The sequence below is a fragment of the Prauserella flavalba genome (genome assembly GCF_003202235.1).
Lineage (GTDB): Bacteria > Actinomycetota > Actinomycetes > Mycobacteriales > Pseudonocardiaceae > Prauserella_A > Prauserella_A flavalba.
In genome coordinates this window covers 220853-332395 of sequence record NZ_MASU01000001.1, presented here as the reverse complement: position 1 = coordinate 332395, position 111543 = coordinate 220853, and the positions used below count along the sequence as shown (strand labels likewise).

The 111543-nt window shown below is 70.1% G+C and carries 115 protein-coding genes and 1 tRNA gene (2 of these 116 only partly in view); 58 read left to right on the top strand and 58 right to left on the bottom strand.

Translation table 11 applies throughout. From position 1 onward, the window contains the following. Nucleotides 1-590: the 3' portion of an SDR family oxidoreductase gene (locus BA062_RS01725; RefSeq protein ID WP_110334218.1), read on the top strand. The gene continues 94 nt to the left of window position 1, outside the view; the window shows 590 of its 684 coding nt (coding positions 95-684); its start codon lies off the left edge, out of view; the stop codon is at nucleotides 588-590. A gap of 142 nt (nucleotides 591-732) precedes the next feature. Further along, nucleotides 733-1467: a D-Ala-D-Ala carboxypeptidase family metallohydrolase gene (locus BA062_RS01720; RefSeq protein WP_110334217.1), complete on the top strand. Its 735-nt coding sequence runs from the start codon at nucleotides 733-735 to the stop codon at nucleotides 1465-1467. Between the two features lie 71 nt (nucleotides 1468-1538). Here the strand turns inward: BA062_RS01720 and BA062_RS01715 are convergent, their stop codons facing one another. Next, entirely contained in the window at nucleotides 1539-2852 is a 1314-nt protein-coding gene (locus BA062_RS01715; RefSeq protein ID WP_110334216.1) for an amidohydrolase family protein, read from the bottom strand. Between the two features lie 32 nt (nucleotides 2853-2884). Between BA062_RS01715 and BA062_RS01710 the strand changes: the two genes are divergently transcribed. Further along, nucleotides 2885-3316 (top strand): SRPBCC family protein, encoded by a 432-nt coding sequence (locus BA062_RS01710; protein WP_110334215.1) that lies wholly within the window; start codon nucleotides 2885-2887, stop codon nucleotides 3314-3316. 7 nt (nucleotides 3317-3323) lie between these two features. Here BA062_RS01710 and BA062_RS01705 read toward each other — a convergent pair whose 3' ends face one another. Both BA062_RS01705 and BA062_RS01700 read right to left on the bottom strand, forming a co-directional pair. Further along, on the bottom strand, nucleotides 3324-3983 hold the full coding sequence (locus tag BA062_RS01705; protein ID WP_110334214.1) for a response regulator: 660 nt from the start codon (nucleotides 3981-3983) through the stop codon (nucleotides 3324-3326). Beyond that, the gene (locus tag BA062_RS01700) at nucleotides 3980-5701 is read right to left on the bottom strand and encodes a sensor histidine kinase (protein ID WP_245959629.1); all 1722 of its coding nucleotides are present in this window, start codon (nucleotides 5699-5701) and stop codon (nucleotides 3980-3982) included. Before BA062_RS01700 ends, BA062_RS01705 begins: the two co-directional genes overlap by 4 nt. A gap of 143 nt (nucleotides 5702-5844) precedes the next feature. On the opposite strand from BA062_RS01700, the gene BA062_RS01695 reads away from it, so the two are divergent. After that, nucleotides 5845-6567, top strand: a complete 723-nt coding sequence (locus BA062_RS01695) for an ABC transporter ATP-binding protein (protein WP_110334213.1) — start codon at nucleotides 5845-5847, stop codon at nucleotides 6565-6567. After that, on the top strand, nucleotides 6564-8798 hold the full coding sequence (locus BA062_RS01690) for an FtsX-like permease family protein (RefSeq protein WP_110334212.1): 2235 nt from the start codon (nucleotides 6564-6566) through the stop codon (nucleotides 8796-8798). Before BA062_RS01695 ends, BA062_RS01690 begins: the two co-directional genes overlap by 4 nt. Before the next feature lie 67 nt (nucleotides 8799-8865). Here BA062_RS01690 and BA062_RS01685 read toward each other — a convergent pair whose 3' ends face one another. The 5 genes from BA062_RS01685 to BA062_RS01665 all read right to left on the bottom strand — a co-directional run bounded on the left by BA062_RS01685 (nucleotide 8866) and on the right by BA062_RS01665 (nucleotide 12531). After that, the gene (locus BA062_RS01685; RefSeq protein ID WP_110334211.1) at nucleotides 8866-9303 is read right to left on the bottom strand and encodes a MarR family winged helix-turn-helix transcriptional regulator; all 438 of its coding nucleotides are present in this window, start codon (nucleotides 9301-9303) and stop codon (nucleotides 8866-8868) included. Beyond that, on the bottom strand, nucleotides 9300-9998 hold the full coding sequence (trmB, locus tag BA062_RS01680) for a tRNA (guanosine(46)-N7)-methyltransferase TrmB (RefSeq protein ID WP_110334210.1): 699 nt from the start codon (nucleotides 9996-9998) through the stop codon (nucleotides 9300-9302). The genes BA062_RS01685 and trmB overlap by 4 nt, the downstream gene beginning before the upstream one ends. A gap of 22 nt (nucleotides 9999-10020) precedes the next feature. After that, a complete protein-coding gene (locus BA062_RS01675) occupies nucleotides 10021-10515 on the bottom strand; it encodes a hypothetical protein (RefSeq protein WP_245959640.1) in 495 nt (164 codons plus the stop codon). 275 nt (nucleotides 10516-10790) lie between these two features. After that, the gene (locus tag BA062_RS01670) at nucleotides 10791-11558 is read right to left on the bottom strand and encodes an ABC transporter permease (RefSeq protein WP_110334208.1); all 768 of its coding nucleotides are present in this window, start codon (nucleotides 11556-11558) and stop codon (nucleotides 10791-10793) included. Between the two features lie 31 nt (nucleotides 11559-11589). Further along, the gene (locus BA062_RS01665) at nucleotides 11590-12531 is read right to left on the bottom strand and encodes an ABC transporter ATP-binding protein (protein WP_110334349.1); all 942 of its coding nucleotides are present in this window, start codon (nucleotides 12529-12531) and stop codon (nucleotides 11590-11592) included. 265 nt (nucleotides 12532-12796) lie between these two features. On the opposite strand from BA062_RS01665, the gene BA062_RS01660 reads away from it, so the two are divergent. After that, a complete protein-coding gene (locus BA062_RS01660) occupies nucleotides 12797-13372 on the top strand; it encodes a TetR family transcriptional regulator (protein WP_110334207.1) in 576 nt (191 codons plus the stop codon). An 8-nt stretch (nucleotides 13373-13380) separates the two neighbouring features. Then, nucleotides 13381-14286 (top strand): SDR family oxidoreductase, encoded by a 906-nt coding sequence (locus tag BA062_RS01655; RefSeq protein ID WP_425452842.1) that lies wholly within the window; start codon nucleotides 13381-13383, stop codon nucleotides 14284-14286. On the opposite strand, the gene BA062_RS01650 is transcribed toward BA062_RS01655, so the two are convergent. Together BA062_RS01650 and BA062_RS01645 are read right to left on the bottom strand one after the other, a co-directional pair. After that, nucleotides 14283-14939, bottom strand: a complete 657-nt coding sequence (locus BA062_RS01650) for a response regulator (RefSeq protein WP_110334205.1) — start codon at nucleotides 14937-14939, stop codon at nucleotides 14283-14285. The genes BA062_RS01655 and BA062_RS01650 overlap by 4 nt on opposite strands. Next, a complete protein-coding gene (locus tag BA062_RS01645; protein ID WP_425452840.1) occupies nucleotides 14936-16102 on the bottom strand; it encodes a sensor histidine kinase in 1167 nt (388 codons plus the stop codon). The genes BA062_RS01650 and BA062_RS01645 overlap by 4 nt, the downstream gene beginning before the upstream one ends. Nucleotides 16103-16233: 131 nt before the next feature. On the opposite strand from BA062_RS01645, the gene BA062_RS01640 reads away from it, so the two are divergent. The 8 genes from BA062_RS01640 (at nucleotide 16234) to BA062_RS01605 (ending at nucleotide 25855) form a co-directional block, all read left to right on the top strand. Next, on the top strand, nucleotides 16234-17814 hold the full coding sequence (locus tag BA062_RS01640) for a dynamin family protein (RefSeq protein ID WP_110334203.1): 1581 nt from the start codon (nucleotides 16234-16236) through the stop codon (nucleotides 17812-17814). Continuing rightward, nucleotides 17811-18254: a nucleotide exchange factor GrpE gene (grpE, locus tag BA062_RS01635; protein WP_110334202.1), complete on the top strand. Its 444-nt coding sequence runs from the start codon at nucleotides 17811-17813 to the stop codon at nucleotides 18252-18254. Before BA062_RS01640 ends, grpE begins: the two co-directional genes overlap by 4 nt. 54 nt (nucleotides 18255-18308) lie before the next feature. Continuing rightward, nucleotides 18309-20159, top strand: coding sequence for a dynamin family protein (locus tag BA062_RS01630; RefSeq protein ID WP_110334201.1), 1851 nt, complete (start codon nucleotides 18309-18311; stop codon nucleotides 20157-20159). A gap of 86 nt (nucleotides 20160-20245) precedes the next feature. Further along, a complete protein-coding gene (locus BA062_RS01625; protein WP_110334200.1) occupies nucleotides 20246-20932 on the top strand; it encodes a DUF6802 family protein in 687 nt (228 codons plus the stop codon). Between the two features lie 332 nt (nucleotides 20933-21264). Continuing rightward, nucleotides 21265-23091: a phosphoenolpyruvate carboxykinase (GTP) gene (locus tag BA062_RS01620; protein WP_110334199.1), complete on the top strand. Its 1827-nt coding sequence runs from the start codon at nucleotides 21265-21267 to the stop codon at nucleotides 23089-23091. Nucleotides 23092-23175: 84 nt separating this feature from the next. Further along, nucleotides 23176-24060 carry an LLM class F420-dependent oxidoreductase gene (locus tag BA062_RS01615; RefSeq protein ID WP_110334198.1) on the top strand — a complete coding sequence of 295 codons (885 nt, stop codon included), beginning with the start codon at nucleotides 23176-23178 and terminating at the stop codon, nucleotides 24058-24060. Next, nucleotides 24057-24659 carry an ABC transporter ATP-binding protein gene (locus BA062_RS01610; protein WP_110334197.1) on the top strand — a complete coding sequence of 201 codons (603 nt, stop codon included), beginning with the start codon at nucleotides 24057-24059 and terminating at the stop codon, nucleotides 24657-24659. The genes BA062_RS01615 and BA062_RS01610 overlap by 4 nt, the downstream gene beginning before the upstream one ends. After that, nucleotides 24656-25855, top strand: a complete 1200-nt coding sequence (locus BA062_RS01605) for a DUF6297 family protein (protein ID WP_210406728.1) — start codon at nucleotides 24656-24658, stop codon at nucleotides 25853-25855. The genes BA062_RS01610 and BA062_RS01605 overlap by 4 nt, the downstream gene beginning before the upstream one ends. Before the next feature lies 1 nt (nucleotide 25856). Here BA062_RS01605 and BA062_RS01600 read toward each other — a convergent pair whose 3' ends face one another. From BA062_RS01600 to BA062_RS01585, 4 genes are all read right to left on the bottom strand, one after another. Further along, a complete protein-coding gene (locus BA062_RS01600) occupies nucleotides 25857-27149 on the bottom strand; it encodes an Nramp family divalent metal transporter (RefSeq protein ID WP_110334196.1) in 1293 nt (430 codons plus the stop codon). A 77-nt stretch (nucleotides 27150-27226) separates the two neighbouring features. Continuing rightward, on the bottom strand, nucleotides 27227-27499 hold the full coding sequence (locus BA062_RS01595; protein ID WP_110334195.1) for a helix-turn-helix domain-containing protein: 273 nt from the start codon (nucleotides 27497-27499) through the stop codon (nucleotides 27227-27229). A 295-nt stretch (nucleotides 27500-27794) separates the two neighbouring features. Then, a complete protein-coding gene (locus tag BA062_RS01590) occupies nucleotides 27795-29387 on the bottom strand; it encodes an alpha/beta hydrolase (protein WP_110334194.1) in 1593 nt (530 codons plus the stop codon). A 90-nt stretch (nucleotides 29388-29477) separates the two neighbouring features. After that, a complete protein-coding gene (locus BA062_RS01585) occupies nucleotides 29478-30353 on the bottom strand; it encodes a septum formation family protein (RefSeq protein ID WP_110334193.1) in 876 nt (291 codons plus the stop codon). A 99-nt stretch (nucleotides 30354-30452) separates the two neighbouring features. Between BA062_RS01585 and BA062_RS01580 the strand changes: the two genes are divergently transcribed. Together BA062_RS01580 and mctP are read left to right on the top strand one after the other, a co-directional pair. Beyond that, nucleotides 30453-30731 (top strand): DUF3311 domain-containing protein, encoded by a 279-nt coding sequence (locus tag BA062_RS01580; RefSeq protein ID WP_110334192.1) that lies wholly within the window; start codon nucleotides 30453-30455, stop codon nucleotides 30729-30731. Next, nucleotides 30728-32374 (top strand): monocarboxylate uptake permease MctP, encoded by a 1647-nt coding sequence (gene mctP / locus BA062_RS01575; RefSeq protein ID WP_110334191.1) that lies wholly within the window; start codon nucleotides 30728-30730, stop codon nucleotides 32372-32374. The genes BA062_RS01580 and mctP overlap by 4 nt, the downstream gene beginning before the upstream one ends. On the opposite strand, the gene BA062_RS01570 is transcribed toward mctP, so the two are convergent. Next, nucleotides 32368-33585: an RNA polymerase sigma factor gene (locus tag BA062_RS01570; protein WP_110334190.1), complete on the bottom strand. Its 1218-nt coding sequence runs from the start codon at nucleotides 33583-33585 to the stop codon at nucleotides 32368-32370. The genes mctP and BA062_RS01570 overlap by 7 nt on opposite strands. 2 nt (nucleotides 33586-33587) lie before the next feature. Next, entirely contained in the window at nucleotides 33588-33947 is a 360-nt protein-coding gene (locus BA062_RS01565) for a YciI family protein (protein ID WP_110334189.1), read from the bottom strand. Between the two features lie 86 nt (nucleotides 33948-34033). On the opposite strand from BA062_RS01565, the gene BA062_RS01560 reads away from it, so the two are divergent. Beyond that, nucleotides 34034-34600: a peroxidase-related enzyme gene (locus BA062_RS01560; RefSeq protein ID WP_110334188.1), complete on the top strand. Its 567-nt coding sequence runs from the start codon at nucleotides 34034-34036 to the stop codon at nucleotides 34598-34600. 97 nt (nucleotides 34601-34697) lie between these two features. Here BA062_RS01560 and BA062_RS01555 read toward each other — a convergent pair whose 3' ends face one another. From BA062_RS01555 to BA062_RS01550, 3 genes are all read right to left on the bottom strand, one after another. Next, nucleotides 34698-35621: a bifunctional helix-turn-helix transcriptional regulator/GNAT family N-acetyltransferase gene (locus BA062_RS01555; protein WP_110334187.1), complete on the bottom strand. Its 924-nt coding sequence runs from the start codon at nucleotides 35619-35621 to the stop codon at nucleotides 34698-34700. Between the two features lie 172 nt (nucleotides 35622-35793). Beyond that, the gene (locus BA062_RS39695) at nucleotides 35794-35955 is read right to left on the bottom strand and encodes a hypothetical protein (protein ID WP_168213852.1); all 162 of its coding nucleotides are present in this window, start codon (nucleotides 35953-35955) and stop codon (nucleotides 35794-35796) included. Nucleotides 35956-36162: 207 nt separating this feature from the next. Beyond that, entirely contained in the window at nucleotides 36163-37359 is a 1197-nt protein-coding gene (locus BA062_RS01550) for an ATP-binding protein (protein ID WP_110334186.1), read from the bottom strand. Between the two features lie 129 nt (nucleotides 37360-37488). Here BA062_RS01550 and BA062_RS01545 point away from each other — a divergent pair, with 129 nt between their 5' ends. Together BA062_RS01545 and BA062_RS01540 are read left to right on the top strand one after the other, a co-directional pair. Further along, nucleotides 37489-38532: a glycerophosphodiester phosphodiesterase gene (locus BA062_RS01545; protein WP_110334185.1), complete on the top strand. Its 1044-nt coding sequence runs from the start codon at nucleotides 37489-37491 to the stop codon at nucleotides 38530-38532. A gap of 100 nt (nucleotides 38533-38632) precedes the next feature. After that, entirely contained in the window at nucleotides 38633-39217 is a 585-nt protein-coding gene (locus BA062_RS01540; protein WP_110334184.1) for a DoxX family protein, read from the top strand. Between the two features lie 6 nt (nucleotides 39218-39223). Here BA062_RS01540 and BA062_RS01535 read toward each other — a convergent pair whose 3' ends face one another. The 3 genes from BA062_RS01535 to BA062_RS01525 are packed head-to-tail and all read right to left on the bottom strand — an operon-like array spanning nucleotide 39224 to nucleotide 42391. Beyond that, nucleotides 39224-40039, bottom strand: a complete 816-nt coding sequence (locus BA062_RS01535; RefSeq protein ID WP_110334183.1) for an ABC transporter permease — start codon at nucleotides 40037-40039, stop codon at nucleotides 39224-39226. Then, on the bottom strand, nucleotides 40036-41007 hold the full coding sequence (locus tag BA062_RS01530; RefSeq protein ID WP_110334182.1) for an ATP-binding cassette domain-containing protein: 972 nt from the start codon (nucleotides 41005-41007) through the stop codon (nucleotides 40036-40038). Before BA062_RS01530 ends, BA062_RS01535 begins: the two co-directional genes overlap by 4 nt. 55 nt (nucleotides 41008-41062) lie before the next feature. After that, complete coding sequence (locus tag BA062_RS01525; protein ID WP_110334181.1) at nucleotides 41063-42391, bottom strand: acetyl-CoA C-acetyltransferase; 1329 nt, start codon at nucleotides 42389-42391, stop codon at nucleotides 41063-41065. A 98-nt stretch (nucleotides 42392-42489) separates the two neighbouring features. Here BA062_RS01525 and BA062_RS01520 point away from each other — a divergent pair, with 98 nt between their 5' ends. Next, nucleotides 42490-43833, top strand: a complete 1344-nt coding sequence (locus tag BA062_RS01520) for a 3-oxoacyl-ACP reductase (RefSeq protein ID WP_110334180.1) — start codon at nucleotides 42490-42492, stop codon at nucleotides 43831-43833. A 1-nt stretch (nucleotide 43834) separates the two neighbouring features. Further along, nucleotides 43835-44680 (top strand): MaoC/PaaZ C-terminal domain-containing protein, encoded by an 846-nt coding sequence (locus tag BA062_RS01515; protein ID WP_110334179.1) that lies wholly within the window; start codon nucleotides 43835-43837, stop codon nucleotides 44678-44680. Here BA062_RS01515 and BA062_RS01510 read toward each other — a convergent pair. After that, on the bottom strand, nucleotides 44667-45326 hold the full coding sequence (locus tag BA062_RS01510; RefSeq protein WP_110334178.1) for a TetR/AcrR family transcriptional regulator: 660 nt from the start codon (nucleotides 45324-45326) through the stop codon (nucleotides 44667-44669). The two genes, BA062_RS01515 and BA062_RS01510, sit on opposite strands and share 14 nt — an antisense overlap. 88 nt (nucleotides 45327-45414) lie before the next feature. Here BA062_RS01510 and BA062_RS01505 point away from each other — a divergent pair, with 88 nt between their 5' ends. Continuing rightward, nucleotides 45415-45972, top strand: coding sequence for an SCP2 sterol-binding domain-containing protein (locus BA062_RS01505; RefSeq protein ID WP_245959628.1), 558 nt, complete (start codon nucleotides 45415-45417; stop codon nucleotides 45970-45972). A 9-nt stretch (nucleotides 45973-45981) separates the two neighbouring features. On the opposite strand, the gene BA062_RS01500 is transcribed toward BA062_RS01505, so the two are convergent. After that, nucleotides 45982-46440: an FxsA family protein gene (locus BA062_RS01500; protein ID WP_110334177.1), complete on the bottom strand. Its 459-nt coding sequence runs from the start codon at nucleotides 46438-46440 to the stop codon at nucleotides 45982-45984. A gap of 68 nt (nucleotides 46441-46508) precedes the next feature. Here BA062_RS01500 and BA062_RS01495 point away from each other — a divergent pair, with 68 nt between their 5' ends. Further along, nucleotides 46509-47909, top strand: a complete 1401-nt coding sequence (locus BA062_RS01495) for a pentapeptide repeat-containing protein (RefSeq protein ID WP_110334176.1) — start codon at nucleotides 46509-46511, stop codon at nucleotides 47907-47909. A 21-nt stretch (nucleotides 47910-47930) separates the two neighbouring features. Here BA062_RS01495 and BA062_RS01490 read toward each other — a convergent pair whose 3' ends face one another. The 3 genes from BA062_RS01490 to pdhA are packed head-to-tail and all read right to left on the bottom strand — an operon-like array spanning nucleotide 47931 to nucleotide 51524. Further along, a complete protein-coding gene (locus BA062_RS01490; RefSeq protein ID WP_110334175.1) occupies nucleotides 47931-49268 on the bottom strand; it encodes a dihydrolipoamide acetyltransferase family protein in 1338 nt (445 codons plus the stop codon). A 10-nt stretch (nucleotides 49269-49278) separates the two neighbouring features. Continuing rightward, on the bottom strand, nucleotides 49279-50307 hold the full coding sequence (locus BA062_RS01485) for an alpha-ketoacid dehydrogenase subunit beta (RefSeq protein ID WP_110334174.1): 1029 nt from the start codon (nucleotides 50305-50307) through the stop codon (nucleotides 49279-49281). Further along, complete coding sequence (gene pdhA / locus BA062_RS01480; protein ID WP_110334173.1) at nucleotides 50307-51524, bottom strand: pyruvate dehydrogenase (acetyl-transferring) E1 component subunit alpha; 1218 nt, start codon at nucleotides 51522-51524, stop codon at nucleotides 50307-50309. The genes BA062_RS01485 and pdhA overlap by 1 nt, the downstream gene beginning before the upstream one ends. 367 nt (nucleotides 51525-51891) lie before the next feature. On the opposite strand from pdhA, the gene BA062_RS01475 reads away from it, so the two are divergent. Both BA062_RS01475 and BA062_RS01470 read left to right on the top strand, forming a co-directional pair. Further along, nucleotides 51892-53301 (top strand): M20/M25/M40 family metallo-hydrolase, encoded by a 1410-nt coding sequence (locus BA062_RS01475; protein ID WP_110334172.1) that lies wholly within the window; start codon nucleotides 51892-51894, stop codon nucleotides 53299-53301. 14 nt (nucleotides 53302-53315) lie between these two features. Next, nucleotides 53316-54587, top strand: coding sequence for an aminotransferase family protein (locus tag BA062_RS01470; RefSeq protein WP_245959627.1), 1272 nt, complete (start codon nucleotides 53316-53318; stop codon nucleotides 54585-54587). A 68-nt stretch (nucleotides 54588-54655) separates the two neighbouring features. Here the strand turns inward: BA062_RS01470 and BA062_RS01465 are convergent, their stop codons facing one another. Genes BA062_RS01465 through BA062_RS01440 form a run of 6 tightly spaced genes read right to left on the bottom strand, consistent with a single transcriptional unit; the run spans nucleotide 54656 to nucleotide 61348 of the window. Beyond that, nucleotides 54656-55945, bottom strand: coding sequence for an ABC transporter substrate-binding protein (locus BA062_RS01465; protein ID WP_110334171.1), 1290 nt, complete (start codon nucleotides 55943-55945; stop codon nucleotides 54656-54658). Between the two features lie 16 nt (nucleotides 55946-55961). Beyond that, nucleotides 55962-57056, bottom strand: coding sequence for a branched-chain amino acid ABC transporter permease (locus BA062_RS01460; protein WP_245959626.1), 1095 nt, complete (start codon nucleotides 57054-57056; stop codon nucleotides 55962-55964). Next, entirely contained in the window at nucleotides 57056-57952 is an 897-nt protein-coding gene (locus BA062_RS01455) for a branched-chain amino acid ABC transporter permease (protein ID WP_110334170.1), read from the bottom strand. The genes BA062_RS01460 and BA062_RS01455 overlap by 1 nt, the downstream gene beginning before the upstream one ends. Beyond that, nucleotides 57949-59796 carry an AMP-dependent synthetase/ligase gene (locus BA062_RS01450; RefSeq protein ID WP_110334169.1) on the bottom strand — a complete coding sequence of 616 codons (1848 nt, stop codon included), beginning with the start codon at nucleotides 59794-59796 and terminating at the stop codon, nucleotides 57949-57951. The genes BA062_RS01455 and BA062_RS01450 overlap by 4 nt, the downstream gene beginning before the upstream one ends. Continuing rightward, complete coding sequence (locus tag BA062_RS01445) at nucleotides 59793-60572, bottom strand: ABC transporter ATP-binding protein (RefSeq protein ID WP_110334168.1); 780 nt, start codon at nucleotides 60570-60572, stop codon at nucleotides 59793-59795. Before BA062_RS01445 ends, BA062_RS01450 begins: the two co-directional genes overlap by 4 nt. Next, complete coding sequence (locus BA062_RS01440; protein ID WP_110334167.1) at nucleotides 60560-61348, bottom strand: ABC transporter ATP-binding protein; 789 nt, start codon at nucleotides 61346-61348, stop codon at nucleotides 60560-60562. The genes BA062_RS01445 and BA062_RS01440 overlap by 13 nt, the downstream gene beginning before the upstream one ends. Before the next feature lie 139 nt (nucleotides 61349-61487). Here BA062_RS01440 and BA062_RS01435 point away from each other — a divergent pair, with 139 nt between their 5' ends. Next, the gene (locus BA062_RS01435; RefSeq protein WP_110334166.1) at nucleotides 61488-62906 is read left to right on the top strand and encodes a M20/M25/M40 family metallo-hydrolase; all 1419 of its coding nucleotides are present in this window, start codon (nucleotides 61488-61490) and stop codon (nucleotides 62904-62906) included. Nucleotides 62907-62920: 14 nt separating this feature from the next. Here BA062_RS01435 and BA062_RS01430 read toward each other — a convergent pair whose 3' ends face one another. The 6 genes from BA062_RS01430 to BA062_RS39475 are packed head-to-tail and all read right to left on the bottom strand — an operon-like array spanning nucleotide 62921 to nucleotide 67513. Beyond that, nucleotides 62921-63520: an energy-coupling factor transporter transmembrane component T family protein gene (locus BA062_RS01430; protein ID WP_110334165.1), complete on the bottom strand. Its 600-nt coding sequence runs from the start codon at nucleotides 63518-63520 to the stop codon at nucleotides 62921-62923. Beyond that, nucleotides 63517-64191 carry an energy-coupling factor ABC transporter ATP-binding protein gene (locus tag BA062_RS01425; RefSeq protein ID WP_110334344.1) on the bottom strand — a complete coding sequence of 225 codons (675 nt, stop codon included), beginning with the start codon at nucleotides 64189-64191 and terminating at the stop codon, nucleotides 63517-63519. Before BA062_RS01425 ends, BA062_RS01430 begins: the two co-directional genes overlap by 4 nt. Next, on the bottom strand, nucleotides 64188-65294 hold the full coding sequence (locus BA062_RS01420) for a thiolase family protein (RefSeq protein WP_110334164.1): 1107 nt from the start codon (nucleotides 65292-65294) through the stop codon (nucleotides 64188-64190). The genes BA062_RS01425 and BA062_RS01420 overlap by 4 nt, the downstream gene beginning before the upstream one ends. Further along, nucleotides 65291-66547 carry an AMP-binding protein gene (locus tag BA062_RS01415; protein WP_245959624.1) on the bottom strand — a complete coding sequence of 419 codons (1257 nt, stop codon included), beginning with the start codon at nucleotides 66545-66547 and terminating at the stop codon, nucleotides 65291-65293. Before BA062_RS01415 ends, BA062_RS01420 begins: the two co-directional genes overlap by 4 nt. Further along, on the bottom strand, nucleotides 66544-67119 hold the full coding sequence (locus tag BA062_RS01410) for a biotin transporter BioY (protein ID WP_110334163.1): 576 nt from the start codon (nucleotides 67117-67119) through the stop codon (nucleotides 66544-66546). The genes BA062_RS01415 and BA062_RS01410 overlap by 4 nt, the downstream gene beginning before the upstream one ends. A gap of 46 nt (nucleotides 67120-67165) precedes the next feature. Beyond that, nucleotides 67166-67513: a hypothetical protein gene (locus tag BA062_RS39475; RefSeq protein WP_146239987.1), complete on the bottom strand. Its 348-nt coding sequence runs from the start codon at nucleotides 67511-67513 to the stop codon at nucleotides 67166-67168. Nucleotides 67514-67728: 215 nt separating this feature from the next. On the opposite strand from BA062_RS39475, the gene BA062_RS01405 reads away from it, so the two are divergent. The 8 genes from BA062_RS01405 (at nucleotide 67729) to BA062_RS01370 (ending at nucleotide 77202) form a co-directional block, all read left to right on the top strand. Continuing rightward, nucleotides 67729-68550, top strand: coding sequence for an ABC transporter substrate-binding protein (locus tag BA062_RS01405; RefSeq protein WP_110334343.1), 822 nt, complete (start codon nucleotides 67729-67731; stop codon nucleotides 68548-68550). 66 nt (nucleotides 68551-68616) lie between these two features. Beyond that, entirely contained in the window at nucleotides 68617-69426 is an 810-nt protein-coding gene (locus BA062_RS01400; RefSeq protein WP_110334162.1) for an amino acid ABC transporter permease, read from the top strand. Beyond that, nucleotides 69423-70178 (top strand): amino acid ABC transporter ATP-binding protein, encoded by a 756-nt coding sequence (locus BA062_RS01395; RefSeq protein WP_110334161.1) that lies wholly within the window; start codon nucleotides 69423-69425, stop codon nucleotides 70176-70178. The genes BA062_RS01400 and BA062_RS01395 overlap by 4 nt, the downstream gene beginning before the upstream one ends. Nucleotides 70179-70259: 81 nt before the next feature. Next, the gene (locus tag BA062_RS01390) at nucleotides 70260-72626 is read left to right on the top strand and encodes a translocation/assembly module TamB domain-containing protein (RefSeq protein ID WP_110334160.1); all 2367 of its coding nucleotides are present in this window, start codon (nucleotides 70260-70262) and stop codon (nucleotides 72624-72626) included. 170 nt (nucleotides 72627-72796) lie between these two features. Beyond that, nucleotides 72797-72979, top strand: a complete 183-nt coding sequence (locus tag BA062_RS01385; RefSeq protein ID WP_110334159.1) for a hypothetical protein — start codon at nucleotides 72797-72799, stop codon at nucleotides 72977-72979. A 133-nt stretch (nucleotides 72980-73112) separates the two neighbouring features. Continuing rightward, the gene (locus BA062_RS01380) at nucleotides 73113-74924 is read left to right on the top strand and encodes an NHL domain-containing thioredoxin family protein (RefSeq protein ID WP_110334342.1); all 1812 of its coding nucleotides are present in this window, start codon (nucleotides 73113-73115) and stop codon (nucleotides 74922-74924) included. 70 nt (nucleotides 74925-74994) lie between these two features. Then, a complete protein-coding gene (locus BA062_RS01375) occupies nucleotides 74995-75288 on the top strand; it encodes a GroES family chaperonin (protein ID WP_210406738.1) in 294 nt (97 codons plus the stop codon). Between the two features lie 24 nt (nucleotides 75289-75312). Beyond that, entirely contained in the window at nucleotides 75313-77202 is a 1890-nt protein-coding gene (locus BA062_RS01370) for a VanW family protein (RefSeq protein ID WP_245959623.1), read from the top strand. Here the strand turns inward: BA062_RS01370 and BA062_RS01365 are convergent. From BA062_RS01365 to mug, 5 genes are all read right to left on the bottom strand, one after another. After that, nucleotides 77199-77921 (bottom strand): leucine-rich repeat domain-containing protein, encoded by a 723-nt coding sequence (locus BA062_RS01365; protein ID WP_245959622.1) that lies wholly within the window; start codon nucleotides 77919-77921, stop codon nucleotides 77199-77201. The two genes, BA062_RS01370 and BA062_RS01365, sit on opposite strands and share 4 nt — an antisense overlap. 15 nt (nucleotides 77922-77936) lie before the next feature. Beyond that, entirely contained in the window at nucleotides 77937-78218 is a 282-nt protein-coding gene (locus BA062_RS01360; RefSeq protein WP_110334339.1) for a GlsB/YeaQ/YmgE family stress response membrane protein, read from the bottom strand. 166 nt (nucleotides 78219-78384) lie between these two features. Further along, entirely contained in the window at nucleotides 78385-80238 is a 1854-nt protein-coding gene (locus BA062_RS01355) for an acyl-CoA dehydrogenase (RefSeq protein WP_110334157.1), read from the bottom strand. Nucleotides 80239-80383: 145 nt separating this feature from the next. Beyond that, the gene (locus BA062_RS01350) at nucleotides 80384-81172 is read right to left on the bottom strand and encodes a LuxR C-terminal-related transcriptional regulator (protein WP_110334156.1); all 789 of its coding nucleotides are present in this window, start codon (nucleotides 81170-81172) and stop codon (nucleotides 80384-80386) included. Between the two features lie 228 nt (nucleotides 81173-81400). Continuing rightward, entirely contained in the window at nucleotides 81401-81946 is a 546-nt protein-coding gene (gene mug, locus BA062_RS01345) for a G/U mismatch-specific DNA glycosylase (protein WP_110334155.1), read from the bottom strand. 43 nt (nucleotides 81947-81989) lie between these two features. On the opposite strand from mug, the gene BA062_RS01340 reads away from it, so the two are divergent. After that, nucleotides 81990-82343 carry a VOC family protein gene (locus BA062_RS01340; RefSeq protein ID WP_110334338.1) on the top strand — a complete coding sequence of 118 codons (354 nt, stop codon included), beginning with the start codon at nucleotides 81990-81992 and terminating at the stop codon, nucleotides 82341-82343. A gap of 133 nt (nucleotides 82344-82476) precedes the next feature. Here BA062_RS01340 and BA062_RS01335 read toward each other — a convergent pair whose 3' ends face one another. After that, nucleotides 82477-83205, bottom strand: coding sequence for a VanZ family protein (locus tag BA062_RS01335; RefSeq protein ID WP_110334154.1), 729 nt, complete (start codon nucleotides 83203-83205; stop codon nucleotides 82477-82479). Nucleotides 83206-83326: 121 nt separating this feature from the next. On the opposite strand from BA062_RS01335, the gene BA062_RS01330 reads away from it, so the two are divergent. Further along, nucleotides 83327-83665, top strand: coding sequence for an MmcQ/YjbR family DNA-binding protein (locus BA062_RS01330; protein WP_110334153.1), 339 nt, complete (start codon nucleotides 83327-83329; stop codon nucleotides 83663-83665). Here the strand turns inward: BA062_RS01330 and BA062_RS01325 are convergent. Continuing rightward, the gene (locus tag BA062_RS01325) at nucleotides 83625-84113 is read right to left on the bottom strand and encodes a protein-tyrosine phosphatase family protein (RefSeq protein ID WP_110334152.1); all 489 of its coding nucleotides are present in this window, start codon (nucleotides 84111-84113) and stop codon (nucleotides 83625-83627) included. The two genes, BA062_RS01330 and BA062_RS01325, sit on opposite strands and share 41 nt — an antisense overlap. An 83-nt stretch (nucleotides 84114-84196) precedes the next feature. Here BA062_RS01325 and BA062_RS01320 point away from each other — a divergent pair, with 83 nt between their 5' ends. Both BA062_RS01320 and BA062_RS01315 read left to right on the top strand, forming a co-directional pair. Next, nucleotides 84197-84601 carry a RidA family protein gene (locus BA062_RS01320; RefSeq protein WP_110334151.1) on the top strand — a complete coding sequence of 135 codons (405 nt, stop codon included), beginning with the start codon at nucleotides 84197-84199 and terminating at the stop codon, nucleotides 84599-84601. A gap of 14 nt (nucleotides 84602-84615) precedes the next feature. Further along, nucleotides 84616-85176, top strand: a complete 561-nt coding sequence (locus BA062_RS01315) for a GrpB family protein (RefSeq protein ID WP_110334150.1) — start codon at nucleotides 84616-84618, stop codon at nucleotides 85174-85176. Here the strand turns inward: BA062_RS01315 and BA062_RS39470 are convergent. Further along, entirely contained in the window at nucleotides 85103-85825 is a 723-nt protein-coding gene (locus BA062_RS39470) for a hypothetical protein (protein WP_146239986.1), read from the bottom strand. The genes BA062_RS01315 and BA062_RS39470 overlap by 74 nt on opposite strands. A gap of 48 nt (nucleotides 85826-85873) precedes the next feature. On the opposite strand from BA062_RS39470, the gene BA062_RS01310 reads away from it, so the two are divergent. The 8 genes from BA062_RS01310 to BA062_RS01275 all read left to right on the top strand — a co-directional run bounded on the left by BA062_RS01310 (nucleotide 85874) and on the right by BA062_RS01275 (nucleotide 91446). Next, complete coding sequence (locus tag BA062_RS01310; protein ID WP_110334337.1) at nucleotides 85874-86698, top strand: SDR family oxidoreductase; 825 nt, start codon at nucleotides 85874-85876, stop codon at nucleotides 86696-86698. Next, nucleotides 86695-87423, top strand: a complete 729-nt coding sequence (locus tag BA062_RS01305) for a class I SAM-dependent DNA methyltransferase (RefSeq protein WP_110334149.1) — start codon at nucleotides 86695-86697, stop codon at nucleotides 87421-87423. The genes BA062_RS01310 and BA062_RS01305 overlap by 4 nt, the downstream gene beginning before the upstream one ends. 135 nt (nucleotides 87424-87558) lie before the next feature. Then, nucleotides 87559-87912, top strand: a complete 354-nt coding sequence (locus tag BA062_RS01300; RefSeq protein WP_146239985.1) for an SAV_915 family protein — start codon at nucleotides 87559-87561, stop codon at nucleotides 87910-87912. Then, complete coding sequence (locus BA062_RS01295) at nucleotides 87909-88193, top strand: hypothetical protein (RefSeq protein ID WP_110334147.1); 285 nt, start codon at nucleotides 87909-87911, stop codon at nucleotides 88191-88193. The genes BA062_RS01300 and BA062_RS01295 overlap by 4 nt, the downstream gene beginning before the upstream one ends. A gap of 18 nt (nucleotides 88194-88211) precedes the next feature. After that, nucleotides 88212-89471, top strand: a complete 1260-nt coding sequence (locus tag BA062_RS01290; RefSeq protein WP_110334146.1) for a WXG100 family type VII secretion target — start codon at nucleotides 88212-88214, stop codon at nucleotides 89469-89471. A 9-nt stretch (nucleotides 89472-89480) separates the two neighbouring features. Further along, nucleotides 89481-90104: a hypothetical protein gene (locus tag BA062_RS01285; protein ID WP_245959621.1), complete on the top strand. Its 624-nt coding sequence runs from the start codon at nucleotides 89481-89483 to the stop codon at nucleotides 90102-90104. Nucleotides 90105-90324: 220 nt separating this feature from the next. Next, nucleotides 90325-90792 (top strand): hypothetical protein, encoded by a 468-nt coding sequence (locus tag BA062_RS01280; protein ID WP_110334145.1) that lies wholly within the window; start codon nucleotides 90325-90327, stop codon nucleotides 90790-90792. Between the two features lie 183 nt (nucleotides 90793-90975). Next, on the top strand, nucleotides 90976-91446 hold the full coding sequence (locus BA062_RS01275) for a hypothetical protein (RefSeq protein WP_168213851.1): 471 nt from the start codon (nucleotides 90976-90978) through the stop codon (nucleotides 91444-91446). Nucleotides 91447-91514: 68 nt separating this feature from the next. Here the strand turns inward: BA062_RS01275 and BA062_RS01270 are convergent, their stop codons facing one another. From BA062_RS01270 to BA062_RS01260, 3 genes are all read right to left on the bottom strand, one after another. Next, a complete protein-coding gene (locus tag BA062_RS01270) occupies nucleotides 91515-92720 on the bottom strand; it encodes a cytochrome P450 (protein ID WP_110334144.1) in 1206 nt (401 codons plus the stop codon). 64 nt (nucleotides 92721-92784) lie between these two features. Continuing rightward, a complete protein-coding gene (locus BA062_RS01265; protein ID WP_110334143.1) occupies nucleotides 92785-93036 on the bottom strand; it encodes a hypothetical protein in 252 nt (83 codons plus the stop codon). A gap of 433 nt (nucleotides 93037-93469) precedes the next feature. Further along, the gene (locus BA062_RS01260; protein WP_146239984.1) at nucleotides 93470-94357 is read right to left on the bottom strand and encodes a hypothetical protein; all 888 of its coding nucleotides are present in this window, start codon (nucleotides 94355-94357) and stop codon (nucleotides 93470-93472) included. 226 nt (nucleotides 94358-94583) lie between these two features. On the opposite strand from BA062_RS01260, the gene BA062_RS01255 reads away from it, so the two are divergent. The 3 genes from BA062_RS01255 to BA062_RS01245 are packed head-to-tail and all read left to right on the top strand — an operon-like array spanning nucleotide 94584 to nucleotide 96742. Further along, on the top strand, nucleotides 94584-95309 hold the full coding sequence (locus tag BA062_RS01255) for a replication initiator (RefSeq protein ID WP_342768875.1): 726 nt from the start codon (nucleotides 94584-94586) through the stop codon (nucleotides 95307-95309). Nucleotides 95310-95324: 15 nt separating this feature from the next. Beyond that, nucleotides 95325-95543 carry a helix-turn-helix domain-containing protein gene (locus BA062_RS01250; protein ID WP_110334140.1) on the top strand — a complete coding sequence of 73 codons (219 nt, stop codon included), beginning with the start codon at nucleotides 95325-95327 and terminating at the stop codon, nucleotides 95541-95543. Further along, the gene (locus tag BA062_RS01245; RefSeq protein ID WP_110334139.1) at nucleotides 95543-96742 is read left to right on the top strand and encodes a tyrosine-type recombinase/integrase; all 1200 of its coding nucleotides are present in this window, start codon (nucleotides 95543-95545) and stop codon (nucleotides 96740-96742) included. Before BA062_RS01250 ends, BA062_RS01245 begins: the two co-directional genes overlap by 1 nt. Nucleotides 96743-96836: 94 nt before the next feature. Here BA062_RS01245 and BA062_RS01240 read toward each other — a convergent pair. Continuing rightward, nucleotides 96837-96907, bottom strand: a tRNA-Gly gene (locus BA062_RS01240). Between the two features lie 120 nt (nucleotides 96908-97027). Between BA062_RS01240 and BA062_RS01235 the strand changes: the two genes are divergently transcribed. The 3 genes from BA062_RS01235 (at nucleotide 97028) to BA062_RS41270 (ending at nucleotide 99746) form a co-directional block, all read left to right on the top strand. Beyond that, nucleotides 97028-98263, top strand: coding sequence for an oxygenase MpaB family protein (locus BA062_RS01235; protein WP_110334138.1), 1236 nt, complete (start codon nucleotides 97028-97030; stop codon nucleotides 98261-98263). A gap of 19 nt (nucleotides 98264-98282) precedes the next feature. Then, nucleotides 98283-98864, top strand: a complete 582-nt coding sequence (gene dcd / locus BA062_RS01230; RefSeq protein WP_110334137.1) for a dCTP deaminase — start codon at nucleotides 98283-98285, stop codon at nucleotides 98862-98864. Between the two features lie 120 nt (nucleotides 98865-98984). After that, nucleotides 98985-99746, top strand: a complete 762-nt coding sequence (locus BA062_RS41270; protein ID WP_110334136.1) for a CAP domain-containing protein — start codon at nucleotides 98985-98987, stop codon at nucleotides 99744-99746. On the opposite strand, the gene BA062_RS01220 is transcribed toward BA062_RS41270, so the two are convergent. From BA062_RS01220 to BA062_RS01200, 5 genes are all read right to left on the bottom strand, one after another. Next, the gene (locus BA062_RS01220; RefSeq protein WP_210406727.1) at nucleotides 99743-100507 is read right to left on the bottom strand and encodes a crotonase/enoyl-CoA hydratase family protein; all 765 of its coding nucleotides are present in this window, start codon (nucleotides 100505-100507) and stop codon (nucleotides 99743-99745) included. The two genes, BA062_RS41270 and BA062_RS01220, sit on opposite strands and share 4 nt — an antisense overlap. Then, a complete protein-coding gene (locus BA062_RS01215; protein WP_110334135.1) occupies nucleotides 100498-102123 on the bottom strand; it encodes an acyl-CoA dehydrogenase family protein in 1626 nt (541 codons plus the stop codon). The genes BA062_RS01220 and BA062_RS01215 overlap by 10 nt, the downstream gene beginning before the upstream one ends. Beyond that, entirely contained in the window at nucleotides 102107-102712 is a 606-nt protein-coding gene (locus tag BA062_RS01210) for a TetR/AcrR family transcriptional regulator (RefSeq protein ID WP_110334134.1), read from the bottom strand. Before BA062_RS01210 ends, BA062_RS01215 begins: the two co-directional genes overlap by 17 nt. A gap of 50 nt (nucleotides 102713-102762) precedes the next feature. Continuing rightward, on the bottom strand, nucleotides 102763-103509 hold the full coding sequence (locus BA062_RS40430) for a DUF742 domain-containing protein (protein WP_245959620.1): 747 nt from the start codon (nucleotides 103507-103509) through the stop codon (nucleotides 102763-102765). A 144-nt stretch (nucleotides 103510-103653) separates the two neighbouring features. Continuing rightward, the gene (locus tag BA062_RS01200; RefSeq protein WP_110334133.1) at nucleotides 103654-105942 is read right to left on the bottom strand and encodes a (Fe-S)-binding protein; all 2289 of its coding nucleotides are present in this window, start codon (nucleotides 105940-105942) and stop codon (nucleotides 103654-103656) included. Nucleotides 105943-106090: 148 nt separating this feature from the next. Here BA062_RS01200 and BA062_RS01195 point away from each other — a divergent pair, with 148 nt between their 5' ends. Beyond that, nucleotides 106091-106420, top strand: coding sequence for a DMT family transporter (locus BA062_RS01195; protein WP_110334132.1), 330 nt, complete (start codon nucleotides 106091-106093; stop codon nucleotides 106418-106420). After that, entirely contained in the window at nucleotides 106417-106977 is a 561-nt protein-coding gene (locus tag BA062_RS01190; protein ID WP_110334131.1) for a TetR/AcrR family transcriptional regulator, read from the top strand. The genes BA062_RS01195 and BA062_RS01190 overlap by 4 nt, the downstream gene beginning before the upstream one ends. A gap of 1 nt (nucleotide 106978) precedes the next feature. On the opposite strand, the gene BA062_RS01185 is transcribed toward BA062_RS01190, so the two are convergent. Next, entirely contained in the window at nucleotides 106979-107551 is a 573-nt protein-coding gene (locus tag BA062_RS01185) for a TetR/AcrR family transcriptional regulator (RefSeq protein ID WP_110334130.1), read from the bottom strand. A gap of 88 nt (nucleotides 107552-107639) precedes the next feature. Here BA062_RS01185 and BA062_RS01180 point away from each other — a divergent pair, with 88 nt between their 5' ends. Further along, nucleotides 107640-108827, top strand: coding sequence for an MFS transporter (locus BA062_RS01180; protein WP_110334129.1), 1188 nt, complete (start codon nucleotides 107640-107642; stop codon nucleotides 108825-108827). Here BA062_RS01180 and BA062_RS01175 read toward each other — a convergent pair. After that, complete coding sequence (locus BA062_RS01175) at nucleotides 108799-109338, bottom strand: YbhB/YbcL family Raf kinase inhibitor-like protein (RefSeq protein WP_110334128.1); 540 nt, start codon at nucleotides 109336-109338, stop codon at nucleotides 108799-108801. The genes BA062_RS01180 and BA062_RS01175 overlap by 29 nt on opposite strands. Before the next feature lie 182 nt (nucleotides 109339-109520). On the opposite strand from BA062_RS01175, the gene BA062_RS01170 reads away from it, so the two are divergent. Together BA062_RS01170 and dnaK are read left to right on the top strand one after the other, a co-directional pair. Continuing rightward, nucleotides 109521-110186: a DUF4097 family beta strand repeat-containing protein gene (locus BA062_RS01170; protein ID WP_110334127.1), complete on the top strand. Its 666-nt coding sequence runs from the start codon at nucleotides 109521-109523 to the stop codon at nucleotides 110184-110186. A gap of 187 nt (nucleotides 110187-110373) precedes the next feature. Beyond that, nucleotides 110374-111543, top strand: the 5' portion of a protein-coding gene (gene dnaK, locus BA062_RS01165) for a molecular chaperone DnaK (protein ID WP_110334126.1). It continues 699 nt past the right edge of the window; 1170 of the gene's 1869 nt are visible here — the first part of the coding sequence; it begins with the start codon at nucleotides 110374-110376; its stop codon lies beyond the right edge, outside the window.

The following is a 111543-nucleotide window of genomic DNA, read 5'->3' as shown; positions in this document are numbered from 1 at the left end:
TCGGTGGGCGCGACGAACTCGCGCTCGCCGAGCTGGCCGGTGAGCTGCCGGAGACGAGCCCGTGGCCGGTGGACCTCACCGACGCGTCCGCTGTCGCGGCGGCAGCGGCCGAGATCGACTCGCTCGACGTGCTCGTGCACTCGGCCGGGGTCGCGAAGCTCGGCACGGTCGAGGACTCGCCCGCGGAGGTGTGGCGGCACAACTTCGAGGTGAACGTGGTGGCCGTGGCCGAGCTGACCCGGCTCCTGCTGCCCGCGCTGCGCGCCGCACGCGGGCACGTCGTGCTGATCAACTCCGGCCAGGGGCTCGCCGCGCGCGAGGGCTGGGGTGCCTACGCGGCGAGCAAGTTCGGCCTGCGCGCGTTCGCCGACGTGCTGCGGGCCGAGGAGACCGCGCTGCGCGTGACGTCGGTCTTCCCCGGGCGGACGGACACCCAGATGCAGCAGGCCGTGGTCGCGGGCGAGGGCGGCGACTACACGCCGGAGAAGTACCTGCGGCCGGAGTCCGTCGCCGCCGCGGTGTGCTCGGCCGTGCTCGCGAGTCCCGACGCGCACCTCACCGAGATCACGGTGCGCCCGCGCCCCCGGTGAGGCGTCAAGGTTCGTTTGGTGTAGTCCGTCCGGCCGGTTGGCATCCACCGAATCATGCCTTTGTCCGGTGATCCGTTGACGGTCCGAAAGCGACGTTGCCACGCTGTCGGGCGTCCGGTGATCCCCGGAGGAGGCCCCCATCATGAAATCCCGTTTGGTCGCGGTGTTGCTGGCCCTGCTGGCCGGTGCCGCGTTGTCGTTCACCGCACCGGCCTCGGCGGACGTCGTCGCCGCCGACGGCTGCTACACGTGGAACCGCACGCTCGGCGAGGGTGCGTCCGGCGAGGACGTGCGGCAGTTGCAGATCCGCGTGGCCGGCTACCCCGGCGAGGGCGGCGTGCTCGCTCTCGACGGCCAGTTCGGCCCCGGCACCAAGGCAGCCGTGACCCGGTTCCAGCAGGCGTACGGTCTCGGCGCGGACGGAGTGGCGGGAGCGCAGACGTTCGCCAAGCTCTACGAGCTGCAGGACGACGACTGCACCCCCGTCAACTTCTCCTACGGCGAGCTGAACAACTGCAACTCCGACTGGTCGGGCGGCAACGTCTCGGCCGCGCAGGCCAAGGCCAACGCGCTCGTGTCGATGTGGAAGCTGCAGGCCATGCGACACGCGATGGGCGACCGGCCGATCGTCGTCAACGGCGGCTTCCGCAGCGTCGCCTGCAACAACGCGGTCGGCGGAGCCCCGGCGAGCCGTCATCTCTACGGCGACGCCGTGGACCTCGGCGCCGGTTCGCAGGGCTTCTGCGCGCTCGCGCGGCAGGCCCGCCACCACGGGTTCGCCGAGATCCTCGGGCCGGGCTACGAGGGCCACGACGACCACGTCCACGTCGCCCACCGCTCGGGTCAGTTCTGGTCGGCCCCCAGCTGCGGCATCTAACCCGTACTTTCGTAGCCCCCCAAGGCCACCTTTGTTGCGTTGAGCGCAACAAAGGTGGCCTTGGGGAACGTTCAGGAGCGTAGGTGGGCGGCGGCTTTCGCCACGTTCGCCTGCGCTTCGGCGCGGTCGGCGCGCAGCGCCTCGCCCTCGGCGACCACCCGCTCGCCCGCGACCCACACGTCCCGGACACGGCGGGAGCCCGCCGCCCACACGAGGTTCGCCAGCAGCTGGTCGTCCGGCACGTCGAGGCCGGCCGCGAACGCGGGATCGTCGAGGTCGACGTGCACGACGTCGGCCCACCGCCCCGGCTCCAGCGCGCCGATGTCGTCGCGGCCGAGCGCGTCCGCCCCGCCGCGCGTGGCCAGCAGCAGCGCGTCCGCCGCGGTCACCACGGTCGAGTCCCGGGTGGACAGTCGCGCGAGCATCGCCGAGAGCTGGACCTCCTCCCAGAGGTCGAGGTCGTCGTTGCTGGCGGGGCCGTCGGTGCCGAGCCCGACCCGCACCGACGCCGCCCGCAGGTCGGCCAGCCGGGCGATGCCCGACGCGAGCTTCGCGTTCGACCCGGGGCAGTGCGCCACCCCTGCCCCGCGCGCGGCGAGTAGCGCGATGTCCTCATCGGACAGATGCACCGCGTGTGCGGCGATGAGCCTTCCGTCGAGCAGGCCCACCTGGTCGAGCAGGCGCGGCACCGAGCCGAACTCCGCGCGCTGCCGCTCGTCCTCGTCCGCCGCCTCGGCCACGTGGATCTGCACGAGAGCGCCGCGCGCCGCGGCCGACTTGGCCACCTCCCGCAGCGCCTCCGGCGGCAGCATGTACGCCGAGTGCGCCGCGTAGGACAGCTCGACGCGTTCACCCGGTCCGAAGCGGAGCCCGTCGGCGTCGATCCAGCGTTCCGTCGCCGTGATCATCGAGCGCCAGTCGAGCCCGGGCAGGTCGATGATCGGCCCGCCGAGCACCACCCGCGCACCGGTGGTGAGCACCGCGTCGGCGAGCTGCTCCGCGTGGAAGTACATCTCGGCGCTGGTGGTCACGCCCCTGCGCAGCATCTCCACCGAGCCGAGCACCATCCCGGCGTGGACGTCGGAGGGTCGGAGCCTGGCCTCGGCAGGCCAGATCACCTCGCGCAGCCACCGCAGCAGCGGCAGGTCGCCGCCCATGCCGCGCAGGAGCACCATGGGACTGTGCGCGTGGGTGTTCACGAGGCCGGGCAGCAGGATGCCGGGCAGGTCGGTCGCCTCGGCCGCGTCGGTCCGGCCCGGTGCCGAGGCCGCCGGGCCGCAGTAGGCGACCCGCCCCGCGTCGTCGATGTCCACAACGCCGTCGCGGATGACGGAACAGGTCGGATCGGCGGGCAGGACCACGGGTGCACGCAGGCGGCGGGACATGGCGCGATTCTAGTGTCGTGGAGGAGGCACACATGGACGTCGAGGCCCACCGGGTGATCGAACTGCCGCGCGAGCGCGTGGCCACCTACGCGATGGACTGGCGCAACGACGCGCAGTGGACGCAGGGCATCACCAGAGCGGAGCTGACCGAGCAGGCGCCCGGCGGCGGCTTCGGCGTCGGCGCGGAGGTCCGCCGTACCGCGCACTTCCTCGGCAGGCGCATCGACTACGTGCTCAGGGTGCTCGCGCACGCGCCGCCGGAGCTGCTCGACATGTCGTCGGTGGCTGGGCCGTTCCCCATGCGCGTGACCTACCGCTTCGAGGAGCACCCGAGCGGCACGCTCGCGAGCATCAGGGTGCGTGGCGACGCGAGCGGGTTCTACGGTCTGGCCGGGTGGCTGATGGCTCCGCTCGTGCGCCGCAACCTGCGCAAGGACCTGCGCGACCTCGCCGCGAAAGCCTGAGGCCTGCCTAGGCGTCGTCCACGACACCGTTGCGCCACGCCCACGCCGCGATCTCCACGCGGTTGCGGGCGCCGATCTTGCCCTGCACCGACGCCAGGTGGGTCTTCACGGTCGACAGCGACAGGTACAGCTCGGTGCCGATCTCGGTGTTGGTGAGTCCACGGGCCGTAGCCTTGACGACGTCCAGCTCGCGGGCCGTCAGCGGTTCCGACGGCTGCTCGGCCGGGCGCCTCGCCGGCTGCTGGTCGCCGAAGTGCTTGAGCAGGCGCACCGTGATCTGCGGTGACACCAGCGCGTCGCCCCTCGCCGCCGCGCGGATCGCCTCGATCAGCAGAGCGGGCCCCGCGTCCTTGAGCAGGAAACCTGACGCGCCGCCCTGCAACGCCGTGTGCACGTACTCGTCCAGGTCGAACGTGGTCACCACAACGACCTTGAGCGGGTCGGCGACGTCGGGGCCCGCGAGCTGCTTGGTGACCTGCAGGCCGTCCATGCCGGGCATGCGGATGTCCAGCAGGCACACGTCGGGCCGCAGCTCCCTCGCGTTGCGCACCGCCTCGATGCCGTCGGCGACGTCGGCCACCACCTCGATGTCGTCCTGCGCGTCGAGGATCATGCGGAAGCCGATCCGCACCATGTCCTGGTCGTCGGCGATCAGAACCCGGATCACTGCGTCTCGTCTCCGTCCAGTGGCAACCACACCTCGACCAACCAGCCACCATCGGGGCCGGGCCCCGCGGAGAGCCGCCCGTGCAACAGGTCGACCCGCTCGCGCATGCCGATCAAACCGTATCCGCCTCCGGGCACGGCCGCCCCGGCCGTCCCGTTGTCGCTCACCCGCACGTGCAGCTCCTCCCCGACCGCCCGCACCGCGACGGTCGCGAGCGTGGCGTCGGCGGCGTGCTTGCCGACGTTGGTCAGCGACTCCTGCACGATCCGCAGCGCCGAGCGGGCGACCTCCTGCGGCAGGTCGGCGGGCAGGTCCAGCTCGGTCTCCGTCGGCACGCCGTGGTTGCCCGCCTCGACGAGCTTCCGCAGGTCGGCGCCGAGGTCGGTGGTGGCCTGCTCGCTGAACTCGCTGCTGCCCGCCGGTGCGTCACCACGCATGCTGCGCACGAGCCTGCGCATCGCCACCAGCGCCTCGGTGCCCGCGTGCTCGATCTGCCCGAGCGCGTCCACCACCACGCGGGGGTCCTTCTCGCCGAGCAGCTTCGCCGCCTGCGCCTGCACGACGATGCCCGTGACGTGGTGGGCGACCACGTCGTGCAGCTCGCGCGCCAGCGCCATCCGCTCGGCGGTCTGCGCCTCGTTGACGGCGGTCTCCACCGCCTGCGTGCGCTCGGAGTCGCGGGCCCGGAAGTAGAGGCCGGTCGCCACGGAGATGCCGAGCAGCAGCAGCGCGGAGACGAAGAGGGCTCGCAGGGAATCCTGGTCGCGGATGGTGTTGGCGACGGTGCCGCAGGCCACCACCAGCGAGAGCAGGCCGATCGACCACGTCGCCGGCCTCGGAGCGGCGGTGCGCACCAGGAAGACCACCACGATCATCCCGGCGAGCACCTGTGTGAGCGGGAAGCCGCCGAGGCTCTCGTAGGCGATGCGCTCCCCCGACGCGGCCAGGCCCAGCGCACACATGAACATCACGCCCGACAGCCACAGCGCCGAGCGCACGGGCTGCTTGATGGCCAGCACGGTCGCCACGACGGCGACCGCGTTCGTCGCCAGCACCACCAGCGCGAACACGCCGGTGGACGCCGAGATGAAGATGTCCATGAACACGGCGGCCGCCAGCACCCCGACCAGCGGCCACTGCCTGCGCAACAGAACCATCAGCTCGCTGCGGACCCGCTGCGCGGCCGGTTTGCGCAGCTGCACAGCCACCACCACCGTGGCTGTGAGCAGCACGAACCCGCTCACCAGCGCCTGCACGAGCTCGGAGCGCGAGCTGATCGAGTCGCGGCCCGCCGTCGCCAGCAGGCAGGCCACCACCATCGCCGACGTCGTGGCGAACGCGACGCCCGCCTTCGCGGCGCGGACGCAGAAGAACACCAGCTCCAGCCCCGCGACGGTCTCGGCGAAGGAGATGTTGGGCAGCAGCGCGGTGTAGGGCAGGGTGTCGGTCAGCCGGATGAGCACCGTGCTCCCGACGAGGGCGCCCGCGCCGACCCACGCCGCGACCACCGGTTGGGTCCGGCCCCACAGCGCGCACGCCGACAGACTCAGGATGCCGGGCAGGAGCAGCAGGTCGACGCCGCGGGGACCGAAGCCGTCGAGGCTCGCGTCCGCGACGATCACCAGGTCGCAGAGGAGCGCGGCGAGGAGCACCACCCCCGGCAGGCCCAGCCACTGCAGCAGATCGGCGACCTTACGCCGGAAAGGTGGTACGGACACGATGCGAAGGTAATTGATCCACGCGGGCTCGCACCTTGGCCGTCAGGCCGGTGTCCCCTCGGCCGATCGGCCGATGCCGGTTCGCCCGGTCCTGGCCGTCTGTCCGAAGTGGTGAGTGCGCGGTTCGCGCGACGCTGCTGTGCATGCCAACACAGACGACACACTCGCCGGGTCCACTCGCGACCTCCACCTGCCCCGCGCTCTCCGGCCGCGGGCTCGTGAAGCGCTACGGTGCGCAGTACGCGCTGGCGGGGGTGGACATCGACATCCAGCCGGGTGAGGCCGTCGCGATCGTCGGCCCCTCGGGTTCCGGCAAGACGTCGCTGCTGCACGTGCTCGCGGGCATCCTGCCCGCCGACTCCGGCGAGGTGCTGCTCGGCGGTACGCGCATCGACCACCTCGGCGAGGCGAAGCGCAGCGAGCTGCGGCGCACCGAGTTCGGGTTCGTCTTCCAGTCCGGGATGCTCGTCGCCGAGCTCTCCGCCGAGGAGAACGCCGCGCTGCCGCTCCTGCTCGCCGGGGTGAGCCGGGGAAAGGCCCTCGCCGACGCCCGGCAGTGGCTGGAGCGGCTCGGCCTCGCGGGCAAGGGCGCGCGCAGGCCGGGTGAGCTGTCCGGTGGCGAGGCGCAGCGCGTGGCGATCGCACGGGCGCTGGCACACCAGCCGAGCGTGATCTTCGCCGACGAGCCGACCGGCGCGCTCGACACGCGCACGGGCCGCGACACCATGAACGCCCTGCTCGGCGCGGCCGCCGAGAACGGGGCCGCCGTGGTGATCGTGACCCACGACCGCGACCTCGCCGAGTCGGTGCCGCGCATGGTGACCATTCGCGACGGCCGCATCGCCAGCGGGGTGACGGCGTCATGAACAGTTTCCGGCTCGCGCTGCGGGTTCTGCGCGTCGACCGGCGCACGCGGACCTCGGCGATCCTCACCGGCCTCGGCGTCGCCGTGGCGACCGGGCTGGTGCTGTTGCTCGTGAGTCTCCCGTTCGCCACCGAGGCACGCGGCGAGCGGTCCACGTGGCAGGAGCCGTCCTACGGTTCGGGGGAGGGCGGCCGTGCCACGCTCTCGCTTGCCTCCAGCGAGGACTACGCGAACGGCCAGAAGATCACGCGGGTCGACGTCGCGCCGCTGACCGACCCGGGTTCGATCTCACTGCCGCCCGGCGTCGAGAAGCTGCCCGGTCCGGGTGAGGTGCTGCTCTCGCCGGAGCTGGCGAGGCTCGCCGACGGACTTCCGGGCTCCCAGCTGGGCGAACGGTTCGGCGGTGACGTCGTGGGCACGCTCGGCGAGGACGCGCTGAAGTTCCCCGGCCAGCTGGTGGCGCTCGTCGGGCACGACGCGAACGACATGCCCGTGACGGCGTTCGAGCAGAACGGGTTCCTGCTGGGCGGCGCGGAGCAGGATCCGCTGCTGCAGCTGCTCGCCGGTGTCGGTGTGGTGGTGCTGATCGTGCCGAGCCTGGTGCTGGTGGCGTCGTCGGCGCGGCTCATCGCGGCCCGCAGGGAACGCAGGCTCGCCGCGCTGCGGCTGGCCGGTGCCACCCCGCAGCAGGTGATCTCGATGGTCGCCGCGGAGACGGCGATCGCGGCCGTCGGCGGTGCGCTCCTCGGTGCCGCGGCCAGCCCGCTGCTGCACATGCTCGCGACGTTCGTGCCGTGGGACGGCGGCACGTGGCAGGCGTCGGACTTCCAGCTGCCGCTGGGCGTCGCCATCCCGATCGTGCTGCTGATGCCGGCCCTCGTGCTGCTCGCCGCGGTGCTGGGCCTGCGCAGGGTGATGTGGACGCCGCTGGGCGCCACCGGCTCGCACCAGCGGAAGCCGCTGCACTGGTGGCGGCTGCTGTCGCTGCCGCTCGCGGGACTGTTCTTCGCCGTCGTCGTCTCGACCGCGGAGGATCAGCTTGGCATGCTGCTCGTGCTCCTCGGCCTGGCACTCATCATCGCCTCGGCCGCGCTCGTCGGCCCGTGGGTGACGTCGGCGATCGGCGGCATCTTCGGGCGAATCTGGCGCAGGCCGTCGGTGCTGCTGGCCGGGCGGCGGCTGCGGGACGACCCGAAGGGCGCCTACCGCGCGTCGGCCGGGGTCGTGCTCGCGGTGTTCACGGGCTCGATGGCGCTGACGCTCATGCCGTCCTTCGAGTCGATGGCCGGGTCGAGCTCCCCGTTCCAGGACTCCGTGCTGTACGTGCCGACCGACGCCGCTCGCGCCGAGCGGATCGTGGCGGAGACCAACGCGACGCTGGAGCGCTACGGCCAACGGGAGCGGGCCATCGGCATTGGCGAGGTGGTGCTGGCCAAGGGCGAGAACTCGGGACAGCAGGCGCTGGTGCTCGACTGCGAGCGCGCGGAGGGGCTGCTGCGGCTCGACCTGCGAGGCGCGTGCGCGGGCACGCCGGGGATCTACAGCGAGTACCCGATGGAGCTGAACGGTGTCACGGTGAGCGCTGAGTGGGGCACGCAGGGGGCGCCCCTCCCGGCGAACACGCCCGTGCGCCCGTTCGAGGTGACCGGCGAGGACATGTACAGCACGGCGATCATCGACCCGGCCGTGGTGCCCGAGGGGGTCTCGGTGTCCGAGGTGACGGTGGCTGTGCCGACGACGCCGGCGAACCGCGAGGTTGTGCGCACGGCGCTGGCCGCCGCGGCGGGCGGAGCGCAGATCGAAAGCCGGGAGATGCGCATCGGGGACCAGCAGACGCAGCTCTCCGACCTGCGCAGGGTCACCGTCATCGGGCTCGTGGCGGCCGCCGTGCTGAGCGGTTGCAGCGCGGCGATCGCGACGGCGGGCTCGGTGATGGACCGGCGCCGCACGTTCGGGGCGCTCATCGCGGCGGGCACGCCGGTGCGGGTGCTGGCGAGGGCGTTGCGCACGGAGGCCGCGATGCCCGCGTTGGTCGCCACGATCGGAGCCGGTGTCGTCGGGGTCCTGGTGGCGATCGGGCTCTACAGCCTCGTCGAGGAGGACGCCTCGGTGGTGCTGACCCCGTGGATCGCGGCGCCGGTGGTGCTCGGAGCCGGGGTGGCGGTGCTCGCCGCGTCGGTCTGCCGCCCCGCCCTCAACCGGGTCCGCGCGGAACCCCTCGCCGACGAATGAGGTGACCAATCGGCCCCCAAGGCCACCTTTGTTGCGCTCAACGCAACAAAGGTGGCCTTGGGGGCCGTCAGCATGCTTGCGAATGGGTGAGGCGGCGGGAGCAGGCGCGGAGGGCGGCGCGGAAGGCGGCGGTCTGCTGGGCGTCGAGGTCGGCGAGCATCTCGCGTTCGAGGGCGTCCACCTCGTCGTCCAGCTCGCGCAGCGCCGCCTCACCCTGGTCGGTCAGGCTGATGTGCAGGACCCGCCGGTTGCGGGGCGCGGGCGCCTTCTCGACCAGCCCCCGCCGTTGCAGGCTCGTCACCAGCTCCTGCATGGTCTGCGCGCTGACGAACGAGTGCCGCGCCAGCTGCGCGGACGACTGACCCGGCTGCGTCCGCAGCGTGGTGAGCGCCGTGTACTGGGCGGTGGTGAGGCCGTGCGGCCGCAGCACCGCCTCCAGGTGCCCGCGCACGGCCTGCTCCAGCCGTTTGACCAGGTACGCCGTGCGCACCGAATCGTCGGTCACGGCAGCTTCTCGAAGATGAGGTCCCTGCTCACGCGCCCCTCCTCCTCGGCGCGCTGCTCGAACTTCGTCACCGGCCGCCACTCCGGCCTCGGCGCCCAGCCGTCGAACCGGTTGCGCAGCGTCGGCTCGCCGCCACACACCTCCAGCATCTGCTCGGCGTAGTTCTCCCAGTCTGTGGCCAGGTGCAGCGTGCCGCCCGACGCCAGCCGCGACGCCACCAGCGCCACGAAGTCCGGCTGCACCAGCCGCCGCTTGTGGTGCCGCTTCTTCGGCCACGGGTCCGGAAAGAAGATGCGCACGCCCGCCAGGGACTCCTTCGCGACGTGCTCGGTCAGCAGCGGCACCGCGTCGCCGTGCAGCAGCCGCAGGTTCACCACCCCGAGTCGCTCGGCGCGCAGCATGAGCTGCCCGAGACCGGCCTCGTAGACCTCCACGGCGACGTAGTTCACCTCGGGCGAGGCCGCGGCGAGCTGGGAGGTGGTCTCCCCCATGCCGGAACCGATCTCGAGGATCACGGGAGCGGGCCTGCCGAACCACGCGGCGAAGTCGATCGGGCCCGGCGGCAGCTCGGACACCGTGCGGCCCAGCTCGGGCCACCTGGTGTCCCACGCGCGCTGCTGCCCGACCGTCATCCGCCCGCCGCGCTTGACGTAGCTGACGACGCTACGCATCCTCGGCTCCTGCTCGCTCTCCACGAGCAGGCACGATAGCCGCGGCTCAGCGCACCGCTTCGAACTCCCCCAGCCGTGCGCGCAGCCCGGCGAGACCCGCGACCGCGATCGGCTCGGGCGTGGTGAGGCTGTGGGCGGGCAGCACGTCGATCCAGCCGGGGTGACGTTCGGTGGGCAGGATCGTGGTGGGGATGCGGTGACCCGCGCGCCCGCCCTCCGACGGCATGAACTCCCAGTAGCCGGACTCGCCGTCGGCGGCCCACGGCACGTACTCCCAGCCGGGACGCCTGCTGAGCAGCTTGTCGATGCGGTCCTCGATGCGGAAGCCGTCCTCCCGGTGGCCGAGGGTCCCCGCCGCGACGGCACGCAGCCACCACGGCGACGGAACCGGCTCCCCGGGGGCGCAGGCGGCGCGGAACAGCGCGAGCACCTGGTCCTCGGGGGCGCGATGTATCCAGGCTGTGCGCAGTTCGGCCGGGGTCGTCGCGGACGCGGCGTCGCGGGGCAGTTCGATGGCGCGAGCCCATTCCAGCTCGGGCATCGGCTCCAGGCGGGGAATCTCTGTCACCGTCAAGGGTCACCTCCGTGGAAGTCCTGACGGGTGATACCCAATATCCCCTGCGCCGACGCGTTTTTGCGCGGCCAGTGGGCGTCCTCACAGAGAGTTAACCGGCTCTTAATCAGGCGCACACGAGAAAGAGGCTCGGACCGCCCCCGAATTCGCGGTCCGAGCCTCTTCTTTTCTCCCCGTATCCGATCCCGCCGCCCCCGAATCGCGGCCGAGTCCGGATGTTCCCCTGTGGTGGTCCTTGCCGCTCAGGCGTCCCGCTTCTTCGCGGTGGTGATCGCGATGGCCAGCAGTACCGCCGCGAAGGCTGCGAAGTAGGCCAGCGCCCAGCCGGGGCTGAGCGGGCTCGTCGAGAGCGGCATGCCCGCGTCGGCGGCCCTGCCCGAGTTGGAGCCGCCGTCGCCCATGAGGAACTTGTTGGCGACGTTGAACGGCAGCCATTCGTAGATGTCGTCACCGATGCTCGGAATGAGCTGGATGAGGCTCTCCACGGCGAGGCTGTAGATCATCAGCAGCGAGATGGCGCCCGCGCTGTGCCGCACCAGGATGCCGACGGCCACGGCGATCACGGCGGCGACCGCGTAGACCACGCCGACGCCCGCGACGTTGATCCAGTCGGCGGTGCTGTTGAGGGCAAGGTCGGCGTTGGGCTGGAGCAGCGTCGAGAGGCCCCAGCACACGAACGCGGTGACCTCGCCGATCACGAGCGACAGCGCGGCGATGACCGTGGTCTTGGCGAGCAGCGCCGAGCCGCGGTTCGGGATGGCCTGGAACGTGGTGCGGATGGTGCCGAAGCGGTACTCGGTGGTGACGGCGAGCGCGGCCAGCACCATGATCACGGCGAGTCCGAAGCTGTACCCGAACTGGGTGGTGGCGACGGTGGCCGGGAACTGCTCGTCGGCGTTGCCGACGACGAGTGCGGTGAACCCGGCGGTCACCACGAGCGCGACGAGCGCGCACCACCACGGCGACCGCGTGGACAGCAGCTTGATGCGTTCGACTGCGAGCAGAGTCATCGTAGGTTTCCTCGGTTTCGGTGGTGGCTCGTCAGTTGGCGGTGGGGGCCAGCGCCCGCTGCGCTTCGGCCTCGAGGTCGGCGTGGTACTCGACGGCGTCGCCGGTGATCTGCATGAACGCCTGCTCGAGCGAGCCGCGCTGAGGGCTCAGCTCGTGGAGCACGACGCCGTTCTCCATCGCGATCTCACCGATCTTGGCGATGTCCAAACCGGACACCACGACGCCGTCGTCGGCGGGCGCGACCGTGGCGCTCGCGCGGGTGAGCGCGTCGCGCAGCACGTCGAGCTGCGGGCTGCGCACCTTCACGCTGTTCTCGCTGGCGCGGGCGACGAAGTCGTCGGTGCTGCTCTGCGAGATCAGCTTGCCCTTGCCGATCACCACCAGCTCACTCGCGGTGAGCGCCATCTCGGAGAGCAGGTGGCTCGACACGAAGACCGTGCGGCCCTCCTCGGCGAGCCGGTGCATGAACTTGCGGATCCAGAGGATGCCCTCGGGGTCGAGGCCGTTCACCGGTTCGTCGAAGAGCAGCACCTCGGGGTCGCCCAGCAGCGCGGCGGCGATGCCGAGGCGCTGCGACATGCCGAGCGAGAAGCCGCCCGCGCGCTTGTTCGCGACGGCGCTCAGGCCAACGGTCTCCAGTACCTCGTCAACGCGACGCGGCGAGATCTTGTTGGACTTCGCCATCCACGCGAGGTGTGCCCTCGCCGAGCGGTTGGGGTGCACCCACTTCGCGTCGAGGAGTGCGCCGACGGTCCGGAGTGGATGGTGCAGTTCGTGGTAGCGCTTGCCGCCGATGCGCACCTGGCCCTCGGTCGGGTTGTCCAGACCGAGGATCATGCGCATCGTCGTCGACTTGCCCGCGCCGTTGGGGCCGAGGAAGCCGGTGACCTTGCCGGGCGTGACGCTGAACGACAGGTCGTCGACCGCGAGCGTCTTGCCGTACCGCTTGGTGAGGCCCTGTGCCTCGATCATCATGTCCTCCTGGTGCGGCCGATGCGCCGCAATGACGCTTGCTTGGTGTTCGTGGCGTGCGTGGCGTTTCCCCGTTGCCGGTCTGCCGACGTTGACACCATCGTTTCCGATGGCGACCCCTTCGCGCGTCATCCTCGAGACCGAACTGCGGTTCGCCTGTGGTCGTAGCTTGGCGGACCGCGGTACCCCTTGCCGATCCGTGATGACCCTGACTTGTCCCTGATCTACCTGGCGAGGGTTAATGAACTGTGGTTCAATAACTGGCGTGGCGCGACCGAGGAGCATCAGCGACGAACGGCTGCTTTCGGCGACCGGTGCGGTGATCAGCAAGGTCGGGCCCGGATTCACCCTGGCCCAGGTGGCCAAGGAGGCCGGGGTCGCCGTCGGCAGCGTGGCGCAGCGCTTCGGCTCCAAGAAGGGCCTGCTCAAGGCGCTGAGCACGGTGGGAAGGGCCGAGGCCGTCACCCGAATCCGGGACGTCGCGGCGGCCGCGCCGGAGCCGAGGGAGGCGCTGCTCGACGCGCTCGTGACCGTCTACGCGGGACTCGGGGACGCCACCGCGGCGGCCAACAGCCTCGGCCAGCTCGCAGCCGACCTCGCCGACGAGGAACTGCGCGCGCTGCTGGGTGAGCACTACGCGGCGATGGAGGTCGAACTGCGCGCCCTCGTCATCCGTGCGATGGACACCGGCTGGCGCGGGCCAGGACCGGACGTCGCCGCGCGCACGTTGCTGGCCACGGTCAACGGGGCGGCGATCGACTGGTCGATCCGCCCTCGCGGGGAGCTGACCGAACGGCTGGCCGCCGATCTCGAATCCATAGTGGGGAGCTGGTACGCATGAACACACCGCTGCACGGCAAGGTCGCGGTGGTCACGGGCGCCACGCGCGGATGCGGGCGGGCGATCGCGGTGGAGCTCGGTCGCGCGGGCGCCACGGTGTTCGTCACCGGGCGCACGACGCGGAACCAGAAGTCGGCGATGGGCCGGACCGAGACCATTGAGGAGACGGCCGAGCTGGTCGACGCCGCAGGCGGCCGGGGCGTCCCGGTGCGTTGCGACTTCGGCGTCGTGACCGAGGTCGACGAGCTCGTCGAGCGTATCCACTCCGAAGTGGACGGAAGGCTCGATGTGCTGGTGGACGACGTCTGGGGCGGCGACCCCTACGCCGAGTTCGGCACGGCGTACTGGGAGTCCGATCTGGACAAGGCGCTCACGATGGTGCGCAACGGACTGGAGACCCACCTGATCGCCCTGCACCGGCTGTTGCCGCTGCTGGTGCGGACCGGAGGCGGCCTCGCGATCGAGGTCACCGACGGCGACACCGACGAGTACGTGGGCGCGGGCGTTCCGTACTACCTGGTGAAGTCGGGCGTGCGCGCGATCGGCAGGGCGCTCGGCGCCGAGCTGGCCGGACACGGCTGCACGGGCCTCACCGTGACGCCGGGGTTCCTGCGCTCGGAGGCGATGCTCGACCACTTCGGCGTCACCGAGGAGACCTGGCGGGACGCGGTGGCGAGCGATCCGCACTTCGCCGTGTCGGAGACGCCGGCCTACCTCGCGCGCGGGGTGGTGGCGCTGGCGACGGACCCGAAGGTCGAGCGCTTCGCGGGACGGACGCTCGCCTCGTGGACCCTCATGCGCACCTACGGCGTCACCGACGTCGACGGCAGCAGGCCCGACTTCGGCCGCTGGATGGCAGACGTGGTGAAGCCGGGTCTGGACCCGAGTCAGGCCGATCCGGCGGAGTACCGCTAGCCCGCACCGGGTCTGGCGAGGCCGGTCTCGTAGGCGAGCACCACCGCCTGCACGCGGTCGCGCAGGTCGAGCTTGGCGAGGATCCGCCCGACGTGGGTCTTCACCGTCGCTTCGGAGAGGAAGAGCGTCGCGGCGATCTCGGTGTTCGACAGTCCCTTCGCGATCAGCGTGAGCACCTCGCGCTCGCGTTCGGTCAGCACGTCGAGCACCGAGGCGTCGCGCGGCGGCACCCGGCCAGAGCCGAGGAAGCGGTCGAGCAGCCGCCTGGTGACCGCGGGCGAGACCACCGCGTCGCCCACCGCGACCGAGCGCAGCGCGGACACCAGATGGTCCGGCGGGGTGTCCTTGAGCAGGAACCCGCTCGCCCCGCTCTGCAGCGCCGAGTACACGTACTCGTCGAGGTCGAACGTGGTCATCACCAGGACCTTGGACGTGCCCTCGGTGACGATCCGGCGCGTCGCCTCGACGCCGTCGAGTACCGGCATCCGCACGTCCATCAGCACGACGTCGGGGCGCAGCTCACCGGCGAGCCGCACCGCCTCGGCCCCGTTCCCGGCCTCCCCGGCCACTTCGATGTCGTCCTGCGCGCCGAGCACCATGCGGAAGCCGACGCGCATGAGCTCCTGGTCGTCCACCACCAGTACCCGGATCACGCGTCCAACCTAACGGGCAGCCGGGCGCTGACGTGCCACCCGCCGCCGGGGCTCGGGCCCGCGTGCAGCGTGCCGCCGTACACGTGTGCGCGCTCGCGCATGCCGATCAGCCCGTTGCCGCCGGTGAGCGGCGTCGCCTGCCCGTCAGGCACCAGCTGCCTCGCCTTCCCCGCGCCGTCGTCGGTCACGTCCACGGTCACCACGTCGGGGTTGCGGCGCACCCGCACCGTCGCCTTGGCGCCCTGGCCCGCGTGCTTGAGCGCGTTGGTGAGCGACTCCTGCACGATGCGGTACACCCCGAGCGACACGCCGGCGGGCAACTCGCCCAGCTCGTCGAGCTCCAGCCCCACGGCGAGGCCCGCCGTGCGCATCCGGTCGGCGAGGTCGGCGAGGTCGGCCGTGGTGGGCTGGGGCACCCTCGGCTCGTCGTCGTGCTCACCGCGCAGCACGTCGAGCAGCCGCCGCAGCTCCGTCAGCGCGCCCCTGCCGGTGTCGGAGATCGTGCGGATCGCACGCTCGGCCAGGTCGGGGTCGGCGCGCAGCGCGTACGAGGCGCCGTCGGCGTGCACCACGATCACGCTCACGGCGTGGGCCACCACGTCGTGCAGCTCCCGCGCGATGCGCCCGCGCTCCTCGGCGACCGCGATCCGCGCGGCCTGGCCACGCTCGGTCTCTAGCAGGTGCAGCCGCGCCTCCACCTCGGCCTGGTAGGCGCGGCGGGCGCCGACGAACTCGCCGAGCATCCAGCACAGTGCCAGCACCAGTACGGCCACGATGATGTTGACCAGCCAGTCGTCGTAGCGCTGGACGTACAGCTGGGCCACGGTGACCGCGAGCATGAGCGCGAGGTACAGCGCACCCTGACGGCGGCCCGCGTAGACCACGACGCTGTAGACCGCGACGCCGCTCGCGAGCCCGCTGGACAGGCCCAGCTCCAGCGCGCTGTGCAGGGAACCGAGCAGCAGGACCGCGTAGGCCGTCGCGAGCGGGTACCGCCTGCGCAGCACGAGCGGGGCCACCATCGCGATGTCGATCGGGATGGTGATGTACCAGGGCTGCGAAGCGCCGCCCGGCTCTAACTGCGTGACGACGAAGACCGAGATGTCGATGAGGAGCAGGTGCACCGCGATGAGGCTGTCGCCGACCATCGGGTGTGCCCGCATCCAGAGACTCAGCCGCCGCACGGATCCACAGTATGGTGCTGGCAGCCCCGCCCGCGTCCTCCTGCGGTAGCACCTTGACTGCGAGCGGGGGATGAGGCGATGGAAGGATCTGACCGACGAGAGGGGGCGCCGTGACGGCACCGGCGGAGCAGGGCGGGCGGCTCGCGGGCCCGCTCTCGACCTCGGTGGCCAACCTGTGCCGCAGGCTTCAGCCACAGGTCTCGCCCCGTACCGCGGCCGGTTTCGCCGAGGTGCTGCGCAGACTCGGTGCCCCGCTGCAGGTCGCGGTGGCCGGCCGCATCAAGTCCGGCAAGTCGACGCTGGTCAACGCCCTCATCGGGCGCCGGGTCGCGCCCACCGACGTCGGTGAGTGCACGCGCCTGGTGACCCGCTTCCAGTACGGCACGGTCGACCGCATCGAGGTGGTCTTCACCGACGGCCGCAAGCAGGTGCTGCCGTTCGCACCGGACGGGATGATCCCGGCCGAGCTGGGCGTGGACATCGACGACGTCTCCCACATCGAGGCGTACCTGACCAACGCGGTGCTCCAGGGCATGACCGTGATCGACACCCCCGGCCTCGGCTCGCTCGACGCGGCGTCGGTGTCGCGCACCGAGCAGCTGCTGGGTGCGGCCAGGGCGAACGAGGACGACGAGGAGTCCGGTTCGGACGAGCTGGACGAGACCTCCCGCAACGCGGTGGCCGGGGCCGAGGCCGTGCTCTACGTCGTCACGCAGGGCATCAGGGCCGACGACCAGCAGGCGCTCGCGGCGTTCACCGCGGCCACCGCGAGCCGCGAGGCGGGGCCGGTCAACGCGATCGCGGTGCTGAACAAGGCCGACACCATCACGCCCGAGTCGGTCGACGGCTCCGGCGGCGACGTGTGGAAGGCCGCCTCGCTGCTGGCCGAGAAGCAAGCGGCGACGCTCAAGCCGAGGGTGGCCGACGTGCTGCCGGTGATCGGGCTGATCGCGGAGTCGGCCGAGTCGGGGCAGTTCACCTCGGCCGATGCCGACGCGCTGCGCAAGCTCGCCGCGCTCGACGACGACGTCCTCGAGATGATGCTGATCTCGGCCGACATGTTCACGAGCTGGGAGTGCGACGTGCCCGCGGGCGTGCGGGTGCGGCTGCTGGAGAAGCTGGACCTGTTCGGCATCCGGCACGGGATCGACGCCGTGCGGGCCGAGCCGGAGATCACGGCGGGTGCGCTGCGGCGGACGTTGCTCGACGCGTCGGGGCTGGCCGCCGTGCGCGCGAGGCTGGGTACGGTGTTCGCGGCGCGGGCCGACGGCATCAAGGCCGCCGCCGCGCTGGCCTCGGTGACCGCGCTGGCCCACGCCTCCGGCGACCCGGCCGAACGGCAGCGGGTGCACGACGCCATCGAGGTGCTGCTCGCCAAGCCGGAGGCACACCAGCTGCGGCTGCTGGAGGCGCTCACGCTCGTCGCGTCCGGCGCGGTGGACATGCCGGAGGACCTCAGCGAGGAGGTGCTGCGGGTCGGCAGCAACGCCGAGCTGCCCGCGCAGCTCGGCAAACCCGCGGACACCCCGCGTGTCGACTTGGCGACCTACGCGCTCGAGCGTGCGGGCTGGTGGCGCTCGTTCGCCTCGTTCGGTGCCACCCCCGCGCAGAGCCGCGTCGCCCACGTGGTGCATCGGGCGTACTTCCTCATCTGGCAGCAGCTGCGGGAGCCTTCTGGAGGGACGCGATGAACGCGTGGTTCCGCAAGGACAAGGCGGGCACCGAAGAGTCCACCGGGCAGCTTCCGGCGGCGAACTCCGAGGGAACCGTACCGGCGGGTAGTGCGTCGAAGCCGGGCGTGGAACCCGTAGGAGTAGCCGTCTCCCCGATCGACCACGAGCAGGCTCTCGCCGATCGCCAGGCACTGATCCAGCTGTGCCTCTACGCGATGGACCGGGCCCGCAGCGGCGGTGTCGTGGAGCGCATCGAGCAGGGGCTCGCCGGGATCGGCGTGCACGCACTCCGCCCCGACGGACAGCGGTTCGACCCGACGTTGCACGAGGCGGGCGGCGCGGTGCCGACCGAGGACGCCGGCCTCGAGGGCACCGTCGCCGAGACCGAGGTCGTCGGCTTTCTCGACCATGACCGCCTGCTGCGTGCGCCGATCGTCACGGTCTACACCAGACGATAAGCCCGACCACCGCCCCCCGACATGGCACTTCGCGCCGCTGGTTGAATCAACCCCGTGACTGCCCGTTCCCTCGGCAAGCCGACCCTGCCCGCCCAAGTCAAGCAGGCCCGCGAGCAACTGCTGACTCTCCTGCGCGACGCGGACCCGCAGGCCGCGAAGTGGGTCGAGGAGCAGCGCAAGGCGCGGTCGAAGAAGCCGTCCGTGGTGGTGGTCGGCGAGACCAACCGGGGCAAGAGCTCGCTGGTCAACGCCCTGCTCGCCACGCCGGGCCTCTCCCCGGTCGACGCCGACGTCGCCACGTCCACGTACCTCGCGTTCGAGTACGCCGACGAGTGGCTGGCGCAGGCGTGTTACCCGGGGCAGCTCGCGCCCGTTGGCTTCCCGCTGGAGGAGCTGCCGCGCTGGGTGTCGGTGGCGCACGAGCTGCCGGAGGGCCAGCTGCCGCCCCGCTACGTCGAGGTGTCCGGTCCGGTCCCCCTGCTCGAACGGGTCTCGGTGGTCGACACCCCCGGTGTCGGCGGGCTCGACGCGATGCACGGCGAGCTGGCCATGGAGGCGGCGGCGAGCGCGACGGCGCTGCTGTTCGTCGTCGACGCGTCGGCCCCGTTCACGTCCACCGAGCTACTGTTCCTGCGCAACATGGCCGACCGCGTCGAGACGGTCGTGTTCGCGCTCTCCAAGATCGACCAGTTCCGCGGCTGGCGGGAGGTGCTGGCCGCCGACCGGGACCTGCTCGCCGAGCACGCGCCCCGGTTCGCCGACTCGCCGTTCCACGCCGTGTCGGCGCGGATGTTCGAGCTGGCGGGCAAGGCCCCCAACGAGCAGGCCGCGGCGATGCTGCGGGAGAAGTCCGGCGTCGCCGAGCTGCAGGGCGCGCTCCAGGAGCTGCTCGTCGGGCGCTCGGCGATGCTCGGCGAGGCAAACACGCTGCGGGCGCTCTCCAGCGCGCTCGCCGAGCAGAAGGCCAGGCTCAACGCCGAGAAGCGGGCGCTCTCGGCGGGCGAGTCCGAGGCGGAACAGTTGCGGGCCCGGCGCGACGAGCTCACCGTCGAGCGCCGCTCCTCCACCCGCGGCTGGCAGCTGAAGCTGCGTGGCGAGGTGCAGCGCACGCGCGTCGAGCTCGGCCACGAGGCGAGCAGGCAGATGCGCGACGCGCAGTCGTACTTCCGCCAGCAGATCGACGCCGCCGACCGCGAGCAGCTCGGCCGGCTGCCGCAGCAGGTGGACCTGGCGCTGCAGACGATCTCGCAGCGCGTGTCGGCCCAGCTCGCCCAGCGGCTCAATCACGTCACCGACGTCGCGCTCGCCGAATTGTTCTCCGCCGAGGAGCTCGACATCATCCGCGCCCAGTTCGCGCGTGCGGGCGGGCCGCCCGTGGTGCTGCGGCCTCCGGACAAGCGCCCGCCGACGGCCGAGGACAAGCTGCTCGTCTTCATGGGCGTGTCCGGTGGCGCTGGCGCGGCCAAGCTCGCGGCGGCACCGCTCGCCGGCTTCGCGCTGTTCAACCCCGTGGTGCTGCCCGCGACCATCGTGATCGGGCTCGGCGCGGGCTGGTGGATGGCGCGCACGCGCAGACACGCGGCCGACAAGCAGCACACCAAGCAGTGGCTCGTCGAGTCGATCGCCGACGCCCGCTCCACGCTCGACCAGCTCGTCGCCGAGCAGCTGATCGAGGCAGAGCAGCAGCTCGCGCTGGCCCTCGACGACGCGCTGAGCAGGCGCATCGAGGCGATCGAGGCGGAGCTGAAAGAGGTCGACAAGACCATCAAGATGGACGCGCAGGAACGCGCGAAGAAGCTCTCCGTCGTCACGAGGCGGATCAAGGAGATGGCCGACGCGCAGGAGCGCGCCGACGGCTTCCTCGGCAGGATCAGGGCGCTTCGGGACCGGCCACGAGAGAGTTGAGAGCCTGGTGCGGGGAACCGAACGGGAATAACGTGAGTCTTAACCACATCAGCAGCAAGCAGCCCTGACCGGAGGGGGAGTTCCCAGTGTGGGTCGACGAGAGTGGTGGGTCCGATGCCACCGACACCACCGGCACCTCGGACGAGATGACCATCACCGTCGAAGGTGAGGACTACTCCGCCGACGTCAACTTCGACATCAACGAGGACGGCGTCGAGGACACCGCGGTCATCGAGCACGCCGACGGCAGTGGTCAGGCGTTCGTCGACAACGACGGTGACGGCGAGGCCGACGAGTACATCCAGCTCGACGCGCAGGGCGAGGTCGTCGCCCACGCGGAGTACGACCAGGCCAGCGGTGACTGGGTGTCGATCGATCCGGGTGGCCAGGGTGGCGACTCCACCGACACGCAGACCGGAGCGGGTGGCACCATCACGGCCGACATGCCGGAGGGTGACGTCGAGGTCGGACCGGCGACGGTGGACACCAACGAGGACGGCGTCAACGACACGGCCGTGGTCGAGGACAGCAGTGGCGCCACCATCGCCTTCACCGACGTGGACGGCGACGGGCAGGCCGACGTCGCGGTGGTGATCGAGCCGGACGGGGAGTCCGTCGTGCTGGAGCACACCGGCGACGGCGAGTGGACCGAGACCAGCGGCACGGCGGGTGCCGCGGGCGGCAGCGACAGCCTGTGGGGCGGAGGGACGGACACCGTCGAGGGCGTCGCCAAGATCGACTCGGCCACCGGCCAGTGGATCAGTCAGAACTAGCGTTAAAACTTCGTCAAGATCCAAAGCGGTCGAAAACGACATTTCCCGAAGACCCGGTACGGACGCCGTACCGGGTCTTCGTTGTCCGGCAGGAAAGTCTTTCCTCCTGGCGCGATTCAGCGAGAACTGAATCGATTCCCTGATCGTTCTTGTGAGAGAACCGACAGGTCAGCCCTCGGTCCCCCTTGGGTTTGACCGCTACTCTCAGGGAATCCCCAAAACCAGCACACCGCTTGACGGTGCGCGAAAGCCATTCGGTCGCCGGCAACGGAGCCCGCATACGGACGACGACAGTTCGGTGTGGGCTCTTGTCGTCGAAGACAGGAGATGAGATGACTGCAGTAGCCATCCCCGGGCTGGACAAGGCGCCAACGACGCACAGTGGCGTGCTGTCCTGGGTGCGGGAGGTTGCGGAGCTGACCACCCCCGACCGAGTGGTGTGGGTGGACGGCTCCGACGAGGAAGCCGAACGCATCAACGCGGAGCTCGTGGATGCAGGCACGTTCGTGCCGCTGAAGGCGAGGCCGAACTCCTACTGGGCCGCCTCCGACCCCAGCGACGTCGCGCGCGTCGAGGAGCGCACCTTCATCTGCTCCGAGCAGGAGCAGGACGCCGGGCCGACCAACAACTGGATGCACCCGGACGAGATGAAGGCCACCATGACCGAGCTCTACCGGGGCTGCATGCGTGGTCGCACGATGTACGTCATCCCCTTCTGCATGGGCCCGCTCGGCGACGACAACCCCAAGCTCGGCATCGAGATCACCGACTTCGCCTACGTCGTCGCCTCGATGCGCGTGATGACCAGGATGGGCGCCAAGGCGCTCGAGAAGTTCGTCACCGACGACGGCACCGAGCGCGAGTTCGTGCCCGCGCTGCACTCCGTCGGCAAGCCGCTCGAGCCCGGTGAGCAGGACGTCGCCTGGCCGTGCAACGACACCAAGTACATCAGCCACTTCCCGGAGAGCCGCACCATCTGGAGCTACGGCTCCGGCTACGGCGGCAACTCCCTGCTCGGCAAGAAGTGCTACTCGCTGCGCATCGCCTCGGTGATGGCGCGCGACGAGGGCTGGCTCGCCGAGCACATGCTGATCCTCAAGCTCATCTCCCCCGAGAACAAGGCCTACTACATCGCGGCCGCCTTCCCCAGCGCCTGCGGCAAGACCAACCTCGCGATGCTGCAGCCGACCATCCCCGGCTGGCGCGCCGAGACCATCGGTGACGACATCGCGTGGATGCGGTTCGGCGAGGACGGCAGGCTGTACGCGATCAACCCCGAGTTCGGTCTCTTCGGCGTCGCGCCCGGCACCGGCGAGAAGACCAACCCGGTGGCGATGAAGACCATCGACAAGGGCAACACGGTCTTCACCAACGTCGCGCTCACCGACGACGGCGACGTCTGGTGGGAGGGCATGACCGAGGAGCCGCCCTCGCACCTGACCGACTGGAAGGGCAACGACTGGACGCCCGAGTCCGAGGTGCCGGCCGCGCACCCGAACTCGCGGTTCTGCACCCCGATCGCCCAGGTGCCGACGCTGGCGCCGGAGTGGGACGACCCGAAGGGCGTGCCGATCTCGGCGATCCTGTTCGGTGGCCGCCGCAAGACCACGGTCCCGCTCGTGACCGAGGCGCGCGACTGGCAGCACGGCGTCTTCATGGGCGCCACGATGTCGTCGGAGAAGACGGCCGCCGCGGCGGGCAAGGTCGGCGAGGTCCGCCGCGACCCGATGGCGATGCTGCCGTTCCTCGGCTACCACGCCGGTGACTACTTCCGGCACTGGCTGGAGATCGGCAAGGGCGCCGACGGCGTCAAGCTGCCCAGGATCTTCTACGTCAACTGGTTCCGCCGCGGCGACGACAAGCGGTTCCTGTGGCCGGGCTTCGGCGAGAACTCGCGCGTGCTGAAGTGGATCGTCGAGCGGATCGAGGGCAAGGCGTCGGCCGCCGAGACCCCGGTCGGCTACGTGCCGAGCGCCGAGGACCTCGACACCGAGGGGCTCAAGGAGCCGCTCGCCGACATCCAGGCCGCGCTCGACGTCGACGCCGCCGAGTGGCGCGAGGAGATCCCGCTCATCGAGGAGTGGTTCGCCAAGATCGGCGACCGTGTCCCCTCGAGCCTCCGCGACGAACTCGAGGCCCTGAAGCAGCGCCTCGGCTGAGCAAGCCAACCGCCCCCAAGGCCACCTTTGCTGCGCTCAACGCAACAAAGGTGGCCTTGGGGGCTTTTTCGGTAACGTCGGGGTGTGGCCTCTACTACAGAGCGACCGTTCCGCTTCGGCGTGAACATGATGGTTTCGGGTAGCCGGTCCGACTGGGTGGACAAATGCCGTAAGGCGGAAGACCTCGGCTACGACGTCATCGGCGTCGCCGATCACCTCGGGATGCCCGCGCCGTTCCCGGCGATCGTCTCGGCCGCCGAGGCGACCGAACGCGTGCGGCTGTGCCCCTTCGTGCTCAACACCAGCTTCTACAACCCGGTCCTGCTAGCGCGCGACGCCGCGGGCACCGACCAGCTCGTCGAGGGCAGGCTGGAGCTTGGCCTCGGCACCGGTTACGTCAAGGCCGAGTTCGACGCCGCGGGCCTGCCGTTCCCCGGTCCCCGCGAGCGGCTCGACCACCTCGAACACACCCTGGGCGAGCTGCGGCGCCTCTTCGCCGACGGCCAGCCCCGGCCCGCGCAGGAGCCCCACCCGCCGCTGCTGCTCGGCGGGCACCGTGACCGCATGCTCCGCATCGCGGCCCGCGAGGCCGACATCGTCGGCTTCACCGGCATCGGTTTCGACCGCGACGGCACGTCGGCCACGGTCGCAGGCCCCGAGGAGCTGGCCGAGCGGGTCGAGTTCGTGCGCGCGGAGGCCGGGGAGCGCTTCGCCGACCTGGAGCTGAACCTGCTCATCCAGCACGCGGAGGTCACCGACGATCGCATGGCCGCGCTCGACGGGATCCGCGCCTACGCGCCGGATCGCAGCGTCGAGGAGCTGGCCGGGCTGCCGATCGTGCTCGTCGGCACGGCCGAGCAGATCGCCGAGCAGCTCCTTGCGCAGCGCAAGACGTACGGCATCAGCTACGTCACGGTGCTGGAGGCCCACCTCGACGCGCTGGGGCCCGTGATCCCGCTGCTGCGTTGATCACCGGCGAGGACCTCGGCGTACTGGCCGGGGAGCACTGGCTCTTCCGGGGACTCGACTGCGAGGTCCGGCCCGGCGAGTGCCTCGCGCTGATCGGGCCCAACGGCAGCGGCAAGTCCACCCTGCTGCGGTGCTTCTACGGCATGCAGGAACCCACCGAGGGCGTGGTCACGGTCCTCGGCGACGAGCCGGACGAGCGCGACCGGGGCTTCCGCCGGCGCGTCTCCGCGCTGCTCGACGACTCGGACTTCTTCGCCGAGCTGACGCCCGTGCAGCACCTCGACCTCGTCGCGGGGTCGTTCGGTGTGGACCTGGACCAGGACGAGCTGCTCGCCGATGCCGGGCTCGCCGAGCGCGCCACCGTGACCGCGGGCCGGTTCTCGGCGGGCCAGCGGCGCAGGCTCCTGCTGCTCGGCGCCACCGCGCGCCCGTTCGAGGTGCTGCTGCTCGACGAGCCGGAGCGGGCACTCGACGCCGACGGCAAGGAGTGGCTCACCGCCCTCGTCGCGCGGGCGGTGGACTCGGGTGCGGCCGTGGTGCTCGCGACGCACCACCCGCCGCTGCTGTCCTCGGCCGACCACGTCGTGGACCTGGCGTGACGGCCACCCAGGTCAGGGTGCCCGGCCGCGCCCGGCTCGGCGGGGTGCTCAGCGGCGGCACCCCGACGTTCGTCGCGCTGTTCGCGCTGAGCTGGCTGGTGACGGCGTTCTTCCAGCTCGATCAGTGGAGGGCGGTGCTCTTCGCGGGATCGGCGGTGCCCGCCTCGGCGCTGCTGGGCCTGTTCGCCGCGCTCGTCGCACTCGGGCTCGGTTCGCTGCTCGACCGCTCGTTCCTGTGGGCGGAGCCCGCCGTGCTGACGTGGCTCGACTTCACCGGCCACGACCGCGTGCGGCACGTCAGCGGTCGCGTGTGGACGGTCTGGGGCCGGAGGGTGCTCGCGCTCGGCTACGTCGGTGCGCTGCTGGCGGCTGCGGCCACCGCTCCACTGTGGGCCTGGTGGGCGGGAATCGCCCTGCTCGGCGTCGGTGGCCTCGTGGTGTTGCCGCTCGCCGCGGGAGTGGGGCCGCCGCTGCGGCTGCCGGTCGCGGTCTCGGCGGGCAGGCAGCGGCTGGTCGACGGCTGGGCCGCGCGTGTGCTGCGGCAGGTGTCGGTGACGTTCCTCGACCCGACGATGATGCTCCCCTCGGCCCGGCCGGTGCCGGGAACACCGGTGCGCTCCCTCGGTGCGCTCGCGCTCGCCGGCGTGCTCGGACGCCTGCGGTACGCGGTGCCCGCGCTGCTGCTCGGCGTCGTCGTCGCGCTCGCCCACGTCGCGCTGCCGGGAGTGCCCGACGCCGTGCTCGTCGGGCTCGGTGCGTTCGCGGCGCTGCTGCCGTTCGGCGGCGGGATCGGGCAGCTGTGGCGCTCGCCCGGCCTTCGCCGCTGGCTCGACGCCTCCGACGTGGCGCTGCGTGTCTGGCACGCCGTGGTGTTCGCGTTGCTCGCGCTGGTGTGGGGGCTCGTGGTGCTCGCCGGGACGCTGCTGCTCGGCTCGCCGCTCGCGAGCGTCGCGTGGCTCGCGTTGCCGCTCGCCGCCGCGGCGGTGCTGCGCACGGCCACCCGGCCGCCCGTGGACTACGGCGCGCCCGGGCTGACGGACACGCCGTTCGGTCAGGCCCCCGTCCGCCTCGTCGCGCAGGCGGTGCGCGGGCCTGACCTCGGCGCCGTCGGGGTGTGGCTGCTCGCCGCCGCCCCGTTCGGCCTGGTGACCGTGCTGGTGGCGGCGGCGCTCATCGCGTGGTGCGTCCTGCGCTGAGCTAGTCGTCCTGGAAGAGGCCGATGAGCTCGTCGACGGCGAGGTAGGCGAACAGCGCGAGACAGATGATCAGCAGCGCGTTGGACAGCCAGCGCGAACGGCCCTCCCGCGGCACCCGGCTGGAGTTGAGCAGCACCAGCAAGGTGCCCGCGAGGAACGGCATGAACAGCGCACCCAGCGCGCCGTAGGCCACGGTGAGCTGGAACGGCCGGTCGAGGAACAGCAGCAGCATCGGCGGGAACGTCAGCCACAGCACGTAGGTGCGGAACGCGGGGCTGCGCTCGCCTGCCTTGCGGTCGTAGTCCTCCACGGTCTCGACGGTGTCGCGCGGCAGCCGCCAGGTGCGCCACCAGTCGGCGAAAAGCAGGCTCACGCCGTTCCACACGCCGATGAGCGACGTGAACGACACCGCGAAGAAGCCGATCAGAAACGGGATCCTGGCCCACTGGCCGTAGTCCTGGGCGAGCACGTCGCCGAGCATGAGCAGGCCTTCGTCGCCGGAGACGACGTCGGTGCCCATCAGCAGTTCGGCGCCGACGATGAGCATCGCGACGACGAAGATGGCCGTGGTGACGTAGCCGACCGTGTTGTCCAGCCGCATCATCGAGAGCCACTTCGACGAGCGCCAGCCCTTCGCCATCGTCCAGTAGCCGTAGGCGGCCATCGTGATCGTGCCGCCGACGCCACCGATCAGGCCGAGCGCGTAGACGAAAGAGCCGCTCGGCAGGCGGGGCACCAGGCCCTCGACGCCGTCGAGCAGGTTGGGCGTCACCAGGATCGCGGTGCCGACGACGGTCACGAACATGATCCCGACGAAGACCGTCATGATCTTCTCGATGAGCGCGTAGCGGCCGTACCAGACCAGCGCGAGCCCGAGCAGGCCGCAGATGATCGCCCACACGCGCAGCGGGACGCCGGGGAAGAGCGCGTTGAGCGGCAGGCCCGAGGCCGACATCGCCGTGGCGCCGTAGACGAAGCCCCACACGATCGCGTACGCGCCGAAGTAGACGAGCACCCACTTGCCGAGCGTGCGCCAGCCCGAGAGCATGGTCCGCCCCGACGTCAGGTGCCAGCGCCCGACGGCCTCGGCCAGGGCGATCTTGAAGATCGCGCCGACGATGACGGCCCAGAGCAGGGTGTAGCCGTAGCGGGAGCCCGCGACCATCGTGGCCACCAGGTCACCGGCGCCGACCCCGGTCGCGGCGGCCATGATGCCTGGACCGACGTGCCGGAGCCGGGCTCGCCAGCCGACCGGTACGTCCTTCACGTCTTCGTGCCCGACCTCGTGAGACATGCCCGGTAACGTAGCCCGACCACCGCCCTCAACGGAACCGGGGCGAATCGGGCGATGACAGACCGTGATCTACGAGGTCAGGACACTCGGGGAAGGGCCCCGGGCTCGGCCTCCTCGACGGTACCTCGCAGCGCGTCGAGGGACAGGTTCACGGCGTCGGCAACGGCGACGACCGTGAAGAACGCGGGCGTGGGGATGCGCCCGGTCTCGATCTTGCGCAGCGTCTCGACGGAGATCCCCGCCTGCGCGGCGACCTCCACCATGCTCCGGACGCCCCTTGCCTCGCGCAGCGCGGCCCCCAGCCGCTCGCCGCGGGCCCGTTCTGCTTCGGTCAACGGCACTCGCACCACGGCTCCGATACTAATACCGCTCGCCGATTTGCACACAGCCTGTGGACAAGTCTGTGCACAGGCTGTGGATAACTCGGGTCCGAGACCTAAGTGCAACCCGCGCCGACGAAACGAGAAGGGCCACCGAGACGTCCTAGAAAGTGACCGTGATCACATTTCCAGCGAGCGAGGAGGTCAGCATGTTGTCCGCAGGCCTGGCCATGATGGTCGTCGCTTTCGGCGCCACGCTCATCGCAGTCTTCGGGGGTGCCCTCGAGGACGAGGACACCCCCGCGACGAAGCGGCACCGGGTGCGTCAGGCGCCCGGCGGCACCGGAAGGGGCATGCCGGGACACGACCTGTCCTCCGGCACGACACCGTCGACGAGGTAGTCCTCCACCACGTCGTCCGCGCAGGCGTTGCCGCCCGCGTAGATACCGTGATCGCCCTCGTCGGTGATCGTCAGCATCCGCGAGCCCTCGAACGCCTCGTGCGCCCGCCGCGCACCCTCGATCGGCGTCGCCGGGTCGTGCTCGGACTGCACGATGAGCACCGGTGGCACGCCCTCGCCGTCGAGCTCCGGCAGCCGCATCGGCCGGTTCTCCCAGAAGATGCACGGCTGCACGAGCCAGCCCCAGCCCAGCAGCGGGTACTGCTCCCCCAGCTCCTCCGACTGCCTGACCACGCTGTGCCGGTTGCCGTACCAGCGGCCCTCGTTGCACGGGATGGTCCAGAAGCTCGCGTCGTAGGCGTCGGCGTACTCGCCGGGCACGATCAGCGGCTGTGGGCCGATCACCTCGGCGTCGGGCACGTTCGCCGCGACCTTCTCCAGCGCAGCGGCCTGCTGCGCGTCGGTGGCCCGGTCACCGGTGAGCGTCCGGACGCTCACCAGGTAGTCGGCGAGATCGGGGAAGGACTCCTTGTCGTAGAGCTGCGACGCGATCGCCGAGTCCAGCTCGTTCGGCCCGAGCGGCTCGCCCTCGAAGTCCACCGGCTGCTCGGCGAGCGCGGCGCGTACCTCCTCGTAGGTCTGGCGCGCGGCCTCGCCGGTGGTGCCGAAGTGGTAGAGCGAGTCGTACCTCGCCAGCCACGGCAGGAAGTCCTCCCGCCAGCGGCGCTCGAAGCCAAGCGGCTGCCAGTCGAACGACTTCTGCCAGGTGGTGGTGAACTCCGTCGCCGAGTCCAGCACGAAGCGTCCGGTGTGGTCGGGGAACCGCTGCGCGTAGTGCGCCCCCAGCCACGTGCCCGCCGAGTAGCCGACCCAGTTGATCTTGTCGCGGCCGAGCAGCATGCGCAGCAGGTCGATGTCGTGGATCGTCTGGTACGTGTTGATCAGCGGGCCCAGCTCGCCCGACTTCACCTGGCACGACTCCGCGGCGTACTGCGTGCCGTCGAGGATCAGGTTGAGGTTCTCCCTGCTGCGGTCCCTCGGGTCGAGGGCGCTGCCGGTGCCGATCGCGCCGCCGCACGTGATGTTGGTGCTCTTGCCCGTTCCGCGTGGATCGAGCCCGATGATCTCCTGGTGGGCGCGCAGCCGGTCCTGGTCCCGCAGCCTCGCGGGGAAGTTCCGGCCGGGCGCGCCGGGGCCACCCGGGTTGGTCACGACGCTCGCCGTCGCCGGGCCTTCGGTCGCCTTCAGCCTGCTGACCGCCACCGTGATGTCGGTGCCCTCAGCCGGGTCGTCCCAGTCGCGCGGCGCGAGGAACGTGGCGCACTCGATGTCCTTCGCGCCCTCCGGCGGGGGTGACGACAGCTCGTCGGGTGCGCAGACGTGCCAGTCGAGCCGCTGCTCGGTGTAGCGCGCCGGGATCTCGACCGCGTCGTCCTGTGCACCGGCCGCGGGCGTCGTCCCGGCGAGCAGTGAGGCTGCCAGTGCGGGAACGGCCACGGCGAGGCGAAGTGTTCTCATGCGAATTGCCCCTCGGGAGTCGTCTGCCGGCCGACATTAGATCTTGGCCTCGCCCGAGGGGCAACCGATCGTTCGTCGGTCCTTTGTGGCCTATTGGGGCAAAGGTGACGAACCGATGCCGCGAAGTGGCCTGGTGACCGGATCCTGGGTCTCGGCGTAGCACGTGACGTTGGTGAAGCCGTGCCGCCAGTTCACCTGATCCGGCCAACGCCACGAGGCGGCGACGTCGTCGCGCGTGGTGCCGAGGTACTCGCGCAGCGCCTGCCTGCACGCGGGCGCCGCCGCGTCGTTGAACTGCTGGTCGCTGGGGAAGGTGTCGCCGGAGTTGCCCATGCGGACCGTGCCGATCGCCTCGCCGGTGTGCGGCCCGTCGCAGGGCACCTGCTGCGGCACCTCCTGCGACGGCCGCACCGAGGAGCAGCTCTGGAACTCGTGCCCGCGCTCGTCGGCGAGGATGCCGCGAACGGAGCCGGTGCGCGACTGGGCCTGGCCGTCGCCGCTGAGCTGCGCGACCCCGCAGCGGTACCAGCGGTCGCCTGCCGTCCAGTCCTCCTGGCCCGCCCACAGCAGCCACGCGCCGAGCGTCGTGGCGTCGTAGGAGTCGCTGCCCAGGTACTCGGCCGCCGCCTGCCTGCACTCGGGGAACACCTCGGCGAACACGGTCTCCCTGTCGGGCGACTCCGCGGGCATGCCGCTGCCGAAGGTGCCCGCCTTGGTGATCTCCACCGTGTGCGGCTGCGCGCAGTCCACCGGGGCGGGGTCGTTCCCCGCCACGCACTCGCCCATGCCGGCGGGCTGGGGTGCCTGCTCCGACGGCGGCGGCGTGGTGGTGACGGCCGCCTGTGGCGGCGCCGCGTCCGCCTGCTCGGCGGGTGTGGGCGTGCCCGCCACCTGGCTGGCACACGCCGACAGCGTCACGGCGGCCACCAGCACGGCCGCGGAAAGGACTCGCCCATGTCTCGACATCGGTGAAGACCCTACCGAGGGGGCGCTCGAAAGGCTTAAGGTCAACGCCGCATTACTCGTGGGTTATCCACATGTCAGCACGAGAGCTGGTGAAGTCCTGTGGCAGCACAAACCCGCAACAAGGGCTCCGGGCTGCGGTTCAGTCCATGGAACCTCCTGTTGATCATCCCGTTCTGGATTCTCCTGACTCCGCTGTACAACCGCCATGACCCCACGTTGTTAGGAATGCCGTTCTTCTACTGGTTCCAGTTCGTGGGCATCGCGATCGGCGTCACCTGCACGACGCTCGTGTACCTCGGCACGAGGACCAAACCGGCCACCGCGCCCCGCCGGGAGGCCACCGACGTCGACGACCTCGACGAGGGGAGCGCGCGATGAGCGACCTCCAGTGGCCGGAACTGATCGTCTTCTGTGTGTTGTTCCTGCTGGTTACCGTGCTCGGCTTCGTGGCGTCGCGGTGGCGGGCCGGTTCGACGCTCGACCACCTCGACGAGTGGGGCCTCGGCGGCCGCAAGTTCGGCTCGTGGATCACGTGGTTCCTGATCGGCGGTGACCTCTACACGGCGTACACGTTCGTCGCCGTGCCCGCGCTGCTCTTCGGGGCAGGGGCGATGGGCTTCTTCGCGCTGCCGTACACGATCATCGCCTACCCGCTGGTGTTCCTCCCCCTGCTGCGGCTGTGGTCGGTGTCGAGGGCCCGCGGGTACGTCACGCCCGCCGACTTCGTGCGCGGCCGCTACGGCTCACCGCTGCTGGCGACCCTGATCGCGATCACCGGCATCGTGGCGACCATGCCCTACATCGCGTTGCAGCTCGTGGGGCTCGAGGCGGTGCTGCGGACGATGGGCTTCAACGCGGGCGGCTTCCTCGGCCACCTCCCGCTGCTGATCGCCTTCGTCATCCTCGCGGTCTACACCTACCAGTCGGGTCTGCGGGCGCCCGCGCTCATCGCGTTCGTCAAGGACCTGCTGATCTACGTCGTCATCCTCGTGGCCGTGATCTACCTGCCGGTGAAGCTGGGCGGCTGGGACACGATCTTCACCTCCGCCGAGGAGAAGTTCGCCGGGACGGAGGCGGCGACCGACGGCGTGCTGCTGAACTCCAACAACCAGCTGCAGTACGCGACCCTGGCGCTGGGCTCGGCACTCGCGTTGTTCCTCTACCCGCACTCGGTGACGGGTGTGCTCGCCTCGCGCGGCCGCGACGTGCTCAAGCGCAACATGTCCGCGCTGCCCGCGTACTCGCTGCTGCTCGGCCTGCTGGCTCTGCTGGGCTTCGCCGCCATCGCGGCGGGCACCGAGGCGATCACCAACCAGGCGACCGGCAACCCCGACACGAACACGATCGTGCCGAAGCTGTTCGACGATCAGTTCCCGTCCTGGTTCGCGGGCATCGCCTTCGCCGCGATCGGGATCGGTGCGCTGGTGCCCGCGGCGATCATGTCGATCGCGGCGGCGAACCTGTGGACGCGCAACATCTACAAGGAGTTCCTGAAACGCGACGCCACCCACGCACAGGAGGCGCGGCAGGCCAAGCTCGCGTCGCTGGTCGTGAAGTTCGGCGCGGTGGCGTTCATTCTGTTCATCGACCCGCAGTTCTCGATCGACCTGCAGCTGATCGGCGGCGTGATCATCCTGCAGACGCTGCCCTCTGTCGCCATCGCGCTGTACACGCGGTGGCTGCACCGGTGGGGTCTCGTCGCGGGCTGGGTCGTCGGGCTCGGCTGGGGCCTGATCCTGCTCTACGGCATCCCGAACCCCACCACGGGCAAGGCGCACTTCGGTGGGTCCGCGCTCGCGCTGGACAAGCTGAACATCTTCGGCTGGCAGCCGTTCGCGGGCTCGACGGTGCAGATCTACGTCGGCATCGTGGCGCTGATCGCCAACCTGCTCGTGGCCGTGGTGGTAACGGTGATCGCGCGGCGGCTCAAGGTGTTCAACGGCACCGACACCACCGCGGACGCCGACTACCACGTCGACGAGCACGACAAGGACCTGCGCCCGATCGCCGCGTCTCACTGACCGGCGGCAACGCAGTCGGCGAGGCGACGGCGCAGCAGTCTGCGCTGTGGTTCGGAGCCCGGCAGGGCCAGTGCCGCGCGGTAGTGCGCGGCGGCCCTGGCGGGCTCCCCCGCCCGCAGCGACAGCTCGCCGAGCGCGGCGGGCAGCAGGCGGTAGCCGGCGAGGCGGGGGTCCCGTTCGAGGCGTTCCAACTCGATGATCCCCGCCCTCGGTCCGTGCACCATCGCCAGCGCGATGGCCCGGTTGAGCCGCACGACCGGTGACGGCCGCAGCTCCACGAGCCGCTCGTAGAGGCTCAGGATCCTGGGCCAGTCGGTGTCGTCCGCGACATGACACAGCGCGATCGCGGCCTCCACGTGGTAGGCGGTGTGCTCGGTGCCCGTGCACGCGGCGGCGAACGTGCGGGTGCCCTCGGCGATCATCGTCCTGTCCCACTTCGAGCGGTCCTGTTCCGCGAGCAGCAGCACGTCGCCCGCGTCGTCCACGCGTGCGGGCAACCTGCTCGCCTGCAACAGCAGCAGTCCGACGAGCGCCCGCGCCTTCGGCAGGTCGGTGCGCGGGTCGGCGAGCAGCAACCTGCCCAGCCGGATCGCCTCGCCGCACAGCTCGCCGCGCACGGCCTCGTCGCCGCTCGTCGCGTCGTAGCCCTCCGTGAAGAGCAGGTACAACACCGACAGCACGCTGTCGACGCGCGCGTGCAGTTGCTCCGGCGGTGGCAGTTCGAGCGGTCCCGCACCGCGCAGCCACCGCTTCGCCCTGGCGAGCCGCTGCGCGACGGTCGCCGGTCTGGTCAGTAACGCCGAGGCGATCTCGTTCACCCCGAGCCCGCCGACCGTCTTGAGCGTGAGCGCCACCTGCGACGTCTGCGGCAGCTCGGGGTGGCAGCACAGCAGGATCATCGCCAGCTCGGCGTCACCGCGCTGCTCGGTCTCCGGGTCGAGTGCGGCCAGCAGCGGCAGCTTCGCCCGTAGCGTCTGTTCGCGGCGCAGCACGTCGAGCGCCCGGTTGCGGGCCGCCCGGAACAGCCAGCCGCGCGGGTTCTTCGGTACGCCGTCGTGTGGCCACGTGCGCAGCGCCTGCTCCAGTGCGTCGGCGACCGCCTCCTCGGCGAGGTCGAGCCGCGCGGGCCCGAGCGTGCGGGCCAGCGTGGCGACGATCTGCCCGGCGCTGTGCCGGAACAGGTGCTCCACCACGCCGGCCGGCTCGCCCATGCTCAGGCCTCGCAGCCGTTCTCACCGAGCTTGCGCACCTCGATCGGCCCGAAGCGCAGGTGCGGGTGGGTGGCGAACACCTTCTCGGCCTGGTCGAGGTCGTCGGCCTCGATCACGATGAAGCCGCCGACGACCTCGGTGGCCTCGGTGTGCGGCCCGTCCGCCGACGCGAGCACCCCGTTGGTGAGCCGTACGACGCGACCCTGGCTGTAGGACAGCCCGCTGCTGATGACGAGCCTGCCCTCCTTCTCGAGGTCGTCGCTCCAGGCCAGGTACGCCTCGAGGGTGCGCTGTGCCTCGTCGGGGCTCAGGCCGTCGTGCGAGCCCTCGGCATTGCGGATGAATCCGACGTAACGGGGCATGTTGCCTCCTCAATCTCGATGCTTGTTGACGGTCACCCGGCAGACGAACGAGGACAGCGGAAATCGACACGGCTAGCGTGACATCCATGAGCGACGAGGTGAGCAGGTTCGGCGTGGTCGAACCTGAGGAGCTGCCCGAGGACCTGCGTGAGCGGATCGGCGCGATCGCCGAGAAGTCGGGTTTCGTGCCGAACATCTTCCGCGCGCTCGGGCGCAGGCCAGACGAGCTGCGCGCGTTCCTCGACTACCACGACGCGCTGATGAACCGCGCTGAGGGACTGAGCAAAGCCGAGCGGGAGCTGGTGGTGGTGGCGACGTCGGGCGCCAACCACTGCACGTACTGCGTGGTGGCCCACGGCGCCATCCTGCGGATCCGCTCGAAGGATCCGGAGCTGGCCGACCGCGTGTCCAGCAACCCTTGGCAGGTGGAGCTGGACGAACGCGGCCGGGCGATCGTCGATCTCGCGCTCGCGCTGGCGCACGACTCGGCGAAGTTCGGGGAGCGGCAGCTCGCGGCGGCGCGGGCGGCCGGGCTGACCGAGGACGAGATCTGGGACGTCGGCTCGATCACGGCGCTGTTCGCGATGTCGAACCGGCTCGCCCACCTCACCGCGCTGAAGCCGAACCCGGAGTTCTACCCGATGGGCCGGTAGGCGCGCTGAACAACAGCTGCCCTACTGCGCGACGCCCGGACGGCGAGATCACCGTCTGGATCGCCGCTCGCTACGGGCGGGGTCGTTCAGCACGCTCCTAGAGCGGGCGTCGCCAGACCTCGGAGACGAGGCCCTTGCCCCAGCTGTGGTGTTCCTCGCTGCGCTCCAGCTGGAACCCCGCTTGCCGGTAGATCGCGCGCGCCGCGGTGAGGATGCTCTGCGTCCACAGCTCCATCGAGCGGTAGCCGGAGCGGCGGGCGAACTCGACGCACTCGGCGACCAGCCGCTTGCCGACGCCGTGCCCGCGCGCGCTGGGCTCCACGAGCAGCAGGCGCAGCTTGGCCGTGTCGGCGGCGCCGCCCTGGACGCAGAACACCGATCCGACGGGCTCGCCGTCCAGCTCGGCGATCCAGCCTGCCTGCCGCGCGCTGCCCTCGGCGGCCACGTACTCCGCGACGATCCCGGCGACGAGCCCTTCGAAGCCGGCGTCGAAGCCGTACTCCCGCGCGTACAGCTCGCCGTGCCGCTGCACCACCCAGCCGTAGTCGCCCGCGCGCAGCGGGCGCAGCACCAGCGTGGGATCGGAGCGGTGCCCGCCGAGGAGCCTGGTGATGGTGCCCATCGCGGCGAGCAGGCGGCGCTGGTCGGAGTCGGTGAGGTCGCCGAGCAGCTCGCCGATCTGGGCGTCGGTGCTCTGCTCCAGCGTGGCCTGTGTCTTGCGCCCCAGCTCGGTGAGCCTCACCGTCTGCCTGCGGGCGTCGCTCTCGGAGCGCTCACGCGCGAGCAGGCCCTGTCCCTCGAGCTTCGCGAGCAGCCTGCTGGCGTACCCGGCGTCGAGGTCGAGGCGTTTGCGCAGCTCGGGCACGTCGTGAACGTCCTGCTGGGCGAGCTCGTAGAGCACGCGGGCCTCGCTGAGCGAGTAGTCGGACCCGACCAGGCCCTCGTCGAGCACCCCGATCACGCGCGTGTAGAGCCGGTTGAAGGCGCGGACACCGGCGATCCGCTCGGGCTCGGTACTCATTGACCACCTCAACAATTTCGTTGACTGAGTCAATGATAGCGGTAAAAAAAGAGGCGAAAATATGGAAACCCCGTGATGCTGCCAGGTCGGGGGTCCGCCAGCATCACGGGGTCATGTGGGGTATCGACGCCACCTTTGCCGGCGTTACACCCTCGGTTGATTGTAATTCAGGTCACACGCGCGGTGAGCGCTCGTAGCGGGGGCGTGTCTGCGCGATGGCGATGAGCTCTTCGCGCATGGTCGCGGTCGCGGCGTTGTCGATCGCGCGGTTGATCGCTCGGCGGGTGCGGTTCTCGGCACGGCGGGCACGGAGGCGGGCGGCGATGTTGTTCATCGGTTCTGCGGCATCCCCTTAGGGTCTCGTCGGTTGGCCGGTACGTATCCCATTATGTACCTTTTTTCACAAAGTCGCCAATGATCGTCCGGTGAGATGGCTTACTCGCCGAAAGATCATAGGGGGTGATGGCCGTCATCCGGCCAGCATTGACCGCTAGCTCTTTCTACGGGTTTATAGGAACCGAGCTAGAAAGCTCTAGAAGGCTCAATCGTCGACGCGGCTCAGCAGGTACTGGCCGAAGTGCGGCACCGTGAACGCGATGTGGCCGCGCTCCGCGGAGTAGACGAGCCCCTTCTTCATCAGGCTGTCCCTCGCCGGCGAGAGCGACGACGGCTTGCGGCCGAGGTAGACGGCGACGTCGGACGTGCCCGCGCTCTCGTCCCTGCCCTGCGTCAGCTCGGCCATCGCGCGCAGGTACTCCCGTTCGGCCGGCGTCGCGCGCTCGACGCGCGACCCGAAGAAGCCCACGGCGAGCTCGGCCTCCGCCTCGGGTGCGGCGACCCGGACGTCCTCCTCGGTGATCGGATTCGACGGCGCGGCGTCCCATGCCGCCTTGCCGTACGCCTGCACGAAGTACGGGTAACCGCCCGAGGCCGTGAACAGCTCCTCGAGAGCTTTCGGGGCGATCTCCGCCTCCTCCCGCTCGACGGGCGCGAGCACGGCGCGGTCGGCGTCTCCCCTGCTCAGCCTGTCGATGCGGGTGTAGCGGAAGAGGCGCTCCGAGTACGACTTCGACGCCGAGAGCACCGCGGGCACGTGCGGCAGGCCCGCGCCGACCACCACCAGTGGCGCCCCGGACTGCGACAGCTCGTGGCACGCCGCGCACAGCGCCGAGACGTCCTGGGGCACGAGGTCCTGGATCTCGTCGATCAGCAGTGCCACGCCGGTGCCCACGTCGGTCGCGAGTTCGGCGACGTCGGTGAACAGCTCCACGAGGTCGATCTCGATGTCGCCGGAGTCGGCCCTGCCCTGTGCGGGTGGCACGTCGATGCCCGGTTGCCAGCGGTCGCGCAGCTTCGCGTCCGGCCTGTTGGCCTTGAGCGCGAACGCCTTGAGCACGCCCAGCACCTCGTCCACCCGTTCGGGTGCCCGGTGCCGCACGGCGAGGTCACGGATCGCCCGGTGCAGCGCGGCCGAGAGCGGCCTGCGCAACTCGGCGTCGGGCCGCGCCTCGACCTTGCCCGCGCCCCAACCACGCCGGATCGCCATCGAGCGCAGCTCGCCGAGCAGCACGGTCTTGCCCACGCCACGCAGTCCGGTGAGCATGAGGCTGCGCTCCGGCCTGCCTCGCGCGACCCGCTCCAGTACCACTTCGAACGCCTGGAGTTCGCGCTCCCGGCCGGCCAGCTCGGGTGGGCGCTGCCCTGCGCCCGGGGCGAACGGATTCCGCACGGGGTCCATCACTACGACACTATTGGGTTCTCTAGCGCGAGCCCGATATTGCGCGAGAAACGGTTATCGGCGTGTCCCGCACGGACAGCTTCGGTTCGCCTGTCCGTCACCCACGCGTGCGAGCGTCGCCACGTGACCATGACGAAACGGACACTCACGGTGCTCGTGACGGGGCTGGTGGCGGTACTCGCCCTCACCGGCGTCGCCACCGCCAAGCCGAAGCACAAGACCTTCGACATCCAGGCCCACCGCGGTGGGCTCGGCCTGACCGTGGAGGGCACACTCGCCGCGTTCTCCAAGGCGCTCTCGCTCGGCGTCACCACGCTGGAGCTCGACATCCAGATCACCCGCGACGGCCGCGAGGTGATCACCCACGATCGCAGGATCAACCCCGCCAAATGCGCCGACACTGCGCCGCTGTGGCCGGGGGACCCGCAGTACCCCTATGCGGGCAAGTACCTCAAGGACCTGACCTTCGCCCAGGTCCGCACGCTCGACTGCGGCTCGCAGCGGCAGCCGAACCACCCGGACCAGGAACTCTCCCCCGGCGCGACGATGCCGACGCTGGCCGAGCTGTTCGCGCTCGTGCGCGAGCACCGCGCGTGGCACGTCAGGTTCAACATCGAGACCAAGGTCGAGGCCGCGGCGCCGCACGAGACCGCTCCGCGCGAGCAGTTCGTCGACCGCGTGGTGTGGGAGGTGCTGCGCTCGGGCTTCGCCCGCAACGTCTCGATCCAGAGCTTCGACTGGGGCGCGCTCATGCTGGTGCGCGAACGGGCGCCGTGGCTGCCGGTGGTCGCGCTGACCCAGCCCGAGTTCCTGCAGGTCGGGCAGCCGGGGAAGTCGCCGTGGCTCGGCGGGCTCGACATCGACGACTTCGGCGGGAGCCCGGTGCGCGCGGTGAAGTCGTTCGGCGCGAGCGCCCTGTCCCCCGTGCACGGCAACCCGCAGGGCGGCTCGGTGAGCGATCCGGGCTACGTCCCCTTCACCACCAAGGCCCTCGTCGACGAGGCGCACCGGGCCGGGCTGAAGGTGATCCCGTGGACGATCAACGACAAGGCCACCATGCACAAGCTGATCGACGACGGCGTGGACGGGATCATCACCGACTACCCGGACCGGCTGCGGGAGGTCGCGAAGGAGCGCGGGTTCAAGCTCCCGAGGTCGTATCCGCTTCGCTAGCGCTTTCTAGTGTGATCACTAGAAACACGTAGATGGGTGAAGACGGCGAGTAGTGGGTAGTTCCCTGGCGGACTGTTTCTCCTCGTCAAGGAAGGTCGCGATGATTCTCCGTCGAGTGGCGCGCCCGCTCCTCGCCTCCATCTTCATCTCCGGCGGCATCAACGCTCTGCGAGACCCCGAAGGCCATGCGCAGGCAGCGAAGCCGCTGGTCGACCAGACCGTCGCACCGAAAGCCGAATCGTTGCCAGACCAGGTGCCGACCGACCCGGTGAGCCTGGTGAAGGTGGACGCCGCCGTGAAGATCGTCGGCGGGACGCTCCTCGCGCTGGGCCGGCTGCCGAGGGTGTCGGCACTGATGCTGCTCGGCAGCCTCGTGCCCACGACCGTCGCCGGGCACCCGTTCTGGGAGGAGAAGGACTCCGAGCAGCGCCAGGCGCAGCTGGTCGAGTTCCTCAAGAACGCGGGCCTCGCGGGCGGGCTGCTGCTCGCCGCCGCCGACACCGAGGGCAAGCCGTCCGTGGCGTGGCGCGCGAAGAAGGCCGCGCACGAGGCCGTGGAGCAGGTGCAGGACACGGCGAGCACGGTGCAGCGCAGGACGGGCAAGGCGACCGGCAGGGCCACGAAGGCGGTCGACAAGGCGACCGGCAAGGCCACGAAGGCCGTCGAGTCCGCTCTCTCCCGCTGACCGCGCCTACTTGCTGGCCACCCTGCGATAGCGCGCGGTGGCCAGCGGCGCGAAGATCGCGATGATCGCCACCGAGCTGACGATCGCGTAGAGCGCCGCGTTCTCGGCAGGCCAGCCCGAGGGTGGTGGCCAACCGGCCGGGCTCACGTTGCCGAAGAGATCGCGCGTGGCGTTGACGGCCGCCGTGAACGGGTTCCAGTCGGCGATCGTGCCCAGCACGCCCGGCAGGCTCTCCTGCGGCACGAACGCCGAGGAGATGAACGTCAGTGGGAACATCCAGATCAGGCCCGCGCTGTTGGCGACCTCGACGCTCGGCGTGATGAGCCCGATGTAGGCGCCGACCCAGGACAGCGCGAACGCGAACAGCAGGATCATCAGGTAGCCGAGCACGGCGTCGAGGAAGCTGCCGCGGATCCGCCAGCCGATCAGCAGGCCGCACGCCGACATCACCACCAGCACGACGACGCTCAGCACCTGGTCGGCCGTCGTGCGGCCCACGATCACCGCGAAGCGCGACATCGGCAGCGAGCGGAACCGGTCGATGATGCCTTTCTGCAGGTCGTTGGCGAAGCCGATCACGGTGTAGGAGGAGTTGAACGCCACCGTCTGCGCGAAGATGCCGGCGATGAGGAACTCGCGGTACTCCACGCTGTCGCCGCCGGGACCGCCGATGGCGCCGCCGAAGACGTAGGCGAACATCAGCACGAACATGATGGGGAACAGCGTGGCCCCGAGCAGCCATTCAGGGTTGCGCCGCACGTTCATCACGTTGCGCCAGGTGATGACGCCGCTGTCGGAGAGCACCTTGGCCAGCGCGGTCACGAGGGCACCTCCTCGGTGGTCCCGTGCCCGGTGAGCGAGAGGAACACGTCGTCGAGCGTCGGCCGGTGCAGTGCCGCGTCCTGCACCACCACGTCCTGCGCGTCGAGCCTGCGCAGCGCCTCGACCAGCGCCTTGGTACCGGTGTCCACCAGCACCTCGACGCGGCGCGAGCGTTCGTCGACCGTGGGCTCACCGCTGCCGACCTCGCCGAGCACGCGCACCGCGAGCGGCACCTCGTCCGCGGTGGCCATCACGAGTTCGAGCCGTTCGCCACCGATCTGGTTCTTGAGCTCGTCCGGCGTGCCCCTGGCGATCACCCTGCCCCGGTCGATCACCACCACGGAGTCGGCCAGCCGGTCGGCCTCCTCCAGGTACTGCGTGGTGAGCAGCACGGTGGCGCCGGTGGCGACGAGTTGCTCGATGACCTCCCACATCTCGATCCGGCCGCGCGGGTCGAGCCCGGTGGTGGGCTCGTCGAGCACCACGACGCTCGGTTCGGCCACGAGCGCGCCCGCGAGGTCGAGCCTGCGCCGCATGCCGCCCGAGTAGCCCTTCGCGGGCCGGTCGGCGGCCTCGTCGAGGCGGAAGCGGGCGAGCAGCTCGCGCGAGCGCTTGCGCGCCTGCGGTTTCCGCTGCCCGTAAAGCCGGGCGACCAGGTAGAGGTTCTCGAAGCCGGTGAGGTTCTCGTCCACGGCCGCGTACTGGCCGGAGAGCCCGATCGAGCGCCGCACGCCGTCGGGATCGGCCAGCACGTCGTGCCTCGCCACCTCGGCCTCCCCCGAATCGGGCAGCAGCAGGGTGGTGAGGATGCGGACGGTGGTGGTCTTGCCCGCGCCGTTGGGCCCGAGCAGGCCGAGTACCTGCCCGGTGGGGATCTCGAGATCCACGCCGTCGAGAGCCCGGGTGGTGCCGTAGTTCTTGACGAGGCCGCGTGCTCTGACCGCGACTCCCTTGTCGGTGTCGGCCATGCGGCCAGACTAGGAGCGCCCTCCGACAAAGTCGTGCGATTTTGCCGCCCGCGAACTACCGCTCCAGAATCGCGGTGATGCCCTGGCCCCCCGCGGCGCAGATCGAGATCAGTCCACGTCCGGATCCCTTTTCCCGCAACAGTTTCGCGAGCGTGCCGACGATCCGGCCGCCGGTCGCGGCGAACGGGTGTCCCGCGGCGAGCGAGGAGCCGTTGACGTTGAGCTTGTCGCGGTCGATCGAGCCGAGCGGTTCGTCGCGGCCGAGCCGCTCCTTGGTGAACGTCGGGTCCTCCCACGCCTTGAGCGTCGCGAGTACCTGCGAGGCGAACGCCTCGTGGATCTCGTAGAAGTCGAAATCGGCCAGCGTGAGCCCGGCCCGGTCGAGCATCCTCGGCACGGCGTACGCGGGCGCCATCAGCAGGCCCTCCTCGCCGTGCACGTAGTCGACGGCCGCGGTCTGCGAGAACGTGAGGTACGCCTGCACCGGCAGGTTGCGCTCCTTGGCCCACTCCTCGGTGGCCAGGAGCACCGTCGAGGCGCCGTCGGTGAGCGGCGTCGAGTTGCCCGCCGTCATCGTGCCGTCCGGGCCCCCGTAGACGGGCTTGAGCCTGGCGAGCTTCTCCGGCGTCGAGTCGGGCCGCAGGTTCTGGTCGCGCGTGAGGCCGAGGTACGGCGTCACGAGGTCGTCGAAGAATCCGCGCTCGTAGGCGGCGGCGAGCCGCTGGTGGCTGGTCGCGGCGAGCTCGTCCTGCTCCTCGCGCGTGACCTCCCACGTGTTGGCGGTGAGGGACGCGTGCTCGCCCATCGAAAGGCCCGTGCGCGGCTCCGCGTTGCGGGGGATCTCCGGCACGATGTGGCCGGGCCGGACCTTCGCGAGGAGCTTGAGGCGGTCGCCGAGCGACTTGGCCGCGTTGAGCCGCACCAGCAGCCTGCGCAGGTTGTCGTTGACGGCGAGCGGGGCGTCGCTCGTGGTGTCGACGCCGCCGGCGATGGCCGAGTCGAGCTGGCCCAGCGCGATCTTGTTGGCGACGTTGACGATGGCCTGCAGGCCCGTGCCGCACGCCATCTGCACGTCGGAGGCCGGCGTCGCGGGCGAGAGCCTGCTGCCGAGCACGCACTCCCTGGCGAGGTTGAAGTCGCGCGAGTGCTTGAGCACCGCGCTCGCCGCGACCTCGCCGAGCTGCTCGTCCTGTAGGGAGAAGCGGCTGACCAGACCGTCGATGGCCGCGGTGAGCATGTCCTGGTTGGACGCGTGCGCGTAGGGACCGTTCGAGCGGGCGAACGGGATCCGGTTGGCGCCGATGATCGCGACCCTGCGCACGGTCGGCGCCTTGCTCCGCCTGCTGCCGGTGCTCGTCTTCCGCGGCTTCTGCGCTGAGGTCATTGCTCCTCCTGGTCAGCGTTCACGCACCCACCGAAGAGTGTAACCTACTCGTGAGTAGGTTAGGCTGGCGGTGCACAATCGGCACGGGAGGCGATCCGATGGCTGACAGGTATCAGCAGTTCACCAGGACACCGGTCGGGAAGTTCCTGGTGCCGAGGCTCGGCCTGCCGAACCCGCCGACGCTGCGTCGCTACCGGCCGGGACAGCCCGCTCTCGATGGTCCCGCACTTCTCGGCGGCGCGCCCGGTGGCAGGCTCGAGAAGGCACTCACCACACAGCTCGGCGCCATCGGGCTCGACGTGCGGACAGTCGCGGCCGACGACGTGCGCTACGGCGCGCTGGTCTTCGACGCCACGGGTATCACCGAGCCAGCGGGCCTGCGCGAGCTGTACCGCTTCTTCCACCCGGTGATCCGCCGCATCGCGGCGAACGGGCGGGTCGTGGTGCTCGGTACCCCGCCCGAACAGGCACAGGGCCGCGAGCGCATCGCGCAGCGCGCGCTCGAAGGGTTCACCCGCTCCGTCGGCAAGGAGCTCAAGCGTGGCGCCACGGCCCAGCTCGGCTACGTCGGCGAGGGCGCGGAGGACGCGACCGAGTCGACCCTGCGGTTCCTGCTCTCGGCCAAGTCGGCGTTCGTCGACGGCCAGGTGATCCGCATCGGCACGGGAGGCGTCACCACCGCGCGGGCGCCGGAGAGCTGGGAGAAGCCGCTGTCCGGCAAGGTCGCACTCGTGACGGGCGCCTCGCGGGGCATCGGCGCCGCGATCGCCGAGGTGCTCGCGCGCGACGGTGCACACGTGGTGGCGCTCGACATCCCCGCGCAGGGCGCCGACCTCTCCGCCGTCGCGAACAAGATCGGCGGCTCGGCACTGCAGCTCGACATCACCGCCGCCGACGCGCCGGCCAAGCTCGCCGAGTACCTCACCCAGCGCCACGGCGGCGTCGACGTCGTCGTCCACAACGCCGGCATCACCAGGGACAAGACGCTCGGCAACCTCAGCGACAGCGCGTGGGACGCCGTGCTGAACGTCAACCTCGTCGCGCAGCTCGCCGTCAACGACACGCTGCTCGCCGAGAAGGTGCTCAAGAAGAACGGCCGCATCATCGGCGTCTCCTCGATCGCGGGCATCGCGGGCAACCTCGGCCAGACCAACTACGCCACCAGCAAGGCGGGCGTGATCGGGATGGTCAACGACGGCGCGCCGAGGCTCGCCGAGTACGGCGGCACGATCAACGCCGTCGCCCCCGGCTTCATCGAGACGAAGATGACCGCGGCGGTACCGGTGGTGATCCGCGAGGTCGGGCGGCGGCTGTCGAGCCTCGCCCAGGGCGGCCTCCCCGTCGACGTCGCCGAGACCATCGCCTGGTACGCCAACCCCGCTTCCTCCGCGGTCAACGGCAACGTCGTGCGGGTGTGCGGCCAGGCGTTCCTGGGAGCCTGACATGACGGTCAAGGAGCTCACCGAGGCGCCGAGCCTGTCGAAGCTGTACCCGAAGGCCGTGGTCGGCGGCCTGCGCAAGGGCGGGGGCGAGACCCTGCCGGAGATCGAGTACGTGCGCGCGGGCGTGGTCGCCGATCCCGCGCACGTCGCCGCGTACGACCAGGTCTGCGGCTTCCGGCTCACCGACGAGCTGCCCGCCACCTACCCGCACATCCTCGCGTTCCCGTTGCAGGTGGCGCTGATGTCGGAGCAGGCGTTCCCCTTCCCGCTGCTGGGCATGGTGCACGTGGCCAACCGCATCACCCAGCACCGTCCGCTGCGCCTCGATGAGGAGCTGACGCTTCGGGTGCGGGCGGAGAACCTGCGGCCGCACGAGAAGGGCAGGCAGTTCGACGTCGTCAGCGAGGCCACCGTCGGCGGCGAGCCGGTGTGGACCGACGTGAGCACGTACCTGCGGCGGGGCGGCGGCTCCAGCTCGGGTGGCCGGAAGGAGCAGCTCGCGGCGCCGTCGGCGGACGCGATCTGGCACGTGCCGTCCGACATCGGGCGCCGCTACGCCGAGGTGTCGGGCGACCGCAACCCGATCCACCTGTACCCGCTCACGGCGAAGCTGTTCGGCTTCCCGTCGGCGATCGCGCACGGCATGTGGACCAAGGCCCACAGCCTCGCCGCGTTCGAGGGCAGGCTGCCAGGCGCCTACACGATCGACGTGCGGTTCAAGCTGCCCGTGCTGCTGCCAGCGAAGGCGGCTTTGACGACGTGGCGGACCGGTGACGGGTGGGCATTCGAGCTGTGGAACGCGCGCAAGCCCAAGCCCCATCTAGAGGGCACGATCACTGCTCGGTAGGCCGCCAGACCTCGCCCTCGACAAGGTCGTTGAAGCCGAGCCAGATCAGGTTCATCAGCCACGACGCGAGCACTCCGTCAGAGACGTCGGAGTGGTCGAGCCACCAGTCGGCGAGCGACTCGGCGGCGCCGACGAGCGCGGCCGCGAGCCCCTCGCCGGAGAACTCGGCCTGCTCGGCGAGTCCCTTCCGAGCGCCTGCCGACACGACGAGCCCTGACACGAGTTCGATCGCCCTGCTGCGTAGTGCGTCGACCTCGCCCGCGAACGGACCGCCCACGGTGAGTGCCTGCCGGTGCAGCACCGTCCACGACTCGCGGTACTCGGCGACGAAGCCGTAGAACGAGCGCAGCCCGTGCCACAGCTGCATGTCCGGCGGGACGTCCGGTTTGATGCCGGCCTGTACGGCTTGCAGCATCCTGCCCGCCTCGCGGCGGATGCAGTGGAGGAACAGGTCCTCCTTGGCGCCGAGGTAGCTGTAGATCATCGGCTTGGACACTCCGGCGACGTCGGAGATCTCGTCCATCGACGCGGAGTGATAGCCGTGACGCGAGAACACGGCCACGGCGGCGTCGAGAATTTGCTTCTCCCGCACCGCTCGGGGTAGCCGTTTAGCCCGTTCGGGCGAGCGTCGTACGTCCTCGGTCACCAGAACCTCCTGTCCTCCCGGAAACGCTACCTGCCAGGGAGGTTCCGCTCGGTTTGCCGCCTTACCTACCGCTGAGTAACCTTACGCCGTGTCCTCGGAAAGCGTCCTGGACGACTTCGCCCGCAGCATCGACGTGCGGGCGCTGAGCACCGAGCAGTTCGTGCGACTGCTCGAAACCCTGCACATGCTGGACACGGTGGGCGCGGGCGTCTCGCTCACGTCGCTGTCCACGGAGGTGCTCGCCGGAATCGTCGGCCGGGCCTCGAAAGAGCAGATCAGGGGAATCGCGCAACACCCGGAATTGCGCGCGGTTTTTCTCGACGAGATCTTCCGGCGAATGTCGGAGCATTTCCTGCCCGAGAAGGCGCAACACCTGAGCATTGTGGTCGGCTGGCGTTTCCCGGACGGCGCCGACGATTTCGACCGGTTCCAGACGGTGATCGAGGCCGGCCGCTGCGTGTCGAGCGCCGACTGTGCGCGCAGCGCCGACACCACGATCACGGTGGCCGTGGAGGACTTCATCAGGATGGCGACGGGCAACGCCGCCGTGGCCACGATGTTCGTGACCGGCAAGGTGAAGGTGAAGGGTGAGTACGCGCCTGCGGTGCGCTTCAGCAGCTACTTCGACATCCCCAAGGGCGCGTAGGCCTACCGCTCACTGGGAGTCGATGATCATGCGAGGCGGCGGGTCCTGGTCGCCCCTGTTCTCGCTCACGACCTCGCTGTCGACCACGATCACGCGGCCCTGCGCCGGGTAGCCGACCGGCGCGCGTTTCTCGATGCGGCGCACCCACGCCTTGCGCACCACCGCGCGCGTCGGCGGCAGCAGCAACAGCAGGCCGAAGACGTCGCTCACGAAGCCGGGGATCAGGATCAGCAGCCCGCCTAGCCCGACGAGCATGCCGTTGGTGATCTCGGCGTGCGGTGACCGTCCCGATCGCGCGGTGGTCATGAACGCGCGCGCGGCCTTGCCCCCTTCGCGGCGGGCGAGCCACGAGCCGAGGAAGGCCCCGGCCAGCAGCACACCGAGGGTGGGCAGGAACCCGATCAGCGACGCGACCGCCCAGACGGCGGCCACCTCGGCGACCAGGTACAGCAGGAACACGACGGCCATACCTGGACAACGCGTGAACCGGGCCGTTTGCTCCCGGGCGACGCGCTGAATGGATAACGTCACCCCTCGTGGGCGGGATCTTCACGTGGGACGTGCTGCGGTTCGTGGTGGTCGGCGTCCTCGTCGTGGCGGCGCTGGCGATCATCCGGCTCGGCGCGAAACGGGGCCGATGGTCGGCGCCCTGGTCGGTGCTGTTCGCGTGGGCGCGGGTGCTCGAGTTGTTCTCGAAGCTCGTGCCCTCGGGCATCGCGGCGTCGGTGCTCGGCTGGCTCTTCGTGGCCGTGCTCGTGGCGAGCGGCACCGCGGCCGGGTTGCTGTGGCTGCTCGGCTGGCCCCGGTTCCCCGCCGCCAGCGAGTTCGGGGTCGCGCAGACACTGGAGCTGCTCAAGATCGCGCTCGCCGTGGTCGCCGGGTTCGGCGGCGTGGTGCTGCTGGCCCTCAACCTGCGCAAGCAGCGGGTGGCCGAAGCCCAGCACGACCTGGAGGTCGAGCGTGGCGACCGCGAGCAGACGCAGGCCTTCAACGAGCGCTTCGGTTCGGCCGCCGAGCAGCTGGCCCACGAGAACGCCGCCGTCCGCATCGCGGGCATCTACGCGATGGCCGGCCTCGCCGACGACTGGGCCGACCAGCGGCAGGTGTGCGTCGACGTCCTGTGCGGCTACCTGCGGCTGGCGGACGACGAACTGCCGCCCGCGGAGGAGGAGGTGCACGACACCGTGCTCCGCGTGATCCGCGACCGGCTGCGGCTCGGGCGCTGGTCGGGCTCCGACTTCGACTTCACCGGCGTCGAGTTCGCCGACGCCGATTTCAGCGGCCTGCGCTTCGGCGGCGACGTCACCTTCGACAGGGCCAGGTTCACCGGTGCACTCACCTCGTTCGAGGACGCACGGTTCAACGGGTTGCTCAGCTGCCACGGCACCGAGTTCTCCTCGGAACGGACGAGCTTCCGCTCAGCGCACTTCGGTGGAGCGCGGGTGCAGTTCGTGGGCGCCGAGTTCCAAGGGAAGGTCGTCGACTTCCGGGGCGTCGAGTTGCACGGCCAGTGCATCGACTTCTATCGCACCAGGTTCGAGAAGCAGCGGCTGGACTTCTCGGCGGGCCTGGTCAAGGCGGGCACGCTGCGGTTCGACACCTGCGAGTTCGCCGGCTCGGAGCTGGATCTCTCGCTGGACTACGACTTCGAGGACTTCGGCGGCGCCTTCGGGCTGAACCAGACCAGCATGGGGCAGGTCGTGATCCGGAGCTGCCGGTTCGAGCGATGTTCGCTCGGCCTGCGCGGCCTGCAGTTCGCGCCGTCGTTCCTGTGGCTGGTGTCCGACCGCTTCGACACGTGCGAGTTCGGCCTCACCTCGGAGCCGGCAGCGCGCCTGCGCCCCTGGCTCAACGTCCGTGACCTGGAGCTGGTCGACACCGATCTGCCGGAGGCACACGTGCGCAGGCGGGACCCGGACGCCGCGGCCCACCCGTAGGCGGGCCGCGGCATCGGGGGCCTAGTACGTGATGGCGACGGCCGGGTCGGCGAGCAGCGCGCCGACGTCGGCGAGGAACTGCGAGCCCTGCTGACCGTCGATCACCCGGTGGTCGAAGCTCAGCGACAGCTGCATCACCTTGCGCACGGCCAGCTCGCCGTCCACCACCCACGGCATGTCGCGGATGGCGCCGACGGCGAGAATGGCCGACTCTCCGGGGTTGATGATCGGCGTGCCGGTGTCGACGCCGAACACCCCCACGTTGGTGATCGTGAACGTGCCGCCGCGCATCGCCTCCGGTGGCGTCTTGCCGTCTCTCGCCGTGGTGGTCAGCTCGTCGAGCGCGCCGGCCAGCTCCACCAGCGACATCCCGTCGGCGTCCCGGATCTTCGGCACCACGAGCCCGCGCGGGGTGGCCGCGGCGATCCCGAGGTGCACGTAGTCCTTGTAGACGATCTCGCCCGCAGTGCCAGCCGAGCCGTCCCACACCGCGTTGACGTCGGGAGTCCTGCGCACCGCGAGGCACACGGCCTTGGCGGCGAACGCGAGCGGCGTGAGCTTGACGCCCGCGAACGCCGGGCTCTTCTTGAGCTTCTCCCGCAGCTCCATCATCGGCGTGACGTCGACGGTCAGGAACTCCGTGACGTGCGGTGCCGTGAAGGCGCTGGTGACCATTGCCTGCGCGGTGGCCTTGCGAACCCCCTTGATGGGCACCCTGCGTTCGCGCTCGCCGGCGGTGACCGGGGCCGGTGCCGAGGGCTGCGCGGCACGCCGCACGTCCTCGCGCGTGATCACGCCGCCCTCGGCGGAGCCGCTGAGGGTGTGCAGGTCGACGCCGAGCTCCTTGGCGAGCTTGCGCACGGGCGGCTTCGCGAGCGGGACATACCCGCCGCGAGGCGGTGCCGCGGCTCCGTTCACGGCCTGCGCCGGAGCGGCTTCTACCGCAGCGGCTTCTACCGGTGCGGGCTCGGGCGTGGCGGCCTTACGTGGGCGGCGCTTGGCGACCACGTTCTTCGAGCCGTAGCCGACGAGGGGCTTCATCTCCTCCTCGGCGGCCTGCCGCGGAGCGGGCGCGGACCCGTTGGCGGCCGGGGCGGGCGCCTCGGCACCGTGCGGGTCGACGTCGACCGTGAGGATCGGCGTGCCGACCTCGACGGTCTGCCCCGGCTCCACGAGCAGCTCGGTGACCACACCGGCCCACGGGATCGGCAGCTCGACCGCCGCCTTCGCCGTCTCGATCTCCACGACGATCTGGTTGACCTGCACCTCGTCGCCGGGCTTGACGCGCCAGCCGAGGATCTCCGCCTCCGTCAGCCCTTCCGCGGTGTCGGCAAGGGGGAACTGCTTGTACTCGGGCATACCCTCCCCCTCACCAGTCCAGCGCGCGGTCGACGGCGTGCAGCACCCGGTCGAGGTCCGGAAGGAAGTGCTCCTCCAGCTTCGACGGTGGGTACGGCGTGTCGAACCCGGTGACGCGCAGCACCGGTGCCTCCAGCGAGTAGAAGCACTCCTGCTGGACGCGGGCGGCGATCTCCGAGGTCAGCGACGACTCGGCCGACGCCTCGCTCACCGTGATGAGCCGGCCGGTGCGCCGCACCGACTCGAACACCGGCTCCAGGTCGAGCGGCGAGAGCGTGCGCAGGTCGATGACCTCCAGCGCACGGCCCTCCTCCTCGGCCGCGGTCGCGGCGTCCAGGCACACCTTCACCGACGGTCCGTAAGCCACCAGCGTCGCCGCGTCGCCCCGGCGCAGCACGCGCGAGGCGAACAGTGGGTCGGGCGTGGCGGCGGTGTCGACCGGCGCCTTGAGCGCACCCGAGTGGTAGAGCCGCTTCGGCTCGAAGAACAGCACCGGGTCGTCGGCCGAGATGGCCTGCTGGATCATCCAGTAGGCGTCCACCGGGTTCGAGCACGAGACGACCTTGAGGCCGGCGATGTGGCTGAACAGCGACTCCGGCGACTCGGAGTGGTGCTCGACCGCGCCGATCCCGCCGCCGTAGGGCACCCGGATGACGATGGGCACCTTGACCTTGCCCTGCGTGCGGTAGTGCAGCTTCGCGACCTGGCTGGAGATCTGGTCGAAGCCGGGGAAGATGAACCCCTCGAACTGGATCTCGCACACCGGCCGGTAGCCGCGCACGGCGAGGCCCACCGCGGTGCCGATGATCCCGGACTCGGCGAGCGGCGTGTCCAGCACGCGGTGCTCGCCGAAGTCCTTCTGCAGTCCGTCGGTGATGCGGAAGACGCCGCCGAGCTTGCCGACGTCCTCGCCCATGACGATGACCTTGTCGTCGGCCTCCATCGCCCTGCGCAGGCCGAGGTTGAGCGCCTTGCCGATCGTGAGGTTCTGCACGCTCGACGTCGGAGTGTCCACTGTGGATTTCACGGGAGCCGCCATCAGTGCTCACCCGCCCCGAAGCCGGCGAGGTAGGACAGATACTCCTCGCGCTGGGCCTCCAGTACCGGCGAGGCTTCCGCGTACACGTTGGCGAAGACCCGCTCCGGCGGCGGTTCCGGCATGTTGAAGCAGTAGTCGCGCAGCTCGGCGGCGAACCGGTCGGCCTCGGCCTGCACGTCGTCGAAGAACTCCTGGTCGGCACCGCCCGAGCGCGCAAGGTGCACGCGGACCCGCTCGATGGGGTCCTTGTGCTTCCACACCTCGAGCTCGTCGGTGAGCCGGTAGCGCGTGGGGTCGTCGGTGGTGGTGTGGGCGTCCATGCGGTAGGTGAAGGCCTCGATCAGCACCGGCCCGTTCCCGTGCCTGCACTCCTCCAGCGCCCAGCGGGTGACGGCGAGGCAGCCGAGCACGTCGTTGCCGTCGACGCGGATGCCGGGGAAGCCGTAGCCCCGCGCGCGCTGGTAGAGCGGCAGCCGCGACTGGCGCTCGGTCGGCTCGGAGATGGCCCACTGGTTGTTCTGGCAGAAGAACACGAGCGGAGCGTCGTAGACCGCGGCCCACACGAAGCCCTCGTGCACGTCGCCCTGGCTGGTGGCGCCGTCGCCGAAGTAACAGATGGTGGCCTCGGCGGTGTCCTCCGCGTCGGCGCCGCCCACCTTGCCGTCGAACTTCTGGCCCATCGCGTAGCCGGCGGCGTTGAGGACCTGGTTGCCGATGACGATCGTGTACGGGTGGAAGCGGTGCTGCTGGAAGTCCCAGCCGCCGTGGTCGGTGCACCGGAAGATGCCCAGCAGCTCACGGAAGTCGACGCCGCGCGTGTAGGCGACGCCGTGCTCGCGGTAGCTGGGGAAGGCCATGTCGTGCGGCTTCAGCGCGCGGCCGGAGCCGACCTGCGCGGCTTCCTGCCCGAGCAGCGGAACCCAGATGCCCAGCTGGCCCTGGCGCTGCATCGCGTTCGCTTCCCGGTCGGCGCGGCGGACCAGCACCATGTCGCGGTAGAGCCCGCGCAGTGCCTCGACGTCGATGTCGGCGACATAGGGGTCGAACATCGCCGACGAGACGCGCTCGCCTTCGGGAGTCAGGAGCTGAGTGAGCTCAGCACCGCCTTCTGTAGTTGCTCGCAAACCCGCAATCACCTGTTCTGGGGTCGGTTCCGCCGCTGTCGCGGCCGGTCCGGCGCCAGGCTCCGGGCGCGTCCACTGTTCGGGGGACGGCATGCGCTATCTCCTTGGGATCGTGCCGCGCAGCCGCTTGTGGCGGTCGCTACGGCGCACCGGCGGCCACCTTTCGCATCTCGGGTCCGAGCGCTCGGGTGTCCGTCGGCGGTGACGGTTCACGTCGTCATCCTGGCACGAACCGGCCGGTTCTGGAGAGGCCCCGAGTCCGTTTCGTTGCCGCGAATCGGCGGCTGAGCTGCGGAAACGCTAGGAAGACCGACCTTGGGTCCGCCGAAAGTCGGTGGTGCGAACGGGCGTTAACCAGCCCTTCGCCGCAGGAGTCCGTCGCCCGCCGGTGGCGCGTCCTTACCAGTCGGTACACCCGCTGTGACGTGTGCCACAACCCTTTCGTGCCACGATCAGAGGCATGGACGAGCGACTGGTGCGGGAGACGGTAAGGAACCTGTGGGCACGAGAGGCACTGGCCGGCCTCTCCGAGTTCGTCGCCATCCCGGCGCTCTCCCCCGCCTTCGACGCGGACTGGGCGAGAACCGGCCACCTCCACGCCGCCGTCGAGCACGTGCGGGCCTATCTCGCCGAGCGGCCCATCGCGGGCGCGACGGCCGAGGTCGTCGAGCTCCCCGGGCGCACCCCGGTGCTCCTGCTCGACGTACCGGCCCGCGAGGCCACCACTACCGAGACCGTGGTCGTGTACGGCCACCTCGACAAGCAACCAGCGGCGGGCACGTGGTCGCCGGGACTCGGGCCGTGGACGCCCGTGGTGAAGGACGAGAAGCTCTACGGCCGCGGCGCGGGCGACGACGGCTACGCCGGTTACGCGGCTGCCACGGCGCTGGAGGCCCTGCACGCTGCCGGTGGCAGGCACGCGCGCACGGTGGTGCTGCTGGAGACCGGCGAGGAGTCCGGCAGCCCCGACCTCGCCGCCTACCTCGAACACCTCGCCGGACGGCTCGGCCGCGTTGGCCTCGTGGTGTGTCTCGACACCTCGGGCGCCGACTACGAGCGGCTCTGGCTCGCCACGTCGCTGCGCGGCATCGCGTTCCTCGACCTCACTGTCCGCGTGCTCACCTCCGGCGTGCACTCGGGGCACGGCAGTGGGCTCGTGCCCAGCAGTTTCCGGGTGCTGCGGGAGCTGCTCGACCGTATCGAGGATCCGCGCACGGGCCGCATGAAGCTGCCCGAGCTGGAGGTGGAGGTGCCCGCCGACCGGCTCGCCGAGATCAGGGTCGCCGCGGAGGAGGGGTTCCTCACGCCGCAGCTTCCGCTGGCCGACGGGGTGCGCTACGTCAGCGACGACCCCGTCGAGCTGGTGCTCAACAACACCTGGCGCACCACGCTCTCCATCACCGGGGCCGACGGGCTCCCGCCGATCCTCGACGCGGGCAACGTGCTGCGCCCGTACACGAGCCTCAAGCTGAGCTTCCGCCTGCCGCCAACCGTCGACGCCGGTTCGGCGCTGCAGGCCATCGAGAAGGCGCTCACCACGGACGTCCCGTTCGGTGCGCAGGTGGAGCTGGCGAGGGCCGAGGCCGCCGACGGCTGGAACGCCACGCCGAGGGCACCGTGGCTGGAGTCCACATTGGACGAGGTGAGCGCTGAGGTGTTCGGAAAGCCCTGGCGGGCGCTCGGGCTCGGTGGCACCATCCCGTTCCTCGGGCTGTTCGGGCGGGCCTACCCCGACGCGCAGTTCGTGGTCACCGGGCCGCGAGGCCCCGGCAACAACGCGCACGTGCCCGACGAGTGGCTGCACCTGGAGCAGACCGAGCGGGTGACCGAGGCCGTGGCACGCATCCTGCACGCGCACGCCACGGCCTGAACGAAAGGAGAGGGATGGCAACCGGATCGGGGCAGTCGCGGCTGTGGCACCCCTTCGCCAACATGGCGGAGGTCAAGGACGACAAGTTCGTCGTGGACCGCGCCGAGGGCGTGTGGCTCTACGACCGCGACGGCAAGCGCTATCTCGACGGCACCGCGGGGCTCTGGTACTGCAACGTGGGGCACGGGCGCACGGAGATCGTCGACGCCGTCGCCGAGCAGATGCGGCGCCTCGACAACTACTTCACGTTCAACGACTACTCCAACGAGCCCGCCGAGGAGCTCGCGCGGCGGCTGTCCGGACTCGCGCCGATGGACGAGGCGAAGATCTTCCTGACCACGGGCGGCGGCGAGTCCATCGACACCGCGGCCAAGCTCGCTCGGCTGTACTGGGCGCGCCGCGGCGAGCCGGAGCGGACCCACCTGATCAGCAGGCGGCAGTCCTATCACGGCACCAATGGGCTCGGCACCAGCATCGCGGGCATCGAGGGCAACCGGCACGGCTTCGGCCCGCTCGTCGCCGAGGCCACGCGCGTCGCCTACGACGACGCCGAGGAGCTGCGGGCGGCGATCGAGCGCATCGGTGCGGAGAAGGTGGCCGCGTTCTTCGCCGAGCCCGTGATCGGCGCGGGCGGGGCCCGGCCGCCGGAACCCGGCTACCTGGAAGCCGTGGCGAAGATCTGCGCGGAGAACGACGTGCTGTTCATCGCCGACTCGGTGATCGGCGGGTTCGGCAGGCTCGGCGGCTGGTTCGGGGTCGAGCGCTGGGGCCTGCGGCCGGACATGATCACCTTCGCCAAGGGCGTCACGAGCGGGTATCTGCCGCTGGGCGGGGTGGCCGTCTCGGCGAGGGTGTCGGACGTCTTCTGGGAGGCGCCGGGGGCGCCGTTCATGCACGGGCCGACGTACTCGGGGCACCCGAGCGTGGCCGCGGCGGCGCTGGCGAACCTCGACATCCTGGAGCGGGAGAACCTGCTGGCGCGCTCGCGGGAGCTGGAGAAGCCGCTGCACGACGCTCTGCTGCGGCTCGCGGACCATTCGGCGGTGGCCGAGGTGCGCGGAGGCACCGGGCTGATCGGTGCGGTGGAGATCGAGGCCGACATCCTCGCGGGCGACAAGGGCCTGATCACCCGCATGCAGAAGGCGGTCAGGGAACGCGGGGCGATCGTGCGCGTGCTCTGCGGCAACGCTCTGGTCGTCTCCCCACCGCTGACGATCACCGAAGCCGAGCTGACCCTGCTCGCCGACACGATCGAAGCCGGCATCAACGCGGCCCTGACAGCCTGAGTTACTGCCCCCCAAGGCCACCTTTGTTGCGTTCAACGCAACAAAGGTGGCCTTGGGGGAAGGTGAGCCTAGGGGTTGGCTTTTTCGAACTGGAATTGTTTGGCGGCGTCGGAGGTGAAGTTGTACTTCAGCGTGGCAAGGCCGAAGGGCTTGTCCGGGTCCACCGAGAACAGCGTCGTCGAGCGTGGCGGGTTGCGCTTCGCCGCCGGGCCGTAGGTGTAGTCGCCCGTGAGCCCCTGGAACGACAGCGTGCCGATCTGCTCGCTGGCCTTCATGACGCCGTCGCGGGAGAGGTCGCCGTTCTCCACGGCCTTCTCCAGCACCGCCGTCATCGCACGCGCCTGGTTGTAGCCGAACGCGAAGTAGTAGTCGGGCTGCTGCTGCGGCGCGTACTTCTCGACGTCGTCGATCATCTGCTTCATGCCGGGCACCGAGGTGTCACCCCATTCGGTGCCCTCGGCGGCGATCGTCACGTACTGCCGCAGGTACGGCGCCACGGCCGACTTCGCCAAGGCGTTGACGAAGCTCGGTGACTGGGCGTACCACTTCGGCGCGAACCGCGCCTGCGCCGCCGTGCCCCAGATCTTGCCCGCGTCGGTCGGCGTCGCCGTCAGGAACACCATCTCGCAGCGGGCCGCTGCCAGCGCGCCGATCTGGCCCGCGTAGTTCTCCGTGCCCACCTTGAACTTCTGGGTGTTGGCCACCGTGAAGCCGAGCTGCTCCGCAGCGAAGTCGACGCCCTGCTGGCCCGCCTCGCCGTAGACGTCGTCCTGCACCATCGTGCAGATCCGCGACTGCCGGTTGCCGCCGCCCTCGGTGAGGTAGTGCTGCATCGAGTTGATCGCCTGGATCTGGTACGGCGCACCCACCGGCAGCAGGTGCTGCTCCCGCACCCAGAACGCGTCGAGCGACGCCGGTGCGGCGAGCATGTTGTCGGAGTCGAGCAGCGGCAGCACCGCGAGCGTCGGGGCCGTGCCGAGTACCTGGGTGAACGCGACGACCTCGCCCTTCACCTTGTTGTACTGCTGCACGGTGACGTCCGGCTTGTACTGCGTGTCCTCCTGGACCAGCTCCACCTTGTACTTGCCCGCGACGCCGCCCTTGGCGTTGAGCGCGTCGAACCACACCTTGTTGCCCTCGGTCAACGGTTGGCCGATCACGGCGATCGGACCGGAGAGCGGGCTCAGCACGCCGAGCTTGATCGTCGTGCCGTCGAATCCGACGCCGCTGGCGGGCTCGCCCGCCTGCCCGCCGCCGGTATCGCCCTCGTCACCGGCGCCGCCGCACGCGGCCACCAGCAGCGCCGCGCCCGCCAGCGCCAGCCCGTATTGCCAGGATCTCCACCGCTTCGCGTACATGACGAGCCTCCTTGCCTCAGTAGGAGAAGGGCCAGGCCTTGAAATAGGCCTTGATCCGTAGCCAGATGCCGGCCAGCCCCCGTGGCTCGAACACCAGGAACAGCACGATCAGCAGCCCGAACAGGGCCTGGTTGAGTGCGAACACACTGATGAAGCCCTCGCCGCCGACGCTGGTCTGAACGCCGGGGATGGCCTCGCTGTAGCGATCGATGAGCGCGGGTAGCGCGCCGACGAAGATCGCTCCGAGCACGGCACCGAAGATCGTGCCGAGCCCGCCGACGATGACGATCGCGATGTACTGGATGGACAGCAGCAGGTTCCACTCGTCGGGACTCACGAACTGCTGGTACGAGCCGAAGAGCGCTCCCGCCATCGCCGCGATCGCGCTGGAGAGCATGAACGCGCCGATCTTGTACTGGCCGGCGCGCACGCCGATCACCTCGGCCGCCTGGTCGCGGTCGCGCACCGCCTGCAGCGCTCTGCCCGGCCTTGTGCGCACGAGGTTCTTCGCGAGCAGCGCCACCAGCGCGACCAGCCCCCACACGAGCCAGAACCAGCCCTGATTGCGGGAGTAGCTCTCGCCGAACAGGTTGAGCGAGTTGAAGTCGATGGGCCCGATCGACGCGCCCGCCGTCACCGGCGTGCCCGAGTTGCCGCCGGTGAGATCGGTGAGGTTGCGCCACAGGTGCTCGCCGATGAACACGAGCCCGAGGGTGACGATCGCGAGGTAGTGCCCGCGAAGGCGTAGCGTGAACGGGCCGATGAGCCCGCCGAGCGCGGCACCGATCGCGGCCGCCGCCAGCAGCCACAACGGCAGCGGCAGCCCGATCTCGCCACCGACCCTCGCCGCGGCGTACGCGCCCGCACCGATGAAGAACGCGTGCCCGAGCGAGATCTGTCCACAGTAGCCGGTCAGCAGGTTCAGGCCGATCGCCCCGATCGCGGTGATGCCGACGTAGATCAGCACCGAGAGCCAGAAGTCGTTCTGCACCACCGTCGGCAGCACGAGGAACACCACGACCAGCGCGGCGAGACCGGTGCGCGCGAGCGGCGTGCCGAACAGGCGAAGCTCGTCGGCGTAGCCCCTGGTCACGTTGCGGTGCGCGCCCATCAGACCCGCCTCACTTCCTTGGTGCCGAGCAGCCCGTAGGGACGGATCAGGAGGATCACGATCATCAGCAGGTACGGCACGATCACCGACACGTTGGAGCCGGCCCACGAGAACAGCTCGTCCTGGTAGCCCCGCGTGAGCGCCTCCGCGAGCCCGATCACCAGCCCGCCCAGCACCGCGCCCGCCGGTGAGTCCATGCCGCCGAGGATCATCGCCGGGAACGCGGCGAGCGCGATGAACCCGATCGACGGCGTCAGCCCGCCCGGCCCCGCCGCCATGAGGATCCCGGCGAGCGCGGCGAGCGCCGCCGCGATGGCCCACGACGTCGCGTACACGCGGCGCGCGCTGATGCCCTGCGCGAGCGCCGCCTCGGGGTCGAACGCGGTGACGCGCATGGCGAGCCCGAGCGAGGAGTACCGGAAGAACACGAAGAACGCGGCCACGACGGCGGCGGTGAGGCCGATCGTCCACAGGTCGCGCACGCCGAACACGAGCCCGCCCGCCTCGACCGTGCGGATGTTCCACGGGTTGGTGATCTGTTTCTGGTCGAAGCCCCAGATCGCGGTGATCATCGGTTCGAGGATGAACAGCAGGCCGATGGTGATCATGATGACCGCGAACGGCGGTTGTCCCACCATGCGGCGCAACACGATCCGCTCGAACGTCGCCCCGACCAGCGCCGCCGAGGCGCAGCACAGCAGCACCGCGACCCCGAACGCGACGGCGAGGTTGTTAGAGAACGTGTAGCCGAGGTAGGCGCCGAGCGCGAGCAGCCCACCCTGCGCGAAGTTGATCACGCCGGTGGACTTGAAGATCACCACGAAACCCAGCGCCACCAAGGCGTACGTGGAGCCGAGCGAGAGCCCGGCGAAGCAGTTCTGGAGGAAAGCCGTCATTCGTACATCGCCTCGATCTCCGCCGCGAAGCGCTGCTCGATGGCTCTGCGCTTGACCTTCTGGGTCGCCGTCAGCTCGCCGCCCTCGTGGTCGAGCTCCTTGCCGATGAGCGTGAACCGCTTGACCTGCTCCACGCTGGCGAGCCGCTGGTTGGCCTCGGTGAGCACGCCCTCGACGAGCGCGTGCACCTCCGGTTTCGCGGACAGGTCGGCGTAGGTCGTGTAGGCGAGGTCGCGGCGGCGGGCCCAGTCGCCCACCGTGTCGAGCTCGATGCCGATCAGTGCCGTGAGGTGCCTGCGGCGGTCGCCGATCACCACGGCCTCGCGGATGTACGGCGAGACCTTCAGCAGGTTCTCGATCTCCGACGGCGAGACGTTCTTGCCGCCCGCGGTGATGATGATGTCCTTCTTGCGGTCGGTGATGCGCAGGAAGCCGTCCTCGTCGAGTTCCCCGACGTCGCCGGTGTGCAGCCAGCCGTCCTCGGTGATCGTCGCCGCGGTGGCCTCCGGGTTGTCGAGGTAGCCGAGGAACACGCCTGCCGAGCGCGTGAGGATCTCGCCGTCGTCGGCGATCCGCAGCTCCACGCCCGGCAGCGCGGTGCCGACCGAGCCGAGCCGGACGTCGCCGGGTGGCGTGAGCGTGCAGATCGCGGTGTTCTCGGTCTGCCCGTAGCCCTCGCGCACGGCGACGCCGATGGCCCACAGGTACTCCAGCACTTGCGGGGCGATCGGCGCGGCGCCGCTGAGCGCCACGCGCACCCGCACCAGGCCGAGCTTCTCCCTCAGCGCACGGAAGACGAGCAGCTCGCACAGCGCGAGCACGATCCGGTCGGCGATCGTCGTCGAACCGCGCATCCGGCGGGGCGCGATGCGCCTGCCCTGGCGAAGGCACAGGCGGTAGAGGGCGCGTTTGAGCCGCGATGCGTCGGCCATGCGCAGCTCGACACCGGCGAGCATCTTCTCCCACACCCTGGGCACGCCGAGGAACACGGTGGGCTGGATGTCGCGCAGGTCGTGGGTGAACGACGCGCCGCCCTCGCCGAAGTTCACCACCGAGCCCGCCCACACCGAGTCGATCACCGACGTGAGCCGCTCGGCGATGTGACACAGCGGCAGGTAGCTGAGCACCTCGTCGGACGGCGAGCCGCCGAGCGCGCCGACGAACGTGCTCGCCGACGCGACGAGGTTGAGGTGTGAGAGCAGCGCGCCCTTCGGAGGCCCCGTGGTGCCCGAGGTGTAGACGATGATCGCGGGGGTGGCGGGGTCGAGTGCGGCCACGGAGTCCGTGAACGCCGCGAGCGGATCGCCGCTCGCCGCGCCCCGCTCCTCCAGCTCCGCGAACGTCAGCAGCCCCTCCTGGCGGATCCCGCGCGGATCGATCACCACGATGTGCCGGAGCTCGGGCAGCCGGTCGCGCACGGCGAGCGCCTTGTCGAGCTGCTCCTCGTCCTCGGCGATCAGCACGCGGGCACCGCAGTGGCCGAGCAGGTACTCCACCTCGCTCTCGGGCGAGGTCGGGTACACGCCGACACACTGCGCGCCGAGGCCCTGCACGGCGAGGTCCGCGATCACCCATTCCGGCCGGTTCTCGGCGTGCACGGCTACCCGCGTGCCCGGCTCCACACCCAGCTCGCGCAACCCGGCCGCGACGCACGCGACGCGGTGGGCGTACTCGGCCCACGTCCACTCGCGCCAGTAACCGCGGTACTTCTCGCGCAGCGCCACCGACTTCCCGCGTTCGCTCGCGTTCGCGAGCAGCCTGCCGGGCAGTGTCGGCCGGGCATCACCCGTGGCGGCGAGGGCGGCGTCGGCACTGGCGGTGTTGCTGGCGGTGTTGGACGTCATGCCGCACCCCCGAGGTAGGCCTCGATCACGTGCGGGTCGTCCTGCACCTCGCTCGGCTTGCCGGTGGCGATCACGACGCCGAAGTCCAGCGCCAGCACGCGGTCGGCGAGGTCCATCACCAGGCTCATGTCGTGCTCGACGAGGATCATCGCCAGCCCCAGCTCGCGCCTCACCTCCAGCAGGTAGCGCGCGGTGTCCTCGGTCTCCTCCAGGTTCATGCCGGCCACGGGCTCGTCGAGCAGCAGCAGCCTCGGCTCCATCGCCAGCGCCCTGCCGAGCTCGGCCCGCTTCGCGACGCCGTAGGGCAGCAGTCCCGCGGGCATCCTGCGGTACGGCTCCAGCTCCAGCAGCTCCACGATCTCCTCCACCGCGGCGCGGTGGGCGATCTCCTCGCGTTTGGCTCTGCCCCACCAGAACATCCCGGAGAAGAAACCCGTGTGCATCAGGTGGTGTCTGCCGAGCATGAGGTTCTCGATGAGCGTGAGGTGCGCGAACAGGCCGAGGTTCTGAAACGTGCGTGCGACGCCGAGACCGGCGATCGCGGCAGGGGCGCGGCCGAGCAGCGACGTCCCGTCCAGCGTGATCGTGCCCCGCTGCGGGCGGTAGACGCCGTTGAGGCAGTTGAAGATCGACGTCTTGCCCGCGCCGTTGGGGCCGATGATCGCGAACAGCTCCCCGGGCTCGACCTCGAACGACACGTCGTCGAGCGCGGTGACCCCGCCGAAGCGCAGCGTCACGCCCGTGAACTCCAGCAGCGGGCCGTTCACGCGCTCCATCGCTTCTTCCTCCGGTAGCTCTTGACGTCGGCGAAGGAGCGTCGCTGTCCGGCGCTGGTCCCGAGATAGAACTCGCGGATGTCGGAGTCGGCGAGCAGTTCGGCGGAGGGGCCGTCCTTGACGACCTTGCCGGTCTCCAGCACGTAGCCGTAGTCCGCGATCGACAGCGCCATCACGGCGTTCTGCTCCACGAGCAGCACGCTCGTGCCCTGCTCGTTGATCTGCGCCACGATGTCGCGCACCTGCTCCACCAGCCGGGGCGCGAGCCCGAGCGACGGTTCGTCGAGCAGCAGCAGCCTCGGCGAGGCCATGAGCGCCCTGCCGATGGCGAGCATCTGCTGCTCGCCGCCGGAGAGGTAGCCCGCGATCGACTTCCTCCGCTGCGCGAGCACCGGGAACAGGTCGAGCACGCGGGTGTAGGACTCGCGGATCTCGGTGCGGGAGTGCCGCGTGTAGGCGCCCGCCCGCAGGTTCTCGTCCACCGTGATCTCGGCGAAGACGCGCCTTCCCTCCATGACCTGCGCGATGCCCCTGCGCACGATCTCGGCGGGGTCGGCGGCGGTGATGTCGGCGTCCTCGAGCCGGACCGTGCCCTTGGTGATCTTGCCGCGATGCGGCATGAGCAGCCCGGTGACGGCGCGCAGGAGGGTGGTCTTGCCCGCGCCGTTGGCGCCGAGCAGCGCGACGATGGCGCCGGTGGGCACCTCGAGGCTCAGTCCCCTGAGCACGAGGACCACGTCGTCGTAGACGACTTCGAGGTTGCTGACGGAGAGCATCGGTGGGGGCAACTGATCCACTCCTTCGTCCTTGAACGTGATGTGGATCACTACGGAATATGGACGTTATTCGCATACTGAGCGCTCACACAAGCCCCGAACCGAACTGTGACCTTCAGCCGTTTGGCAGGATGAATCCGTGGAACAGCGAACCGTGAGTGACACAGTCCGCGAGCTGTGGGCGAATGACGTACTGCCGAGCCTTTCCGGTCTGGTCGAGATCCCCGCGCTCTCTCCCGTGTTCGACCGGGACTGGGTCCGGACGGGGCAGCTCGACGCGGCCGTCGATCACGTCCGCGAATGGCTGTCCGCGCGAAACCTGCCGGGGGCCACGATCGACGTCGTGCGCCTCGAAGGCCGCAGCCCCGTGCTGCTGCTCGACGTGCCAGCCACCGCCGGTGCGGAGGACCGCGGCACCGTGCTGCTCTACGGTCACCTCGACAAGCAGCCGCCGGTCGGCGGCTGGGCCGACGGGCTCGGCCCGTGGAAGCCGGTGATCGAGGACGGCAAGCTCTACGGCCGCGGCTCCGCCGACGACGGCTACGCGGGCTACGCGGCGACCGTCGCGCTGGAGGCCGTGCACGCCGCCGGCGGCGAACACGCCCGCGCCGTCGTGCTGCTGGAGACCGGCGAGGAGTCCGGCAGCCCCGACCTGCCCGCCTACCTGGAGCACCTTGCCGAACGGCTCGGCCGCGTGTCGTTCGTGGTGTGTCTCGACTCCGGCGGCAACGACTACGAGCGGCTGTGGCTCACCACGAGCCTGCGCGGCCTCGCGCAGGTGCGCGTGACCGCGCGGGTGCTCGACTCGGCGCAGCACTCCGGGCTCGCGAGCGGCGTCGTGCCCAGCTCGTTCCGAGTGCTGCGGCAGCTGCTGACGCGCATCGAGGACGCGGCGAGCGGCAAGATCCTCATCGAGGAGTGCAACGTCGAGATCCCGGCCAACCGCGTCGAGGAGGCCCGCGCGACGGCGGAGGTCGCCCCCGGCGCGACGCGTACGGCGTTCCCGCTGCACGGCTCCACGCGGCCGGTGTCCGACGACGAGCTGGAGTTGCTGCTCAACAACAGCTGGCGGCCCACGCTGTCCGTGATCGGTGCCTCGGGCTTCCCCGAGCCCGACGAGGCGGGCAACGTCCTTCGCGACCACACCACGCTCGGGCTGAGCTTCCGGCTCCCGCCCACCGCCGACTCCGCCGCCGCGCTGAACGCCATCGAGAAGGCACTCACCACCGACGTCCCGTACGGCGCCACCATCGAGCTCACCGGCATCGAGCACGCCGACGGCTGGAACGCGCCCGAACTCGCCCCGTGGCTTTCGGGTGCGCTGGAGCGGGTCAGCGACGGCGTGTTCGGCAGCCCGTGGCGCAGCGTCGGCCTCGGCGGCTCGATCCCGTTCATGGGCCTGCTCGGCGAGAAGTACCCCGAGGCGCAGTTCCTGGTCACGGGCGCGCTGGGTCCCGACTCGAACGCCCACGTGCCCGACGAGTGGTTGCACCTCGACCACGCCCAGCGCGTCACCGAGGCGGTCGCCCACATCCTCGACGCCCACGCGAAAGGCTGACGCTTGGGGGACGATCAGCGATCGGGGGCACCGCGGGCGGCGAGGGCCTCGCCGAGTTCGTCGGCGTGGCGGAGGGTGCGCACGAGAAAGGGCACGGCGAACGCGGTCACCGAGCGCTCGGCTCCGCGCGCCTTCGCCGCCTCCCGCACCTCGCCCGCGATGCCGGACAGCGTCGCCACCGCCTGCATGGTCAGCCCCACCAGCAGGCCGACCGACTCCGGCCGCACCCCGAACCGCCGCAACGGCCGCACCCACCGCTCGACGGCCGACACCACGTCGTCCACCGGTGTCGTGAGCGTCACCAGGTTCGCCGCGGCCAGCGCCGTCACCAGGCGCAGGCATACCACCAGCGCGGCCTGCCCGCCCAGCAGCCACCACTGCAACGCGAACACGAACACCGCGAGCATCAGCAGTGCCCGCGCCGTCCGCAGCCAGCGTCTCGCCGGGATCCGCGCGAGCGCGTAGCCGAACAGCACCACACCGCACAGCACGCCGAGCCACAGCGGCGAGCCGAGCACGAACACCGCGCCGGCGAGCACGAACAACGCCAGGAGCTTGGCGCCGACGGGCGTGCGGTGCACCATGCTCGTCCCCGGTTCGTGCGCGGAGATCATTCGGCGAGCTTCCGGTAGTACCGCAGCGCGGGCTCCGGCTCGTCGTCGGCGACCACGCGCCCGCCGTCGAGCACCACAACGCGGTCGAAGCCGTCCAGCAGGTCGAGGTCGTGGGTCACGAGCACCACCTGCTGCCGCAGCGTGCCGAGCAGCTCGGCGAACCGGCGCTTGTTGCGCAGGTCGAGCAGCGTCGTCGGCTCGTCGCACACGAGCACCGCCGGATCGAGCACCAGCATCGCGCACAGGGCCAGCAGCTGTTTCTGCCCGCCGGAGAGCTGGTGGGCGGGGTGCTCTGCGTAGCCGTCGAGGCCGTACTCGGCCAGCACCTCGGCCGCCCTCCGCGCACGCTCCGCTTTGGACAGTCCGGTGCCGCGAAGGGAGAACGCCACGTCCTCGCCCGCGGTCGGCATCACGATCTGGCTGTCGGGGTTGGTGAAGACGAACCCGACGTGCTTGCGTACCTTGCGGCCGTCCTTCGCCGGGTCGAGGCCGTCCACCAGCACGCGGCCCTCGCCGGGCAGCACCAGGCCGTTGATCATGCGGGCAAGCGTGGACTTGCCGGAGCCGTTGGCCCCCACGAACGCGACCCGGCGTTCCGGCAGCGTGAGGTCCACGTCGGACAGCACGACGCGGTCGCCGAAGCGGTGACCGACGCCGGAGAACTCGATCACGACACGGCCTCCCACATCGCCGCCACCCCGACACCGCCGCCCGCCGACAGCGCGGACAGCCCCGAACCGCCGGTGCCGCGCAGCCGGTGGAACAGCCGCACCACCAGCACCGCGCCCGACGCCCCCCAAGGATGCCCGAGCGCGATCGCGCCGCCGTCGGGGCTCACGGTCTCCTCGTCGATCCCGGCCGCGTCGAGGCACGCGAGCGTCTGCCCTGCGAACGCCTCGTTGAACTCCACGACGTCCGGCGTGCGGTCGAGCACCGACTTCATCGCGGGCACGGCACCGAGGCCGAGCAGGTTCGGGTCCACGGCGGACGTCGCCGACGCCAGGAGCCGCAACCCCGGCAGGCCGCGCTCACGCCGGAACCGCTCGCTCACCACGAGCACCGCGGCGGCGCCGTCGTTGACGCCGCACGAGTTCGCCGCGGTCGCGGTGCCGTTCGGCGTGAAGGCGGGCCGGAAGCGCGCGAGCCGCTCGACGGTGAACCCCGCCCTCGGCCGTTCGTCCCGATCCACCCCGCCGATCGGCACCAGCTCGGCCGCGAAGCGGCCCTCCCGCTGGGCGGCGACGGCCCGGTCGTGGCTTCGGACGGCGAAGGCGTCCTGGCGGGCACGGGAGATCCCGGCCTCGGCGGCCACCCGGTCGGCGGCGGGGCCCATGTCCGGGTCGCCCAGCTCGGCCGGTGCGAACGCAGCCCGCGTGTACCAGGTCGGCGGCTCGGTGCGCCACGCGCGATACGGCGCCGTCGAGGCGCTCTCGACCCCGCCGGCGAGGTAGACGTCCCCTTCGCCCGCGCGGACCAGCGCCGCGGCCAGGGTGATCGCGGCGAGCCCGCTCGCGCACTGCCGGTCGACGGTCACGCCGGGCACCTCGGTGCCGAGTCCCGCGCGGAGCGCGGCGACGCGGGCGGGGTTCCCGCCCGGTCCGAAGACATTGCCGAGCAGCACGTCGTCAACGCCGCTCAAGCCCGCGTCGGCGAGCACGGCACGCAGCACGGGCGCGGCGAGCTCGTCGACGGTGTACCTGCCCAGCGCGCCGCCAGCGCTGCCGATCGGGCTCCGGCGGGCGGCGACGACCACGGGGGTCCGTTCGTCGCTCATCGCAGCGGCTCCGCGAGCAGGATCCCGTCACGCAGCTGCTCGGCGGCCCGCGCCCTGGCCGGCTTGCCCGAAGCCGTGCGCGGCAGCGCCTTCGTGGCCAGCCACACCCGGGGCCGCTTGCCGGGGGCGAGCCCCTCGCGTGCCGCGGCCCGCAGGTCCCGCAGCGACGGCGAGTCGTCCGACTCCACGATCGCGGTCACCAGCTCGCCGAGCCTGGGATGCGGCGTGCCCGTCACCAGCACGTCGGCCACGCCGGGCACCGCGCGCAGCACGGCCTCCACCTCCTCGGCGGCCACCAGCCTGCCGCCGCTGGACACCGTTGCCGAGCCGCGGCCGAGCACGGTCAGCACACCCGATGCGCTCCTTTCCACGCGGTCGCCGACGCTCGACCACTCCGGCGCGGGCTCGAGGGCGCCGTCGTGCAGGTAACCGGAGAACGCCAGCGGCGAGCGCACCCACAGCACGCCGTCCCGCACGTCCAGCTCCACACCCGGCACCGGTCGCAGCCCGTTGGCGTGGCGGAGGGCGATCAGCGAGTGCTCGGCTGAGCCGTAGTACTCCACCAGCTCGGCGTGCGGCAGCAGGCGCGCGAAGCGCTCGCGCAGCCCGTCGCCGACGTGCGCCCCACCGCACACGACCTTCCGGAGCGCCGAGGGTGCCCGTTCGGCGAGCAGTGTGGAGAGCAGCGCGGGCACCACGTGCACGGTGGCCGCGGCCCTCGCCTCCCGCGGCTCGAAGCGCGGCCGCAGGCGCAGCTCGGCGCCCGACCACAGCGCGTGCAAGGCCCCGAAGAGGAACAGCGACGAGCTGAGCGGCCCGCCGATCAGCACCGGCCCCGGTGCGGGCCCGAGCGCGGCGAAGCTCGCCAGCCACGAGCGCCGCGTGCGCGTCAGCACTTTCGGCGTCCCCGAGCTGCCCGACGTGGTGGCCAGGTAGAACGCGGTGCGGTCGTGCCCACGCGGCTCGACGCGTGCCGTCGTGGGCTCCGGGGCCTCCGTCACCACCACGTCCGGCGCGGCGTCGGCCAGCACGGCCGCCCGCTCGGCCGGTGTCCACGACGGTTCCAGCACGAGCGTGGCCGCACCCAGCAGGTCGGCGCCGAGCAGCCACGGCAGCGGCTCAGGGGCGTCCACGGCGATGCGCGAGCCCTCGCCGGTCCCCCGCGCGGCCAGCGCCGCGGCCGCCCCGTGCACCGGGGCGAGCAGCTCGGCGGGCAGTGCGGCCCCACCGAGGATCGGGGGCGAAAGGGTCACTCGCCGCGCACCACCGGGCGCGTCAGTGTTCCGGGCAGCGCGCGGTGGACGACGGCCGCGATCACCGCCGCGGCCACCACCTTGCCCGCGTCACCCGGCAGGAACACGAGCGACTGGACGGCGGCGGCGCCGAGGTCGCCTGTGTACGCGCCGAGGAACGGGATGCCGATCGCGTAGTCGACGGCGAGCCCCGCCGTGGTCGCGAGCAGCAGCACGGGCAGGCCGGGCCGCTCCGCTCGCTGCACGATCAGCCCGGCCACCAGCGCGGAGGCGATCCAGCCGATGAGGAACCCCCCGCTCGGGCCGACGAACGGCGCGAGGCCGCCACGGCCACCGGACAGCAGCGGCAGGCCGATGGCGACCAGGCCGAGCAGGAGCACGACCGATGCCGTGCCCCTGCGGGCACCGAGGATCGCCCCGGCCAGCAGCGGCCCGGCGTTCTGGATGACGATCGGCACGCCGGAGCCGCCGAGGTAGATGCCGGGGAAGATCCCGAGCACGGCGATGAAGGCGGCGAAGACGACCGTCCTGGCGAGGTCCGCCGCAGGTAGGGAGACACGTGGTGCGGGCACGTCTGGCAAGGTAACCCGGCTCGGGTGCCGGTCGACAAGACGTGCGTCACGTTTGTGGGGACCCGCCAACGGAGGGCGGCACCTTCTGGAGCTCGTCCCCGATGCGCTTGCCCGCGGCGGCGATAAACGAGTCCGGACGTGTACTGCGATGGGAGTAGCGGCGATGACCAATGGCGACCTGCGGAATCGGCTCGCGGCCGCAGCGGCTGCCGATGCGCACCGCGACGACGAGATCGACTGGACCCGGCACGAGGAGCCCGCGAAACAGCCGACCGCCGTGTACAGCGTCCGCTGCGCAGGTTGCTCGACGAGCGTCCCGCCCGCTGGCCGACGCCACCTGAGCCTCGCCGCGCTCGCCGAGACCGTCCGTCACCCAGTCGAGCGACGGCGCCAATCTGCAGTGAAGGCCACCTTCGCTGCGTTCAACCGGCGCAGCGCCTCCGCTTCGGTGGTGGGGGGAGACGGGCGGGCGCAGGCAAGGTGGCCTTCACTGCGGACGGGTCTCAGCGGGTCGCAACTGCTCCGTAACGTCCCTGGTGCTGTGCACTAGCCCCAGAGGGTGGCAGGATGCGTGGACTCAACCAGTATGAACTACTAGGAGTGAACATCGTGGCGCGTCGACTGCACACCAGAGCGCTGATTCTCCTGCCGGCCCTCGCCCTCGCCGCGACCGCGGCCGCCTGTGCCGAAGAGGTGAACCCGGGAGACGACTCGCAGGCGGGCGGTGAGGTCTCGCTGATCAACGAGGGCAAGCTCACCACGTGCACGCACCTGCCCTACCCACCGTTCCAGTTCACCCAGGACGGCAAGACCGTGGGCTTCGACGTGGACCTCGTCGACCTCGTCGCCAAGGACCTCGGCGTGCAGCAGGAAATCTTCGACACCTCGTTCGAGGGCATCGAGTCCGGCGCCTCCTTCGACACCGGCCAATGCGACCTCGCTGCCGCCGCGATCACCATCACCGACACCCGCGACAAGGTGATGGACTTCTCCGACGGCTACTTCGACGCCAACCAGGCGCTGCTCGTCAAGAAGGGCTCCGGCATCGACGGGCTCGACAAGCTCCAGGGCAAGGTGCTGGGCGTGCAGCTCGGCACAACCGGCGAGGACTACGCCGAGGAGAACAAGGCCAAGCACGGCTACACGGTCCGGCAGTACGAGGACCTCGCCCTGCTGCAGACGGCCGTCAAGACCGGCCAGATCGACGCGGGCATCAACGACAACTCCGTGCTGTACGACTTCGTCAAGAACAACCCCGACACCGAGGTGACCACCGAGTTCGAGACCGGTGAGGAGTACGGCATCGCCGTGCGCACCGGCAACAACGCGCTCCGGTCGAAGATCAACGACGTGCTCGCCGCCGCCAAGCAGGACGGCACCTACGACGAGATCTACGAGAAGTGGTTCGGCCGGAAGCCGGATAGCCAGTAACCGCTGACCTCGGCTCGTGAGTGGCGAGCCCGTCACTCACGAGCCACTTCTCGAGGAGTTCTTTTCATGGCGATGTCTCGGCGCCAGCGTGCGCGGGCCTTCCGCGGCGTGCAGTACGGCGTCCTCGTCCTCGCGGTCGTGCTACTGGCGGTGTTCGCCGACTGGGGCACCATCCGCGACGCGTTCTTCAACCTGGACGCGGCCTCAACGCAGTTCCCGGAGATCCTCTCCACCGCTCTCGTCAACACGATCATCTACACGGCGCTCGGGTTCGCGCTCGGCCTCGGCCTCGGGCTCATCCTCGCGCTGATGAAGTTGTCGTCGGTCGGCCCGTACCGCTGGCTCGCGACGATCTACATCGAGTTCTTCCGCGGCATCCCCGCGCTGCTCGTGTTCATCGCGCTGGGCTACGGCGTGCCGCTGGCCTTCGGCATCCGGTTCGACATCTACTCGACCGCGGCGATCGCGCTCGGCCTCGTCGGCTCCGCCTACATCGCGGAGACCCTGCGGGCGGGCATCCAGGCCGTGCCGCCCGGGCAGATCGAGGCGGCCCGCTCGCTCGGCATGTCCCAGGCACGCACCACGGTCACGGTCGTGATCCCGCAGGCGTTCCGGATCATCCTGCCGCCACTGACCAACGAGCTGATCCTGCTCACCAAGGACTCGTCGCTGATCTACCTGCTCGGCTTGGTTCGCGACGAGTACGAGCTGGCGAAGTTCGGCCGCGAGGGGCTGAACGCGACGGGCTCGCTGACCCCGATCCTGCTCGCCGGCCTGTGCTACCTGATCATCACCGTGCCGCTCGGCTACCTGTCGCGGTACCTGGAGCGCAGGACGGGCCGCAAGGTGGACGAAGGACTGAAGGTGACGGCATGAGCGACACGATCATCGAGGTCTCCGGCCTCCACAAGGCGTTCGGCAAGCTCCAGGTGCTCAAGGGCATCGACATGAGCGTCCGGCGCGGCGAGGTCGTGTGCATCATCGGCCCTTCGGGCTCCGGCAAGTCGACGCTGCTGCGCTGTGTGAACCTGCTGGAGGAGCCGAACTCGGGCACGGTGCTCGTCAACGGCTTCGAGATGACCGATCCGGACGTGGACATCGACAAGGCCCGCCGCATGATCGGCATGGTCTTCCAGGGCTTCAACCTGTTCGGCCACCTCTCCGTGCTCGACAACCTCACCATCGCGCAGCGCAAGGTGCTCAAGCGCGACGCCGCCGAGGCCACGGCGATCGCGAGGGAGAACCTGCGCAAGGTGGGGCTGGAGGAGAAGGCGAGCTCGATGCCCTCGCAGCTCTCCGGCGGCCAGCAGCAGCGGGCCGCGATCGCGAGGGCGCTGTCGATGCAGCCCGCGGTGATGCTGTTCGACGAGCCCACCTCGGCGCTCGACCCGGAGCTGGTCGGCGACGTCCTCGGGGTCATGCGTCAGCTCGCGGACGAGGGCATGACGATGCTCGTGGTGACCCACGAGATGCAGTTCGCCCGCGAGGTGGCCGACAAGGTGCTGTTCATGGACGGCGGCGTCGTCGTGGAGGAGGGTCCGCCCGCGCAGGTGATCGGCGACCCGCGGCACGAGCGCACGCAGACGTTCCTGCACCGGGTGCTGAATCCCGTTCACGTCACGGACTGATCCGGGAACCAACCGCGCTGCGCACTCGTCCACGTACAGGGAGTGTTTTCACCCGACGGTGGGCAGCAGAGGAGACGTGAGATGCCGGGTTTTCGCCGGGGAGGCCGTGAACCCGGTGAGGGGGAGGACGGGCAGGTCGAGACCGTCGAGCCGGAGCGGCCCCCGTTCGACCCCTTCGCGCCGAGCCCGGACCGCCGCTACGAAGTCAACGCCGCCGACCTGCTGCGCCCGTTCATCGAGCCAGGCAGCGGTGGCCTGTTGCGCTGGCGCAAGCAGGCGACCAACGCGCCGATCGTGCAGGTCGAGGACGCCTACATCACGGGCAAGCTCGACCTGCGCGCGGCGGACCTGCAGTACCTGTTCCGGTTCGAGCGCTGCCGGTTCGAGCAGCCGCCGGACGTGCGCGAGGCCAACCTGCTCGGGCTCGTCTTCCGGAGGTGCTGGCTGCCGGGGCTCAAGGCCCGCAACTTCCGCAGCCGCAACGACGTCCGGCTGATCCGCTGTCTGGTGGAGGTCGACTCGGGTCGCGACGACTCGGAGACCACGGTGCGCCGCGCCGACGACCTGGAGCGCGGGCTGCCCGACGCGGCCGTCAACCTCACCGACGCCGTGATCGAGGGCTCCGTGGTGCTCACGCGCACGCGGATCTTCCACCCGCGCGGCAAGGCCGTGCAGGCAGACCGGCTCGTGATCACCGGGGCGCTGCTCGCGTACCGGCTGGAGGCGAGCGGTGAGGTGCGCGTGCCCGGCCTGCGCGCGGGCGGCAACGTGAACTTCTCCGGCGCCACGCTCGACAACCCGGAGGGCTTCGCCCTCAACGGCAATGGCATGCAGATCGGCGGCAGCCTGCTGTGCGAGGTGGACAACTACGGGCCCCGCGCCGACCGGAGGCGGTTCACCGCCAACGGGATGCTGTTCATGCCGAGCCTGAACGTGGCGGGCGACATCGTGTTCCGCGGCGGGCGGCTCGCGGTCGACCAGACCGGCGAGATCGTGGTGGACGCGTGGAAGACCGGTGACTGGTACGTGGATCCCCGGCCGTCTCTGATCGCCGACCGGATGCATGTGGAGGGCAACGTCGAGCTCAGCGACCAGCTCGACGTCACCGGCACGATCCGCATGGTCAACGCCCACCTCGGCGGTTCGCTGCGCCTCGCGGGCGCGCGGATCAAGGTGCTGCGGGGCCAGACGCCGCCGTTCCACGACCGGGCCGTGCACCTCGACGGCAGCGAGATCAACGGCGACATCGACGGCAAGGGCATGTGGTCGGAGGGCCAGCTGCGGCTCGCCGACGTCACCGTGCGCGGCAACGTGCTGGTCTCGGGGGCCACGTTCTTCCACCCCGAGCGGGACGTGATCTCGGCCCGGCGCAGCACCGTGTCCGGCAACCTGCTGCTCACCGACTGCGCCGTCGCGGGGACGCTGCGGCTGCAGGGCATGACCGTCGGCGGGAGCATCGACCTCAGGGGCACCGACGTGGGCCAGCCCGAGATCACCGACGCCGGCAGCTGGGCGGTGGACCTGCGGTCGGTGCAGATCGCCAGGAGCCTGCTGCTGATGGCCAACCGCGACCGGCCGTTCCGGGCCAGGGGCGGCGTGACGATGGACGGGGCCGTGGTCAAGCGGCAGATCGACTTCACGGGCGCCGAGCTGGTCTCGACGCCGAGGGACGGGATCGCGCTCGACGCGGGCGACACCGTGGCCGACGAGTTCGTACTCGCCCCCGAGGTCCCGCCGGAGGGCACGGTGGTGCTGCGCAGGGCGCATTGCGGGACGCTGTCCGACACGCCCGCGCTGTGGCAGGCCACGGGCGGCCTCGAGCTGGAGGACTTCCGCTACGACGCGCTCGACACCCCGATCGACCTGCGCGACGACACCACCGTCAAGACGCGGCTGCGGATGCTGCACGACGCCATGCCCGGCTACCGGCCCGGCCCCTACGACCAGCTCGCCACGATGCTGCGCACGAGCGGCAACGAGGAGCACGCCGACACGGTGCTGTTGAAGAAGCAGCAGTACCGCTACGAGTCGCTGGCCCACGGGTACCGGTTCCTCGGGCTCGGCGTTCGGCTGTGGAGCTGGTTGCAGCGCTCGATGGTCGGCTACGGCTACCGTCCCGTGCGCGCGCTCGCGTGGCTGGTGATGCTGCTCGTCGCGGGGAGCCTGTGGTTCGGCCTGCGCAGCGACGAGTGCACCCTCGACACCGAGCGGTTCGAGGTGATCGGCGAGCGCTGCACGGTGAACCGCGACGACTCCGGCCTCGAGTGGAACCCCGTGCTCTACACCGCCGACCTGCTGGTGCCGATCGCCGACTTCGGCAACAAGGGGCGCTGGTACATGGCCGACGAGGACAAGTGGGTCTCCACCGGGTTCACGGCGATGGGCTGGGTGCTCGCGACCACGGTGGCGGCCGGCGTGACGCGCACCCTTCGCCGCAACGGCAGCTAGCCGCGCAACCTGTCCGCCCGACCGCAAGGCGCCGACCGCAGTGATGGCCACCTTCACTGCGTTGAACGCAGGCATGGTGGCCTTCACTGCGAGCGGGCGGCGTAACGCGGGGGGTGGGTGGCGCCGATGTGGGGGTGTCGTCCCTCCCCCTCAGCGGAAGACAGCCACCCATGCGATTCGCCACCTCGATCGCCGTCTCGAGCGTCGCCGCACTCGCCCTCGCCGCAGTGGTCGCCGGTTGCGGGAGCGAGAGCCCCGAGACGTCGACGCCGAAGCTCTGGCAGACCGGTACCCGCGCGCCCACCGTCACGCTCACCGAACCGGCGGGCGGACCCACCCGGGATCGCACCTGACGTGCGCAGATGACCATCTGAAACGGTCGCTTATTACATACCCCGCTCGGGTGGATCACACCCCCCGGACGGAAGGCCGCGAACACGTGTCGCGTTCACTTGAGATGTGAGTGCCCCGACGCTGCGCCAGAACGTGCGCGCACCCGAGCTCGCCGGTGACACCTGGCTGAACACGGGTGGCAAGAAGATCAAGCTCGCCGAACTGCGCGGCCGAATCGTCCTGCTCGACTTCTGGACCTCCGGCTGCATCAACTGCCTGCACGTCCTCGACGAGCTCCGCCCTCTTGAGCAGGAGTTCGCCGACGTGCTCGTGACCATCGGCGTGCACTCCCCGAAGTTCCTGCACGAGGGCGAGAACGCGGCCATCGAGGCCGCCGTCGAGCGCTACGGCGTGCACCACCCGGTGCTCAACGACCCGGACCTGACCAACTGGCAGCAGTACGCCGTGAAGGCGTGGCCGACGCTCGTCCTGGTGGACCCCGAGGGCTACGTCGTGCACGTCGCCGCCGGGGAGGGCCACGCCGAGGCGCTGCGCCGCGTCGTCACCGAGCTCGTCGCCTCCCACGAGGCCAAGGGCACCCTGCGCCGGGGCGGCAGCCCGTACGTGCCCGCCGAGGTGGAGAGCACGGAGCTGCGGTTCCCGGGCAAGGCCGTCGTCACCGCCGCAGGCCGCGTGCTCGTGGCCGACACCGCCAACCACTCGATCGCCGAGTTCGCCTCCGACGCCGAGACGCTCGTGCGCCGCTTCGGCAGCGGCGAGCGCGGCGCCGCCGACGGCGCGTTCGACGTGGCCTCCTTCGCGGAGCCCTCCGGGCTCGCGCTGCTGCCCGAGGAGGTGGCCGAGAAGGTCGGCTACCACCTCGTGGTCGCCGACACCGCCAACCACCGCCTGCGCGGCGTCGATCTGCGCACGGGCGGCGTGACCACGGTGGCGGGTACCGGCGCGCAGTGGCGGGACGGTTCCGACTCCGGCCACGCGCTGGACGTGGACCTGACCAGCCCGTGGGACGTGCGCTGGTGGGACGCGGCGGGCGGCGTCGTGGTGGCCATGGCGGGCAACCACACGCTGGGCCTGTTCGACCCGGTCGCCGGCACCGTGCGCCGCTTCGCGGGGACGACGGTGGAGGGCCTGCGCGACGGCAAGGCCACCGAGGCGTTCTTCGCGCAGACCTCCGGCCTCGCCGTGGGCAGGGACCGGCTGTGGTTCGTCGACGCCGAGACCTCCGCGCTGCGCTGGATCGAGCCCTCCGGTGACGACTTCACGGTCTACACGGCCGTCGGCACCGACCTGTTCTCGTTCGGGCACCGCGACGGCAAGGCCGCCCAGGCCCTGTTGCAGCACCCGCTGGGCCTCGCCGTGCTCGGCGACGGCTCGGTGGCGATCGCCGACACCTACAACGGCGCCATTCGTCGCTACGACCCCGCGTCCGGCGAGGTCAGCACGCTCGCGAGCGGCCTGGCCGAGCCCGCGGGCCTCGTCGTCACCGACGCCGGGGTGCTCGTGGTGGAAACCGCGGCGCACCGCCTGCGGCTGCTCGACGCCTCGGCGGCGGGCCAGGTGGACGGCGAGGCACTCGCCGTGCGCAGGCCGCCGACCGTGCTCGCGCCGGGTGCGCTGGACTTCTCCGTGGTGTTCGTGCCGCCGCCGGGCGAGCGGCTCGACGACCGCTTCGGCCCGTCCACGCGGCTGGAGGTGAGCGCCTCACCTCCAGGCCTGCTCGCCGAGGGTGCGGGCAGCGGCACGGAGCTGACCCGCACCATCAAGCTCGCCGAGGGCTATCGGGAGGGGGTTCTCCAGGTCGTCGCGCAGGCGGCGAGCTGCGACAGCGACGCCGAGCACCCGGCGTGCCGCGTCACCCGGCAGGACTGGGGCGTCCCGATTCGCCTCGATCCGGCCGGCGAGGGCACCCTGCACCTGGTGATGGCCGGTAACCCGGCCACCTGACGGACGTAGCATTAGCTGCGTGTCAGACAGCAGGAACCCCGTCGCGCCGGATACCAAGCTCGAGATCCAGATGTTGCACGATCGGGTGCTCGTCCGGGTCCCGGCCGACGAGGGTGAGCGCCGCAGCAGCAGCGGCATCGTCATTCCGGCAACGGCTCAGGTCGCGCGTCGTCTTTCCTGGGGAAACGTGCTCGGCGTCGGCAACAATGTACGGAATGTGAAGGTCGGCGACCGGGTGCTGTTCAACCCGGACGACCAGCTGGAGGTGGAGATCCAGGGTGACGCGTACCTGGTGATGCGGGAACGCGACATTCACGCCATGGCCAGCGAGCGGGCGGAGCACGGTACAGGCTTGTACTTGTAGGCGTACGTCGGTGGAGGGGGTCGAGTGCGGGAGGAACACTTCTGGCCTGACTGGGACACCGATCCCATGCCCAAGGCGGCACCCCAGGCATTCTCTGCGTATCCCCAGGCAGGCACCGACGATGACGAGCTGATCGAGGAGCTCCTCCAGCCAGAACAGCCGCGCCGTCCCCCGAGCGCTGGCAAGCGGGTCCGCCGTGGCCTCGGCAAGGCCTTCATGCTGGCGGGCGGCGCCGCCGTGGCGTTCGTGCTGCTGTACGCGGCGGACCTGTTCTTCACGGCTGGCGACGTTCCGCGCGGGGTCACCGTCAGCGGTGTGGACGTCGGCGGGATGACCCCGTCCTCGGCGGAGGACACGCTGCGGCGGGAGCTCGAACCCCGCCTCACCGAGCCGCTCACCATCCGGGCAGGCGATGTGGAGACCACGCTGGAGCCGGAGAACGCCGGGCTGAGCCTCGACTGGCGGGCGACCGTCGAGCGGGCGGGCAGCCAGCCGCTGAACCCCCTCACACGCATCGCGTCGTTCTTCACCTCGCGCGAGGTCGGCGTGGTGAGCGAGGCCGACGACCAGCAGCTGCGGCAGGCACTCCGCACGCTCGCCGACAAGCGCATCGACTACCCCGTGGTGGAGGGCGACATCGGCTTCCACCGCGTCGGCGGCGAGAACGAGGGCGGTGTGCGCCCGTTCGCCGTCCGGCCGCAGGCGGGCCAGCGGCTCGCCGACGTCGACGGCGCCATGAAGATCGTCAAGAAGGGCTGGCTCAACGACCGCGTCGTAGACCTGCCGGTGGCCGTGACGTCTCCGCAGGCGACGGCGGCGGGCGTGCAGGCCGCCCTGGAGCGGACGCGCCCGCTGGTGTCCGGCCCGGTGACGCTGCGCGGCGAGGGCAGGACGGCCGTGCTCACGCCGAGGAACATCAGCGCGGCCCTGCGCTTCGCCCCCGCCGAGGGCGGTGGGCTGCGCATGACCCTCGACCGCGCGCCGCTGCAGGAAGTGGTGCGGCCCCAGCTCGCCGGCACCGAGCAGGAGGCCCGGGACGCCGAGCTGCGCTTCGTGGGCGACTCACCCGAGATCGAGCCTTCCGAGCAGGGCACGCGGATCAACTGGGAAAGCACCTTCGCGCCGTTCCTCGACGTCGCCGCCAAGCGCGACGCGAGGGACCTGCCCGTGGTCTACGACGTGCGCGAGCCGCAGGTGACCACCGAGGCGGTGCGGGGACTCGGCGTCAAGGAGGTCATCGGCGAGTTCAGCACCAGCGGGCTTTCCGGGCCCGCGGCGCGCAACGTCGCGGCGATGGCCGAGGCCGTGCACGGGACGCTCGTGCGGCCGGGCGAGACGTTCAGCCTCGACGCCCACACGGGCGCCCTCACGGCCTCGAAGGGCTACGTGCTCGCGCCCGCCAACGAGGACGGCACGGGCGCCGACGTGCTCGGCGGCGGGGTCTCCCAGTTCACGAGCACCCTCTACAACGCCGTCTACCTCGCGGGACTGGCCGACGCGGGGCACACCGCCCACGAGCATTTCGACGAGCGCTACCCGCTCGCGCGCGACGCGATCACCCTGCGCTCCGACGGCTCCCGCGTCGACTACGCGTTCACCAACAACCTGCGCAAGGCCGTGGCCATCAGCGCGACCGCGGGCGGCTCGGGCGTGACCGTGAAGCTCTGGGGCACCCGGCAGTACCGCGTCGAGAGCTCCACCGGCGAGCGGACCGGGTTCGAGCGGCCCGAGGTGCTGCGCGAGCGGCGGGAGGGCTGCGTGCCGTCGGACGGTGAGTTCGGCTTCACGGTGTCGGACACGCGGGTGCGCTACGACCTCGCGAGCAACCGGGAGGCCGGCCGGGAGACCACCGAGGTCCGGTACGCGCCGAGGTCGGTCGTCGTGTGCCTGCCACCGGGCCGCGACCAGCGTTAGCGCAGCACGACGCAGTCGTTCGCCTCCAGCTCCGGCAGCCAGCCGGGTTCCCGCAGGTCGCGGTTCCAGCGCAGGTCCAGCTTGGCGAGCCTCGGCAGGCCGAGCAGCGAGGCGGGCAGTTCGCGCAGGCCGTTGTCGCGCAGGTCGAGCATCCGCAGGTCGGTGAGCTTGCCGATGGTGTCGGGCAGCCTGGCGATGTGGTTGCCGCGCAGGTGCAGCTCGCGCAGTGCGGTGAGCTCGCCGATCGACTCCGGCAGCGCGGTGAGCCGGTTGTGGTAGAGCCGCAGCTCCCGCAGCGCGGTCAGGCCGCTCACCGCCTCGGGCAGCTCGGTGAGGGCGTTGTCCGTGGCGCCGAGGTAACGGAGCCGGTCGAGCCGGAAGAGGGACTCCGGAAGAGATGTCAGCCGGTTGTCGCTGAGGTACAGGTACTCGGTGAGGTTCGGCAGCTCGCCGATCTCGTCGGGCAACGACGTGAGGGCGTTGTGGCCGAGGTCGAGTGTGTGTACCCGCGACAACCGGCTGATCCGTGGGGACAGCTGGGTCAGTTCGTTGTCAGCGAGGATCAGCACGCGCAGCTCGCGCAGGTCCCACAGCCAGTCCGGAACCGTTGTGAGGCGGTTGCGGTAGACGTTCAGCTCCCTGAGCCCGGTGAGCCCCCTGGCCGAGTCGGGAAGCCGGCTGAATCCCTGGCCCGCGAGGTCCAGCGCGTGCGTCTCCACGATGGACCACTCTAGCTAGGTACGCAGGCGTTTCCTGTTCTTGCCGTACAGGCTCGCGGCCAGCGAGACACCGATCGCGGCGACGACGAGCTGGGTGATGAACTCCAGCCAGTCCCATCCTTCGGTGTCGGCGTAACCGATCCCGCGTGCGATCGCGGTGCCGGCGAACGCCGCGGCGATACCGACGAGGATCGTCAGCCAGATCGGGATGCCCTGCTTACCGGGAGCGACCAGTCGGCCGAGCACTCCGAGTAGCAGGCCGACCAGTATCGCGGAGATGATTCCCGAGACAGCCATGGTCTCCACTCCTGTTCCGTGTCATCGAATGACCGCACAGGAGTACCCAGTTGATCCCCTGGTAACCGCCGGTAAACGCACCCAAGGCCACCTTTGCTGCGTTGAACGCACCCAGGGCCACCTTTGCTGCGTTGAGCGCAACAAAGGTGGCCTTGGGGAGCGTTGGTCAGAACGCGGCTTCGGGGACGTCCATCAGGTCGTTGTCGGCGGCCTCGACCACGGCGCGGCGGGCGGTCAGCTCCGGCAGCACGCTCTTGGCGAAGAACGACGCCACCGCCACCTTGCCCTGGTAGAACGCGGTGTCCTTGGCCGACGCACCGCCGTCCAGCTTGGCCAGCGCGATCTCGGCCTGCTTGAGCAGCTGCCAGCCGACGAGCAGGTCACCGGCCGAGAGCAGCAGCCGCACGGTGTGCTGGCCGACCTTGTAGGTGTTGCGCACGTCCTCCTGCGAGGCCGTCAGGTACCCGATCATCGAGCCGAGCATGCCCTGCACGTCGTCCAGCGCCTGCTTGAGCAGCGCACGCTCGTTCTTGAGCCTGCCGTTGCCCGCTTCCGATTCGATGAACTTCGTGATCTCGCCCGCGAGGTGCGTGAGCGCCTTGCCCTTGTCGCGGACGATCTTGCGGAAGAAGAAGTCCATCGACTGGATGGCCGTGGTGCCCTCGTACAGCGAGTCGATCTTCGCGTCGCGGATGTACTGCTCGATCGGGTAGTCCTGCAGGAAGCCGGAGCCGCCCAGCGTCTGCAGCGACTGGACGAGCTGCTCGGTCGCCCGCTCGGAGCCGACGCCCTTGACGATCGGCAGCAGCAGGTCGTTGACGCGCTCGGCCAGGTTCAGCGTGTCAGTATCGACACCGCCGCCCTCTCCTACCCAGATCTGGTCCTGGAACGACGCGGTGTAGAGGTACACGGCGCGCAGGCCCTCTGCGTAGGCCTTCTGCAGCATGAGCGACCGGCGCACGTCGGGGTGGTGCGTGATGGTGACGCGCGGAGCGGTCTTGTCGAGCATCTGCGTCAGGTCGGCGCCCTGCACGCGCTCCTTCGCGTACTCGAGCGCGTTGAGGTAACCGGTGGACAGTGTTGCGATGGCCTTGGTGCCCACCATCATGCGGGCGTACTCGATGACCTGGAACATCTGCGCGATGCCGTCGTGCACCTCGCCGAGCAGCCAGCCCTTGGCGGGGGTGCCGTGCTGGCCGAAGGTCAGCTCGCAGGTCGTGGAGACCTTGAGGCCCATCTTGTGCTCGACGTTCGTCACGAAGGCGCCGTTGCGCTCACCGAGCTCGCCGGTCTCGGAGTCGAAGTGGAACTTCGGCACGAGGAACAGCGAGAGGCCCTTGGTGCCGGGCTTGGTCTCGATGCCGGGGCCCTCGGGGCGGGCGAGCACCAGGTGCATGATGTTCTCGGTCATGTCCTGGTCGGCCGAGGTGATGAACCGCTTGACGCCTTCGAGGTGCCAGGAGCCGTCCTCCTGCTTGACGGCCTTGGTGCGGCCCGCGCCGACGTCGGAGCCCGCGTCGGGCTCGGTCAGCACCATCGTGGCGCCCCACGCGCGCTCGATCATGATGCGAGCCCAGCGCTTCTGCTCCTCGGTGCCGTTCTTGTCGACGATCATGGCGAAGTTCGGGCCCGCCATGTACATGAACAGCGCCGGGTTGGCGCCGAGGATCAGCTCGGAGGCCGCCCACTGCACGGTCGGGGGCAGGCCGAAGCCGCCGAGGTCGTTGGTGAGGCCGATGCGCCACCACTCGCCGTCCCACAGCGCCTGGTAGCTCTTCTTGAAGGACTCCGGCAGGGTCGCGGAGAAGGTCTTGGGGTCGTAGACCGGCGGGTTGCGGTCGGCGTCGGCGAAGGACTCGGCGAGCGGTCCGACGGCGAGGTTGTTCAGCTCGGACAGCACGCCGCGGGCGGTCTCCTCGTCGGACTCCGCCAGCACGCCCTTGCCGAGGCGTTCCTGTACGCCGAGCACCTCGAAGAGGTTGAACTCCAGGTCTCGGACGTTGCTCTTGTAGTGGCCCATGTCGTCGCTCCGTACGGGTCGTTCGGGTTTCCGGCTGGGCACTCCTCGATCGGACATCACTGCCCTACTCGCCGGTAACATCAAGAATATTACCTGCGGGTAACCGACGGCAAGGCAGCTCGCCCTTTTGTGACGAAGAGATCGCCTATGTGGGGCCGTTCTGAATGGGCGGCGAGAACCCCTCGCGCGGCGTGCCGAGCGCGTCGTCGGTCTTGGCGATCAGGATCCCGTTGCGGAAAGCCGTGGTCACGGCGTGCGTGCGGTCCTTGGCCGACAGCTTGCGCAGGATGCTCTTGACGTGCGTGCGCACGGTCTCCACCGACAGGAACAGCACCTTCGCGATGGCGGAGTTCTCCAGCCCCTCCGCCACGAGCTGCAGCACCTGGTACTCGCGGCGCGACAGGGGCATCTGCGGGCGGTGCGCCGTGCTCATGACCTGCCCGTTCGCGGTGGACGGCTGCCGCTTGGGCCGCGCCGTCAGCGCCGCCAGCGAGGGATCGATGTAGCGCCGGTCGACGTGCGCCCTGCGGATCGCCTCGGCCAGCCGCCGTGGCTCGGCCGCCCGAGGCAGCAGGCCGTGTGCCCCCGCCGCGACCGCCGTGGAGAGGAACTGCGCCGTGCGCTGGGCCTCGCGCACCATGACGACGATGACGAGCGTGGGATCACCATCGCTCAGCAGTCGGACCAGGTGACAGTGCGGGTCGAACCCCGAGTCGACGATCACGATGTTGGGCCGGAGCTGCTCGCACAGCTGCAACGAGGCGTGGTGGTTGGTGGCGTAGCCGACCCAGCGCAGGCCCGGCGTGCGGCCGATCAGCGTGTTGAGCCCCTCCCGGAAGATCGGCACCGGATCCAGCGCCGCGACGGTCAGCGCGCGTGTTCCCGCGGCTCCGAGCGCCTGCCCTGGCCTGCTCCTGTCCATGCTGTGCGTCATTCGTACTCCGTCTCCCCACGCGCCCTGCTTCTAGAACGCGCTCGCTCGCCGTGGACACACGGCCCCCCTTGAGGTCGCCCCGTGTCCTCCGGTGCTGGGACGCGTTGATAACGACCTCGTGACGCTTTGGACGACCATTCAATTAATCCATGACGCAGTTTCCCCCGGCCGGGTGGCCCGGCGTTGCTGAGCTGCGCTGATGTGTCGCCTGGTTCACGCGACCCTGGGTCACCGCGTGGCGGCGCGCAGTCGCGCGAACTCCTCGGCGAGCGTGGCGGGCGTCCAATGCGCGTTGAGCCCGCTCGGGTTGGGCAGCAACCACACCGGCACACCGCTGACCTGGTCTTCCTGGGGGCCGACGACGGCCTTGGGCCTGCCGAACGCGGCCCGGTAGGCCGTGATGCCGACGACCGCGAGCCACCCGGGCCGGTAGCGGGCCACCTTCTTGGTGAGAGCCACGCCACCCGCGCGCAGTTCTTCCGCGGTGAGTTCGTCGGCCCGTGCCGTGGTGCGCGCGACGAGGTTGGTGATGCCGAGGCCGAAGTCCAGCAGCTCCGCCTGCTCGCTCGGCGCCAGCAGGCGGGGCGTGAAGCCGCTGCGGTGCAGGGCGGGCCAGAACCGGTTGCCCGGCCTGGCGAAGTGGTGGCCGGTCGCCCCCGAGTACAGACCCGGGTTGATCCCGCAGAACAACACCCGCAGGCCCGGCGCGATGACGTCGTCGATCGTGCGGCCGTGCGCGGCGGCGAGCTGCTCCCTGGTCGGCCTTTCCGGCATGAAAAGCAGTGTGACCGCTTACGCGTCGTGGTACTCGGTCGCCATGCCTGCGCGCGTGATCGCCATCGCTGTCGACTGTGCCGACGCCGAACGCCTCGCCGCCTTCTGGCGCGAGGCGCTCGCCTATCCGGAGCCGCGCCGTTGGCGCGACGCGGACGGAGTGGAGTACGTGGAGCTCGACGGCGATCCGCCGTTGGTCTTCCAGCCGGTACCCGAGGCGAAGGCGGGTAAGAACAGGCTGCACCTCGACCTGGCGCCCGCCGAGGGTGATCAGTACGTCGAGGTCGAGCGGCTCATCGGCCTCGGAGCCACCGTGCTCTCGGACGAGGAGCGCCATCCGTGGGTGGTGCTCGCCGACCCCGAGGGCAACGAGTTCTGCGTCCTGCCGCGTCGCTGACCAGCGAGGGTGGCGCGAACCACACTTGATTGCGTACTCTGTGTGATCCGCCACACGCGACGCATCAAGGGGGATGGCGTGCAACTGGCATGGGTCATCGGCCTCGCGGTGCTGTTCCTCACGGCCGCGGCGTTCACGGTCGCGCTCGAAGACCGCCGGGCCGCGCGACGGCACGCGCAGCGTAGGCAGGCGAGACTGGCCCGGCTCGGTGAGGTCGACCCACTGGCACCGGCACGGTTGCAGGCTCGGCTGGGGCAGCGCCCGCCGAGCTGACCGCGCGCACCGGCCTGCGCAGCGCCACGAACAACGCGGCGGCGATCCAGCCGAGCAGAGCGCCGGCCGTGTTGCTCATGAGGTCGTCGACGTCGAAGATCCGGTACACCTGGGGTGCGGTACCGAAGTTGGCCGTCACCTGCGTGATCTCGATCAGCAGCGACGCGCCGAAACCGAGCAGCACCGCGCGGGCGGCGCCCTGGCGCCACAGCACCCTGGCGAAGATCCCGAGCGGCACGAACAGCAGCACGTTCATCGCCAGCTGCTGGAAGGTCTGCGTGAACAGGGCGGCCGAGGCGGGTTCATGATGCTTCGCCAGCTCGGCGCCGATGTCGGTGACCCACTGGAAGGGCACGAGCTGCACGGGCTGCGCGAGCGGCGGGGTACCCGGCCCCGGCAGCGGCAGCAGCACCACCGCGAATGCGAGGCACGCGTAGAGCGTGACCCCCGCCGTCACGGCGATGCGCTTGGGCAGCACGCGGCCGAAGCGCGCGTACTGCGTCAGCACCTGGGGAACGAGCAGCGTGCCCCACACCACGAGAAAGCCGAGCAGCCCGTATCCGAGTGCCGTTTGCTGTGCCCAAGTCATGATCTCAAGCTATGGCCCGCTGACCTGCCCTGACCTCGGTCGAAGGGCCGTCGATCCACTGCCGCATCGGCCATCCGGCCGATGGCCTTCCGGCCGGATGCGATGGCGGGAGAATCGGTCCATGCCGACGTGGGAAGACGTGGTGGCCATCGGCACGAAGCTGCCGGAGGTCGAGGAATCGACGTGGTATCGCACGCCGTCGCTGAAGGTCGCGGGCAAGGGCTTCGCCCGCCTGCGGACCGAGGCCGAGGGCGGGCTGGTGTTGATGTGCGGGCTCGACGAGAAGGCCGCGCTGCTGGAGTCCGGCGACGCGGCGTTCTACACGACCCCGCACTACGACGGGTACGGGGCGATCCTGGTGAACCTCGAACTCGTCGACGCCGGTCAGCTGACCGAGCTGATCGAGGAGTCCTGGCGGCTCAAAGCTCCGGCCCGGCTGCGGAAGGTCCTGGACGGCTGAGTTCCGCGTTGCGGGCGAACCAGGTGATCCAGGCGCGTTGCCACGGCGCCTCGACGGCCCAGCGGTGGTAGTTCCTGCGGGTCCACGCGAACGCCTCGCGCGGGGTGAGCCCGCCGAGCGTCGCCATGCACGCGATGGCGGTGCCGGTGCGGCCGACGCCGCCGTGGCAGGCGACCTCCACGGCGGCGCCGGACCTCGCACGCTCGTGCAGGGCGACGATGCTGGCTGCCGCGCCCGGCCAGTCCGAGGGCAGCCAGCCGTCCACCCACCACACCCATTCGTGCTCCCAGACGAGCGCGGCACCGTGGCGGCGGCGGAGGATGGTCGCGCCGAGGTAGAGCCCGAACTCGGGAGGCGGCCCTTCCGGCCAGGGTTTGCCCAGGCCACGCCCCCGGACCCAGACGCCGTCCGGCAGCCGGGTCGCGCCGGTCAGTGCCGCGCTGGCCATGTCCCGATTATGAGAAATGCCGGAAGCCGGAGGCAACGATCCGATCGCGGAATTCGGTTGCGGCCGCGGATAGCGTGTGAACCGTGACCGATGCTGTCCGACTTGTCCGTAGCTCCCGGTTGTCGTCCGTTGCCGAGTACGCCTACGCCTCGGCGGTGTCCCTGCGAGCCGACCGGTTGATCTTCGCCGCGGGCGCGTGCCCGCTGGATGCCGAGGGCAACACCGTCGCCCCCGGTGACTTCGCCGGCCAGGCGCGGCAGGTGATGGACAACCTCGAAACCGCGCTCGCCGAGGCGGGCGCCGAACTCACCGACGTACTCAAGACCACGGTGTACGTGGCCTCGGCGAACCAGGCCGACCTCGTGTCGGCGTGGGAGGTGGTGCGTGACCGGTTCGGCAAGCACGACGCGCCGAGCACACTGCTGGGCGTGGCTGCGCTGGGCTACGACGACCAGCTCGTGGAGGTCGAAGCCGTGGCGGCGGTCTGAAGGAGGTCGCGCCCATGCCCGATGAACTCGACGACGACAAGCTCTCCGGCATGCTCGTGCACGGCCTGCGCCCGGCCACGGTCACCCTGGCCGACTACGACCCCGCCTGGCCAGCGCGCTTCGAGGCCCGCGCCGCCGAGCTGCGCAGCATCCTCGGAGAGCGGGCGCGACTCATCGAGCACATCGGCTCCACGTCCGTGCCGGGTCTCGCGGCGAAACCGATCATCGACATCGTGGTGGGCATCGCCGACCCCGACGACGAGCAGGCGTACCGGCCCGATCTCGAAGCGGCAGGCTACGACCTGCGGGTCCGGGAACCGGGCCACCGCTGCTTCCGCGCGGGTGAACCCGGCGAGCCCGTGAACCTGCATTGCTACCCACCCGACGACGTCGAGGTGCACCGGTACCTGGCCTTCCGTGACCGGCTCCGCGCCGACGCGGCCGACCGCGAGCTGTACGAGGCCACCAAACGCGAGCTGGCCCAACGCGAATGGCGGGACATCAACTACTACGCCGAGGCCAAACGCCCGGTGATCTTCGAGATCCTCGCGAGGGCGGGCTGGCGGGAGCCGTAGCTACTCGGTGACGGTGAACGGCAGCGCAGGCGTCAGCAGCCGACGCCCCTCCTCCAGCGCGACGACGGCGCGAAGGGCCCACTCGCCCGGGGGAAATCGCGTAACCGAGCGCCGGATCGAAGCTCGCCGTGCCGACGAGCAGCGGGATCACCCGCGTCGCCCCGCCAAGGATTGGGAACCGCACCAGCGGCTGACGCTGGGCGCCGGCGAACCCACCCACCGCACGATCGGTGCCGGGATCCACCACCACAGCCGTCAACTTCCCGTTCGTCCTGACGGTCACACTGGCGCCGGCGCGGTTGGTGACGCGCAGCCCGTGCCTACCGGTGTGGCCGGACCGGATCGACAGCGGCCCGTCCAGCTCCACTCCCAGATCGTCGCTGTGCGATGTGTCCTCGAACGTCGGCACGATCAGCTCCGCGGTCTCCCGCTGCGGATAGGGCAGCAGCCCCACGCTCAGTCGCACGTCGGAGCCGAACCGGGCGTGCAGCTCCTCGGCAGTGCGCACCGCCCACGGCGCGAGCCGAACGCAGAACGGCGGTCTGCGGTCCTCGTCCACGCGCGGATCGGGGTAGCCGAACAGCACTTCGGGTTGCTCGTCGCACAACCGGGTCAGCACGACCTTGAGCGAGTCCCACACGGAGCGCACGGTGAAATCGCCTCCGTTCGAACCACGCCGCATGTCATGATCACGGCGATGAGCGAGCTGGAACGAGAACGTCGACCGCTGGAGGGCCGGGTCGCGGTCGTGACCGGCGTGAGCCGTCGCGGCGGCATCGGTTACGCCATCGCCCGTCGACTCGCAGCATACGGCGCGAACGTGTTCCTCCAGCACTTCCAGCCGCACGATCGCGAGCAGGCGTGGGGAGCCGACGACCTCGACGCGGTGCTCGACGGCGTTCGCTCGTGCCTCACGGGCGAGGGGGCCCGGCTCGCGCACGTCGCCGCTGATTTCGCCGAACCCGAGACGCCGCAACGAGTCCTCGACGCGGCCGTGGCCGAGTTCGGGCACGTGGACGTCCTCGTGTGCAACCACGCGCTGAGCGGTGCAGACGGGCCGCTCGGCGAGCTCACGGCCGTCGAGCTCGACCGGCACTGGGCCGTCGACGCCCGCTCCAGCATCCTGCTCGCGCAGGCGTTCGCGAACCAGCATGACGGGCGCCCGGGCGGAGTGGCGATCTTCCTGACGTCGGGGCAGGACCTCGGGCCGATGCCGGGCGAGGTCGCGTACGCGGCCGCGAAGGCCGCGCTGGCGGGCGTCACGGTCACGCTCGCCGACCAGTTGGCCGACCAGGGAATCCGGCTCAACACGGTCAATCCCGGTCCGGTCGACACCGGCTACCTGACCGAGGACATGTGGCGTGTGACGGCGCCGATGTTCCCGTTCGGCCGTTTCGGTGAGCCCGACGACCCGGCCCGGCTGATCGGCTGGCTGGTGACCGACGAAGCCCGCTGGGTCACGGGTCAGGTCATCAACACCGAAGGCGGTTTCGGCCGCTGGCGCCCCAGGGCTGAGCGGTGACGGGATTCGACGATCCAGCTGCCTACGGCGAGGCGTGGGCGCCGGTGTACGACGAGCTGTTCGGCGGTTCCGGCGTGTCGCCCGCTGTCGACCTGCTCGCGGATCTCGCGTACGGCGGGCGGGCGCTGGAACTGGGGATCGGGACCGGCCGGGTGGCGCTACCCCTCGCCGCACGCGGCGTCGAGGTGGTCGGCGTCGATGCCTCCGAGGCGATGGTGGCGCGGCTGCGCGAGAAACCGAGTGGGCGGGCCATTCCTGTCACCATCGGGGACATGGCCGACGTTCCCGTGGACGGCCGGTTCCGGCTGGTCTACGTGGTGGCCAACAGCTTCTTCGCCCTGCTCACCCAGGCCAGGCAGGTCGACTGCTTCCGCGCCGTGGCCGGAGCTCTGGAGCCTGGCGGCTCGTTCGTGCTGGAGTGCTTCGTCCCCGACCCGAGCCGATTCGATCGGCGAGTGCAAACGCTCGCGGTCACCGAGGACTCGGCGAGCTACGAGATCGCACGGCACGACCCCGTGAACCAGCGTGTCCACTCCCAGCACGTGACCGTGGACGAACAAGGTCACCGACTGCGCCCGGTGACGCTCCGCTACGCGTGGCCGGCGGAACTCGACCTGATGGCACAGCTGGCGGGCCTCCAACCCGGTCAGCGGTGCGGGGACTGGGACCGCGGACCGTTCGACGCGACGAGCACGAAACACGTCTCGATCTACCGGCTGAGCTGATCCACCCGGTCGCTTTGAGTGAGAACCAAGGAACACCGCGTCACCTCGTGTTAGCCTCCGCCAGAGAGCGGGGACGTCATGTTGCCTGGTCACAGGCCATGACCTCTGAACTGGGCAGCGACGAGGGGAGACGACGTGCCCGGCGACGACTCAACAGGACGGAATGTGCCGACACCGCCGGTGATCGGACTGACCGAGAGCGCTCCGGAGGGCGACGCGGTCTACCTCCCCTCCGAACGAGTGCAACAAGGGGATGCGGAAGCGACCGTCGAACTCCGGCGCCTTGAGGACGGGCGCCTGGTCGTTCTGGCGTACACGTCATTGCAAGCACTCGTCGAAGGATGCGGAGAGCGGCAGCCGTGGCTCTCGGTGCGCGGCGAATACCTGGAACAGATCGTCACAGGCAGCGGGGCCGCTGAGGTCCTGTGGAATGCCGTGCTGCCCGACGAACAGCGGCAGGACGCGCCTGTGTCGGAGGGACGGTCGTGAACGGATACGCAGCCGACCCGGGAAGCCTCGACGGCATCGCCTCGAAGCTCCGCAACGGCGCCAACTCCCTGGAAGAAGGCGCGGCTTCTCCGCCGCCACCGCCCAGTGCGGGTGAGATCAGCGGCGTCGTCAGTGGGCTCGTGGGTGCGTTGTCGACCTCGCTCGCCGGCGTGGTCGAGGGATGTGGTGCCGCTGGTGATGCGGTCGCCTCTGGTCGTGAGGCTTATGAATCGGCCGAGCAGGACAGCCGTGCCGATGTCGAGAAGGCCAGTGGACGCTGAGAAGTCTCTGGGGGAACAATGCCGATCGATACCGAGATCAAGTCGGATGCGGCGAGCATCCGCGCGGTGGCGCAGTGGTTGTCGGTCCGAGCAGGCGAGGCACACGGAACGGGCTCGCAGGTTTATGGAGCCCGCGGTGACTCGGAGTCGACGTGGACCGGGCCAGCGTCTGACGGCTTCCGGTCGACGATGACCCGGTTCGGTCAGCAGATCGATGACCTGGTCGGTGACCTCAACGGCACCACCGCCGCCCTGAACTCGCACGCCGACGACGTCGACACTGCGAAGTCGCGGATGGCGCAGGCACTCGAGATCGCCCGCGCGGGCGGCCTGACCGTCAACGGCCACGTCATTCAGGAACCCGGGCCGGCACCGGCCGCTCCGGCTCCCCTGCCCACCGACAAGGAACCCACGCCACGTCAGCAGCAGATCCACGACCAAGCGACGCAAGCGCAGTCCGCTCACGCGCAGCAGGTCAAGGCGTATGTCGAGGCCGAACGCGTTGCGACCCCGGCGCGGCAGCGCTTCATCGATTCGCAGAACACCTTCGTCAAGTTCGCGAAGGGATATGCGGAAAAGGCGCCGATCAACATTGCCGACATCTCGACCGGGCTGGCGGGCGCCGTCGCACAGCGCACGAGCAACTTCCGAGCTGCGGCGAGGGCGATGGATCCGGCGATCGAGCGAGCCGCGGCCTATGCCAAGAGCGGCCGGACGAGCCCGTTCGCGCAGGTCCGCGCCGACGCCTTGGAGATCGAGCGGCGACTCGCCAAACAAGCAGAGCTCAACAAGGCGGTCGCCACGCGAACGGCCCGCATGGTCGACAGGCTGCCGGACAGCGCGAAAAGATTCCTCAATCTAGGAATGGATTTCAATAAAGCCGCCAAGCCCATCGGAAACAGCGTTCTGCGCGGCGCAGCAAAGGCGGGCAGTAAGCTCCCAGTTGTTGGAGGGCTTATTACCGCCGCTGGAGTCGGATTCGACATCAGCACTGGTAAGGATCCGACGACGGCGGTTGTCTCTGGCGTCGGCGGCTTCGTTGCCGGTTCGCTGGCCACTGCGGGCGTTGCCGCCGCTGGTGGGCCGGTAGGCTGGGCCGTGGCAGGTGGTGCGCTGGTTTCAGCGGGAGTCGGTTTTGCCATTGAGGAGTGGGGCGACGACATTGTCGACGCCGCAAGTGGCGCCGTGGATTGGGCGGGAGATCGTCTTTCTGACGCAGGCAACGCGATCGGCAAGGCGGGAAAGGCGGCCGGTGACTTCTTTGGCGACTTGTTCTAGGGGGTGCTGATGGATATAGCGAATCTTCCCCCGAAACCTGATCTTCAGTCCGGCGAGCCACGCCCTCCAGGCGCACCGCTGGATCCGAATAACAGCAAGCCTGGCCGTCGTCGTGAATCCGCGATCTCGAAGGCTCCTCAGCCCCCAGCTGGTGAGGGCAGGTTGCTTGAATGGTTTTACCCCGACCGCTCGACGCGTTTCATTGCCGGACTGTTCGGATCACTCGTCGTACTTGCGGTCTACGTGATCAGAGACTGGGGATTTAGCTGGATCGGAAACATCTGGCTGTGGCTGATCGCGCTTCCATGGCCCTTCGTCTTCTTGCTCGCTGGACGAAATGAGCGGATGTCAGCTGGCGCGGACTGGCTGGCGTACGGAAAGGACGTCTTCGTGAAGACGTACGAATTGACGTCGGTAAAGGTCTTTATTGATGGTCCAGCGCCTGCAATTGAGATGCTAGACAGGCACGGTGCGGGGCTCCGGGTAAAAACCTTTGTACTGCAGCAGAACCACGAATTGTGGGACCTGGTGTACAACGGTATCTTGCATTCGGTGCATGTGGGCGGGGCGGAGACCAACAAGCGTGCGAGGGACTACCTCTTGCTCGAATTCCCGCCCCACCTGCGCGCCTAAGCTGTTCGGTTCCGTGTCGTAAAGGAGAATAGCAGAGAGGGTGGATACCGCTAGCCTTCCTCCGAAACCCGACCTGTGGACGGGCGAGCCGCGCCCTCCGCGTGCTCCGCTGGATTGGGAGGGTGTCAAGCCCGGTCGTCGCCAGAAAGCCGGGATCTCGAAGGTCATGCAGCCGCCTCCCGGCGAAGGGAGAATCCTCGAATGGTTCTACCCTGATCGCATGGGCCGCTTGATGGCGGGTATTACCTTGACCCTGATAGGCGTTGTTTTTTGCGTCATCCGAGAGGCCGGGTTCGGCTGGATCGTGTACTGGTGGATTTGGCTGATATTGTCGCCCTGGCCGTTCGTGTTCCTGCTGACCGGGCGTACTGGAAGAATGTCCGCTGGGGCGGATTGGCTCGGCATCGGAAAGGGTATCTTCATCAAGACCTATGACCTGACGGCCGTCAAAGTCTTTGTCGACGGCGCCGCGCACGTCATCGATATGACCGATAAGCACGGTGGGTCGGTGCGTGTGAAGACTTTTGCCTTGCAGCAGAACCAGGAACTATGGGACCTGGTCTACAACGGGATCCTGCATTCGGTGCATGTGGGTGGGGCCCAGACCAACAAGCGTGCGAGGGACTACCTGTTGTTGGACTTCCCGCCCCATCTTCGCAATCGGCAAGGCGGGCAAGGCTGTCGGTGACTTTTTCGGCGACCACTTCTAGGTGTGCAAATGGACATCGCGAGTCTTCCCCCGAAGCCCGACCCAGAAACGGGAGAACCGCGCCCGCCAAGTGCCCCGGTGGAGCCGGAAAGCACAAAACCTGGCGAGCGTCGAGAGTCGGCGATATCGAAGATACCATCCCCGCCTGACGGTGAGGGGCGAATGCTGGAATGGTTCTACCCCGATCGCACCGGTCGTGTCGTGACCGGCTTGTTCCTGAGTTTAGTGGCAATCGTGGCCTATACGCTAATGGACTGGGGGTTTTCGTGGGTTGAGAATCCCTGGTTGTGGCTGCTCGTCGTGCCTTGGCCGTTCATTCTCCTGGCCACTGGCGGAAACTACCGAACGGCGGCTGGGGCTGATTGGCTGATCTACGGAAAGAACGGATTCGTCAAGACTTACGAACTCAAGTCTGTCAAAGTCCATATCGAAGGTCCCGTCCATGCGATCGACCTTGAGGACCGTAATGGTAGAGGCCTCCGGGTCAAGCTTCACGCCCTCCAAGAAAACCGGCAACTATGGGACCTGGTTTACAACGGGATCTTGCATTCGGTACATGTGGGTGGGGCGGAGACCAACAAGCGTGCGAGGGACTACCTCCTACTCGACTTCCCGCCTCACCTGCGGGCTTGAGGCAACGTCGTGCGAGCTGCGCGACGGTACGCGCCGCGCTGCGGTCGACCACGCCGGAGATTAGCCCGTCAGCCGCCGGCGAGGTGGACGGGAAGTGTGCGGACCGAGCGGAGCAACTCCGAGCGCACCCACGACACCTCGTCGGCGGGCACCGCGAGCGCGATGCCGGGGTACCGGCGCAGCAGAGCTCCGATACCGGTCGCCAAGGCGCTGCGTGCGTGGTGCGTGCCGGGGCAGTAATGCCTGCCCGCGCCGAACGCGAGGTGCGCGGCGGCGTCCCGGTCCAGGTCGAGGCAGTGCGGGTCCGGGTAGACCGTCGCGTCGTGGTTGGCGGCGCCCAGTGCGAAGACCACCAGGTCGCCCTCGGCGATGTGCTGACCGCCCAGCTCGAGGTCCTCGGTGGCGCAGCGCTGGGCGCTCACGTTGTGCGGTCCGGCGAAGCGGAGAAGCTCGTCGATCGCGGCGCCCGTGCGTTCCGGCCGATCCCGCAACAACCGGAGCTGCTCGGGATGCGTCAGCAAGGCGTACACCGCGGTCGCCAGGAAGCTGACGACCGTCTCCACCGTGATCATGACGAAGATCAGGCAGGCCCGCACCAGCGACTCACGATCGGCCGTCCCGGCCTTGCCCGCGAGCGCTGACACGATGTCGTCGGCCTCCTGCCTGCGCCTCGCCGCCACGAGGTCGCCGAGCAGCGCGGACACGCGTTGCCGAGCCGCGGCTCGTGTGTCTGCGGAATCGGACCCGAGCCATGCTGACACCCACGCGCCGAACTCAGCCAGCGCGTCAGGGGCGACGCCGAGCAGGCTGCCGGACACCCGGGTTGCGAACGGCATGCTGTACGACGCCAGCAGATCCACCGGCCCGACCGCTCCCGCGAGGCCGTCGAGGAGTTCCTCCGCGATGGCGGCGACCCGCGGCGCGTGCCGTGCCGCATGGCGACCGGAGAGCGTGTCCTTTACGACCTCGCGCACCTCATAGGTGAACGAGCGCATGAACGCCGTCAGCTCCCGCAGTGCCGCTTCGGCGCCAGGGCCGTCCTCCACGCCGTGTTCGGAGCGCTGGCGCACGCGGGCCGCGGCGAGCAGATCGGGGTCCTTGGACAGCCGGGTGTCGCGGAGGCCGGAGCGAATCTCGTCGGATCCGACCACGAGCCAGTAGCGGGCGCCGTCGCGCGTGCGCAGGACATGCACCGGCCCCCGCGCCCGCAGCTCGTCGAAACGCGGGAAGGGGTCACGGACGAAGTCGTCGTCGACCCGCAGCAGCGCGGTCACCGGGAGCTCTCCGGAACCCGGCCGCGGACTGCTCGGCTGACCGCGCCACTGCCGGTCATCGTGCTCAGTCCGCCATCGCGCGCGAACGTGCGGTGACCAGCTCGGTCACCGAGGCGTGCTCACGGACCTCGATCGCCGGGGCGACGACCGACGCCGCCACGCCGCCGATGGTGGCGACGTCGGTGGTGCCGATGATGCCGATCCCGGTGACGACCTCCGTGATCGTCCCTGTTGTGGCGTTCGGCTCGGACATCAAGCCGATCGGGCCCCGTGCGGTGGCGGGAATCGTGGACGCGGCGAGTGCGATGGTGCTCATTCGTGCTCCATTTCGTCCGGTGGTTGATGGTGCGGGCGACGGCCGTCGACGGCAGACCCCCACGAGCGACGGTGGCAGACGGAGAGGTGTGCCGGCATCAGTCGATTCACTGATGCGCCCGAGGTGCGGGTCCGGCCGACCGCGGCTGGCTTGTCCACAAAGGACACCACTGGTCGAGGTGGCCGACATGATGGTGGAAGTGATCGCCACAAGCGGAAGGCCCGCTTCCCGTGATCGGGAGGCGGGCCTTCTGAGCTGCGCAAACTTGCTTGGAGCGGATGACGGGAATCGAACCCGCGTTCTCAGGCTGGGAACCAGCGTGATCATGCTGGAAAGCGGCCCTGACCTGCGGGCGAGTATGTGCGCGGGGTGCCCTTGTTGACCGCGGTTGACCGCTGCTAATGGCACGCTGTTGGCACGGTTCTCTCGCAGGCTAATGTCCGGGGCCTGTCTGCCTGCGCAGCCTGTTCCGGACACTGTTGGGGTCGTTGTCTAAGTACTGCTCGAGCTCATCGGCATCGAGCGCCTGCGCCCTCAGCGCTTCAAACTTCGCCTGCTCTTCGTCCCAATCGCGGTCCAGATGACTCCAGTCGGCCTCGCGGGCAACGGCTTCGGCAAGTTCCTTCAAATCCTTTCGCCACTCCACGGGCATGACTGCCGGGTCGGCCAACGCGTTCATGAACGTGAAGCAGACAAATACCGTCTCCATCGCTATCTCATGGAGTGCATTGGCCGCGTGTTCAGCGTCGTACTGTGGCACGAGCTGCGGCCATATATTCTTTGTTTCCTCCGAATATACGAGTGGGATACACCCGCGTGCGGTAGGGTGATGGATCTGGCTCGATTGCTCGTAAAACTGGCTGTATGGCGAGTCTTTAATGGGAATACCGGGAGCTGTGAACTTCTGCACGTATTGGCGAACTTCATTGTCTTTGATCCACCGCTCGTCACTGAGCCAAATATCGGCCTTGGCCGGTTCACGCGCGAGGTAGCGGGCCATGCTGGACGACTCATAGACGTCGCGTACGTAGACCCTGGCCTCCAGTACGAAACCGGATGTCGCGAGCATGGCTGCAACGCGGATTGCCCGGAAAGAACGGGTGTAGCAGGCGATTGAGGCTAGTTCGTTCGACGTCAACGGACCCGCGTGCATACTTCTGGTCGCTTCTTCGATCGCGTACGCGAGTAAGTCGAGCCCTATTTCGATGTGCACGGTGCTCTCGCGCGCACGCTGGTCTTGGCTGACCTTGTCAAGATGTTCCAAACATCCGCGCCAGACCCACGGCGGCGGCATCTTCTCGGATTCTTCCGCAGAATTCATGGTGGTATGTCGTGGCTCTGGGCTCTGGCGTTACTCGAATACTCCTTCCCATCCCCTTCGCCCCTGCCGGTCCTCTGCGCCGTGGTGGTCGTGTCAAGGGTGAGCGCAGCTCATCGCGGAGCGACGCCGTAGGCGCCCTTGATGCGGGCGGCTCGGCGTAAGACGATCACCGGGCGAGAAGGGGACTCCCGAGGTGACTCGCTGGTGCCAAGGGCGTCGCTGGTTGGTGGCGTGCGGCGGATGCGCCGGGGCCGCCGGCCGGAGCGTCAGCGGGAGGCCGGGCGGTCCCCGGCGGCGGCGCGCGGAGCGCGCCGCTCTTGACCCCGAGGCCGAGCCCGCGCACGTGGTGCGGTTCGGCACGGGCGGTATCGACATCCAGGGCGTTAACGCTGGGACGGACAAGGCCGGGCGCTGCCTCGGCTACCTGGTGAAGTACCTGACCAAGGAGCTGGACGCCTGCTACGAGCCCGACACCGACGCCCAGCGGGCGCACCTGGATCGGCTCGCCGACGCGCTGCGCTGGGAGCCGTGCTCGGAGTCGTGCGCTAACTGGCTGCTCTACGGCATCCAGCCCGCCGAGCCGAGTAAGGGCCTGGTGCCGGGGGCGTGCAAGGGCAAGGCTCATCGGCCCGCCAACCTCGGTTACCGGGGCCGTCGCTGCCTCGTCTCGCGCAAGTGGTCCGGGCGCAACCTCACCGAACACCGCGCCGAACGTCGCGAGCACGTCATGAAGGTCCTCGGCGCGGTCGGTGCCCGGCCGGAGCTCGACACCTCCGACGACCCGGACGGGACCCGCTACCAGTGGGTGCCGATCCCGCGTGACGACCCGAACCAGCCCGACCGCACGCAACTCCTGCTGCACTCCATCGCCCAGCAACGCCGCTGGAAGCAGCAGTACCAGGAGGCCAGACACGCCGCCGAAGTTTCGGCAACCGACCAGACCGCAGCCTGAGGGGGAGTGACGCCGATGGAGGCCAAGTACCTCAACGTGCAACAGGCCGCCGAGTACCTCAACACCTCGGTGCGCTTCATCCGCCGACTCGTCGCCGAACGCCGCATCGCCTTCCACAAGGCCGGGGCACACGTCCGCCTGGCCGTGGCCGACCTGGAGGCGTTCATGCAGGCCGGACGCGTCGAGCCGATCACGCGCACCTCCGTCCTGCGTGACTTGCGGGGTGCTGCCTGATGCCGAACAAGAAGGGACGCCGAGGTTTCGGCAACGTGCGTAAGCTGCCCTCGGGTCGCTGGCAGGCGCGCTATCCCGGGCCAGACGGCCAGATGAGGAACGCTCCGCAGACGTTCGAGACCAAGAGGGCCGCCGAACGCTGGTTGTCTGTCACCGAAAGCCAGCTCATGCAGGGCGAGTGGATTGACCCTGAACGGGCACGGGTGACCCTCGGCGAGTATGCCGAGCGCTGGATCATCCAGCGTCCCGGCTTGCGGCCGAGGACGGTTGAGCTGTACCGCTGGCTGCTCCGCACGCACATCGATGCGGGGCTTGGCGGTGTCGAGTTGGGCAAGCTGTCGACGGCTGTCATTCGGCAATGGCGGGCCGATCGGCTGGCGGCTGGTGTCTCGGAGTCGGTGACCGCCAAGGCGTACCGGTTCCTGCGGGCGGTTCTCAACACCGCTGTGGATGAGGACAAGATCATGCAGCGCAACCCGTGCCGTATTCGCGGTGCCGACCGCGAGAATCCGGCCGAGCGTCCGGTGCTCAGTGTGGCGCAGGTCTTCGACCTGGCCGGCCGAATGCCCGACCGGTTTCGGGCGCTCGTGCTGCTCGCCGCGTTCGCCTCGCTGCGGTGGGGTGAGGTCACGGCGCTTCGACGGTGCGACGTGGCTGACGATGCGAGCTGGGTGCGGATCACGCGCGCTCTTGTCGAGGTACCGGGTCGTGGTCTGATCGCCGGGCCGCCGAAGTCACGTGCTGGGGTTCGTGAGTTGACTCTTCCGGCCGCGATCCGTCCCGACGTGCTGCGGCACCTGGAGACGTACGTCGGGTCTGATCCCATGTCGCTGTTGTTCGCCGGCGTTCGGGACGGCAACGCGGTGCGTCGGCCCAACTTCAACCAGCGGGTCAAGTGGACCAAGGTCGTCGCGGACATGGGGCTCGCTGGGCTCCACTTCCACGACCTCCGGCACGCCAGGAACATCTGGGCGTCCAAGGCTGGGACGTCGACCAATGACCTGATGGCGCGGATGGGCCACGACGACATGCGTGCCGCGTTGATCTATCAGCGGGCTACGAGCGATGCCGACGAGCGAATCGCGGATCGGTTGTCGGAGCTGGTGGATAAGCACCGCGACGGCGTGGCGGACACCACGGACGGCGACGAGGACGAGCCTGATGACGGCGATTCCGGGCAACCGGTTCCGGTCGGCTAATGGCACGTTAATGGCACGCGAGCCAAGTTGATCTCGAAACGACGAAGGCCCAGGTCCGAAGTGGACAACTTCTGACCTGGGCCTTCGATACGAGAGCGGATGACGGGAATCGAACCCGCGTTCTCAGCTTGGGAAGCTGATGTTCTACCATTGAACTACATCCGCAGAGCACCGAAAGCATACACGGTGCCGATCTCTTGCCTACCACCGGCTTCCCCTTCTTGACTACTTCGGCGCCAAGTGACAACACTTGTTGTCTGAAGTCGGCGCGGGTAGGTGAGTGCGATGGCGGACGAGCGGTTGCCGGATCCTGAGTTGCTGCGGCAGGGCGGGTTTCGGCTCGCCACCAGGTTCCTCGCACCCGGGGACCTGCGGGGTACCGAGCGGCAGGTTCGGCGGTTGCGCGAGTTCGCACAGGCCGAGGATCCCCTCGCCGACGCCGTCGTCGCCATGATCGACGAGCTGCCCGCAGGGGAGGGCAGGCGGCTGTTCGAGCGGGCGTTGCTGCACGGCATCGCCGACCTCGACGATCCGCCCGCCCCCTTGAAGGCGTTCTTCCGGGACGTCGAGGCCACGCCCTACTGGGTCGACCAGGAACGGATCGAGCGGGGTGCTCGCGCCATCGCCCGCACCGGCATCCTCGGCCTGTTCCCCCTTGGCGACATGTCGCTCATGGGTGGGTACCTCGCGTCCAGGGCGACGAAGTCGCTGGTCGGCACCGGAGCCATCGAGCGGACCGCGAGCAGGCGCCTCGTCGAGACCGCCAACTGGTGGATCGACGTCACCACTCCCGGCGCGCTGCGTCCCTGCGCGCACGGCTACGCCTCCGCCCTGCGCGTGCGGCTCGTCCACGCCCACGTCCGCGCCGCCATGAACCGCCGCTCCGACTGGGACTACGTCGCCTGGGACCGGCCCGTCAACCAGGTGCAGACCGTCGGCACGCTGCTGCTCTTCTCCCTCGTCTACGTGCTCGGCATGCAGCTGCTGGGCGTCCGCTACACCGAGCGCGAGCGCGCCGACATCCTCCACCTCTGGCGCTACGTCGGCTGGCTCATGGGCGTGGACGAGGAGATCCTGCCCGCCACCGAGGAGGACGCCTGGCGTCTGCTGTGGCTGCTCGCGACCACCGAGTTCATCCCCGACGACGACTCGAAGCGTCTCGCCGCCGCGCTGCTGGCCTCGCACGCCGAGGTCGGCGCCGGGCGCGGGACCGTCGGCAAGGTGCTGTCCCACGTCTCGGTTCGCGTCCATTCCTCGATCAGCCGCCTCGTGCTGGGCAGGACCAACGCCGACTTCCTCGGGCTGCCGAACGATCCCATCGCGCAGGGGGTGGTGCTGGCCGCGGCGGCGACGAACTTCGCCGCCGAGACCGTGCGCCGGTGGGTGCCCGGCGCCACGGTGCTGCAGGAGCGGATCGGCGACGCCGGCAGGCGGCGGTACGCGGAGCGCCTCGGCAAGATCTTCCGCGTCGACACCACCTACGCGCGGCACATGCGCACCGAGAGCCAGACCGCGGCCTGAGCCCGGATAGGGTGGGCGCGTGCTACTGAGTGATCGCGACCTCCGCAAAGAGCTCGATTCCGGGCGGCTCGGGGTGGAGCCCTTCACCCCGAAGATGCTTCAGCCGTCGAGTATCGACGTGCGGCTCGATCGCTTCTTCCGCGTGTTCGACAACACGAAGTACACGCACATCGACCCGCAGCTGCAGCAGGACGAGCTGACCTCGCTCGTCGAGAAGGACGGCGAGGACCCGTTCGTGCTGCACCCCGGCGAGTTCGTGCTCGGCTCCACGTTCGAGCTGTTCACGCTGCCGGACGACCTCGCGGGCCGGCTCGAGGGCAAGTCGTCGCTCGGCCGCCTCGGGCTGCTCACCCATTCCACCGCGGGGTTCATCGACCCCGGGTTCACCGGGCACATCACGCTCGAGCTGTCGAACGTGGCGAACCTCCCCATCACGCTCTGGCCCGGAATGAAGATCGGCCAGCTGTGCCTGTTCCGGCTCACCAGCGCCGCCGAGTTCCCCTATGGTTCCGCCGAGGCAGGCTCGCGCTACCAGGGACAACGGGGCCCGACGCCGAGTCGTGCGTACAAGAACTTCGACCGGATCGACACACGTCGCTGAAAGAGCCACGCCAGGTTACAACACAAATGCGGTGCAGATAACGGTTCAGTAACTCACGCTTTGGTGGTAGCTTCCGCTCTTGTGCCTACCCCGAGTTCACGAATTCGATCACTTTTAGTGATGTTCAGTGTGCTCGTGGGTGTCGCGGTTGCGGCGGGTGGTCACCTGTTGTGGTTGCGTCCGCCGGGCGGCGAATCCCCCGTCGCTCTGCCCGACAGATCCGCGGACGATCCCTTCAACGGTTCCATCCGACGTTCCGGCCCCAACCCGGCCTCGTCGGCTCCGGTCACCGAGTCGACATCGGCGGCGCCCACGCAGCCATCGAGCACGTCCCCCGAAACGCAACAGTCCCCGCCCACCAGCGAGCAGACGACCGAATCCCCCACCTTGGACTCCCCGTCCTCCAGCGAGTCGTCGAGCTCCCAGCAGGACCAACCCGACCCGACCACTACCACCGACCCCGGAACCACCTCCCAGAGCTCCCGCACCGAGTCGTCCTCCGGTGGCAGCTCGCCCTCGTCGACGGCGAGGGTGGTCGACCTGGTCAACGACGAGCGCGCCGACGCAGGCTGCCCGGCCGTCACCGTCGACAGCAGGCTGACCAGGGCCGCGCAGAAGCACAGCGACGACATGGCCCGGCGCGAGTACCTCTCGCACACCTCGCCGGACGGCAGGACCTTCGACGAGCGGATCCGCGACGAGGGCTACCCCAGGCCCGCGGCGGAGAACATCGCGATGGGCCTGTCGAGTCCGGAGGCCGTCATGGACGCGTGGATGTCCTCTGACGGCCACCGCCGCAACATCCTGAACTGCGACATCACCACCATCGGGGTCGGTGTGAACTCCGACGGCTGGTACTGGACGCAGAACTTCGGCTACTAGAAGGCGCCGTGTCGTCCGGCGCCGGAGGCGAACCGGCGGGCCCCGTCGAGCGCCCCGGCGCCGAGCGACACGAAGCCGTGCCGCAGCTCGCCCGACATGGCCTCCTCCTCGGTGAGGCCGTCCTGTTCCAGCAGCGACAGCCGGTCCTCGCGCAGGCAGACCTGGGGGAACTCGGCGAGCTGGGCGGCGAGCTCCTCCGCGGCCGCGCGCGCCTGCCCGGTGGGTACGACGCGGTTGGCGAGGCCCATCGCGAGCGCCTCCCGCGCGGGCACCGGGCGGCCGGTGAGCACCAGGTCCAGGGCCCGGCTGGTGCCGATGAGCCTCGGTAGCCGCACGGTGCCGCCGTCGATCAGCGGCACGCCCCAGCGCCGGCAGAACACCCCGAACACGGCGTCCTCCTCGGCCACGCGCAGGTCGCACCACAGCGCGAGCTCCAGCCCGCCCGCCACCGCGTATCCGGAGACGGCCGCGATCACCGGTTTGCCGAGGCGGAGCCGGGTCGGGCCCATCGGGCCGTCGCCGTCCTCTGTCACCTGGTTCGACTGGGGCGTGCCGAGCGCCTTGAGGTCGGCGCCCGCGCAGAACGTCCCGCCCTCGCCCCACAGCACGGCCACGTGCGCGCTGTCGTCGGCGTCGAACTCGCGGAACGCCTCCGCCAGCGCCGCCGCGGTCGGGCCGTCGACGGCGTTGCGCGCCTGTGGCCTGCTCAGCACCACGGTGGTGACGGCGCCGTCGCGCTCCACCCACACGCTCACGGCCACACCCTCGCGGTGATGGCGTGGGTGTCGACGCCGGTGGGCAGGGTGCCGAAGGCGATGCCCCAGTCGCCGCCGAGGCGGGAGGCGCAGAACGCGTCGGCGACGGCCTTGTCGCCGTGGCGCACGAGCAGCGAGCCCTGGAACACCAGCGCCAGCAGCTCGACCACCCGCCGCGCGCGGAACTCGACGTCGGAAAGGTCGGCCAGTTCCTTGCGCACCCGGCCGATCGCGTCGTCGAGCCGGGGGTCGGCCCCCTCGGCCCGCTCGACCTCGGTGAAGAACGCCTCGACGGAGTCCGGCTGCCTCCCCATCGCCCGCAGCGCGTCGAGCGCGGCGACGTTGCCGGAGCCCTCCCAGATCGAGGACAACGGCGACTCGCGGAAGAGCCTCGGCATGCCGGACTCCTCGACGTAGCCGTTGCCGCCGAGGCACTCCAGCGCCTCGGCCGCGTGCGCGGGCGCGCGTTTGCACACCCAGTACTTCGTCACCGCGAGCGCGAGCCGCCGCAGCGCCTCCTCCTGCCGGTCGCCCGCCGCGGCGCGTTCGCTCGCGCCCGCCAGCCGCAGCGCCGCCACCGTCGCCGCCTCCGACTCGACGGCGAGGTCGGCGAGCACGTTGGTCATCAGCGGCTGCCGGTCGAGCGCCTGGCCGAACGTGTGCCGGTGCCGCGCGTGGTGCGCCGCCCGCACGGCGCCGTAGCGCATGCCTGCCGCGCCGCCGATGACACAGTCGAGCCGCGTGTTGTTGACCATCTCGATGATCGTGCGGACGCCGCGGCCCTCCTCGCCGACGAGCCAGCCCATCGCTTCGTCGTACTCGATCTCGGCCGAGGCGTTGGAGCGGTTGCCGAGCTTGTCCTTGAGTCGCTGCAGGTGAATGCGGTTGCGGGTGCCGTCGGGCAGCACGCGCGGCAGCAGGAAGCAGGACAGCCCGCCGGGCGCCTGCGCGAGCGTGAGGAACACGTCCGACATCGGCGCCGACGTGAACCACTTGTGCCCGGTGAGCACGTAGCCGCCGTCCCCCGTCGGCCGTGCGGTGGTGGTGTTGGCCCGCACGTCGGAGCCGCCCTGCTTCTCGGTCATCGACATGCCGGCGATGAGTCCGCGCTTGGTGCTCGGCTCTCGCAGACCGAAGTCGTAGACGCTCGCGGCGAGCAGCGGCTCGTAGGTTGCGGCCAGGTCGGGGTTGTGCCGCAGCGCGGGCACCGCCGAGTAGGTCATCGAGATCGGGCAAGTGTGGCCCGCCTCGATCTGGCTCCAGACGTAGAACTTCGCCGCGCGGGCCACGTGCGCGCCGGGCCGGTCCTGTCGCCACGGCGCCGCGTGCAGCCCGTGCGAGACGGCGACGTCCATCAGGTCGTGCCAGTGCGGGTGGAACTCCACCTCGTCGATGCGGTTGCCGACGCGGTCGTGGGTACGCAGCTTCGGCGGGTTCTCGTTGACGAGCCTGCCCCAGTCCTGCACCCGCTCGGTGCCCGCGAGCACGCCGAGCTCGTGCACCTCGGCCTCGGCCCAGCCCGCCCCTTCGCGGCGCAGGCCCTCCAGCAGCGTGGGGTCCTCGGCGAGGTCGTGGCCCGCCAGCATTGGCACCTGGTTGGTGACCTCATGGGTGGGTGGCATCTGTCGCTCCTAGCGCGCGAAGGGTGAACGTGCACAGCTCGGACACGGCGTCCGTGCTGTCGGAGGTGAGCGGGCCGGTCAGCACCTCGGCACCCGCTCCGATGATGGCGGCGGCGGTGATGTCGGCGTCCTGCGGCGGGAGCACCCCGGTGCGGACGCCCTCGGCGACCCGGCGGGCCACGACGTCGCGGAAGGCGCGGCGGAAGACCAGCCGCTGCTCCTCCACCGGCGCGTCGACCGGTTCGGCGAGCAGCGCGTAGGCCAGCCGCGGGGCTTTGAGCGCCCTGCTCGCGAACGTCTCCACCACGGCGACCACCCGTTCCGGCACCGTGCCGGGCTGTTCCGCGGCCAGCTCGACGGCCTCGACCTCGCGCGTCACCACGAGCTGGAACAGCTCGGCGACCAGCTCGGCCTTGCCGGGGAAGTGCCGGTAGACGCTGCCCGTGGCCACGCCTGCCTGTGCCGCGACGGCGGCCATCGAGCATCCGGCGTAGCCGCGCTCGGCGAGCAGCTCGATGGCGGCGTCGAGGATCGCGGCCCGCTGGGAGTCCATGCGGGCCTGGATCCGAGGAGTGCGCCGGTACACCACGCAAAGAAGTGAAGCACTGATTCACTTCTTCAGGCAAGCGTCAGTGCCGGTTAGAGGTTGTGCAGCCCTTCGAGCACGCGCTGCATCAGGTTGTAGTCGGGGCGACCCGCGTAGCCCGACGTGCTGCTGTGGACGTGGACCAGCCCGGCCTCGGCCAGGTCGCTCAGGATCACCCTGGCGACGCCGAGCGGCACCGAGAGCAGCGCGGCGACCTCGGCAACCGACCGCGGCTCCATGCACAGCCTGCGCACCGCCTGGTATTCGGAGCTGAGCTGCTCGGCACCCCACGGGGCGTCCGGGATGGTGGAGATCAGGGTTTCGACCGCGAGGTCCTGGCGGGCCTGCGTGCGACCCCGCGTGAGCACGTACGGCCGCACCCGTAGCCGGTGCTCCTCCATCGGGTCGACGCGGTCATCGGCGCCGTCCGCGGTGGCGAACACGCGTTCGCTGCGTGGCGGCGGCTTCCCGGGCGGAGCGGCACGAGAAGGGCGCTCGGGGCGCTCGGGTTCGGGTGGCGCTTGCGGTGCGGCAGGCGGCTCGGGCTCCGGCTCCCGCGCGGACTCCCCTTCCTCCCTCGCCAGCTTCTCCAGCCGGGAGGCCGAGGGAAACCGGCCGCCCGTGTAGCCGACCCGCGTCGACTTCCGGTCCTTGCGCTTGCGCTTCGGCTTCTCCTCGACGGGCTCGGGCTCGTCGTCACCGAACCGGGAGCGCTGGCGGGAGGACGGGAAGCGCGCACCGGTGGGACCGACGTCGCCGCCGTCGGTCGTTTCCGGTTCGTCGTCGCCGGGGGTACCCATGCCCACGCTTGTCCGCCCTGCCTGCAGATGTCATGCAGATCTCGCCTGCCTCGCGGGCAACGTCGACTGCGAGGATGGACCATGCTACTCGGCATGTCCACCACCACGCCTGCTTAGCGGCACCCCCGGCCGCGACTCATCCGGTTACTTGTCCTCCTCGGCCTGTGCGGTACCCGTCGGCGCCTCGTCGGTCGGCACGTCGGCGCGGCCGTCGGCCTCGGCCTCCCCGCCGCTCGTGGCGGCGCCGACCGGCACCGGCACCTTCTGCTCGTCGCGCTTCACCGCGGAGAGCAGCAGCTGGGCGACGTCGACGACCTCCACCTTCTCGCTCGCCTTGCCGTCGTTCTGCCGCGACGTGACGCCGTCGGTGAGCATCACGCGGCAGAACGGGCAGCCGGTCGCGATCTTGGAGGGCGCGGTGCCGAGCGCCTCGTCCACGCGCTCGACGTTGATCCGCTTGCCGATGCGCTCCTCCATCCACATGCGCGCACCGCCAGCACCACAGCACATGGACCGGTCGCCGTGCCTCGGCATCTCCCGCAGCGCCGCGCCGGACGCGCCCACGAGCTCACGCGGCGCCTCGTACACCTTGTTGTGCCTGCCCAGGTAGCACGGGTCGTGATAGGTGACGTCCTCGGCGATCGGCGCCACCGGGGTGAGCCGCTTCTCCCGCACGAGCCGGTTGAGCAGCTGCGTGTGGTGCACGACCTCGTAGTTGCCGCCGAGGTCCGGGTACTCGTTGGCGAGGGTGTTGAAGCAGTGCGCACAGGTCACGACGATCTTGCGCTTGGCCTGTTCGACATCCTCGAACACCGAGTTGAGCACCTCGACGTTCTGCTGCGCGAGCATCTGGAACACGAACTCGTTGCCCGCACGCCGCGCCGGGTCACCGGTGCAGGTCTCCTCGGGGCCGAGCACCGTGTACTTGACGCCCGCGATGTGCAGCAGCTCGGCCACGGCGCGGGTGGTCTTCTTCGCGCGGTCCTCGAACGCACCGGCGCAGCCGACCCAGAACAGGTACTCGCTGTCGCCGAAGTCGCCGTCGAACACGGGCACCTCGAAGTCGAGGTCGTCCGCCCAGGCCATGCGGTCCTTGGCGTTCTGGCCCCACGGGTTGCCCTTGTTCTCCAGGTTCTTGAACATCGTGTTCAGCTCGGTCGGGAAGTTCGACTCGATCATCACCTGGTAGCGGCGCATGTCGACGATGTGGTCGACGTGCTCGATGTCCACGGGGCACTGCTCGACGCACGCGCCGCAGGTGGTGCACGACCAGAGCACGTCGGGGTCGATCACGCCGCCGTCGTCCCCGATCAGCGCGCGGTCGGCCTCGGCGATGGCCAGCACGTCGATGCCCGCGTACGGGTTGTCGCCGGTGAGGCCCACCTCGTCACCCGCCATGTCCTTCTTGCCGCCCGCGAGCAGGTACGGCGCCTTGGCGTAGGCGTGGTCGCGCAGCTGCGTGATCACCAGCTTCGGCGACAGCGGCTTGCCGGTGTTCCACGCGGGGCACTGCGACTGGCAGCGGCCGCACTCGGTGCACGTGGAGAAGTCGAGCCAGCCCTTCCAGCTGAAGTCCTCGACCTTGCCGACGCCGAAGGTGTCCTCGTCGGGGTCGGCCTCCTCGAGGTCGATCGGCTTGCCGCCGCTCATCATCGGCTTGAGCTTCCCGAGCGCGACGCCGCCGTCGTCCTCGCGCTTGAAGTAGATGTTGAAGAACGCGCTGAACCGGTGCCAGGCGACGCCCATCGTGAGGGTGGTGCCCACGACGTAGAGCCAGATCATGCCGGAGAGCAGCTTGATCAGCGCCATGATCGACACGGCCGCCGTGCTCGTGGGCAGCAGCTCGGCGAGCGGCTGGGTGACGAAGCTCGACCACAGTGCCGGGTCCTCGATGCCGCTGGCGATCTTGAACGCCTTGACCCCGAGGATGCCGATGCCCTCGATGATCACCACGGCTTCGACGAAGTAGGCCTGCTTGAAGTTGGAGCCCGCGAACCGGGACTGCCGGTCGGCCCTGCGCGGGTGGTTGGCCTGCCGGATGATCGCCAGCGCGATGCCGCCGACCACGGTGCCGAGGCCGAGCAGTTCCAGCAGTAGCTGCCAGGGCTCCCAGTGCCCGATGATGGGCCACGCGAAGTGCGGGTTGAAGGTCTCCCCATATGCCTCGAACAGCGCGAGCGAGCCGAGGAGGAAGCCCCACATCACCAGCCAGTGCCAGGGCCCGACGTGGCGGAGCTTGTTCATCCTCGTGTGCGCCGCGAACTCCTTGATCAGGGTGTTCAGGCGCGGCACGAACGGACCGTTGCGCGTCGCGTCCGGCTGACCGAGTCGGATGATCCGTATCTGGCGCAGGACGCCGGCGACGAACACACCCCAAGCGACAACACTGACGGCAACGCCGATCACGCCGAGCGTGATCTGCAATGCACCCATGATCGGGCCTTTCGGTTCGGGACTTCGCGGTGGGTTTCGGGAGCCTAACCCTTCTTACTGATCAGTAATCGATGTCGCGGCACGAAGTCCCACTGATGTGGTGGAAAACTCGCTACTATTGGGACTATCGTTCCGATACTCTCGGTGTATGGGCGTGTATCTTCTCTTCGCCGGTGCGATCCTCACCGAGGTGACGGCCACCATCTCGCTGAAGTTCTCGCAGGGCTTCACCAAACTGGGCCCATCCATCCTCGTCGTCATCGGCTACGCGCTCTCGTTCACGCTGCTCGCGCAGGTGCTCAAGGCGGGGATTCCGGTCGCCGTCGTCTACGCGATCTGGTCCGCGGCCGGGGTCGCGCTGGTGGCGATCATCGGCACGCTGTTCCTCGGCGAGAGCATGAACCTGACGATGGTCGCCGGGCTGTTGCTCGTGATCGGCGGTGTGGTGTTGCTCGAGGCAGGCAGGACGGCGCATTGAGGCAGCGGGTCGACGGCCGCAAGGTCCGCGGCGAGAAGCGGCGAACGGAGATCATCGAGGCCACGCTGCGCGTGATCGAACGCGACGGCGTCGCGGGCGTCACCCATCGCACCGTGGCGAAGGAGGCCGGCGTGCCGACGACGTCGACCACCTACCACTTCGCGACCCTCGACGACCTGCTCATCGCCACCCTGATCGACTGCGCGCGGGACATGGCCACCGAGGTCTACTGGATGATCGACCGCGCGCGCTCGCGCGGCAGCCGGGGTGCCGAGGAGGTGGCGAACCTGCTCGCCGAGGCGCTCGGGCCGAGGCGGGGACGCACGATGGCCGAGTACGAGCTGTACCTGCTCGCGGCGCGCCGCCCCGAGCTGCGGCCCGCGGCCCGGCGCTGGCTCGACGTGCTGACGTCCATGGTGCGCCACGACGACGAGGTGGCCTTCCGGGTGTTCCTCGCCGGCATCGACGGGCTGCTCATCCAGGGCCTCATCGACGACGAGCCGCCGACGGCCGAGGAACTGCGGCCCGTCGTGGACTACCTGCTCAAGCCCCGTTGACTCAGGGCCGGGTGAGCCGCTCGACGGCGGTGTGGAGCGCGCTCGCCAGCTCGGCGGGGTCGGCGTCGGGGCCGAGCAGCATCCGCCGGATCTGCGGCACCACCGAGGGCCACTTGGCGAACTGCAGCAGCAGGAAGGTGAGCACCTCCGGCGCGAACTCCTTGGTGACCTTGCCCTGCTCCTGGCCCTCGCGGACGCTCGCGACCTTGTCGCGGTAGTGCTCGGTGCGCTCGGCCTCGGCCGCGATCGGCTCCTCGCCGCGTTCGAGCGCCTCCCACAGCAGCAGGCGGAGCAGCTCGGGGTGCCGGTCGTGGTAGGCGTGCAGGCGGTCGACGTAGCCGGGCAGGTCGGTGCCGTCGATGGGCACCGAGGCGGCGAGGTCGGCGAGCGCGCGTTCGAGCACGGCCCCGAAGAGGGCTTCCTTCCCGCCGAAGTAGGCGTAGATGAGCTGCTTGTTGGCGCTCGCCTCCCTGGCGATGCGGTCGACGCGCGCGCCCGCGATGCCGTGTGCGGCGAACTCGGTGGTCGCCGCGGCGAAGATGCGGGCCTTCGTGGCTTCGGAGTCGCGCGGCATGCGGCCAGCATAACCAACTGGATGGTTGACTCCGCGTCCCCGCGCGGGCTAGGTTTCCAACCATCCAGTTGGTTGCTAAGGGGGCTCCATGACCACGACCGCCGTGTCTCCGGGAACCGGCAGGCGGGTGATGCTCACCGCCGCCGCCGTGTGCTCCGGCGTCACCGTGGCGAACATCTACCTCGCGCAGCCCGTGCTCGGCCTCATCGCCGAGGGGCTGGGCACGTCGCGGGCCGCCGCCGGGTGGGTCGCGACCGCGGCACTGCTCGGCTACGCGCTGGGCGTGCTCTTCGTGGTGCCTCTCGGCGACAACAGCAACCGTCGCAGGCTCGTCGCCACGCTGAGCGTGCTCACCAGCGCGCTGCTCGTGGGCGCGGCACTGGCCCCGTCGGTGCCGGTGCTCGCCTGGTTCGCCGCGCTCGCCGCCGTGACCACGGTGGTGCCACAGGTGATCGTGCCGCTCGTCGTGCAGCGCGCGGAGCCCTCGCGGCGCGCGGTGTCGATGGGCTGGGTCCAGGCCGGGCTGATCGCGGGCATGATGCTGTCGCGCGTGCTGGGCGGCCAGCTCGGCGCGCTCTGGGGCTGGCGGGCGGTCTACCTCGTCGCGGCCGGGCTGACGCTCGTGACCGGGCTGCTCACGGCACGCGTGCTGCCGCGCGAGGGCGAGCGGGCGCCCGCACGCTACCGCGACCTGCTGCGCTCGCTGCCCGGCTACGTGCGCGGGGAGCCCGCGCTCCGGGGCGCCTGCCTTCGCCAGGCCGGGATGTTCGCGGCGTTTAACGTCGTGTGGAGCACGGTGGTGCTCGCGCTCACCGCGCCCCCGCACGGGCTCGGCGTCGGCACCGCGGGCCTCGTCGGCCTGCTCGGACTCGGCAGCGCGGCGGCGACCCCGCTGGGCGGCAGGTTCGTCGACCGGCGCGGTCCGCTGCTCGTGAGCGCCGTCGGCTTCGGGATCTTCGTCGTCGGCACCGGGCTCCTGCTCCTTGGCGGCAGTGTGCTGCCCGCACTGCTGGCCGGCATGGTCGTCATGCCGGTGGGGCTGCAGCTGGGTCTGGTGTCCAACCAGGCCGCGGCGCTCGCGGTGGACCCGGCAGCGGGCGGACGCCTGAACACGGTGTTCATGCTGGCGGCGTTCCTCGGCGGTTCCGCGGGGTCGGCGGTGGGCGCGGCGGCCTACGGCGCTGCCGGATGGACCGCCGCGTGCCTCACCGCCTTCGGCTTGCTGGGCGTCGGAGCCCTGGGCTACCTCAGCCCTGGTTCTCGTAGACCGGCGTGAGCGTGGCCCTGGCGAGGGTGTGGCCGAACATGTTGAAGCCGAGGAAGGCGGGCCGCGCGTCCTCGCCGACGTCGAGCGAGTCCACGTCGAGCGCGTGCACCGCGAAGATGTAGCGGTGCGGGCCGTGCCCCGGCGGAGGGGCGGCGCCGAGGAACTGCCGGACCCCGCCGTCACCGGCCAGCGTCCTGGCACCCTCGGGCAGACCGGACCCGCTCGCGTCGCCCGCACCCGAGGGCAGCTCCGTGACCGACGCCGGGATGTTGAACACCGCCCAGTGCCAGAAGCCGCTGCCCGTGGGGGCGTCCGGGTCGAAGCAGGTCACCGCGAAGCTCTTGGTCTCGGCGGGGAAGCCCTCCCACGCCAGGTGCGGCGAGCGGTCCTCACCGCCCGCGCCGAAGATGCCGCTCAGGTGCGGCGTCGCGAGCGTCTCCCCCTCGGCGACGTCGTTGCTGCGCAGCGTGAAGGACGGCACGGGCGGCAGCGATTCGTAGGGGTTCTGAGCTCGGGTCATGGGCTCTGGTCCTCCTCCAGCTCGTCGGTTCGATGTGGCTCCTCCCCGGAAGGCTAGTGATCTCCGGCCCCGACCGGGGGTAGGGACAGCCTCAGGGAGGAACCGGGGTTCACCCGGATACCCCCGCACTCCGCCGGGTCATAGCGTTGCCTGCGCAGAGAAGTTGCGGCGGGAGGACTCACATGGGGCGCGCTGGACTGGCCATCGGCGGTGTGGCGTTGATCGGGGTCGGGATCGCCTTCGGGCTCGGCTGGTTCTGGCCGGCGACGTCGGAGGCGACGGCGACCGTCGACCAGCGCGTCAGCAGGGTCGAGCTGGCGAACGACTCCGGCGACGTGCTCGTGCGCGCCGAGGAGGGCGCCGAGACCACGACCGTCCGGCAGCGGTTCAGCTACCGCTGGGGCGAGCCGGAGGAAGCGTACGAGGTGCGCGACGGCACGCTCGTGCTGGCGGGCTGCGGCTCGTGGTGCTCGGTGGACTACGAGGTGATCGTGCCCGAGGGGACCACGGTCAGCGGGTCGGTCGACTCCGGCGACGTCACCCTCGAGGACGTGAGCGACGTCCGGGTCCAGGCCGACTCCGGTGACTTCACCGGCACCCGGCTGCGGGGAGCCGTCGACGTGTCCGTCGACTCGGGCGACCTCACGCTGACCCTCGACGAGCCTCGCGACGTCAAGCTCGCCGCCGACAGCGGCGACGTGGAGGTGACCGTGCCCGACGGCGCGTACCGCGTCATCGGCACCACCGACTCCGGCGACCGGGAGATCGGCGTGACGCAGGACCCGGACGCGTCGGCGGTGCTCGACCTCTCCACCGACAGCGGCGACGTCACCGTGCATGCCGCGTAGGCCGCGCGGGAACAAGAAGGGCAGGCCAGTCGTTGTGCTGGCAGGAAGGTTGAGTGAGCCCGGCTCAAGTCCTGGTTGACGGCCGCGACGGCCTCCGGATACAACTTGAGTGAACCCCACTCAATGTGGAAGAAGCGACCTCGCCGGCAGGGCCGGCACAGCAAGTAAGTAAGCAGGAGGGAACACCATGGCGCGAGCGGTCGGCATCGACCTCGGCACGACCAACTCGGTCGTCGCGGTACTTGAAGGCGGCGAGCCGACGGTCATCGCCAACTCGGAGGGTTCGCGGACCACCCCGTCCGTCGTCGCCTTCGCCAAGAACGGCGAGGTGCTGACCGGGCAGCCCGCGAAGAACCAGGCCGTGACCAACGTCGACCGGACCATCAGGTCCGTGAAGCGGCACATGGGCACGGACTGGAAGAACGAGATCGACGGCAAGAACTACACGCCGCAGGAGATCAGCGCGCGCGTGCTGATGAAGCTCAAGCGCGACGCGGAGTCCTACCTCGGCGAGGAGATCACCGACGCGGTGATCACCGTTCCCGCCTACTTCGAGGACGCCCAGCGGCAGGCCACGAAGGAAGCGGGCCAGATCGCGGGCCTCAACGTGCTGCGCATCGTCAACGAGCCCACCGCCGCCGCGCTGGCCTACGGGCTCGACAAGGGCGAGAAGGAGCAGACCATCCTGGTCTTCGACCTCGGTGGCGGTACGTTCGACGTCTCGCTGCTCGAGATCGGCGAGGGTGTCGTCGAGGTGCGTGCCACCAGCGGTGACAACCACCTCGGTGGTGACGACTGGGACGAGCGCATCGTCAACTGGCTGGTCGACAAGTTCAAGTCCTCGCAGGGCATCGACCTGACCAAGGACCGCATGGCGATGCAGCGCATCAAGGAGGCCGCGGAGAAGGCCAAGATCGAGCTCTCCAGCTCCAGCAGCGCGAACATCAACCTGCCCTACATCACGGTCGACGCGGACAAGAACCCGCTGTTCCTCGACGAGACGCTGTCCCGCGCGGAGTTCCAGCGGATCACGTCCGACCTCCTCGACCGCACCAAGGCGCCGTTCAACAACGTCATCCGTGACGCGGGCATCTCGGTCGGCCAGATCGACCACGTCGTGCTCGTCGGTGGCTCCACCCGCATGCCGGCCGTCGCCGACCTGGTCAAGGAGCTGACCGGCGGCCGCGAGCCCAACAAGGGCGTGAACCCGGACGAGGTCGTCGCCGTGGGCGCGGCCCTGCAGGCCGGTGTGCTCAAGGGCGAGGTCAAGGACGTCCTGCTGCTCGACGTCACCCCGCTGTCGCTGGGCATCGAGACCAAGGGCGGCGTGTTCACCAAGCTCATCGAGCGCAACACC

Coding starts and splice junctions, on each gene's coding strand:
- BA062_RS01670 (WP_110334208.1), bottom strand. CDS start 11,558: ATGACTCTGCTCGCAGTCGAACGCATCAAGCTGCTGTCCACGCGGTCG.
- BA062_RS01200 (WP_110334133.1), bottom strand. CDS start 105,942: ATGGGTGCATTGCAGATCACGCTCGGCGTGATCGGCGTTGCCGTCAGT.
- BA062_RS01445 (WP_110334168.1), bottom strand. CDS start 60,572: ATGGAGCGCGTGAACGGCCCGCTGCTGGAGTTCACGGGCGTGACGCTG.
- BA062_RS01375 (WP_210406738.1), top strand. CDS start 74,995: ATGTTGCACGATCGGGTGCTCGTCCGGGTCCCGGCCGACGAGGGTGAG.
- BA062_RS01475 (WP_110334172.1), top strand. CDS start 51,892: ATGGACGAGCGACTGGTGCGGGAGACGGTAAGGAACCTGTGGGCACGA.
- mug (WP_110334155.1), bottom strand. CDS start 81,946: ATGCCGGAAAGGCCGACCAGGGAGCAGCTCGCCGCCGCGCACGGCCGC.
- BA062_RS01710 (WP_110334215.1), top strand. CDS start 2,885: ATGGACGTCGAGGCCCACCGGGTGATCGAACTGCCGCGCGAGCGCGTG.
- BA062_RS01550 (WP_110334186.1), bottom strand. CDS start 37,359: ATGGACCCCGTGCGGAATCCGTTCGCCCCGGGCGCAGGGCAGCGCCCA.
- BA062_RS01450 (WP_110334169.1), bottom strand. CDS start 59,796: ATGACGTCCAACACCGCCAGCAACACCGCCAGTGCCGACGCCGCCCTC.
- BA062_RS01485 (WP_110334174.1), bottom strand. CDS start 50,307: ATGGCGGCTCCCGTGAAATCCACAGTGGACACTCCGACGTCGAGCGTG.
- BA062_RS01715 (WP_110334216.1), bottom strand. CDS start 2,852: ATGTCCCGCCGCCTGCGTGCACCCGTGGTCCTGCCCGCCGATCCGACC.
- BA062_RS01170 (WP_110334127.1), top strand. CDS start 109,521: ATGGGGCGCGCTGGACTGGCCATCGGCGGTGTGGCGTTGATCGGGGTC.
- BA062_RS01570 (WP_110334190.1), bottom strand. CDS start 33,585: ATGGGCGAGCCGGCCGGCGTGGTGGAGCACCTGTTCCGGCACAGCGCC.
- BA062_RS01390 (WP_110334160.1), top strand. CDS start 70,260: ATGCCGGGTTTTCGCCGGGGAGGCCGTGAACCCGGTGAGGGGGAGGAC.
- BA062_RS01285 (WP_245959621.1), top strand. CDS start 89,481: ATGGATATAGCGAATCTTCCCCCGAAACCTGATCTTCAGTCCGGCGAG.
- BA062_RS01690 (WP_110334212.1), top strand. CDS start 6,564: ATGAACAGTTTCCGGCTCGCGCTGCGGGTTCTGCGCGTCGACCGGCGC.
- BA062_RS01520 (WP_110334180.1), top strand. CDS start 42,490: ATGGCTGACAGGTATCAGCAGTTCACCAGGACACCGGTCGGGAAGTTC.
- BA062_RS01290 (WP_110334146.1), top strand. CDS start 88,212: ATGCCGATCGATACCGAGATCAAGTCGGATGCGGCGAGCATCCGCGCG.
- BA062_RS01470 (WP_245959627.1), top strand. CDS start 53,316: ATGGCAACCGGATCGGGGCAGTCGCGGCTGTGGCACCCCTTCGCCAAC.
- BA062_RS01560 (WP_110334188.1), top strand. CDS start 34,034: ATGAGCGACGAGGTGAGCAGGTTCGGCGTGGTCGAACCTGAGGAGCTG.
- BA062_RS01430 (WP_110334165.1), bottom strand. CDS start 63,520: ATGATCTCCGCGCACGAACCGGGGACGAGCATGGTGCACCGCACGCCC.
- BA062_RS01515 (WP_110334179.1), top strand. CDS start 43,835: ATGACGGTCAAGGAGCTCACCGAGGCGCCGAGCCTGTCGAAGCTGTAC.
- BA062_RS01460 (WP_245959626.1), bottom strand. CDS start 57,056: ATGGGCGCGCACCGCAACGTGACCAGGGGCTACGCCGACGAGCTTCGC.
- BA062_RS01315 (WP_110334150.1), top strand. CDS start 84,616: ATGCCCGATGAACTCGACGACGACAAGCTCTCCGGCATGCTCGTGCAC.
- BA062_RS01545 (WP_110334185.1), top strand. CDS start 37,489: ATGACGAAACGGACACTCACGGTGCTCGTGACGGGGCTGGTGGCGGTA.
- BA062_RS39695 (WP_168213852.1), bottom strand. CDS start 35,955: ATGAACAACATCGCCGCCCGCCTCCGTGCCCGCCGTGCCGAGAACCGC.
- BA062_RS01525 (WP_110334181.1), bottom strand. CDS start 42,391: ATGACCTCAGCGCAGAAGCCGCGGAAGACGAGCACCGGCAGCAGGCGG.
- BA062_RS01185 (WP_110334130.1), bottom strand. CDS start 107,551: ATGCCGCGCGACTCCGAAGCCACGAAGGCCCGCATCTTCGCCGCGGCG.
- BA062_RS01695 (WP_110334213.1), top strand. CDS start 5,845: ATGCCAACACAGACGACACACTCGCCGGGTCCACTCGCGACCTCCACC.
- BA062_RS01665 (WP_110334349.1), bottom strand. CDS start 12,531: ATGATCGAGGCACAGGGCCTCACCAAGCGGTACGGCAAGACGCTCGCG.
- BA062_RS01175 (WP_110334128.1), bottom strand. CDS start 109,338: ATGACCCGAGCTCAGAACCCCTACGAATCGCTGCCGCCCGTGCCGTCC.
- BA062_RS01675 (WP_245959640.1), bottom strand. CDS start 10,515: ATGCCCGAGCTGGAATGGGCTCGCGCCATCGAACTGCCCCGCGACGCC.
- grpE (WP_110334202.1), top strand. CDS start 17,811: ATGAACGCGTGGTTCCGCAAGGACAAGGCGGGCACCGAAGAGTCCACC.
- BA062_RS01330 (WP_110334153.1), top strand. CDS start 83,327: ATGCCGACGTGGGAAGACGTGGTGGCCATCGGCACGAAGCTGCCGGAG.
- BA062_RS01325 (WP_110334152.1), bottom strand. CDS start 84,113: ATGGCCAGCGCGGCACTGACCGGCGCGACCCGGCTGCCGGACGGCGTC.
- BA062_RS01500 (WP_110334177.1), bottom strand. CDS start 46,440: ATGGCCGTCGTGTTCCTGCTGTACCTGGTCGCCGAGGTGGCCGCCGTC.
- BA062_RS01260 (WP_146239984.1), bottom strand. CDS start 94,357: ATGAATTCTGCGGAAGAATCCGAGAAGATGCCGCCGCCGTGGGTCTGG.
- mctP (WP_110334191.1), top strand. CDS start 30,728: ATGAGCGACCTCCAGTGGCCGGAACTGATCGTCTTCTGTGTGTTGTTC.
- BA062_RS01555 (WP_110334187.1), bottom strand. CDS start 35,621: ATGAGTACCGAGCCCGAGCGGATCGCCGGTGTCCGCGCCTTCAACCGG.
- BA062_RS01530 (WP_110334182.1), bottom strand. CDS start 41,007: ATGGCCGACACCGACAAGGGAGTCGCGGTCAGAGCACGCGGCCTCGTC.
- BA062_RS01440 (WP_110334167.1), bottom strand. CDS start 61,348: ATGCTCTCCGTCAGCAACCTCGAAGTCGTCTACGACGACGTGGTCCTC.
- BA062_RS01340 (WP_110334338.1), top strand. CDS start 81,990: ATGCCTGCGCGCGTGATCGCCATCGCTGTCGACTGTGCCGACGCCGAA.
- BA062_RS01360 (WP_110334339.1), bottom strand. CDS start 78,218: ATGGCTGTCTCGGGAATCATCTCCGCGATACTGGTCGGCCTGCTACTC.
- BA062_RS01275 (WP_168213851.1), top strand. CDS start 90,976: ATGCTGGAATGGTTCTACCCCGATCGCACCGGTCGTGTCGTGACCGGC.
- BA062_RS01245 (WP_110334139.1), top strand. CDS start 95,543: ATGCCGAACAAGAAGGGACGCCGAGGTTTCGGCAACGTGCGTAAGCTG.
- BA062_RS01310 (WP_110334337.1), top strand. CDS start 85,874: ATGAGCGAGCTGGAACGAGAACGTCGACCGCTGGAGGGCCGGGTCGCG.
- BA062_RS01335 (WP_110334154.1), bottom strand. CDS start 83,205: ATGACTTGGGCACAGCAAACGGCACTCGGATACGGGCTGCTCGGCTTT.
- BA062_RS01465 (WP_110334171.1), bottom strand. CDS start 55,945: ATGTACGCGAAGCGGTGGAGATCCTGGCAATACGGGCTGGCGCTGGCG.
- BA062_RS40430 (WP_245959620.1), bottom strand. CDS start 103,509: ATGGGTACCCCCGGCGACGACGAACCGGAAACGACCGACGGCGGCGAC.
- BA062_RS01395 (WP_110334161.1), top strand. CDS start 69,423: ATGAGCGACACGATCATCGAGGTCTCCGGCCTCCACAAGGCGTTCGGC.
- BA062_RS01420 (WP_110334164.1), bottom strand. CDS start 65,294: ATGAGCGACGAACGGACCCCCGTGGTCGTCGCCGCCCGCCGGAGCCCG.
- BA062_RS01350 (WP_110334156.1), bottom strand. CDS start 81,172: ATGACGCACAGCATGGACAGGAGCAGGCCAGGGCAGGCGCTCGGAGCC.
- BA062_RS01600 (WP_110334196.1), bottom strand. CDS start 27,149: ATGTCTCACGAGGTCGGGCACGAAGACGTGAAGGACGTACCGGTCGGC.
- BA062_RS01620 (WP_110334199.1), top strand. CDS start 21,265: ATGACTGCAGTAGCCATCCCCGGGCTGGACAAGGCGCCAACGACGCAC.
- BA062_RS01250 (WP_110334140.1), top strand. CDS start 95,325: ATGGAGGCCAAGTACCTCAACGTGCAACAGGCCGCCGAGTACCTCAAC.
- BA062_RS01235 (WP_110334138.1), top strand. CDS start 97,028: ATGGCGGACGAGCGGTTGCCGGATCCTGAGTTGCTGCGGCAGGGCGGG.
- BA062_RS01180 (WP_110334129.1), top strand. CDS start 107,640: ATGACCACGACCGCCGTGTCTCCGGGAACCGGCAGGCGGGTGATGCTC.
- BA062_RS01565 (WP_110334189.1), bottom strand. CDS start 33,947: ATGCCCCGTTACGTCGGATTCATCCGCAATGCCGAGGGCTCGCACGAC.
- BA062_RS01540 (WP_110334184.1), top strand. CDS start 38,633: ATGATTCTCCGTCGAGTGGCGCGCCCGCTCCTCGCCTCCATCTTCATC.
- BA062_RS01385 (WP_110334159.1), top strand. CDS start 72,797: ATGCGATTCGCCACCTCGATCGCCGTCTCGAGCGTCGCCGCACTCGCC.
- BA062_RS01400 (WP_110334162.1), top strand. CDS start 68,617: ATGGCGATGTCTCGGCGCCAGCGTGCGCGGGCCTTCCGCGGCGTGCAG.
- BA062_RS01585 (WP_110334193.1), bottom strand. CDS start 30,353: ATGTCGAGACATGGGCGAGTCCTTTCCGCGGCCGTGCTGGTGGCCGCC.
- BA062_RS01265 (WP_110334143.1), bottom strand. CDS start 93,036: ATGAGCACCATCGCACTCGCCGCGTCCACGATTCCCGCCACCGCACGG.
- BA062_RS41270 (WP_110334136.1), top strand. CDS start 98,985: ATGTTCAGTGTGCTCGTGGGTGTCGCGGTTGCGGCGGGTGGTCACCTG.
- BA062_RS01280 (WP_110334145.1), top strand. CDS start 90,325: ATGGGCCGCTTGATGGCGGGTATTACCTTGACCCTGATAGGCGTTGTT.
- pdhA (WP_110334173.1), bottom strand. CDS start 51,524: ATGCCGTCCCCCGAACAGTGGACGCGCCCGGAGCCTGGCGCCGGACCG.
- BA062_RS01455 (WP_110334170.1), bottom strand. CDS start 57,952: ATGACGGCTTTCCTCCAGAACTGCTTCGCCGGGCTCTCGCTCGGCTCC.
- BA062_RS01590 (WP_110334194.1), bottom strand. CDS start 29,387: ATGAGAACACTTCGCCTCGCCGTGGCCGTTCCCGCACTGGCAGCCTCA.
- BA062_RS01490 (WP_110334175.1), bottom strand. CDS start 49,268: ATGCCCGAGTACAAGCAGTTCCCCCTTGCCGACACCGCGGAAGGGCTG.
- BA062_RS01195 (WP_110334132.1), top strand. CDS start 106,091: ATGGGCGTGTATCTTCTCTTCGCCGGTGCGATCCTCACCGAGGTGACG.
- BA062_RS01720 (WP_110334217.1), top strand. CDS start 733: ATGAAATCCCGTTTGGTCGCGGTGTTGCTGGCCCTGCTGGCCGGTGCC.
- BA062_RS01215 (WP_110334135.1), bottom strand. CDS start 102,123: ATGCCACCCACCCATGAGGTCACCAACCAGGTGCCAATGCTGGCGGGC.
- BA062_RS01645 (WP_425452840.1), bottom strand. CDS start 16,102: ATGCGGGCACACCCGATGGTCGGCGACAGCCTCATCGCGGTGCACCTG.
- BA062_RS01355 (WP_110334157.1), bottom strand. CDS start 80,238: ATGGGCCACTACAAGAGCAACGTCCGAGACCTGGAGTTCAACCTCTTC.